At 49.9% G+C, this 115,343-nt stretch carries 106 protein-coding genes and 1 tRNA gene (2 of these 107 only partly in view); 57 read left to right on the forward strand and 50 right to left on the reverse strand.

Features of this window, described 5'->3' with window-relative positions; genetic code table 11:
• From L2725_RS10440 to L2725_RS10490, 11 genes are all read right to left on the reverse strand, one after another.
• On the reverse strand, positions 1-4,782 hold the 5' portion of the coding sequence (locus L2725_RS10440) for an NAD-glutamate dehydrogenase (protein WP_248935613.1). Its footprint begins 63 nt before the window's first position; 4,782 of the gene's 4,845 nt are visible here — the first part of the coding sequence; the start codon lies at positions 4,780-4,782; its stop codon lies off the left edge, out of view.
• A gap of 261 nt (positions 4,783-5,043) precedes the next feature.
• Complete coding sequence (locus L2725_RS10445) at positions 5,044-7,362, reverse strand: efflux RND transporter permease subunit (RefSeq protein WP_249248911.1); 2,319 nt, start codon at positions 7,360-7,362, stop codon at positions 5,044-5,046.
• 52 nt (positions 7,363-7,414) lie between these two features.
• The gene (locus L2725_RS10450) at positions 7,415-8,425 is read right to left on the reverse strand and encodes a WD40/YVTN/BNR-like repeat-containing protein (RefSeq protein WP_249248912.1); all 1,011 of its coding nucleotides are present in this window, start codon (positions 8,423-8,425) and stop codon (positions 7,415-7,417) included.
• A 56-nt stretch (positions 8,426-8,481) separates the two neighbouring features.
• A complete protein-coding gene (locus tag L2725_RS10455; protein WP_249248913.1) occupies positions 8,482-9,846 on the reverse strand; it encodes a DUF1329 domain-containing protein in 1,365 nt (454 codons plus the stop codon).
• A 13-nt stretch (positions 9,847-9,859) separates the two neighbouring features.
• Positions 9,860-11,911: a DUF1302 domain-containing protein gene (locus tag L2725_RS10460; RefSeq protein ID WP_249248914.1), complete on the reverse strand. Its 2,052-nt coding sequence runs from the start codon at positions 11,909-11,911 to the stop codon at positions 9,860-9,862.
• A gap of 316 nt (positions 11,912-12,227) precedes the next feature.
• Positions 12,228-12,443, reverse strand: coding sequence for a DUF2835 domain-containing protein (locus L2725_RS10465; RefSeq protein ID WP_249248915.1), 216 nt, complete (start codon positions 12,441-12,443; stop codon positions 12,228-12,230).
• Positions 12,444-12,483: 40 nt separating this feature from the next.
• Positions 12,484-15,039 (reverse strand): aminopeptidase N, encoded by a 2,556-nt coding sequence (gene pepN, locus L2725_RS10470; protein ID WP_249248916.1) that lies wholly within the window; start codon positions 15,037-15,039, stop codon positions 12,484-12,486.
• A gap of 73 nt (positions 15,040-15,112) precedes the next feature.
• Complete coding sequence (prc, locus tag L2725_RS10475; RefSeq protein ID WP_249248917.1) at positions 15,113-17,164, reverse strand: carboxy terminal-processing peptidase; 2,052 nt, start codon at positions 17,162-17,164, stop codon at positions 15,113-15,115.
• Between the two features lie 27 nt (positions 17,165-17,191).
• Positions 17,192-17,839, reverse strand: coding sequence for an RNA chaperone ProQ (gene proQ, locus L2725_RS10480; protein WP_248935620.1), 648 nt, complete (start codon positions 17,837-17,839; stop codon positions 17,192-17,194).
• 266 nt (positions 17,840-18,105) lie between these two features.
• Positions 18,106-18,564, reverse strand: a complete 459-nt coding sequence (locus tag L2725_RS10485) for a GAF domain-containing protein (protein WP_248935621.1) — start codon at positions 18,562-18,564, stop codon at positions 18,106-18,108.
• A 14-nt stretch (positions 18,565-18,578) separates the two neighbouring features.
• On the reverse strand, positions 18,579-18,881 hold the full coding sequence (locus L2725_RS10490; RefSeq protein WP_249248918.1) for a YebG family protein: 303 nt from the start codon (positions 18,879-18,881) through the stop codon (positions 18,579-18,581).
• 284 nt (positions 18,882-19,165) lie between these two features.
• Here L2725_RS10490 and L2725_RS10495 point away from each other — a divergent pair, with 284 nt between their 5' ends.
• Genes L2725_RS10495 through L2725_RS10505 form a run of 3 tightly spaced genes read left to right on the forward strand, consistent with a single transcriptional unit; the run spans position 19,166 to position 23,040 of the window.
• Entirely contained in the window at positions 19,166-19,816 is a 651-nt protein-coding gene (locus L2725_RS10495) for a paraquat-inducible protein A (protein ID WP_249248919.1), read from the forward strand.
• Positions 19,806-20,447 carry a paraquat-inducible protein A gene (locus tag L2725_RS10500; RefSeq protein WP_248935624.1) on the forward strand — a complete coding sequence of 214 codons (642 nt, stop codon included), beginning with the start codon at positions 19,806-19,808 and terminating at the stop codon, positions 20,445-20,447. Before L2725_RS10495 ends, L2725_RS10500 begins: the two co-directional genes overlap by 11 nt.
• A complete protein-coding gene (locus L2725_RS10505; RefSeq protein ID WP_249248920.1) occupies positions 20,416-23,040 on the forward strand; it encodes a PqiB family protein in 2,625 nt (874 codons plus the stop codon). Before L2725_RS10500 ends, L2725_RS10505 begins: the two co-directional genes overlap by 32 nt.
• Positions 23,041-23,128: 88 nt before the next feature.
• On the opposite strand, the gene L2725_RS10510 is transcribed toward L2725_RS10505, so the two are convergent.
• On the reverse strand, positions 23,129-24,046 hold the full coding sequence (locus L2725_RS10510) for a sensor domain-containing diguanylate cyclase (protein WP_249248921.1): 918 nt from the start codon (positions 24,044-24,046) through the stop codon (positions 23,129-23,131).
• 189 nt (positions 24,047-24,235) lie between these two features.
• A complete protein-coding gene (locus L2725_RS10515) occupies positions 24,236-25,462 on the reverse strand; it encodes a nucleoside recognition domain-containing protein (RefSeq protein ID WP_249248922.1) in 1,227 nt (408 codons plus the stop codon).
• Positions 25,463-25,547: 85 nt separating this feature from the next.
• Here L2725_RS10515 and rsmF point away from each other — a divergent pair, with 85 nt between their 5' ends.
• Entirely contained in the window at positions 25,548-26,960 is a 1,413-nt protein-coding gene (rsmF, locus tag L2725_RS10520) for a 16S rRNA (cytosine(1407)-C(5))-methyltransferase RsmF (protein WP_249248923.1), read from the forward strand.
• 234 nt (positions 26,961-27,194) lie between these two features.
• Here the strand turns inward: rsmF and L2725_RS10525 are convergent, their stop codons facing one another.
• The 9 genes from L2725_RS10525 to apbC are packed head-to-tail and all read right to left on the reverse strand — an operon-like array spanning position 27,195 to position 34,234.
• Positions 27,195-27,983 carry a TatD family hydrolase gene (locus tag L2725_RS10525; protein WP_249248924.1) on the reverse strand — a complete coding sequence of 263 codons (789 nt, stop codon included), beginning with the start codon at positions 27,981-27,983 and terminating at the stop codon, positions 27,195-27,197.
• Positions 27,984-28,033: 50 nt separating this feature from the next.
• Positions 28,034-28,360 (reverse strand): PilZ domain-containing protein, encoded by a 327-nt coding sequence (locus L2725_RS10530; protein WP_115138403.1) that lies wholly within the window; start codon positions 28,358-28,360, stop codon positions 28,034-28,036.
• Between the two features lie 10 nt (positions 28,361-28,370).
• A complete protein-coding gene (gene holB, locus L2725_RS10535) occupies positions 28,371-29,294 on the reverse strand; it encodes a DNA polymerase III subunit delta' (RefSeq protein WP_249248925.1) in 924 nt (307 codons plus the stop codon).
• 44 nt (positions 29,295-29,338) lie between these two features.
• The gene (tmk, locus tag L2725_RS10540) at positions 29,339-29,959 is read right to left on the reverse strand and encodes a dTMP kinase (RefSeq protein WP_115138401.1); all 621 of its coding nucleotides are present in this window, start codon (positions 29,957-29,959) and stop codon (positions 29,339-29,341) included.
• Positions 29,959-30,969 carry an endolytic transglycosylase MltG gene (gene mltG, locus L2725_RS10545; RefSeq protein WP_249248926.1) on the reverse strand — a complete coding sequence of 337 codons (1,011 nt, stop codon included), beginning with the start codon at positions 30,967-30,969 and terminating at the stop codon, positions 29,959-29,961. The genes tmk and mltG overlap by 1 nt, the downstream gene beginning before the upstream one ends.
• A 39-nt stretch (positions 30,970-31,008) precedes the next feature.
• A complete protein-coding gene (gene pabC / locus L2725_RS10550) occupies positions 31,009-31,812 on the reverse strand; it encodes an aminodeoxychorismate lyase (RefSeq protein WP_249248927.1) in 804 nt (267 codons plus the stop codon).
• A 14-nt stretch (positions 31,813-31,826) separates the two neighbouring features.
• Entirely contained in the window at positions 31,827-32,411 is a 585-nt protein-coding gene (gene dcd / locus L2725_RS10555; protein ID WP_248935634.1) for a dCTP deaminase, read from the reverse strand.
• Between the two features lie 50 nt (positions 32,412-32,461).
• Positions 32,462-33,100 carry a uridine kinase gene (udk, locus tag L2725_RS10560; protein ID WP_115138397.1) on the reverse strand — a complete coding sequence of 213 codons (639 nt, stop codon included), beginning with the start codon at positions 33,098-33,100 and terminating at the stop codon, positions 32,462-32,464.
• A 9-nt stretch (positions 33,101-33,109) separates the two neighbouring features.
• On the reverse strand, positions 33,110-34,234 hold the full coding sequence (gene apbC, locus L2725_RS10565; RefSeq protein ID WP_249248928.1) for an iron-sulfur cluster carrier protein ApbC: 1,125 nt from the start codon (positions 34,232-34,234) through the stop codon (positions 33,110-33,112).
• 160 nt (positions 34,235-34,394) lie between these two features.
• Between apbC and metG the strand changes: the two genes are divergently transcribed.
• Together metG and L2725_RS10575 are read left to right on the forward strand one after the other, a co-directional pair.
• A complete protein-coding gene (gene metG / locus L2725_RS10570; protein ID WP_249248929.1) occupies positions 34,395-36,416 on the forward strand; it encodes a methionine--tRNA ligase in 2,022 nt (673 codons plus the stop codon).
• A gap of 222 nt (positions 36,417-36,638) precedes the next feature.
• On the forward strand, positions 36,639-37,139 hold the full coding sequence (locus L2725_RS10575) for an HPP family protein (RefSeq protein WP_249248930.1): 501 nt from the start codon (positions 36,639-36,641) through the stop codon (positions 37,137-37,139).
• A gap of 240 nt (positions 37,140-37,379) precedes the next feature.
• Here L2725_RS10575 and L2725_RS10580 read toward each other — a convergent pair whose 3' ends face one another.
• From L2725_RS10580 to L2725_RS10600, 5 genes are all read right to left on the reverse strand, one after another.
• On the reverse strand, positions 37,380-37,748 hold the full coding sequence (locus L2725_RS10580) for a cupin domain-containing protein (RefSeq protein WP_249248931.1): 369 nt from the start codon (positions 37,746-37,748) through the stop codon (positions 37,380-37,382).
• Positions 37,749-37,757: 9 nt separating this feature from the next.
• A complete protein-coding gene (locus L2725_RS10585; RefSeq protein WP_249248932.1) occupies positions 37,758-38,186 on the reverse strand; it encodes a GNAT family N-acetyltransferase in 429 nt (142 codons plus the stop codon).
• 23 nt (positions 38,187-38,209) lie between these two features.
• Entirely contained in the window at positions 38,210-40,969 is a 2,760-nt protein-coding gene (gene fdhF, locus L2725_RS10590; RefSeq protein WP_249248933.1) for a formate dehydrogenase subunit alpha, read from the reverse strand.
• On the reverse strand, positions 40,959-42,665 hold the full coding sequence (locus tag L2725_RS10595; RefSeq protein ID WP_249248934.1) for an NAD(P)H-dependent oxidoreductase subunit E: 1,707 nt from the start codon (positions 42,663-42,665) through the stop codon (positions 40,959-40,961). Before L2725_RS10595 ends, fdhF begins: the two co-directional genes overlap by 11 nt.
• A gap of 227 nt (positions 42,666-42,892) precedes the next feature.
• Positions 42,893-43,402, reverse strand: coding sequence for an aldolase/citrate lyase/malate synthase family protein (locus L2725_RS10600; protein WP_240317137.1), 510 nt, complete (start codon positions 43,400-43,402; stop codon positions 42,893-42,895).
• Positions 43,403-43,560: 158 nt separating this feature from the next.
• Here L2725_RS10600 and L2725_RS10605 point away from each other — a divergent pair, with 158 nt between their 5' ends.
• The gene (locus L2725_RS10605; protein WP_115138390.1) at positions 43,561-45,072 is read left to right on the forward strand and encodes a DUF3612 domain-containing protein; all 1,512 of its coding nucleotides are present in this window, start codon (positions 43,561-43,563) and stop codon (positions 45,070-45,072) included.
• Positions 45,073-45,126: 54 nt separating this feature from the next.
• Here the strand turns inward: L2725_RS10605 and L2725_RS10610 are convergent, their stop codons facing one another.
• Together L2725_RS10610 and L2725_RS10615 are read right to left on the reverse strand one after the other, a co-directional pair.
• On the reverse strand, positions 45,127-46,152 hold the full coding sequence (locus L2725_RS10610) for a PH domain-containing protein (protein ID WP_249248935.1): 1,026 nt from the start codon (positions 46,150-46,152) through the stop codon (positions 45,127-45,129).
• Between the two features lie 118 nt (positions 46,153-46,270).
• On the reverse strand, positions 46,271-47,023 hold the full coding sequence (locus L2725_RS10615; RefSeq protein WP_249248936.1) for a Nif3-like dinuclear metal center hexameric protein: 753 nt from the start codon (positions 47,021-47,023) through the stop codon (positions 46,271-46,273).
• A 227-nt stretch (positions 47,024-47,250) separates the two neighbouring features.
• Between L2725_RS10615 and L2725_RS10620 the strand changes: the two genes are divergently transcribed.
• Positions 47,251-47,595 carry a hypothetical protein gene (locus tag L2725_RS10620; RefSeq protein WP_249248937.1) on the forward strand — a complete coding sequence of 115 codons (345 nt, stop codon included), beginning with the start codon at positions 47,251-47,253 and terminating at the stop codon, positions 47,593-47,595.
• A 75-nt stretch (positions 47,596-47,670) separates the two neighbouring features.
• On the opposite strand, the gene L2725_RS10625 is transcribed toward L2725_RS10620, so the two are convergent.
• Positions 47,671-48,135, reverse strand: coding sequence for an outer membrane lipoprotein (locus tag L2725_RS10625; protein WP_249248938.1), 465 nt, complete (start codon positions 48,133-48,135; stop codon positions 47,671-47,673).
• Between the two features lie 52 nt (positions 48,136-48,187).
• Between L2725_RS10625 and aat the strand changes: the two genes are divergently transcribed.
• From aat to infA, 3 genes are all read left to right on the forward strand, one after another.
• Entirely contained in the window at positions 48,188-48,901 is a 714-nt protein-coding gene (gene aat, locus L2725_RS10630) for a leucyl/phenylalanyl-tRNA--protein transferase (RefSeq protein WP_249248940.1), read from the forward strand.
• Positions 48,888-49,589 carry an arginyltransferase gene (locus L2725_RS10635; protein WP_249248942.1) on the forward strand — a complete coding sequence of 234 codons (702 nt, stop codon included), beginning with the start codon at positions 48,888-48,890 and terminating at the stop codon, positions 49,587-49,589. The genes aat and L2725_RS10635 overlap by 14 nt, the downstream gene beginning before the upstream one ends.
• Positions 49,590-49,674: 85 nt before the next feature.
• Complete coding sequence (gene infA / locus L2725_RS10640) at positions 49,675-49,893, forward strand: translation initiation factor IF-1 (RefSeq protein ID WP_006081934.1); 219 nt, start codon at positions 49,675-49,677, stop codon at positions 49,891-49,893.
• Positions 49,894-50,004: 111 nt separating this feature from the next.
• Here the strand turns inward: infA and clpA are convergent, their stop codons facing one another.
• Both clpA and clpS read right to left on the reverse strand, forming a co-directional pair.
• Complete coding sequence (gene clpA / locus L2725_RS10645) at positions 50,005-52,272, reverse strand: ATP-dependent Clp protease ATP-binding subunit ClpA (RefSeq protein ID WP_115138983.1); 2,268 nt, start codon at positions 52,270-52,272, stop codon at positions 50,005-50,007.
• A gap of 31 nt (positions 52,273-52,303) precedes the next feature.
• Positions 52,304-52,612 (reverse strand): ATP-dependent Clp protease adapter ClpS, encoded by a 309-nt coding sequence (gene clpS, locus L2725_RS10650; protein WP_115138984.1) that lies wholly within the window; start codon positions 52,610-52,612, stop codon positions 52,304-52,306.
• Positions 52,613-52,805: 193 nt separating this feature from the next.
• Here clpS and cspD point away from each other — a divergent pair, with 193 nt between their 5' ends.
• Positions 52,806-53,012 (forward strand): cold shock domain-containing protein CspD, encoded by a 207-nt coding sequence (gene cspD, locus L2725_RS10655; RefSeq protein ID WP_115138985.1) that lies wholly within the window; start codon positions 52,806-52,808, stop codon positions 53,010-53,012.
• A gap of 150 nt (positions 53,013-53,162) precedes the next feature.
• On the opposite strand, the gene L2725_RS10660 is transcribed toward cspD, so the two are convergent.
• Complete coding sequence (locus L2725_RS10660) at positions 53,163-55,382, reverse strand: NADP-dependent isocitrate dehydrogenase (RefSeq protein WP_249248943.1); 2,220 nt, start codon at positions 55,380-55,382, stop codon at positions 53,163-53,165.
• Between the two features lie 499 nt (positions 55,383-55,881).
• On the opposite strand from L2725_RS10660, the gene L2725_RS10665 reads away from it, so the two are divergent.
• The 7 genes from L2725_RS10665 to L2725_RS10695 all read left to right on the forward strand — a co-directional run bounded on the left by L2725_RS10665 (position 55,882) and on the right by L2725_RS10695 (position 62,253).
• Positions 55,882-56,589, forward strand: a complete 708-nt coding sequence (locus L2725_RS10665) for an rRNA large subunit pseudouridine synthase E (protein WP_249248945.1) — start codon at positions 55,882-55,884, stop codon at positions 56,587-56,589.
• A gap of 61 nt (positions 56,590-56,650) precedes the next feature.
• The gene (locus tag L2725_RS10670; protein ID WP_249248946.1) at positions 56,651-57,127 is read left to right on the forward strand and encodes an NUDIX hydrolase; all 477 of its coding nucleotides are present in this window, start codon (positions 56,651-56,653) and stop codon (positions 57,125-57,127) included.
• Between the two features lie 119 nt (positions 57,128-57,246).
• Positions 57,247-58,365 (forward strand): tRNA 2-thiouridine(34) synthase MnmA, encoded by a 1,119-nt coding sequence (mnmA, locus tag L2725_RS10675; protein ID WP_249248948.1) that lies wholly within the window; start codon positions 57,247-57,249, stop codon positions 58,363-58,365.
• Positions 58,366-58,368: 3 nt separating this feature from the next.
• Positions 58,369-58,986: a high frequency lysogenization protein HflD gene (gene hflD / locus L2725_RS10680; protein WP_249248950.1), complete on the forward strand. Its 618-nt coding sequence runs from the start codon at positions 58,369-58,371 to the stop codon at positions 58,984-58,986.
• A 30-nt stretch (positions 58,987-59,016) separates the two neighbouring features.
• A complete protein-coding gene (gene purB, locus L2725_RS10685) occupies positions 59,017-60,387 on the forward strand; it encodes an adenylosuccinate lyase (protein ID WP_249248951.1) in 1,371 nt (456 codons plus the stop codon).
• Positions 60,388-60,540: 153 nt separating this feature from the next.
• Entirely contained in the window at positions 60,541-61,680 is a 1,140-nt protein-coding gene (locus L2725_RS10690; RefSeq protein WP_249248952.1) for a ribosomal protein uL16 3-hydroxylase, read from the forward strand.
• A 240-nt stretch (positions 61,681-61,920) separates the two neighbouring features.
• Positions 61,921-62,253 (forward strand): hypothetical protein, encoded by a 333-nt coding sequence (locus L2725_RS10695; protein WP_249248953.1) that lies wholly within the window; start codon positions 61,921-61,923, stop codon positions 62,251-62,253.
• Between the two features lie 92 nt (positions 62,254-62,345).
• On the opposite strand, the gene L2725_RS10700 is transcribed toward L2725_RS10695, so the two are convergent.
• Together L2725_RS10700 and grpE are read right to left on the reverse strand one after the other, a co-directional pair.
• On the reverse strand, positions 62,346-62,963 hold the full coding sequence (locus tag L2725_RS10700) for a dienelactone hydrolase family protein (RefSeq protein ID WP_249248954.1): 618 nt from the start codon (positions 62,961-62,963) through the stop codon (positions 62,346-62,348).
• A 71-nt stretch (positions 62,964-63,034) separates the two neighbouring features.
• Positions 63,035-63,613, reverse strand: coding sequence for a nucleotide exchange factor GrpE (grpE, locus tag L2725_RS10705; RefSeq protein ID WP_115138995.1), 579 nt, complete (start codon positions 63,611-63,613; stop codon positions 63,035-63,037).
• Between the two features lie 92 nt (positions 63,614-63,705).
• Between grpE and nadK the strand changes: the two genes are divergently transcribed.
• The 5 genes from nadK to L2725_RS10730 all read left to right on the forward strand — a co-directional run bounded on the left by nadK (position 63,706) and on the right by L2725_RS10730 (position 69,454).
• The gene (gene nadK, locus L2725_RS10710; RefSeq protein WP_248935690.1) at positions 63,706-64,584 is read left to right on the forward strand and encodes an NAD(+) kinase; all 879 of its coding nucleotides are present in this window, start codon (positions 63,706-63,708) and stop codon (positions 64,582-64,584) included.
• Positions 64,585-64,829: 245 nt separating this feature from the next.
• Positions 64,830-66,491 carry an L-lactate permease gene (locus L2725_RS10715; protein WP_249248955.1) on the forward strand — a complete coding sequence of 554 codons (1,662 nt, stop codon included), beginning with the start codon at positions 64,830-64,832 and terminating at the stop codon, positions 66,489-66,491.
• A 264-nt stretch (positions 66,492-66,755) separates the two neighbouring features.
• A complete protein-coding gene (locus tag L2725_RS10720) occupies positions 66,756-67,499 on the forward strand; it encodes a (Fe-S)-binding protein (RefSeq protein ID WP_249248956.1) in 744 nt (247 codons plus the stop codon).
• 12 nt (positions 67,500-67,511) lie between these two features.
• Positions 67,512-68,888, forward strand: a complete 1,377-nt coding sequence (locus L2725_RS10725) for a lactate utilization protein B (protein WP_248935693.1) — start codon at positions 67,512-67,514, stop codon at positions 68,886-68,888.
• A complete protein-coding gene (locus L2725_RS10730) occupies positions 68,888-69,454 on the forward strand; it encodes a LutC/YkgG family protein (protein WP_249248957.1) in 567 nt (188 codons plus the stop codon). The genes L2725_RS10725 and L2725_RS10730 overlap by 1 nt, the downstream gene beginning before the upstream one ends.
• A 57-nt stretch (positions 69,455-69,511) precedes the next feature.
• Here L2725_RS10730 and L2725_RS10735 read toward each other — a convergent pair whose 3' ends face one another.
• From L2725_RS10735 to L2725_RS10750, 4 genes are all read right to left on the reverse strand, one after another.
• Positions 69,512-70,615: an energy transducer TonB gene (locus L2725_RS10735; RefSeq protein WP_249248958.1), complete on the reverse strand. Its 1,104-nt coding sequence runs from the start codon at positions 70,613-70,615 to the stop codon at positions 69,512-69,514.
• A gap of 86 nt (positions 70,616-70,701) precedes the next feature.
• A complete protein-coding gene (locus L2725_RS10740; protein ID WP_249248960.1) occupies positions 70,702-72,057 on the reverse strand; it encodes an MATE family efflux transporter in 1,356 nt (451 codons plus the stop codon).
• 118 nt (positions 72,058-72,175) lie between these two features.
• On the reverse strand, positions 72,176-73,261 hold the full coding sequence (locus L2725_RS10745) for a CobW family GTP-binding protein (RefSeq protein ID WP_249248962.1): 1,086 nt from the start codon (positions 73,259-73,261) through the stop codon (positions 72,176-72,178).
• A gap of 46 nt (positions 73,262-73,307) precedes the next feature.
• Positions 73,308-74,636, reverse strand: coding sequence for a DEAD/DEAH box helicase (locus L2725_RS10750; protein ID WP_249248963.1), 1,329 nt, complete (start codon positions 74,634-74,636; stop codon positions 73,308-73,310).
• A 237-nt stretch (positions 74,637-74,873) separates the two neighbouring features.
• On the opposite strand from L2725_RS10750, the gene L2725_RS10755 reads away from it, so the two are divergent.
• Entirely contained in the window at positions 74,874-75,554 is a 681-nt protein-coding gene (locus L2725_RS10755; protein ID WP_249248964.1) for a glutathione S-transferase, read from the forward strand.
• A gap of 99 nt (positions 75,555-75,653) precedes the next feature.
• Here the strand turns inward: L2725_RS10755 and L2725_RS10760 are convergent, their stop codons facing one another.
• Positions 75,654-77,522, reverse strand: a complete 1,869-nt coding sequence (locus tag L2725_RS10760; RefSeq protein ID WP_249248965.1) for a choice-of-anchor I family protein — start codon at positions 77,520-77,522, stop codon at positions 75,654-75,656.
• A gap of 150 nt (positions 77,523-77,672) precedes the next feature.
• Between L2725_RS10760 and L2725_RS10765 the strand changes: the two genes are divergently transcribed.
• The gene (locus L2725_RS10765) at positions 77,673-78,881 is read left to right on the forward strand and encodes a multidrug effflux MFS transporter (protein ID WP_283164270.1); all 1,209 of its coding nucleotides are present in this window, start codon (positions 77,673-77,675) and stop codon (positions 78,879-78,881) included.
• A 346-nt stretch (positions 78,882-79,227) separates the two neighbouring features.
• Here the strand turns inward: L2725_RS10765 and L2725_RS10770 are convergent, their stop codons facing one another.
• The gene (locus tag L2725_RS10770; protein WP_248935701.1) at positions 79,228-79,461 is read right to left on the reverse strand and encodes a hypothetical protein; all 234 of its coding nucleotides are present in this window, start codon (positions 79,459-79,461) and stop codon (positions 79,228-79,230) included.
• A gap of 272 nt (positions 79,462-79,733) precedes the next feature.
• On the opposite strand from L2725_RS10770, the gene L2725_RS10775 reads away from it, so the two are divergent.
• Positions 79,734-80,147, forward strand: coding sequence for an OsmC family peroxiredoxin (locus L2725_RS10775; protein ID WP_249248966.1), 414 nt, complete (start codon positions 79,734-79,736; stop codon positions 80,145-80,147).
• Positions 80,148-80,198: 51 nt separating this feature from the next.
• Entirely contained in the window at positions 80,199-81,560 is a 1,362-nt protein-coding gene (locus L2725_RS10780) for a tetratricopeptide repeat protein (RefSeq protein ID WP_249248967.1), read from the forward strand.
• Between the two features lie 9 nt (positions 81,561-81,569).
• On the opposite strand, the gene purU is transcribed toward L2725_RS10780, so the two are convergent.
• Positions 81,570-82,403, reverse strand: a complete 834-nt coding sequence (gene purU, locus L2725_RS10785; RefSeq protein WP_249248968.1) for a formyltetrahydrofolate deformylase — start codon at positions 82,401-82,403, stop codon at positions 81,570-81,572.
• Between the two features lie 371 nt (positions 82,404-82,774).
• Between purU and L2725_RS10790 the strand changes: the two genes are divergently transcribed.
• Together L2725_RS10790 and ilvN are read left to right on the forward strand one after the other, a co-directional pair.
• A complete protein-coding gene (locus L2725_RS10790) occupies positions 82,775-84,496 on the forward strand; it encodes an acetolactate synthase 3 large subunit (RefSeq protein WP_249248969.1) in 1,722 nt (573 codons plus the stop codon).
• Positions 84,496-84,993, forward strand: a complete 498-nt coding sequence (ilvN, locus tag L2725_RS10795; protein WP_115139012.1) for an acetolactate synthase small subunit — start codon at positions 84,496-84,498, stop codon at positions 84,991-84,993. The genes L2725_RS10790 and ilvN overlap by 1 nt, the downstream gene beginning before the upstream one ends.
• A 67-nt stretch (positions 84,994-85,060) precedes the next feature.
• Here ilvN and L2725_RS10800 read toward each other — a convergent pair whose 3' ends face one another.
• The 3 genes from L2725_RS10800 to L2725_RS10810 all read right to left on the reverse strand — a co-directional run bounded on the left by L2725_RS10800 (position 85,061) and on the right by L2725_RS10810 (position 88,773).
• A complete protein-coding gene (locus tag L2725_RS10800) occupies positions 85,061-85,510 on the reverse strand; it encodes an Hsp20 family protein (RefSeq protein ID WP_115139013.1) in 450 nt (149 codons plus the stop codon).
• 253 nt (positions 85,511-85,763) lie between these two features.
• Positions 85,764-87,479, reverse strand: a complete 1,716-nt coding sequence (ushA, locus tag L2725_RS10805) for a bifunctional UDP-sugar hydrolase/5'-nucleotidase UshA (RefSeq protein WP_249248970.1) — start codon at positions 87,477-87,479, stop codon at positions 85,764-85,766.
• A gap of 328 nt (positions 87,480-87,807) precedes the next feature.
• Positions 87,808-88,773: a hypothetical protein gene (locus L2725_RS10810; RefSeq protein ID WP_249248971.1), complete on the reverse strand. Its 966-nt coding sequence runs from the start codon at positions 88,771-88,773 to the stop codon at positions 87,808-87,810.
• A gap of 494 nt (positions 88,774-89,267) precedes the next feature.
• On the opposite strand from L2725_RS10810, the gene L2725_RS10815 reads away from it, so the two are divergent.
• From L2725_RS10815 to L2725_RS10830, 4 genes are all read left to right on the forward strand, one after another.
• Positions 89,268-89,927, forward strand: coding sequence for a response regulator transcription factor (locus tag L2725_RS10815; protein ID WP_115139016.1), 660 nt, complete (start codon positions 89,268-89,270; stop codon positions 89,925-89,927).
• Positions 89,928-90,204: 277 nt separating this feature from the next.
• The gene (locus L2725_RS10820; protein ID WP_249248972.1) at positions 90,205-90,555 is read left to right on the forward strand and encodes a hypothetical protein; all 351 of its coding nucleotides are present in this window, start codon (positions 90,205-90,207) and stop codon (positions 90,553-90,555) included.
• Between the two features lie 84 nt (positions 90,556-90,639).
• Positions 90,640-91,095: a GyrI-like domain-containing protein gene (locus L2725_RS10825; protein WP_249248973.1), complete on the forward strand. Its 456-nt coding sequence runs from the start codon at positions 90,640-90,642 to the stop codon at positions 91,093-91,095.
• A 3-nt stretch (positions 91,096-91,098) separates the two neighbouring features.
• Complete coding sequence (locus L2725_RS10830; protein ID WP_249248974.1) at positions 91,099-91,368, forward strand: hypothetical protein; 270 nt, start codon at positions 91,099-91,101, stop codon at positions 91,366-91,368.
• A gap of 18 nt (positions 91,369-91,386) precedes the next feature.
• Here L2725_RS10830 and L2725_RS10835 read toward each other — a convergent pair whose 3' ends face one another.
• Positions 91,387-92,595, reverse strand: coding sequence for a GNAT family N-acetyltransferase (locus tag L2725_RS10835; protein ID WP_249248975.1), 1,209 nt, complete (start codon positions 92,593-92,595; stop codon positions 91,387-91,389).
• A gap of 129 nt (positions 92,596-92,724) precedes the next feature.
• On the opposite strand from L2725_RS10835, the gene ggt reads away from it, so the two are divergent.
• Both ggt and L2725_RS10845 read left to right on the forward strand, forming a co-directional pair.
• Positions 92,725-94,509: a gamma-glutamyltransferase gene (ggt, locus tag L2725_RS10840; protein WP_249248976.1), complete on the forward strand. Its 1,785-nt coding sequence runs from the start codon at positions 92,725-92,727 to the stop codon at positions 94,507-94,509.
• Positions 94,510-94,760: 251 nt separating this feature from the next.
• Positions 94,761-96,917, forward strand: coding sequence for a M3 family metallopeptidase (locus L2725_RS10845; protein WP_428985285.1), 2,157 nt, complete (start codon positions 94,761-94,763; stop codon positions 96,915-96,917).
• Positions 96,918-96,988: 71 nt separating this feature from the next.
• Here L2725_RS10845 and L2725_RS10850 read toward each other — a convergent pair whose 3' ends face one another.
• Positions 96,989-97,843, reverse strand: coding sequence for a M23 family metallopeptidase (locus L2725_RS10850; protein ID WP_249248978.1), 855 nt, complete (start codon positions 97,841-97,843; stop codon positions 96,989-96,991).
• Between the two features lie 90 nt (positions 97,844-97,933).
• Positions 97,934-98,821 (reverse strand): 6-carboxytetrahydropterin synthase, encoded by an 888-nt coding sequence (locus tag L2725_RS10855; RefSeq protein WP_249248979.1) that lies wholly within the window; start codon positions 98,819-98,821, stop codon positions 97,934-97,936.
• Between the two features lie 510 nt (positions 98,822-99,331).
• Between L2725_RS10855 and L2725_RS10865 the strand changes: the two genes are divergently transcribed.
• Positions 99,332-100,417 carry an AI-2E family transporter gene (locus L2725_RS10865; RefSeq protein ID WP_115138503.1) on the forward strand — a complete coding sequence of 362 codons (1,086 nt, stop codon included), beginning with the start codon at positions 99,332-99,334 and terminating at the stop codon, positions 100,415-100,417.
• A 54-nt stretch (positions 100,418-100,471) separates the two neighbouring features.
• Here L2725_RS10865 and L2725_RS10870 read toward each other — a convergent pair whose 3' ends face one another.
• Together L2725_RS10870 and yejK are read right to left on the reverse strand one after the other, a co-directional pair.
• Positions 100,472-101,053, reverse strand: a complete 582-nt coding sequence (locus tag L2725_RS10870; RefSeq protein WP_249248981.1) for a GNAT family N-acetyltransferase — start codon at positions 101,051-101,053, stop codon at positions 100,472-100,474.
• A gap of 122 nt (positions 101,054-101,175) precedes the next feature.
• A complete protein-coding gene (gene yejK, locus L2725_RS10875) occupies positions 101,176-102,204 on the reverse strand; it encodes a nucleoid-associated protein YejK (RefSeq protein ID WP_115138504.1) in 1,029 nt (342 codons plus the stop codon).
• A 75-nt stretch (positions 102,205-102,279) separates the two neighbouring features.
• Here yejK and L2725_RS10880 point away from each other — a divergent pair, with 75 nt between their 5' ends.
• The 20 genes from L2725_RS10880 to L2725_RS10975 form a co-directional block, all read left to right on the forward strand.
• Complete coding sequence (locus L2725_RS10880) at positions 102,280-102,495, forward strand: YejL family protein (protein WP_115138505.1); 216 nt, start codon at positions 102,280-102,282, stop codon at positions 102,493-102,495.
• A 68-nt stretch (positions 102,496-102,563) separates the two neighbouring features.
• The gene (locus L2725_RS10885) at positions 102,564-104,348 is read left to right on the forward strand and encodes a DUF3413 domain-containing protein (RefSeq protein ID WP_249248982.1); all 1,785 of its coding nucleotides are present in this window, start codon (positions 102,564-102,566) and stop codon (positions 104,346-104,348) included.
• 154 nt (positions 104,349-104,502) lie between these two features.
• Positions 104,503-104,579: transfer RNA gene (locus tag L2725_RS10890), tRNA-Pro, on the forward strand.
• Positions 104,580-104,957: 378 nt separating this feature from the next.
• Positions 104,958-105,173 carry a hypothetical protein gene (locus L2725_RS10895; RefSeq protein WP_249248983.1) on the forward strand — a complete coding sequence of 72 codons (216 nt, stop codon included), beginning with the start codon at positions 104,958-104,960 and terminating at the stop codon, positions 105,171-105,173.
• A 317-nt stretch (positions 105,174-105,490) separates the two neighbouring features.
• On the forward strand, positions 105,491-105,934 hold the full coding sequence (locus L2725_RS10900; RefSeq protein WP_249248984.1) for a hypothetical protein: 444 nt from the start codon (positions 105,491-105,493) through the stop codon (positions 105,932-105,934).
• 114 nt (positions 105,935-106,048) lie between these two features.
• On the forward strand, positions 106,049-106,345 hold the full coding sequence (locus tag L2725_RS10905; protein ID WP_249248985.1) for a DUF6506 family protein: 297 nt from the start codon (positions 106,049-106,051) through the stop codon (positions 106,343-106,345).
• 153 nt (positions 106,346-106,498) lie between these two features.
• Positions 106,499-107,086 (forward strand): hypothetical protein, encoded by a 588-nt coding sequence (locus L2725_RS10910; RefSeq protein WP_249248986.1) that lies wholly within the window; start codon positions 106,499-106,501, stop codon positions 107,084-107,086.
• 94 nt (positions 107,087-107,180) lie between these two features.
• Positions 107,181-107,606 (forward strand): hypothetical protein, encoded by a 426-nt coding sequence (locus L2725_RS10915; protein ID WP_249248987.1) that lies wholly within the window; start codon positions 107,181-107,183, stop codon positions 107,604-107,606.
• 129 nt (positions 107,607-107,735) lie between these two features.
• Entirely contained in the window at positions 107,736-108,080 is a 345-nt protein-coding gene (locus L2725_RS10920; RefSeq protein ID WP_249248988.1) for a hypothetical protein, read from the forward strand.
• Between the two features lie 573 nt (positions 108,081-108,653).
• A complete protein-coding gene (locus L2725_RS10925; RefSeq protein ID WP_249248990.1) occupies positions 108,654-109,313 on the forward strand; it encodes a fatty acid desaturase in 660 nt (219 codons plus the stop codon).
• A 196-nt stretch (positions 109,314-109,509) separates the two neighbouring features.
• Positions 109,510-109,815, forward strand: coding sequence for a YrhB domain-containing protein (locus L2725_RS10930; RefSeq protein WP_249248991.1), 306 nt, complete (start codon positions 109,510-109,512; stop codon positions 109,813-109,815).
• Positions 109,816-109,956: 141 nt separating this feature from the next.
• Positions 109,957-110,328: a hypothetical protein gene (locus tag L2725_RS10935; protein ID WP_249248992.1), complete on the forward strand. Its 372-nt coding sequence runs from the start codon at positions 109,957-109,959 to the stop codon at positions 110,326-110,328.
• A 767-nt stretch (positions 110,329-111,095) separates the two neighbouring features.
• A complete protein-coding gene (locus L2725_RS10940) occupies positions 111,096-111,872 on the forward strand; it encodes a hypothetical protein (protein ID WP_249248993.1) in 777 nt (258 codons plus the stop codon).
• A gap of 202 nt (positions 111,873-112,074) precedes the next feature.
• Positions 112,075-112,728, forward strand: coding sequence for a hypothetical protein (locus tag L2725_RS10945; protein ID WP_249248994.1), 654 nt, complete (start codon positions 112,075-112,077; stop codon positions 112,726-112,728).
• A gap of 254 nt (positions 112,729-112,982) precedes the next feature.
• On the forward strand, positions 112,983-113,252 hold the full coding sequence (locus tag L2725_RS10950; RefSeq protein WP_249248995.1) for a M13 family metallopeptidase: 270 nt from the start codon (positions 112,983-112,985) through the stop codon (positions 113,250-113,252).
• 79 nt (positions 113,253-113,331) lie between these two features.
• The gene (locus tag L2725_RS10955) at positions 113,332-113,712 is read left to right on the forward strand and encodes a hypothetical protein (RefSeq protein ID WP_249248996.1); all 381 of its coding nucleotides are present in this window, start codon (positions 113,332-113,334) and stop codon (positions 113,710-113,712) included.
• A 111-nt stretch (positions 113,713-113,823) separates the two neighbouring features.
• A complete protein-coding gene (locus L2725_RS10960) occupies positions 113,824-114,045 on the forward strand; it encodes a hypothetical protein (protein WP_249248997.1) in 222 nt (73 codons plus the stop codon).
• Positions 114,046-114,302: 257 nt separating this feature from the next.
• Positions 114,303-114,617 carry a hypothetical protein gene (locus L2725_RS10965; protein ID WP_249248998.1) on the forward strand — a complete coding sequence of 105 codons (315 nt, stop codon included), beginning with the start codon at positions 114,303-114,305 and terminating at the stop codon, positions 114,615-114,617.
• Complete coding sequence (locus L2725_RS10970; RefSeq protein WP_249249000.1) at positions 114,608-114,994, forward strand: hypothetical protein; 387 nt, start codon at positions 114,608-114,610, stop codon at positions 114,992-114,994. The genes L2725_RS10965 and L2725_RS10970 overlap by 10 nt, the downstream gene beginning before the upstream one ends.
• A gap of 68 nt (positions 114,995-115,062) precedes the next feature.
• Positions 115,063-115,343: the 5' portion of an NERD domain-containing protein gene (locus L2725_RS10975; protein WP_249249002.1), read on the forward strand. The gene runs 1,807 nt beyond the window's last position; 281 of the gene's 2,088 nt are visible here — the first part of the coding sequence; it begins with the start codon at positions 115,063-115,065; its stop codon lies off the right edge, out of view.

Consider the following 115,343-nt stretch of genomic DNA (forward strand, 5'->3'; position numbering starts at 1 on the left):
GGCGAATTCGTGGCTTTGCGATGTCTTGAAGTCAGCCAGCATATGGAGCCAACGCTCCAGCAGCGACTGATTTTCCTCAATCCATTGAGCAATAATGGACTCTGCACTGCAGGTATCGGTGCAGGTTCCCAGAACCACAGAGGTCAGGGAGCGCTGCTGCCAGTCCAGTTCCTCACGGAATGCTGCCCGGGCCAGTGCCTGCCAGTGATTGGTAACAGGCTGTGCACTGATCTGATCCAGGAACCAGTGCAGATCCACCTTCGCGCCAAGCTTGAAGTAGGTTTCTGCCACCAGCGGAACAGATTTGTTCTCTGCCTGCGCAATCTGAGCAATGTCCAGGGTAGAGAACAGAGTGCTCATATTGGCAATAACAGCGGCTACAGGCTCGGGGACCCCTTCGCGCATCAGAGATTTGGCCTCGGTATCCAGGGCCGCCACTTCGTCCTCAATCATAAAGTTTTGAACGTTGGCGTGCAGCTCTTCAAACACTGGCTTGAAGAAGGCTACTGTCTGCTCGATGCTCATACTGCGGTTACGGTGACGCAGGAACCAGCGACATGAACGACGCAGGTTTCGACGCAGTTGATGCAGCATCTCACCCTGTACAACAGCAGGAATGATACCATTCAAATCAGTAATCGACTTGGTTAATTCAGCCAAACCAAAGACTTCGCGGGCGATAGTGTAACATATCGCTGCCTCTGCGACTGTGGCACCTGTCTCATCTTGCATTCGCTGCACGAAATTCAGGCCCATGTCGTTGACCAGTTCATTAGCCAGCGAGGTCGCAATAATTTCACCACGCAGCGGGTGGTTAACCATGCGGTCAGCATACTTCTTCTGCAATTTCTGCGGGAAGTAGGCAATCAGCAATTGGCTGAGGAAAGCATCATCGGTGATTTCCGGTGTGACCAACTGCTCCTTCAGCACCATCTTGGCGTACGCCACCAGTACAGACAGCTCAGGACGTGTCAGCGGACGGCCACTTGCCAGACGCTCAGCCAGCTCCTCTTCGGTCGGCAGGAACTCCAGCGCTCTGTCCAGCTTGCCCTCTTTCTCCAGGTAATGGATAAAGCGGATCTGCTCTTTGAGCTGCTCAGCACCGCGAACCTGAGTCACAGAGATAGAACGGGTTTGATCGTTACAGTCCTGCAGCACGATGTCAGACACTTCATCTGTCATCTCAACCAGCAGACGGTTACGCTGCTTAACGGTCAGTTCACCGTCATCCACCAGGCTGTTAAGCAGAATCTTGATGTTAACTTCGTTATCCGAGCAGTCTACACCACCTACGTTATCCACGAAGTCGGTATTCATACGGCCACCTGTGGCAGCGTACTCAATACGACCCAGCTGAGTACAACCCAGGTTACCACCCTCACCGATGATCTTGGCGCGAACCTCTTTACCATCGATGCGCAGGGCATCGTTGGCACGGTCACCCACCTCGGAGTTGGACTCGCTGCTCGCCTTCACATAGGTACCGATACCACCGTTCCAGATCAGGTCCACTTTAGACTTGAGCAACTCTTTGATCAGCTCAGTCGGCGTCATGGAAGACTTCTTGGTATCCAGCAGTTTTTTCATTTCCGGCGTCAGGGAAATAGACTTGGCACTGCGCAGGAAGATACCACCGCCCTTGGAGATCAAGTCGCGGTTGTAATCGTCCCAGCTGGAACGCGGCAGATCGAACAAACGCTGACGCTCGGCGTAACTGGTTTTATGATCCGGAGTCGGGTCGATAAAGATGTGCATATGGTTGAATGCACCCACCAGGCAGGTGTACTCAGACAGCAGCATACCGTTACCAAATACGTCACCGGCCATATCGCCCACCGCCACACAGGTAAACTCTGTGGTCTGGCAATCGATACCGATTTCACGGAAGTGGCGCTTCACAGACTCCCAGGCACCCTTGGCGGTAATCCCCATCTTCTTGTGGTCATAACCGTTGGAGCCACCGGACGCGAACGCATCACCCAGCCAGAAGCCATATTCGATGGCGATGGAGTTGGCGATATCAGAGAAGGTTGCAGTGCCCTTATCTGCGGCAACAACCAGATATGGGTCGTCTTCGTCGTGACGCACTACATCGGCCGGTGCGACAACTTCACCGTTGCTGATGTTATCGGAGATATCCAGCAAACCGCGGATAAACAGCTTGTAACACTCCTGACCTTCAGTGAAGAAGGCTTCGCGACCACCTTCAGTCGGCAGCTGCTTACAAACAAAACCACCTTTTGCGCCCACAGGCACAATTACCGTGTTCTTAACCTGCTGGGCTTTTACCAGACCCAGTACTTCGGTACGGAAATCCTCCCGACGATCTGACCAGCGCAGGCCACCACGGGCGACCTTACCGCCCCGCAGGTGAACACCTTCGACTCTTGGTGAGTAAACAAAGATCTCAAATTTAGGCAGCGGCTTTGGCATCTCAGGGATCATCTCAGGAGAGAATTTGAATGAGATGTAAGGCTTGTTGGTGCCACCTTCCAGCGTCTGATAGAAGTTGGTTCGCAGCGTAGCGTGGATAAGATCCAGGTAGCGGCGAATAATACGGTCGTCATCCAGGCTGGAAACATCATCCAGACGGCGTTCAATCTGCTCCTGCAGCTTATCCAGCGTGCGGGTACGCAGCTTTGGATTGAACTTGCGAATAAACATCTTCACCAGCAGCTCGGCAAGCTGAGGATAGCGGCTGAAGGTTTCTTCAATGTATGCCTGAGAGAAAGTCGCATCAATTTGACGCATATACTTGGCGTATGCACGAATAATGGAGACTTCACGGCCAGTCAGACTGGTAGACAGCACCATGCGGTTAAAGCCGTCATCTTCCAGCTGCTTATTCCAGACATCGGACAAGGCGCTTTGGAATCTGTCCTGACAATCCGCCAGGCTCTCAGTGTTGGCATCCTTGACTGTCATCAGGAAGTCGAGGATCCAATAAGTCTCTTCGTCGTTGGTAATAATCTCGTATGGACGTTCGTTGATCACACGCAGACCGAAGTTCTCCAACATTGGCAGCACATCGGACAGGTGGATTGGCTCATCCTTGTGGAACAGCTTGAGGCGTACCTTGTTGTCTGTCAGCGAGGTTTCCTGCGGCTGATAGAAGAGCATGCCCAGATCGTGACTGTCATCCAGCGCTTCCAGCTGCTGCAAATCCACAACTGCTGAGCTTGGGAATACATCCTCCTTGTAGCTGCGCGGGAACGCATTGGAGAAGGTTTTGGCAAGGCGGTTACCAACATCATCGCCAAGTGCGGTATTCAATGCGCTGTAGAGTTTGTCTTCCCAGGAGCGCGCCGCTTCAATCAGGTCTGTTTCAATCGCTGCCACATCCACATCCATATTATTGTTATCGACATTCACTATGTAGTGGGTCCGGGCCAGAGTTGACTCGGAGAAGTAAGTGGTAAATTCCACCTCTTTGTCGCTGTTAAAATGCTTGGCCAGAATACGTTGGGTGTCTTCACGCAGCTTGGTGTTATATCTGTCTTTGGAGACATAAACCATACAGGAGAAGAAGCGACCAAAACCGTCTTTACGTACAAACAGTTTCAGCTTGTCCCTGTCCTGCATCTGCAGCACGCCGCGGGCGATAGACCACAGTTCTTCAACATTGGCCTGGATCAGCTCATCGCGGGGCAGATTCTCCAGAATGTTCACCAGAGCCTTGTAATCATGAGAGCGTGGCGCCAACGCCGACAACTCAAGTACACGATTAATCTTCTGGGACAGCAGTGGGATTTCCCTTGGACTGCGGTTATACAGGTTGGAAGCGTACAGACCGAGGAATCTGTCTTCGCCTATGACATTGCCTTTCTTGTCAAAACGCTTAATGCCGATGTAGTCCACATAGGCAGGACGATGAACCCGGCTCTTGGCACTGCTCTTGGTCAAAATAAGCAGGCTCTTGTCCAGCGCTTCCTTACGGGCATTTTCTGACAGGGTCGACAGCAACAGGCCATGGTCCGGCTGGGTCTTTCCTGGTTTATTCATCAAACCCAGGCTGCTTGCCATATCAGGCACCAGTTCAACATCACCCTCTACCCGGTTGAGGTCATAACGGCGATAGCCGAGCAGAGTGAAATGATGGTTGTTCAGGTAGGTCAGAAAATCTATGGCTTCCTGGCGCTCTTCTTTTTCGCCGGGGAAAGGCAGCTTTGGCAACTCGTCAATTGTTTCTTTTAGTTTGTTTGACATTGCCTGCCAGTCATTAACGGATGCTGCGACATCAGCAAGTACTGACTGGATCTCCCCTTCCAGCGCCTTGATATCTTTACTTCCGCTTTGACGGTCAATTTCGATGGCAAATACTGCAACTTTTTCTGCTTTTGCATCTGCACCTGAGACCGTCCCCAATTTGGTCACCAGGCCATCTTTGCGCTCAATGGCAAAGGGCGAATGCAATAACATATGAGCAGTAATGCCCAAACGGTTAAGTGCCATACCCACTGAATCCACCAGGAAAGGCATATCAGGGTGGATAATCTCAATAATCGAGTGGGTTGACTGCCAGCCATGCTTGGACTGACTTGGGTTAAATACCCTCAGGTGACTCTGGCCAACTGGCGTGGAGTTAACAGAATTCCACAGGCTCAGGGCTGCACCGTACAGGTCGCTGTCGTTGCGTTGATGCAGATCTTCTTTTGACATTTGGGAATAAAGACCAATGGCAAACTGCTCAACTTGCTTTGCTTGTGTTTGAGGGACTTTGGAGTGAATAAGGCTGACTACATTTTCCAGTAGTACTGAGGGCATTGCATCTTTCAAGGCCATGTTGCTGTTTCCTTAAGCGTCTATGGCAGCGCTTTATCGTTATATACAAACTCCTACTCATGGTCCGGCCCACCAATTCTGTGACCCAGATCATCGTTGGAAGTGTATTACTAAATTCATCCTAGTTCGAGGGAAATTTTAGAGTGACATTCTCTATTTATCCAGTATTGGCGGGGATTTAGTTGAACGAATGAAAAAAGAACCAGCAAAATAGATTAACTATTCAATAACAGAAAGGGAGCAAATGCTCCCTTTCTATTTTCATACTTTAGGCTTTCGCCAGAATACCGCGGCCAGTGCCGGCAGAATAATAATGGCCCCAAGCATATTTACCAAAAACATAAAGGTGAGCAAAATCCCCATATCCATTTGGAACTTAAGTGCCGAGAAAAACCAGGTACTGACACCGATTGCCAGCGTCAATCCGGTGAAAATGACCGCACTACCCCGCTCCATCAAAGCTTCAAGATAAGCCTGCTGCACCACCATGCCATCCTTCAACTTGGCAGACATGGTAGACAGAATGTAGATGCCATAGTCCACACCAATACCGACCCCCAGGGCAATAACCGGCAAGGTGCTGACGGCCAGACCGATTTGCAATTGAGTCATCAGCGCCTGTGCCAGGGTAGACACCACGTACAGTGGCACAATCACAGCGATTGTGGCCCGCAGCGAGCGGAAGCTGATCAGGCAAAGTACAAATACTGCACCATAGACATAGATCATCATAGGCAGCTGGGCTTCAGCCACGGCTTCATTGGTTGCAGCCATCACGCCGACAGGACCGGACGCCAACTTAAACTTCAGCTGGTCGTTATCCATTTTGGCAGACAGTTCCTTCACCTTATCGACCACCACTTCAATGGTTTCAGCCTTGTGGTCCTCCAAAAACAGATACACAGGCATTACAGAACAATCAGAGTTCAACAAACCTGAACTTGTTGGTACTCTTCCAATCGCCTGAACCAGACTGGCAGTGGTGCGAGGCAGCAACTGCCACTTGGGGTTGCCCTCGTTAAAACCGGCATTTACTTTCTTGGCCACGGAAGCCAGACTGGCCGAGGACTCTACCCCAGGGGTGTTGGCAGCCAGCCACTCAAACTCATCGATTTGCGTGAGCACTTCATGGTAGGTACAGGCCTCGGGGAAGGCCTCGACTATCACTGTCATCACGTCAGTGGTGATAGAGAAGTGATCGGTAATAAAGAAGGTATCCTGATTGTAACGGCTATCCTGGTGCAGGGCTGGCGCGCCTGCATGCAGATCACCAATCTTCATCTTGTTGGCCTGCTGCAAACCTGCGGCATACAGCACAGCTGTCACACCCAATACCACAACTGCATACTTAGGCGTGGCGAATTTAGACAGTGATTGCCAGATTTTCTGTACCTTGGCATCGCGATTTACATCAACCCCGAGCTTATCCTGCTTAAGATTGGTGTAAGAGATCAGCAAAGGCAACAAAACCAGGTTGGTCAGAATGATAACCGCCACACCCAGAGAGGCTGAAATCGCCAGCTCACGGATAATGCCGATATCGATCGCCAGCAGGGTCAGGAAGCCGACGGTATCTGACAACAAGGCGACCCCGCCGGGAACCAGCAGAGCGCGGAAAGCCGATGCCGCAGCCGCTTTGGTTTGTTGACCATCCAGGACCCGACGACGCACAGAGTTAATCATCTGTACCCCGTGGCTCACCCCAATCGCGAACACCAGGAAAGGTACCAGAATCGACATAGGGTCCAGACCAAAGCCGACAACAGTCAGCAGACCAAGCTGCCAGATAACCGCTATCAGGCTGCACACCAGAGGCAACAGCGTCAGCACCACAGAGTGAGAGAAGAAATACACCATCACAGCTGTGATTAAGATGGCGATCAGGAAGAAGAGCACAACGCCCTTGGCACCATCAGCAACATCTCCCGCCATCTTGGCAAAGCCGATGATATGGATCTTAATCTCGTCGGTCTCATATTGAGCCCTGAGCTCTTTCTCCAGCTGCTCAGCGAACGCTATGGTATCCAGAGGTTCACCGGTTTGCGGATCGAAGTCCATCAACTGGGCGGTAACCATAGCGGCCGAGTAATCTTCCGCTATCTGGCGACCAACAATCCCGGCTTTCTCAATGTTATTACGAACGATTTCCAAACCTGCAGTGGTATTGGCAAAGTCGGCGGGAATGACAGGCCCTCCGGCAAAGCCATCTTCAACCACTTCAGTAAATCGGGTAGAGGGTGAGTAGAGGGATTTAACCAGAGATCTGTCTACACCCGGGATAAAGAAAAGCTGATCGTGTACTTTTCTTAAGGTATCGAAGAATTCGGGATTAAAAATATTACCGCTGGTGTCCTGTACGGCCACCATAATATTGTTGGCGCCCCCAAACTCCTGCTGGTGCTTGAGGTAGGTCTGCATATATTCATGCTTGAGCGGAATATTTTTGACAAAAGCTGCATCCATGCGCAGTTGGCTTGCCTGATAACCGAGAAATACGGTGATCAGTGCGAACAGTACAATGACGGCTGCACGGCGCCGGAACAGAAAGGATTCAAATCCGTTGACCAATTTTTCTAACATCTTTCAGGCCCTGTTGTTATTCTTGTTGGCTTGAGAGTTTCAGCACAGGGAATTACTCCCCCTGTAACTGCACCACTCCCGAAGTACCGGACAGCCATACGCGGCCATCTTTATCCTGGATAATGGACACCAGACTTTCACCCTGACGCTTTTCCAGTTCACTGATCTCTCCATCAGGTGACATTTTAAGCACCATTCCGGCATTACCGACAAACCACACATTACCATCGCGGGTTTGGGTTGCGCCATTGACCGTGGCACTGACCGGAAGCTCAATCTGGGTAAATTCACTCAGCTCGCTGTCGGTGGAGAACAGGTGTCCTCTTAGTCCCATCAAGTAGATCCTGTCCCCCAGTTCAATAGCGTTGAACATAGACCCATCGTAAACAAAATCCAGCGCGTCAAAGGTTTTCCCTTTGTCACTGGATACCGCCACCATTCCCAGCTCACCCAGCAGCAATAAACGGCCATCAGAGAGGGGAAGAATACGATTGAAATGGGGCAGCAGATAGGCGCGCTCGTCCAGGTACAATTGTTCATCCTGGGACTTGAGGTCATTCAGGTAATCAACATCTTCCTCAAACAAAAGTTCACTATGGAATTCTTCCGTCCAGGTCTGACCACTGTCGAGCGAGCGATAAAAAAGGCCGTAAGCGCCAATAGCTACGCCCTCCTTATCATTAAAAAACAGTACATCCAGAAACGGTTTTTCCAACTCTTTGGACTGCATCTGCTTTTGCCAGGACTGACCGCCATCCTGAGTGTGCAATATGGTGGCATCGTGCCCTACCGCCCATCCCAACTTATCGTTTAGAAAAAACAGCTTGGTCAGTAATGAGTTAACTGGCGTTTCCACCTGTTGCCACTCATCACCATCGAGCACCAGCACATGTCCCCGCTCACCCACACTCACCAAGGTGTCGCCGGCAGGTGCGATATCAAGCAGCAGAGAGGATTGTGCCAAAGGTTGGATTTGAGATTCGATTGAAGCAGCCTGAACCGGTGTAGACAGGAGTGAGATAACTCCCAAAGCACAGGCGCTACGAAGCATGCAAGACAACATACAAACTTCCTTTAAAATATCAGGGCACCGGGAAGGTGCCCTGTAGACTGCTGGTGTTAGCGGATACCGCTGCGGCGCAGCGCTGCGGGGGTGAACTCAGAAGAGCGGAGGTTAGCGTCGAAGTCGTACATGCGGCCTTCGTTATCCAGACCAATCGCCAGATAACGGCGTGATTGCAGGTCGTGGAATACCTCGAGCGTACTCCATGGCGTTGGCACTTCGTAGTAGTTCAGGTTATGAGCGAAAGCTACGCGATACAACTCATCACGGTTGTCGTACATATCCGTTGCAGACACCTGCCAGGAGTCCTCATCAATGTAGAACACACGAGTCTTGTAGATGTGACGCATACCATCTTTCAGAGTTGCCTTAACTTCCCAGACTCTGTGCTTTTCCCAACGGACAAGATCAGGGTTGATATGTCCAGGTGTCAGGATCTGGTCGTAGTCGACCTCGTCTGAATGCAGGCGGTACTCGTTATAAGGAATGATGATCTCTTTCTTGCCAACCAGCTCCCAGTCATAACGGGATGGAGAACCATTGAACATGTCATAGTCATCCGTGGTACGCAGACCATCAGATACAGTTCCAGGAGTATCGAAAGCTACGTTTGGCGCCTTACGAACACGGCGCTGACCTGTGTTGTAGGTCCAGGCCTGACGTGGCAGCGCTTCCTGGTCCATGGTCTCTTTAACCAGCAGTGCGGTACCCGCCAGACGTGCTGGCTGAGACACGACCTGCTTGAAGTAGAACAGAGTGTTATCGTCAGCAAGCTGCTCAGGAGTGGCCTCTGGACGGGAGTACTCAAATCTCAGCTTCTCTGACAGTTCAACCAGAGTGTAGTCGCCCCCCTTGGTTGGAGACGCCTGGTTACGCTCTGTCTCCGCATCAACACCACGGAAACGCAGGATGTGGTTCCAGATCACCTCAAGACCATTGGCAGGAATCGGGAACGGCACGCCAATGGCGGCGCCTTTCAATCCATTACCATCAGCTACCAACTCGGCGCGGGTAGCATTTGCCTTGGTTGCATCATAAACGAACTGAGGCAGAGACGCGCTGCGGCGGGTCGGATACACATTCATTTTATAAGTGTCAGGATACAGCTCAAACAGCTTCATCTGACCGGGAGTCAGAAACTCCTTGTACTTATCCTTGTTGGCGTTGGTAATGGTATACAGCACCTTGTCATTTGGATAAGGATCAGGGTGATGATCGCCAGCCTTATAGCCGTCAACCGGCTTGGTAATTCCGCCATCCCATGCAGGGATAGAACCATCAGCATTACCGGCCTTCTCTGCGCCAATCGGCGTCAGAGTAGTACCCAGTTTGGCCGCCTCTTCAGGAGATACCTTGGCATCAACAGCAGTGGACACCAATCCAACCATTACTGCTGCAGACAATATCGTTAGCTTATTCATATTATTGTCCTTATTAGATTGAATACTTGATATTGAACGACACATAGTCGCGGTCTGACATCAGGTTGGTAGTCCCTACCCCACCAAAGAAGGAGTTGTAGGAAACATCCAGCCCCCACTTGCTCTGATAATCAAAGTTCAGACCTGCTGCCACCGACTTCTTACCTTCAGTGAACAGGAACATAGGATCTGGTGTAATACCATTAACATCGTGGGAGAAAATCAGACGCGCAGACATGTTCACACCGGCAAACACGTTGAAGTAGTCCGCTTTACCCACCAGTCGGTAACCCCAGGCAAAATCAGTTGGGAATGGATTGGTTTCAGGGCCATTGTGCAGCGCCTGAATAATACCTGGCATGTCAGGATTGCCACCTGAACGTCCGGTACCCGGTCCGTTCAATCGCAGCTCGTCATGGGACGGCATATCATGGATCCATACGCCACCCACTTCAGCCAGGGCTGTCAGGTTGTCAGTGCCCAGAACAGGGCCGAACAGATGGGTAAATGTCATCTGTGCCTGAGTGGTATCACGCAGAATATAACCCTGAGCATAATCGCCCGGGGCAACCGGACCGATAAATTCACCGTACTGAGACAGTCCATCCAGATCAGGGCGGAAACCTGCATTGGCCAGCTGCTGAGGCATAGCTTCAAACAGCAGTTCAACATCATCAATCTGCAGCGGCTCATCCTGACGGTGAGCAATTTCACCAGCAACCGAGGTATCGCCAATCAGGGTATTGAAGCTGAAGCCATAAAGCTTGATATCTTCCGGATAAACGATCTGAGCTTTGGAGAAGCTATCCAGTTGCAACATAACATCACGATCTATATTGCCAGCATTGCGGCCAACAGTGGCTAAATCGTTCAGCAAAGTGCCGACAGAGAAATCAGCGGTAGTCCCTGAGATCAGCGGACGACGGCTGTGATAGTTAATGAAGTACAAGCCAAACTCGGTTTCACCCAGCTCAGGCGCGTAGTAACCCAGTTTCACACCATACTGACCACCATCTTCAGGCTCCATCTCATCCTGCACCAAAGTTGCCTTGGTTGGATAAGCCAACGCCAGGTTAATCAAATCTTCAGTCGGAATGGTTTGACCGGAGGTCAACATTGCTGCCAACTTCTCATATTCACCGGTCAGGAAATCCAGGTTCATGTCCGGGTTGGCGTTGAAGCCAAGTTGAGCATTCTGGGAATAACCGCCGAAACCGGCAAAGTCATTGGTCGAGAAGAAAGACCCTGGGGGCGGAACCCAGATAGGCTTCCATTCATACTGATAAAAGGCTTCCATCGACAGGCTGTCGGTAATACCCAATGACGCCCACAGCATGCCTTGAGGGCGGAAGGCTTCTTTCAGCTCAGCGCCCGGGGCATTCAGAATATTCAGGTCAACCGGGTTAATGACACTGATACCATGGGCAATCAGAGTACTTTCACCCCAGGAGATCACCTGGTTACCAACACGCACCGACAGCGGGTTGCGGCCGTCATTGAAATCGAAGTCTGCATACACAAAGGCATCCAGCAGGCGGATATCCTTACAGATCACCTCTTCGGCACGCTTATCTTCACAGGGGTCGAATTCGGCACCGGTCAGAGGATCACTGTAGCCAAAGTCGCCATTAACTTTCTTGTTGTCGTAGAAATACATACCCCGGGCAAACAGACCGAAGTTTTCGTAGCTCAGCGAAAGCTCGTGCAGACCTTTTACGATTTCGGATGTGGTATCGCCCTGCGCATACAGGAGGTTACTCAGGTCATTGTTACTGGAGTATGAACCGGGCTGAGCCCAGATTTCCTGAGGGGTGTAGAGGGTATTTCCGAAGGCTGAATAACCCGTCCAATCAAATCGGGGTTGGTTAACCTTACCAATATAGTCCCAGTCTCTATCTTCCGTGCGCCAGCTTGCGCCGGCAGTCCAAGTCGAGTCAAAAGAACCGTCTACATCTCCCCAATTAAAGGAAAATGCACTGGCCTCGGGCAAAATGCCCATACTGATGGCCGACGCTACCCCCAATGCTATTGCCGACTTGTTAAATCCGCCTTTAACAATTTTCATTTTAGCTTCTCTCCGTAACCTGCCTGGATTCGTTGTTATAGGAATTTCAACCAACATCTTGTTAGCCTACAGGTAACACCATTGTTACAGGATTTGCGGGGGATGAGCAAGGCGGATTTTAAGAAAATTTTAATAAGAATTGGGCACTTACCCTTTACATCATGGGCAGGAAAAGCGCTGTTATTTGAAAAAAATTACCCCCGGTACATGTTAACCATGATTACCGGGGGTAATTGAATGTGTATCAATAAGATAGCGAACAGCAAAGGCTAATAAATCATTCGCTTGAATCAAGCATTCGTTTGAAGTAATTACTCTAAATCAATTCAAGTGATACAACGTCACCTTTTTCGTTTAACACCAAACGGAACCATCCATGGATACCTGAGGGGGTTAAAAAACGCCTGAAGTGCCGACAATTAATCCACAAACGTGTGCCCCGGCGGTCCCGAACTTCTACCTTATCAACATCACCGCGGTAGTAAGGCATAAACTCACGGTAAGTCAGATTTAAGCTGAAAATAAACTCCATCTTCAATCAATTGGGGCCATTACTGACCCCACTCCAATGCTTAATCCTGTAACGCTCTTTCTACTTTTTCGTAAAGATCACGGGCCAGATCCGGCATGGTCTGGAGTTGCTTCAGGCAGTCCTTCATCATTTGCTGTCGGCTGTCATCAAACTTGGCAAACTGGATAAGAGGCGTCATGATGCGGGCCGCTACCTGAGGATTAAGCTTATTCAGTTCCTTCAGACAATCGGTCATAAACTGATAGCCTTTTCCGTCTGCTCTGTGAAACTGAGCGGTGTTGGCCGCAGCGAAACACCCTATCAGTGAACGCACCCGGTTTGGGTTATTCATACTGAATGCCGCGTGACCACGCAAAGATTGAATACGGTCAATACAGGTGTCTGTATCCTGCATTGCCTGCAACATAAACCACTTGTCCATTACCAATGGCGTCTCTTTCCAGCGGCTTTCAAATTCAGCCATTAACTGGTCACGCAGTGGCAAGCTCGCACGATTGGCAGCAACCAAGGCCCCCAGTGCATCTGTCATATTGGAAGCCGCTTCAAATTGCGCAGAGACCAAGGCCTGATGATCTTCGTTCACCTGGCACAACCATACAAGGGCAGCATTTTTCAGCGCTCTTGCCTGCACTGAGTCTTCGAAAGAGTTGGCACGATAAACTGCCAGCAGTTCATCTTCACAGCTGGCAGCCATCTCTTCGATGACAAACTCTCGTGCAGCCAGCAGCAGATCCAAATCAACCTTATCGACCTGCTCGACCAGCGCCTGAGCAGACGGGATATTCAGGATTTCGGCCACCATAGCGGCGTCTAGATTGCTATCCAGTAATACACCTCTGAATGCATCCACAACGCGAGGGTCCAGATGCATGGCTTCACTCTGTTGCAGTCGCGCTACGTTCTGCCAAACTGCCTGACTGATAAGCGCCACGGACGCTTCCCAACGAGCCACCTCACTACCGGCATGACGCATCAGATGCACCATTTGCTCAACACTGTAGTCGTACTTCAACTTCACCGGCGCTGAGAAGTTTTGCAGCAAAGAAGGAACAACCTCTGAACCCAGGCCTTCGAATACAAAGGTTTCCTGCTTCTGTTTCACGTCCAGCACTTTGGAGAATACCGACGTACCGTCAGCGCCCAGCAGTTCCAGGTCAAACGGGATATGCAGAGGTTTGGCATTTTCACCGGCAACCGGGTTTTCCTGGCTGATAGTCAACTCGTATCTGCCGGCAACTGCATCAAAGCTGTCTGTTACTGTCACCACAGGGGTGCCCGCCTGCTCATACCATTGACGGAATTGAGCCAGGTCGACGCCGCTGGCGTCTTGCATTGCAGAGACAAAGTCGTCACAGGTTACCGCCTGGCCGTCATGGCGTTCGAAGTAGAGCTTCATCCCCTTCTGGAAGCCTGCTTCTCCAAGCAAGGTATGCATCATGCGAATGACTTCCGCACCCTTGTTGTAAACAGTGACTGTATAGAAGTTGTTCATTTCAATCACTGACTGGGGACGGATTGGATGGGCCATAGGGCCAGCGTCTTCAGCAAACTGCTGGTTTTGAATCACCTTAATCGCCTGAATCCGGTTCACTGCCGGAGATCCCATATCCGCACTGAACTCCTGATCACGGAATACCGTCAGTCCCTCTTTAAGACTTAACTGAAACCAGTCGCGACAGGTAACACGGTTACCTGTCCAGTTATGGAAATATTCGTGCCCTACCACGGATTCGATTCCATGGAAGTCATCGTCAGTGGCACTGTCGCTGTCAGCCAACACATACTTGGTGTTGAAGATGTTCAGCCCCTTATTTTCCATGGCCCCCATATTGAAGAAGTCGACCGCCACAATCATATAGATATCCAGGTCGTACTCGAGGTCAAAACGTGATTCGTCCCAGGCCATGGCTTTCTTCAAGGATTCCATAGCATGGCCAGCCTTACCCAGATTGCCCTTATCAACAAACACCTGAAGTTTGACATCGCGGCCACTGCGGGTCACAAACTTGTCTTCCAACAGATCAAAGTCACCGGCTACCAGTGCAAACAGATAGGAAGGTTTGGGGAATGGATCTTCCCAGCAGGCAAAATGACGGCCATTGTCCAGCTCACCCTGTTCAATCAGATTGCCGTTGCTGAGCAGGAAGGGGAAAGATTTATCGGCTTCAATCCGTACCGTGTATTTAGCCAGTACGTCCGGACGATCGAGGAAATATGTAATACGACGGAATCCTTCCGCTTCACACTGGGTGCAGTAAGCACCGTCTGACATATAAAGGCCTTCCAGGCTGGTGTTGGCCTCCGGGTCAAGCAGAGTCACTATCTCTAAATCAAATTCCAAAGGTGCCGGAGCCAGACGCAAACCACCCTCAAACTGGTCATACTCTACCGCTGTGCCATCGACTTTAACCGACTCCAACTGCATACCATCGCCATCAAGCAGCAGTGGCGTCCCTTCATCTGCCAGTCGACGCACACGGCTTGTTGCTACCACTTTGGTCGCTTTACCCGCCAGATTAACATCCAGTGCAATAGACTCTATGGTGAAATCCGGGGCACGATAATCTTTTAAATGTTTCGCCTCAGTCTGGGACATAACAAATTCATCCTTCTTTCTATAGCTACAAAAAACGCGCCTGAGAGCGCGTTTTTTAAAATCGAATTACAACTTATCTGGCCTGAGTTTTGGCAGTCTTTTCAACGTCCACCATATCCAGGGTGATCATTGCAGTTTCGTCCAGGAATGGATCAGGTGCATCCAGTTCCTCTTCGTCGGGAATATCTTCCAGCGACTTAACAGGCTTGAATCCAGCTGCTACACGGCGGTCATTGGTGCGTTCCAGCGCTTTCTGATCATCATCCTCACGGGACTTAACACGCTCTGACTCAACCAGCGAGATGGACTTCTCATCTTCCTGCTTCTTGTATTCAGCAATATCGTCAAAGATGTAAGCAAACTCAGGGTCTTGCTTGATACGCTGATCATGCTTCTGAGCAAGCGCCGAGATAAGGCCGTTGGAAACATCACCCAATGAGGTGTACTGAGCCACAGCAACCTGATCCCACGGCAGTGCATTCTTCTCTTCAGATTCGCCATACTCGCCGGGCTTCAGCGCGCTCGGGAATGGAATATCCGGAGTAACACCTTTCAGTTGGGTACTGCCACCGTTAATGCGATAGAACTTGGCTATGGTGTACTGCACATGGCCTAACGGCTTGTCATACATGTCATACATGCGACCCAGCCCTTTATGTTGCTGTACTGTACCCTTACCGAAAGTTGACTCACCCACAATCAGAGCTCTGTCATAATCCTGCAAAGCAGCAGCAAAAATCTCAGAGGCTGAAGCGCTGTACCTGTCTACCATCACAGTCAGTGGGCCATTGTAGGCAACCTTACCGTCATTATCACGGTTCTGGGTCACACGACCACTGGCATCGCGGATTTGTACAACTGGGCCCATATCGATAAACAGGCCGGTCAGCAATGTTGCTTCAGTTAGTGCACCACCACCATTGCCACGCAAATCGATAATGACACCTTCAACATTGTCGGCTTTCAGTTTTTCCAGCTCTTTTTCCACGTCGCGGGACAGGTTCATGTAGAAGCCGGGGATCTGAATCACACCCACTTTACGCTTGGCGTACTGTCCCTCTTCCATTTCAACAACTTTAGAAGTGGCTGCACGGTCTTCCAGGCGAACCCGGTCGCGAACTATGGTGATATCGACAGGCTCGGCGTTAGACCCACCCTTCTTGGGGAGAACCTGAAGTACCACTTTGCTGCCTTTAGGGCCCTTGATCAGTTCGACTACGTCATCAAGACGCCAGCCAATCACATCAACAACCTCTTCACCTTCCTGTCCAACACCGATAATTCTGTCTTCAGGGGATAGCTTTTCACTCTTGGCTGCCGGACCACCGGCAACCAGAGATTTGATCACAGTGTAATCTTCATCCATCTGCAGGACGGCACCAATACCCTCCAGGCTGAGGTTCATCTCCATCTGGAAACGCTCGGCATTGCGGGGTGACAGATAACTGGTGTGCGGCTCAACAGTAAGGGCAAAAGCGTTCATTACGCCCTGAAACACATCTTCACTCTTGGTTTGACCAATACGCTTGATGGCATTGTTGTAGCGCTTTGACAGCACATCAACAATCTCTTCCCAGTTCTTACCTGTCATCTTCAGGTTAAGAGCGTCATATTTAACGCGCTGACGCCACAGCTCATTCAGCTCGGCTTCGTCTTTTGCCCATGGCGCATCTTCACGGTCATACACATAGGCATCACCGGCTTTATTGAAGTCCATTGGGGTGTCAAGCAAAGACAGGGCGTATACGAAACGCTCATAACGGCGCTTTTGGGCCAGGTCGTACATTTGATACGCCTTGTCCAGATTGCCGCTTTTCAGCATATCGTCGAATTGGTTCTGGAAGTTGTTGAAACCGTCTACGTCCGCTTGAGTGAACACATTGCGACGGAAATCCAGCTGCTGCAGATAGCGATCGAAGATCTGCTCAGAGAATGCATCATTCAGATCGAATCTGTGATAGTGGGAGCGGGTCAGCAAACCTGTTACCCGCTTGCTGGCCACTTTATGTTGTGGCTCCTGCGAGAGAGTGGGTAACTCGTTGATTTGAATTGCCGGGGAGATGGCCCACGCCGACATCCCGACAAACATGGTGGCAATCGACGCGGCAATAGTCAGTTTTCGCATCAACAAGTTACTCCTTTACAATATTGATTACACCAGGATGTGCTCTACTCGTACCTTGACCGTCAAACCGGTATCCAACTGTACGTGAACATCCTCTTTGTTAATGTCTACGACCTGACCTTTTACAGGGGTCATACCCAGTTTGACATTAACACGCTGGTTTTGTTTCAACTCACTCAACTGAGCCGGTACCAGATTTTCAGCAACTGCAGGGGCTTTCTTGGCCGCTGGCTTGTCCTGGCGTTTGGCCTTGGCTGGGCGCTGTTTGTTGAACTCTTTGCGTGGCTTTTGGCCCTGCTTCTTATTGGCGTTGTCTTTTTTCGCCTGCTCTGCACGCTTGGCGCGAGCACGCTCCTGACTTTCTTTCAAAGTAGCCTGAGCGTGTTCGATATGTTCGGCTTCCAGTTCACCACATGGGTTGCCGTCCAGATCAACGCGCTGAGCGCCTTCTTTGATGCACTTCAGATAACGCCAGCTACTAGTATAGCGTCTCAGTGCAACTCGCAACTGGGTCTTACTGACTTTGGAATCATCAGCCAACCTTTCAGCCAAATCCTGAAACAATCCAATTTTTAGCGGCTTAGTTTCACCTTCGGCGATAAAGCACAAAGGAAATGTTTCATACAAATACGCCAGAATAGCGTTGGTGTCGGTCAACTTTTCTGTTGATTCCATCATTACTTCCACAGTTATATTGCAAGCCGGTACGCGTCAGCACTGAGGCTATCGACATTACTGCTTGTTAAGTCAAGTTTGCCAAGTGCTGTCACTTAGCGTCAAAAATCATTCTGTTACGGACTGTTTCCGAAACTCCAAGATACCTGATGCAATGGCGCAAGCCAACTCGACACACGGGGCGTCGGAATTATTCAGGCACGGCCGCATATTATAAGCCGCGCACAGGTGATTGCGACCATGAATTACATTAAAGCGGTCAATGTTTAAGCAAACAACGCAGATTCAAGGGTTTTGACCAAAGCTTCAAGCCCCTGGCGATCAATGTCATCGAATCTGTTGAACTCGGGACTATCGATATCCAAAACCGCAACCACTTCACCTTTATGACGAACCGGCACCACGATTTCCGCATTGCTGGCACTGTCACAGGCAATATGGCCTTCAAAACTGTGCACGTCGTCAATCAGTTGAGTGGTATTGGTCGCGGCGGCTGTACCACATACCCCTCTGCCCCAGGGAATACGTGCACAGGCAACCTTTCCCTGAAAAGGCCCAAGAACCAACTGCTCTCCTTCACGGATATAAAAGCCGACCCAGTTCAGTTCCGGCAGAGCCTCATTAACCAATGCAGAAAAGTTAGCCATGGCGGCAATCATGTTGGTCTCACCCGTCAGCAGTGCTTCAGCCTGACGATTGAGAGTTTGATAGCAAACCTGTGTCATCCCTGGTGTTACCTCTATGCTTTATCTTCCGCAGCAGCCGCTTTCCTGGCTGTTTTTTTCGGTGCAGCAGCTGCTGGTTTCGTGGCGACTGAGCCACCTTTAAGCAAAGATAGTAACTCATCTTTATGATTTGCCATATAAAAAGCCAATTTTTCAGATTCGCTCTCGGCAATCTCTATTTCAGCCTGCTGCAGAAAAGGGATAAGGTTATCGGCGATATCCAGCATCTTGTCATATGCATCCGCCTCCTTTTTTGAAGTAAACGTCATCTTCTCAACCCCTTCTCTGACCACGACATACTGGACCACAACAGCCATGATTTACCCCACATTAGTAAGCACTGTTTTTATATACAGTGTATAGTTGCATACTATTGGCAGACCTTTCAACCCAGACTGGCAAAATGTGAATTAAATACTGATATTTAAATAAGATATTCATAGAATACCCCTACCCTGTATATTCACGGATACTCACTGATGGCCAGCAAGATTTTGTAACACTCTTGTCATCAGTACAGGTGATGCGCTCGAAATGCTGATAACTTATAATCTCGCCTTCAAAAAGACAGGAAGCTCAGGTCTGTAGATCTCACTCTCTCATGGATTCTCACAACACCACAGCCAAAGACACTCAGGTGCCGGAAGACATAGTGTTATGCCGGGCCTGCGATTTGGTCGTCAGCAAACAGCAACTCCCCCAGGGAGTCAGAGCCCTGTGTCCAAGGTGCCACACAGCTTTGTATGACACCCCCTACTGTTCAATTAACGGTATGTTGGCAATTTGTCTGGCGGCGCTCTTTCTGTATTTCCCTGCCAACCTGCTACCGGTAATGGAGCTGCATTTCTTTGGCTCTGTGCGCACCACGACGGTAATGGGCGGAGCAACTGCGGTACTCGAGCAAGGCTATCCTGTGGTGGCCATCGCCGTTATGGTCGCTGCCGTCATTGCCCCCGGATTATTGATCCTGTCTATCCTCAGTCAAATTCTGCTGATCAAATATGCAATTGATAGCAAATGGGGCCGCAGGTTGCTAAAGCTGCTGTTGACCCAGCAATCTTTACTGACTCAACTGAGCATGCTGGAGATCTACCTGATTAGTTTTCTGGTGTCCGCTTTCCAGTTGTCTGATCACGCCGACATCTATTTCAGTATCGGTACCTTCTGTTTCACTATGTTGTTCCTCTCTGTATTGTTCCTGCTGAGAGAGTACGACCTGCAGCATATGTGGAGTTTCCTGGATGAAAAATAGCCTGCAGGGCCGCGATATAGGCATATGCCAGTGCCCGGTTTGCCAAATGACCAATGATGTCAGCCTGGGGGCCTGCCCCAGATGCGGAACACAATTAAAGTGTCGCAACTATGCCAGCCTGCAACAAAGCTGGGCGCTGCTTATCACTGCTGCCGTGCTGCTGATCCCCGCAAATGTGTTCCCCATCACCATAGTGACCAGCCAAGGGAAGATAGCTTATGACACCATTTTCACCGGGATCGCACACCTGATACATCTGGATATGTTACCTATTGCCATCATCGTATTTACTGCCAGTATTGCGGTGCCCTGGGCCAAGATTATCGGGCTGGCAATATACCTGACCGCCATCAGTTTCCGTATACCTATTCCAAAGCGGGTACTGATGACCGGATACCATATTATTGAGTGGATAGGTCGATGGTCCATGCTCGACCTTTTTGTTATTTCCATTACCGTTGCTCTGGTCAATATGGGGCAATTGATGGATGCCAAACCCGGGCCGGCAGCCACAGCGTTTGCCCTGGTTATTCTCTTCACTCAACTGGCTGCCAAAGTGTTGGATACACGTTTACTCTGGGATCGACTGGAAGCTCAAGATGACGCAAGCAGAACCGCCGAAAATCGTTAAAAAGAAACTCTTCTCCCCTATCTGGCTGTTACCAATAGTAGCGCTGATCCTCGGCGGCTGGCTGGGGGTTAAAAGCCTGCGAGAACAGGGTATTGAAATTGAAATCCACTTTCCCAGTGCCACCGGGATTGATGTGGGCAAAACTCTGGTTCGTTACCAGGGCCTCAATGTGGGCAAGGTCGTCGATATCGGCCTGGACAGCTCTCTGACCGGCGTGGATGTCAAAGTGCTGATGGATTATCGCGCTGAGCCATTCCTGAAGAAGAACACCAAGTTCTGGTTGGTTACCCCTAAAGCATCTATAACCGGGGTTGAAGGTCTGGATGCGCTGTTCTCCGGAAACTATATCGCAGTTCAGCCCGGTGACGGCGACTCCCAAAGCAACTTTGTCGCCTTGCAGGAAGCGCCAGCCATACAGCCAGGAGAAACCGGTGTTGTGGTTGAACTCAAGGCGATGCAACTCGGCTCTGTTGACGTCGGCTCCAAAGTCTTTTTCAGTCAGATCCCAGTCGGTGACGTCGTCAGCTACAAGTTGGAAGCCGATCAAAGTATTACCATTTCAGCCTTTATTAAAGAGCAGTATGCCTATCTGGTAAAAACCAATTCCCGCTTCTGGAATGTCTCCGGGATCAGCGTGGATGCATCCCTTTCCGGGGTGAAATTCCACAGCGAAAGCTTGAGCGCCATTCTGGCCGGCGGTATCGCCTTTTCATCAGATCCTGCAGCGCCACAGGCTCAGCACAATACAGCCTTCAACCTGTATGACAATAAACAGCAGGCTCTGGGTGGCCGTGACTTTCTGCTCAGTGCACAGAATGCCGATGGCATAGGTAAAGGCACCAAAATCCAGCTTCGCGGCGTGCAGATAGGTGAGATCCTCGGTACCAGCTTGTCTGACACAGGTGTAGGGTTTAACGCCCGACTGTTTAATGATTACGAGGACCTGCTCGCGGGCAGCAGCCAATTTTACCTTCAGGGAGCCGACATCTCACTGGATGGCGTCAAACATGCCGCCAGACTGGTTACCGGCGCCGTGATTGAATTTATACCAGGCTCAGGCCCGGCGTCCGGAACATACCAGTTGCTGGAGAGTCAGCCGGAGGATAAAGGTGAGCACCTGACGCTAAGAGCCTTCAGTGAAAGCAACCCCGGGGTTAGCGTTGGCGCAGCAATAAAATACAAGGCCTTTGATATCGGCACTGTCACTTCGGTATCTCTGGCCAAAGATTTCTCCGGTGTAGAATACCAACTGGAAATCCCTGCTCAATTCAGCGCACTGCTCTCCCATGGCAGCTATTTGTATGGTCAGTCAGCGCTGGAAGTTAACGCCTCTCTTGAGGGAGTTGCAGTAAAAACCTCGGATGCCGGCACACTGCTCAAAGGCAGTTTTAATCTGGTCAGAGGCAAAGGTCGAAACCTGATGACCAACAATGACCTGCTTGAGGTCTTTCCCTCACGGGAAGCCGCAGAGCAGGAGTTCACCGCAGCCAGCCAGCAAAAAATTACGCTGACCAGTTTGGATGGCGCGGGAGTGTCCAGCGGCTCTCCTGTCTATTACAAAAAAATGCAGGTAGGTGACGTTGCGGATGTTAGTTGGTCTGCCTCAGAAGGGAACTTTGCGGTCAACCTGAATATCCACGCCACCTTTAAATCGTTACTGAATGACAGTACCGTTTTCTGGCAAAACAGTGCTGTTGAGGTGAATGCAGGGCTATCAGGAGTAGATGTCAAAGTTGCACCACTTGCAGGAGCACTGAAAGGTAGTATTAGCCTTGGACAACTCGAAGACACACCTGTCGCTGGCACCAAGGGAATCCTATACGCCAGTGAGCAACTGGCTATAGCCCAGGCCAAAGTGATTGAACTGACCTTCCCTGCCGATGCAGATTTAGCTGCTGGCGCAGCTATCCGCTACAAAGGCTTCCAGATAGGTGAAGTTGACCATGTCTCTTTGTCTGATGATCTTGGCAGCATCAAAGCAATAGCCTGGCTTTATGGGCAATATGCAGCTGAGTTCCAGCGGGCTGACACCCAGTACTATCTGGTTAATGCTCAGGTATCTTTAGCTGGCATTAAAGCCCCGGAAACCCTGTTGACCGGCCCATATATTTCGTCATTGCCAGGTAACTCAGTCTCTGAATCAGCTCATTTCAATGGCAAACTGCAGGCGGGACTGTACGCTGACACACCAGCAGACGCATTGAAAGTGACCCTGGTTCGCCCAGCACTTGGCTCAGTTAAAGCTGGTACCCCTGTGCTTTATCGGGGGATTCACATTGGTGAAGTCAAAGGCTATGACCTGAACGCAAGCGGCCAGCAGGTACAAATCTACCTGGCGATTGAAACCAGATTCAGCCAGCTGATAAACCGCACCAGTAAATTCTGGGATTATTCAGGTATCAAGGTGGACTTTGGTCTGTTCTCCGGTGCGCAGGTGGAAACCGGCAGCGTTGAGAATATTCTGGCTGGAGGCATTGCTGTCGCTACAGAAGCAGCCAATAGCCCCGACAACCGCCTGACGGACTCCCCTGTCTTCACGCTTCATAACAAAGCTGACGAGGAGTGGCGGAACTGGGCACCGGCGCTGAAGTGAGCCTGTTAACAGGTCAACAAGTTAAATTCAAAAAGGGATGCCATTGAGCATCCCTTCTTGTGACAGGTCTTATCCAAGCCGAAATGATTTAAAGCCCCATGGCCATGACCCGGTTCTTGCCCCTGTGCTTCGCTTGGTACATCAGGCTATCGGCTTTGGACAATAACCGCTGCCAGTTATCACAGTCCGGCACTGTGGTTATCATGCCAATACTTGCGGACACAGGGCCATAGCGCTTATCAGCTTTGCCCTGAGTGCCAAGCTGATTTACCTGCTGCAATATCTTGTTAGCAAGTTCTTCTGCCTGATCGTGACATACGTAACTCCAGGCCACCACAAACTCATCGCCACCGTAGCGGGCACAGATATCAGAGGCTCGCTCGGTATATTCACTGAGGATTCTCGCCACACCTTTGAGGCAATCATCACCAGCCTGATGGCCAAAGCTATCATTGATGGCTTTGAAATTATCGACATCCAGAATCATCACAGACATTGGCGTGCAGTATCTGTGGCAACGTCTTACCTCAGCATTCATAAAATCGTTAAAAGCTTTACGGTTACCAATTTCAGTCAAGCCGTCTTTGTTGGCCTGGGCGAAGGCGTCCTGTTCGAGTTTCACCCTCTGGGTGATATTCATATGGGAGATCACAAAGAAGGTCTCACCTGACAGCACAAAGCGGGTCACCTCAACTAAAAACCATCTGTCCTCTGCAGGACTGTGACAGGGATACTCCAGTTGGAAGTGGTCAAGTTCACCACACTGCAGTTGACGAAAACCAGCCACAGCCAGTGAGCCATATTCGTCCCCTTCCCGGGTCGATGCCAGACAAGGGGAGAAGTAACTTTCACCTATCCAACTGAATTGGGGTGAGACACCATTTTCGACGCCGAACTTTACCCAGGCTTGGTTGACGAACACTATGTTGAACAGACGGTCTGTCACGGCAATATTGTTATTCACCGTATCGATAATCTGCTTGAGGAATCCAATGGAAATATCCATATCGCTACCTTATCTCCCAACCATCCATGGTCGAGTAAAATTCATTAATAATCAATAACTTAGTTGAGTATACCTGAGGTTATTAGCAATGTGACCTAAACCATCCAGTCAAAAAATTACAATCCTTGTAAGCTCTGGTTGCCAATAGTCCCCCCAAAGCCAAACACTCAGGTAGTAAAGCTAAGACGCTTATCCATAAAACCAGTAACAAACACCTATGGCGGCGATAATACCAGCAAGATCTGCAGTTAACCCGCACGCCAAAGCATGGCGGCCATTACGTATTCCCACAGCGCCAAAATAGACCGCCAGCACATAAAAAGTGGTTTCAGTACTGCCCTGAAAGATGGCCGCCAAACGTCCCGCAAAAGAGTCGACACCGTGATGATTCATGGTTTCGAGCATCATGGCGCGGGCACCGGACCCACTGAAAGGTTTCATCAAAGCGGTAGGCAAGGCATCCACAAAGCGGGTATCACCGCCGAGCCACTGCACAAAATGAGCGATAACAGACAACAGCAAGTCCAGCGCACCCGATGCTCTGAGCAAAGCAATAGCCAGCAACATCGCCAGCAAATAAGGGATCAGTTGAATTGCCTGAGAAAAGCCATCTTTGGCGCCTTCAATGAACTCATCGTAAATGGCGACCTTTCTGACCCCGGCAACCAGTACAAAAGCAAATACCAAAGCAATGAGTACGCCGTTGCCCAACACGGTGGAGACTTCGCCAATCATCTGAGCCGACAGCGTACCAAGGTAAAAGACTGTCGCCATCAGTGCACCGATAAGCAGCGCACCATACCCCATAATCACAGCATCAAACAGCTTGATCCGTTGCACCAGGGCGACCACAAGAAGTCCCGCCAGGGTCGAGGCCGACGTGGCCAACAGGATGGGAAGAAACACATCAGCAGGATTTGCCGCCCCCTGCTGAGCCCGGTACAAAAAAACGGCGACCGGCACCAGAGTGACCGACGAGGTATTGAGCACCAGAAACAGGATCTGCGCATTGGTCGCGGTCTGCTTATCTGGATTCAGGGACTGCAGATCATGCATTGCCTTGAGTCCCAAAGGCGTCGCGGCGTTATCCAATCCCAACATATTGGCGGTCAGATTCATGGTAATACTGCCATAGGCGGGATGCCCCTTTGGCACCTCAGGCATCAGTCGCGACAAAAGGGGTTCAGTGATCCGCGCGATAGCAGCCACCATACCGCCCTTTTCGCCCAGCCTCATCAGGCCCATCCAAAGGGAGAGCACACCAACCAACCCCAGCGCAATCTGGGCGGCTAACTCCGCGCTGGAAAACAACGCAGCACTGACCTCGGTCAATACCTGGGTATTACCCATGCCCAACTGCACTGCCACGGCCAGAGCCGCAATAACAAAGAAAAACCACCAGATACGATTCAGCACATTGGGTCCTATAGATAAAGGCGCAAACCATCACATCATCAGGCTGTGGTATACTCGCGCCAGCAAAAATTCATAGAAAGTCTTTATGGTTCAACTAAATCCAGATTTTATCAATAGCATTCAGCAGGATATCCCTGCTCATCTGTCCATTGATGATTTTATTGAGTACTGCGGCAAGCCACTTCGCCCATCCATCCGGGTTAATACCCTGTCTATATCCTCTGCCGATTTCAAGGCACTGATGGAACCCAGAGGCTGGGAATTTGAACCCATTCCATGGTGCAAAGATGGATTTTGGCTGACCGGACATAATCCGGAAGAACTCGGTAACTGTGTTGAGCATATTCAGGGACTTTTCTACATTCAGGAAGCCAGCTCAATGTTGCCGCCAACGGCACTGTTCGATACCGAATCTCAATATGACAGAGTATTGGATACAGCATCTGCGCCCGGGTCAAAGACAACACAGATAGCCGCCTTGATGGAAAACCGCGGCCTGCTGGTCGCCAACGAGTACTCCTCAAGCCGGGTGAAAGTGTTGCATGCCAATATAGCCCGCATGGGAGCAAGCAACACCGCCATTACTCATTTTGATGGCAGGGTTTTCGGTGAGTACCAATTTGAAACCTTTGATGCTGTGCTGCTGGACGCTCCCTGCAGTGGCGAAGGGACTGTGCGTAAAGACCCTGATGCACTCAAGTACTGGCGTCAGGAAGATATTGACGATATCGCAGACACCCAGCGCGAATTAATGTTATCGGCGTTTCAGGCCCTTAAGCCCGGCGGCATGCTGGTGTATTCCACCTGTACCCTGAATACCCGGGAAAACCAACAGGTGTGTCACTTCCTTAAAGAAACCTACCCGGATGCGGTAGAGTTTATCTCGCTAGCCAATCTGTTTGCCGATGCAGATAAAGCCACCACAGTAGAAGGCTTTTTGCATGTATGGCCACAGATATTCGACAGTGAAGGTTTCTTTGTGGCCGCCATTTGTAAAACACAGGCGGTCGACCGCGCCCTGCCCCGGCCAAAACCCCAAAAGAACTTCCCCTTCACACATGCTTCCCGTAAGCAGACTGAAGCCATGAAGAGCCATCTTAACAACCTTGGGTTAACGCTGCCGGAAACACAAAGCCTGATGATCCGAGATGCGGAATACTGGCTGTTCCCTGAAGGGTTTGATGAACTGATTGGCTCGATGCGATTCCAGCGGATCGGGTTGAAACTGGCTGATGAAGCCAAACATGGGTTTAAACTCAGGCACGAAGCAGTTATGGCTCTGCCCTGCCAACAGGCAAGAGTGATAGAACTGGATGAGCAGCAGGCGGTTGAATACCTGATGGGGCGGGACGTCGCATTTGATGGTGACAAGCCAGCCAAAGGCGAAGTGATTGTCGGCCGTCACGGCATCCCCCTGGGGCTGGCAAAATCCCTTCCGGGGAAGCTTAAAAACAGCCTGCCAAGAGATCTGGTTCGGGATAAAGTCTCCACCGCTTGATGCAGTGAATTGTTCCGGTTAAACCACCTCAGAACAGAAGTGAACTTCACCCCAAAGACTTATTCCAGAAAAATATTTGGGGTTCCTTCAGATTGCTGTACTACAATAGGAGTACGAAGTCGCTGGCATGCAGTGCTTCGTACCCTAAGTTAGCGCACGGCTCACCCTAAGAGCCATTCCCCTAGGCCCGAAACAACTGGAATAGTTTTGGGCCTTTTTTTATCTGCTTATCAGTTAACGACCGGCCAATCTCGCGGCATCTTTAAACAGGTTAAAGAAGTTCTCAGTTGTGAAGGCAGCCAAATCCTCATACTTCTCACCGCGAAGCTCGGCCACAAATTCAGCCACATCACGAACAAAAGCAGGCTGATTCTCTTTTCCTCTGTGAGGCACAGGTGCCAGATAGGGAGAATCTGTCTCTACCAGCAACCTGTCCTGAGGCACCTTACGGATAACACTGCGTAATTCACCGGCGTTTTTAAAGGTCACTATGCCCGAAACAGAAATATAGAAGCCCATATCAATGGCCGCTTTTGCCATTTCCCAGTTTTCGGTAAAGCAGTGCAGTACGCCACCCACTTTATCACCCTGGCCGTTACGCAGTATCGCCAGAGTATCCTCTCTGGCATCACGGGTATGAATAATAAGAGGCTTATTGACCTCTACAGCCAAAGCGACCTGCTGTTCAAAACATGCCTGCTGCATCGCTTTGGTTTCGTTGGCGTAGAAGTAATCAAGGCCGGTTTCACCTATGGCAACGACCTTCTTTTCGTTGGCAAAAGCCTTAATCTGCTCAACATCCAGGCCTTCCTGCACATCCAAAGGGTGCACGCCGCTGGATAGAAACACCTGATCAAAGGCCGCCATTTTGTCACGCATCGCCTCAAAGCCCTGTTGACGCACATTAACGCAGAGGAAATAGGCGATATCCCGGGCACTAGCTTGTTGGATGATTTGATCAAGGGAGTCAGCATCCGGCGCCGCTTTCAAGCGGTCCAGATGGCAATGGGAGTCGATTAGCACAGTAAAGGTCCGATAACGGGGGAATTTCAATGGTGGGCAAGGATAACCAGCTACATGGTGGAGGTCAAATTCCCGGACGCTAACTCGCTGGAAAGCACCTGTTCAATATCATGCCTGTGGTGTTCCTCTGCCGGCGCAAACTGAACGCCTATGCCAGCAGGGCGTCCCCCAGAGGCTCCCTGAGGGTTGATCCACACTACGCAGCCACTGGCTTCTCTGGCTGCAGAATCACCGGGCAACCGATAACTGAAGTTTAGTGTTTCACCAAGGTAATGTGGCTCAGAGGTTGCCACGAATAACCCCGCGCTGCGAACAAAGGGCATGTAAGCGCGATACAATTGCTGAATGGTGTCAAATCTGATTACCAAGTCGACCATGTCTTTCCGTTTACTGTGTGACCTCTTTATATTCTAGGACAAATTTCTGACACAACGCGAGGTAATTGACGCTGGCCATAGTCTCCAGATGATGACAGTGGCGCATCACGCTGTCTGCCAACTGTACAATTCGCGATAGCGCAAAAGCATCCAGCTTTCCCGGTTGAATCATTCGCGACCTAAGTACCAGATAAAGTACTTTAAGTGACTCAATAATATGATCTTCTTTTATATCGAGCAAACTGCCGGTCAAATGCCCTGACATCAGGCTTGCCCGCCAATCTTTACGATACTGCAACCAGCGTTCGTAATCGCCATTACCCAGACTGTCGGCAAGCGTCAAAGGGCCACCAGCCAGGGGCAATACCCAGGTCATATCCTGAGTCACACCATGTTGTTGCTGTAACCAGCTCTGCACTGTGTCTTTATCCGGCGCGACAAAGGCCAGCTTTTGACATCGGCTGGCGATGGTAGGCAGCAAACGACCCGGAGTCTGGGTTTGCAACAGGAGTAAGGTATCCTTGCCCGGCTCCTCAAGGGTTTTCAGCAAAGCATTGGCAGAAGCCTGGTTCATACGCTCACAGGCATAGATGATGGCGACCCTGCGGCCGCCCTGCTGCGCTGTGGCTGTCAGCTTGATGCAAAGCTCCCGGATCTGATCAATTTTAATCTGATTGCCATCGGCCCTGACCTCATAGAGATCCGGATGGTTACCGGCCTGCACCAAGTGGCATGACTTACAATGACCACAGGCTCCGGCAGGGGTTGGATTCAGACACAAAGAGGTCGCTGCAATATCCTGTGCCAGCAACTCTCCGCCCTGAGCCACATCAACCCCAAGCAACAAAGCGTGCCCCAGAGTATCTTTGCAGATCTGCATGGCGGTGCGGTCAAATGCCGGATTACACCAGGGAAGATGAGCTGAATGTCGCATCACAGCTTAAGCCTCATTCTTTATTGATCACAAAAGATTATTGATTACAGCAGAGACTGCAGCACAGACTGAATATCCTTGTGCACTTCAGACATAGGCTGGCTGGCGTCAATCACATGAATAGTGTCATCTTCGGCTGCCAGCGCCAAAAAGGTTTCCCGGGTACGGTCAAAGAATTCCAGCGCCTGCTGCTCGATTCTGTCCAGCTCGCCACGACGGGCAGCACGCTCAAGCCCCAAGGCAGGAGGAACATCCAGATACAGGGTGATATCAGGCTTGAAACCTTTCAATGTGGCGTCGCTGATCGCTTTGACCAATGGCATCAAGCCCCGGCCACCGCCCTGATAGGCAAGGGAGGACAGGTTGTGACGGTCGCCCAGCACCCATTCACCACGAGCCAGGGCTGGCTTAATCACATTTTCAACCAGTTGCGCACGGGCCGCATAAAACAGCAGGCACTCCGCCTCATCACATAAAGGGTCATCCGCTTCAGCAATCTTGACCAGGTCGCGGATTTTCTCGGCCAGAACAGTGCCACCCGGCTCGCGGGTACAAACCGGTGCCTTGCCGGTCTGCTTCTCCATCAAGTCCTTCACCAGAGCGATAGCACTGGATTTACCAGCCCCTTCCAGACCTTCAATTACGATAAACTTGGCTTGACTCATTATCTGTTTCTCTGAAATTTATTAACTGCGTTGTTGTGCTCTCTCAGGGTTCTGGAGAACACATGGCTGCCGTCATTACGGGACACAAAATAGAGGTAATCTACATCCGCAGGGTTGGCCGCGGCCAGCAGTGAAGCTTTACTCGGCGCAGCGATAGGTGACGGCGGCAGGCCATTAATTCGATAGGTGTTATACGGGGTCATTTCACGCAGGTCTTTCTTGGTGATATTACCCTGATAGCGCTCACCCATACCGTAAATCACGGTTGGGTCTGTTTGCAGGCGCATGCCTTTACGCAAACGGTTGGCAAATACAGCCGCCACCCAGCCACGCTCTTCCGGCTTGGCTGTCTCTTTTTCAATTATCGATGCCAGCGTCAGCAGCTCATAGGGAGTTTTAAGGGGTAATGTCTTGTCCCGACCTTCCCAGGCGGCAGCCAGTTCCTGCTGCATCTTCAAATAGCTTTGGGTCAGCAGCTCTTCGGCGGTTTGTCCCGCTTCATAATGATAAGTGTCCGGATAGAAGCGCCCTTCTGCCAAGCCGGTATCCCCCTGCTTAGCCATGACTTTGGCAAACACATCCTGCTCGGGTTTCAGATACTCAGCACTGGCCAGTTCTTCACGCCACTGAGTGATAGTGCGCCCCTCAATCAGTGCCAGCGGGAACTGCATCACCTTGCCTTCGTTAAGCTGCGTCAGCAGGCCACTCAGGGTCTGGCCGGGCTCTATCTGATACAGACCGGTACGTATTCCCGCCAGCTCAGGATACAGCTTAAGCAGCGCCTTCAGGCGCCAGTCGTTTTCAGTAATACCCTCGGCGGCCAGATCTCTGACCAAAGAGCGCACATTGATGCCAGGCTTTATCTCCAGCTGTTGTGGCTCAGAGATATTCAGCGGCGCAGCAGCATACTGCTCAACCTGCTTCAGGCCCCAATAAGCGCCCAATGCAGCTATCAAAATCAGTGTCATCAGGGTCGCAACTGCGCCCCAAACCAGTTTCATTGTTTTCATACCGGATTTAATACCAGGCTTTTATATCAAGCATTTCGCTCAGATTAATTGTTGTAATTCGGACAATCGGGGCCAAATGGTTAAGGCCCTGTCTTCAAGACGGGTTACCGGCACGGCGCCCATTAAAGAGTTTGTCATCAGCACATGATCCGCCTGCAATAACTCACTCTCTGTCACCTGCCCCATGGTGACATTCAGTCCCATAGCAAGCAGCGAATGGATAACCTGCTCTCGCATGACACCAGATACACCGGCAAAGCTAAGAGCAGGCGTCAACACCTGCTTGTCGGATATCAGCAGCAGATTGCCCATGCTGCCTTCGACCAGGAATCCATCGCTGTCACAGACCCAGACATCATCAATTCCCTGAGGCAGACTCTGGGCTTTAATCAGTACCTGCTCCAAACGATTAAGATGCTTGACCCCGGCCAGCAGCGGTTGACGCCCAAGGGCGACTGCAGACTTACAAAGCCCAATCCCCTTTTGTTGCCATTGCACATAATGTGAGGGCAGAGGTGACACAGACAGGATAACCAAAGGGACAGGCGACTTGGGAGCCGTATAGCCACGACCACCACTCCCCCGACTGAGCAGAAGTTTGATACAGGCATCAGGATTCAGCGTCGCCAGCTCATTGAGACGGAAAAGCAAGGCCCCGCCAGCAGAAAAGGCAAAGCCCAAACGCGCAGCGCCGTCACTGAGACGGCGCAGATGTTGCTCAAGAAACTGGATTTGACCCTGTTTCACCTTCATGGTAGCAAACAGGCCATCACCATAGGCGAGAGCCCTGTCTGCCGGGTCAATGACGCTATCCTTAACGTCGTTAATCCAGACTTCTTTCATCAAGACCTGTTCCTTCAGGAGTCCTGGCTGATACGGCTGGCAACCGCTTCCTGCTGATCTTTGTACTTGGCGTTTTTGCGCTTGTTGTACGGACGAGCAACAGGACCGTTAAGACGTTCGAAGTTCAGTGCACCAATGGTCATCATAGGACGCAGCGCCAGCGGTAACTTACCACTGTTGTAGAACTCAAGCACAATACGGCCATGCCAACCCGGATCGATACGATGGGCAGTCACGTGTACCATCAGACCCAGACGGGCCAGGGATGAACGCCCATCCAACCAACCCACGATATCTGCTGGCAGAGTGACACTTTCATAGGTCACCGCCAGCGCCAGTTCTCCCGGGTGCAGGAAGAAAGCATCACCATCTTCAATAGTGATCTGCTCACTCATCACACGGTCAAGGGCAGCCTGAACTTCTGCACTCGGGCCACTCAAATCGATAAAGGGTGCAGTGTGATCCTTGAATACCCGAAACTGGTTACCCAGACGTACATCCACACTCACGCCACTGATTGCTTCCACCGGTGGACGGGGATCAATCACTATCGTTTCGTTGTCCAGACATTGTTCAATTTCAATATCGGTTAAGCGCATTTTTCGTCTCTAACTCCCTTGACACTCGGGCTGCTTAAGCCCCAAAAACCTTACTTGGCCAGCAAATGCTGAATACGGGCCTTCAGGATATCGGTAGCGATACGGTTCTTGCCACCACGTGGCACGATGATATCAGCATACTGCTTGGATGGTTCAATGAACTGCAGGAACATTGGACGCACTGTCTTTTGGTACTGAGAAATCACAGACTCCATGGTGCGACCACGCTCTTCCACATCACGGGTCAAACGACGCAGGAAACAGATATCCAGCGGTGTATCCATAAATACTGAAGCATCCATCAAACCACGCAACTTGGGATCGGTCAGCAGCAGAATACCTTCCAGAATAATCACCTTCTTTGGTGTCATCGTCTGGATTTCTTCGGTACGGGTATGCTCTTTATAGCTGTAAACCGGAATATCGACGGCGTTACCGTCTTTCAGTTGCTCCAGATGCTGACACAGGAGTTCATGATCCAGCGCCATTGGATGGTCATAGTTGGTCAGTACACGCTGCTCCATGGACAGATGTCCCTGGTCGCGGTAATAAGCATCTTCATTAATTACGCCAATCTGGTTGGTCCCCAGATCGCGGCAAAGCTCTTCGTATATAGTTTTCGCAATCAGGCTCTTGCCTGAAGCTGATGCGCCGGCGATACCGATAATGACACATTGCGGAGAATTCATATGGCTACCTTATTCGTCGTCTTCTACGCTGATTGATACCTGAGACTGGCTATGTTGTAACGCCAGTTGTGCCCCAACTTTACGGGCAATTTCCCGGTAGATACCGGCAACTTCACTGTCAGGCTCGGCGACGGCCAAAGGCGCCCCCTTGTCCATAGATTCACGCAAATCCAGTTGCAGAGGCAAGGCCCCCAGCAAAGGTACATTGTAACGCTCGGCAATTTTGCTGCCGCCATGGGTACCGAATGGATGATCCTTGTGTCCACACTCACTACAGATGTGGAAACTCATATTCTCAACAATACCCAGAACCGGAATATTCACCTTATTGAACATGGTGATCCCTTTCTTGGCATCGGCAAGAGCGATGTCCTGTGGAGTTGTCACAACCACGGCGCCACTGACTGGCACTTTTTGCGACAGGGTTAGCTGAATATCGCCAGTGCCGGGTGGCATATCGATAAACAGATAGTCGAGCTCCGGCCAGCTGGTTTCATTCAGCAGCTGCGCCAATGCACCGGCGGCCATAGGTCCACGCCAAACGGCGGCCTGGTCGTCGGTGAGCATAAAGCCAATAGATTGAGCTGCCACGCCATAAGCTTCAGCGGCAGTCATGGTCTTGCCGTCGTGGGATACAGGACGGAAGTCAGTCAACCCCAGCATTAAGGGAATAGATGGGCCATAGATATCGGCATCCAAAATCCCCACACGGGCTCCTTCCTGAGCCATTGCCAGCGCCAGGTTGACGGCTGTGGTAGATTTACCCACGCCACCTTTACCAGAGGCCACGGCCACAACCTGTTTCACGTTTGGGATAGGCGCCACATTGACGCTTGAAGTCTGGGCAGGTTGAAAATCGATTTCGCATTCCACCTCATCAATGGCATCGAGTTTGGCCAGTTGATTGGTCACCGCCATCACAGTATCACGATACTGAGTCTGACAGGGGTAGGAATACACCAGGGTCATTTGCAGGCGTTTGCCATCAAGTGCCAGTTTACGAACACAATTGGCAGAGATAAGGCCTTTCCCCAGATAAGGGTCAATATAAGCATCCAGAATGCTCAATACAGAAGACAACAAGGCCGGTTCCAGTTGGAAATCCACGGCTTGTTCCTGCAGTGCTGACGACAATTTTCATCTCCCAGAAAACGAATTTGGCCAAGTGTATCAGATAATGGCAAAAACATTAGTGTAGAAATAGCTCAGTTAGACGGGGGCGTGATGAAAATTCCACATTAATCGGTTAGTATCTAGGCCAATATTTTCAGGACCAACACGATTTTGAGAAAAAATGGCAAATACACAACGTAAAATTTTGGTGACCAGCGCACTGCCGTACGCCAACGGCCCTATCCACCTGGGTCATATGCTGGAGTATATCCAGACAGATATCTGGTCACGTTATCAAAAACTGCGCGGCCATGAATGCTACTATATTTGCGCCGACGATGCCCATGGCACCCCTATCATGCTCAAGGCGCAGCAGTTGGGTATGGCTCCTGAAGAAATGATCGCCCAGGTAGCTGTTGAGCATCAGCAGGATTTTGCTGACTTCAACATCGCCTTCGATAACTATCACAGCACTCACAGTGATGAGAACCGCGAGCTGGCCAGCCAGATCTATCTGGCGCTGCGTGAAAAAGGTCATATCAAGACCCGCACCATCAGCCAGCTATTCGACCCTGAAAAGTCCATGTTCCTGCCTGATCGCTTCGTAAAGGGTACCTGCCCTAAATGTAAGTCTGAAGATCAGTACGGCGACAACTGTGAAGTGTGCGGCGCGACCTATAGCCCAACCGAGATGATCAACCCCAAGTCTGCTGTTTCCGGTGCCACTCCGGTAATGAAGGACACTGAGCACTTCTTCTTCGATCTGCCTGCGTTTGAAGGCATGCTGAAAGAGTGGACTCACTCAGGTGCCCTACAGTCTGAAATGGCAAACAAGCTGAACGAATGGTTCGAGCAGGGTCTGCAGCAGTGGGATATCACCCGTGACGCGCCATACTTTGGTTTTGAAATCCCCGATGCACCGGGCAAGTTCTTCTACGTATGGCTGGATGCACCGGTTGGCTACATGGGTTCGTTCAAAAACCTGTGTGACAAGCGTGGCAACCTGGACTTCAACGAGTTCTGGGCGAAAGACTCTACCGCCGAGGTTTACCACTTCATCGGTAAGGACATTGTTTACTTCCACAGCCTGTTCTGGCCAGCCATGCTGCATGGTGCTGATTTCCGTCAGCCAACCAGCGTATACGCCCACGGCTATGTGACCGTAAACGGTGCCAAGATGTCCAAGTCCAAGGGTACCTTTATCAAGGCACGCACTTACCTGGATAACCTGGACCCTGAATACCTGCGTTACTACTACGCAGCCAAGCTGTCCAGCCGGATCGACGATCTGGACCTGAACCTGGAAGATTTCGCCCAGCGCGTAAACTCTGATCTGGTAGGTAAGCTGGTGAACCTGGCCTCACGTACTGCAGGTTTTGTGACCAAGCGTTTTGATGCCAAACTGGCCAGGCTGGAAGACACCACTCTGGTAGACAGCTTCCTGGCCAAGCAGGAGCAAATTGCTGAGTTCTACGAGACCCGTGAATACGGCAAAGCGATGCGTGAAATCATGGCGCTGGCCGATATCGCCAACGCCTATGTGGCTGATGCAGCGCCATGGCAGCTGGTTAAGCAGGAAGACAAACAGGAAGAAGCCCATCAGGTATGTACCGTGGCCCTGAACCTGTTCCGTATCCTGGTAACTTACCTGAAGCCGGTTCTGCCACGTCTGAGCTCAGATGTTGAAGCCTTTATGCAGCTGGAACTGACCTGGGACAACCTGGGTATGGACCTGACCGGTCATGAAATCGCGACCTTCAAAGCAATGATGCAGCGTGTTGATATGGACAAGGTTGCGGCTATGGTTGAAGCCTCCAAAGAGAACCTGCAGGCTGAGCAGAAGCCTACTGGTCCTTTGGCTGATGACCCAATCTCAGAAACCATCAACTTCGATGATTTCGCCAAGATTGACCTGCGTATTGCCCGTATTGCCAAAGCTGAACACGTACCAGAAGCCAACAAACTGCTGAAGCTGCAGCTGGATATCGGCGGTGAAACCCGTCAGGTATTTGCTGGTATCAAGTCCGCTTATGCGCCGGAAGATCTGGAAGGTAAGCTGACCGTAATGGTGGCTAACCTGGCTCCACGTAAGATGCGCTTTGGACTGTCTGAAGGTATGGTGCTGGCAGCTGGCCCTGGTGGCAAAGATCTGTGGATCCTTGAGCCTCACGAAGGCGCTCAGCCAGGCATGCGCGTGAAGTAAGCCTTAAGCTCAAATATCAATCCTCTGCACTCATTCGGGTGCAGGGGATTTTTTATATCTGTTTTACAGGCAGTTTTCTCCACTCCATTAACGACCCGGTTCAGTGGCGCTGTTGAGCTTAATTAAGCTTCATCTAAATATCCGTCCACCGCCCTTGCCAAGCTGCGCCGTCAGCCGTCAGACTCAGTGTTTTCCTGTCACAAGCTTGATGAAGGAAACGTGATGAAAGAGCACAAGGTGACCTTACTCAAAGACAGCCGCCTGTTGACGGCGACCATATCGGCAGTGGGTGCTGCCCTCTGTATCTGGACACTCGCAGCTGTAGACCACTCCTTTAATGGTGATTGGCTACTGATGGCCCCGTTCGGTGCAACCATGGTGCTGATATTTGGTGTACACCAAAGTCCTTTGGCCCAACCCAAAAATGTCATTTTCGGCCATCTGATTACCGCCACTGTGGGGCTGATATTTATCAATACCCTAAGCGTTACGCCACTGACTCTGGGGCTGGCAGTCGGTTGTGGCCTGTTTATTATGCTGCTCACCGACACCACTCATCCACCTGCCGGCGGTAACCCGCTGCTGATTATGATGGGGGCGCACCACGACTGGATGTTCCTGCTGCACCCAGTCCTTTTGGGAACACTCGCCATTGTGGCACTGGCGACCTTCTATCACAGACTGATCCCGGGACATGTTTACCCTTACAAAGTTAAGCCGTGATTCTTAGCGCCAAAATGAATCGGCCCCGCAGTTTGCACTGCGGGGCCGTTCAATTTTTTTATTATAGTTTGCGTACTCGCCCGGCGGCGCTCCAGCACGCTATGTTGCGACCAGGTTTACCTCAGGGTTGGTAAATTCTGCACCGGACAAGCACACAGTACCGCGTACACCTGTAAGTTCAAAGCAGTCAAAAGTTTGAATCGTTGCAAAACACAGATTTGCCAAAATAATCCATCACTTTTAACCTTGAGTTAAGCCCTTTGTGCTACTCAATAAGGCTCTATCTCCATGGGAAGGTGGCGTTGACGTGACGGTAAAATGCAGTTCACCTGTACTCTCATTACACATTTGGTGGTAGCGTTCCGGTTCAATCAATATTCCCTCTCCCGCCTTCAACAGAACAGATTCCTGCAGGAACCTCATGACAGCTTCTCCTTTAAGGATATAGAAGAACTGAGTCGCATATTGGTGGCAGTGCATCTGCTCATGACTGTTGGCAGGCATCCTCTCCTGAATCACACTCAGACTGTCAGTTTTAACCAGATGCCATCCATCGGCTCCCTCGCCCCAGTGATAGTGCTCAGCAACGGCTGGTGAGACCTTGTGCATGTTCAACTCCTATCCATAAACATTCGGCTGCCACAGTTGCATAAAGGTATCCGGCGCCACCAAAGGCGTGAACCCATATTTGAGGTACAAGCCATGGGCATCCCGTGTTGCCAGCATCATTCGTCTCAGCCCTTGCAGCTCAGGATGGGAAATTATGTTATCCATCATCAGTTTGGACAGGCCTTTACCTCTATGTTCCTCAAGAACAAACACATCGGCAAGGTAAGCGAAGGTGGCTCCGTCTGTAATCAATCTGGCAAATGCCACCTGCTCATCTGCTTTAAACACACCAAAGCAAAGCGCATTATCGATAGCTTTATCCATCACCGTACGGGGGATACCTTCTGCCCAATAGCTGCGACTTACATAATCGTGAATCACTGACTTATCCATCAACTGAGAGCCACACACCAGCTTATACTCCGCGGATTGCTCCATTATCCCTCCAATATTCTTGTTGTTTACGCCACCTCAAGCCTAACCGCAGCAAATTTAAACTCGGGGATCTTGCCGTAGGGATCCAACGCAGAGTTGGTCAACAGGTTGGCTGCCGCCTCAACATAGGCAAATGGCACAAACACCATATTCTCTGCCACACCATTGTCAGCTCTGGCCTGCATAACAATTTCACCGCGGCGGCTGACCAACTTAATGTTCTCACCGGCATTAATTCCCAACGTCTTAAGCGTCGTCGGATTCAGGGAGCAGTTGGCCGTGGGCTCTATCGCATCCAGCACCCGCGAGCGGCGCGTCATACTGCCGGTATGCCAGTGCTCCAACTGTCGACCTGTGGTCATGATATAGGGGAATTCTTTATCGGGGACTTCGTCCGGGGGAACCAGGTCTGCCGGCGAAAACCTGGCTTTTCCTCCGCAACGCGGGAAACTGTCCGCAAACACCACACTCTCGCCGGGTAGCTCCTCACCATGGCAGGGATAAGTGACTGCGTCTTCAAATTCCAACCGCTGCCAACTGATATTATCCAGTGACGGCATCAAGCGCTTCATCTCTGTGAACACGGCTTCTACCGAACCGTATTGCCAGTTGAGCCCAAGATGATCGGCAAGTTCAGTCAGAATAAGCCAGTCCTCTTTGGCCTCTCCGGGAGACTCAACCGCTTTACGTCCCATCTGTACCTGGCGGTTGGTATTGGTCACTGTGCCTGTTTTTTCCGGGAAGGCCGCAGCCGGCAATATCACATCGGCAAAACAGGCGGTTTCAGTCAGGAAAATATCCTGTACCACCAAGTGATCCAACCTGGCCAGCGCCGCTCTGGCGTGCGCTACATCGGGATCTGACATGGCCGGGTTTTCCCCCATAATCACCATACCGCGAATGCCATCACTGTGGATGGCATCCATCATCTCTACTACAGTCAGGCCTTTGTCTGCACTCAGTTTAACGCCATCCCCCCATAAAGACTCAGCAGCCTCACGGGCGTGTTCCTCCGCCACGCTTTGATAGTCGGGCAGGAACATAGGGATTAGCCCTGCATCTGAGGCACCCTGAACATTATTTTGCCCCCGCAACGGATGAAGCCCGGTTCCGGGTCTGCCGACATGTCCACACATCAGCGCCAGCGAGATTAAGCATCTGGCATTATCTGTCCCATGAACATGCTGACTGACCCCCATGCCCCAAAAAATCATGCCCGCTTTTCCCCGGGCGAAAGTTCTGGCTGCGTCGCGGATCTGTGCGGGTGCTATCCCACACAAGGGAGCCATTGCTTCCGGCGAGAAACGTTGCAGGTGCTGCTTCTGAGCCATCCAGTTCTCTGTGTGTTTATCTATGTAATGCTGATCCTGAAGATTCTCCTCGACAATCACATGCATCATGGCATTAAGCAAAGCCACATCCGCCCCGGGACTGAACTGCAGCATGTGGGAAGCAAAGCGCTTCATTGCCGTTCCTCTGGGGTCCATCACAATCAGCTTGCCTCCCCGGCGCGCGAACTGTTTAAAGAAGGTGGCAGCAACAGGATGGTTCTCTGTGGGATTACAACCAATCAAAATAGCGACATCGGCGTTTTCAATCTCATTAAATGTGGCTGTGACCGCGCCTGAACCAATATTTTCCATCAAAGCTGCCACAGAGGAGGCATGGCAAAGGCGGGTACAGTGATCCACATTATTATGGCCAAATCCCTGACGTATCAGCTTTTGAAACAAATACGCCTCTTCATTACTGCACTTGGCCGATCCCAGCCCGGAAACACTCTGCCCGCCATATAAACTCTTGAGCCTGTTAAGTCCCTGAGCCGCTACTTCCAACGCCTCCTGCCAACTGGCTTCTCTGAAGTGAGTCAAAGGATTTGCAGGGTCGACGTTAAGCCCCTTGGGTAAATTTGGAAGGCGGATAAGGGGTTTTGTCAGCCTGTGAGGGTGATGGATATAATCGAAGCCAAATCTGCCCTTTACACAAAGCCGGCCTTCGTTGGCGGGACCTTGACGCCCCTCGGCATACAAGATCTGCTCATCTTTAACTCTGTACTCCAATTGGCAACCCACACCGCAGAAGGGGCATACCGAATTAACTGACTTTTCTGTCTCTGAGCTGGGGCCTGTAGCTTCAGACTCCAGCAGTCGGGATGGCATTAATGCACCGGTTGGACAGGCCTGCACGCACTCACCGCAGCCAACACAGGTTGAGCTTCCCATTTCATCAAACTGGTCAAAGATGATTTGGCTTACTCCACCGCGATTGCCCATGGCAATTACGCCATTCACCTGCACTTCATCACAGGCTCTGACACACAAATTGCAATGAATACAGGCATCATGATGAACGCCAATCGCTGCATGGCTGGAATCGGCATTGCGGGACTCACCTCCGGCCCCGGGAAAACGACTGGCTGTGACAGAGAGTTGTTCTGCCAGCACTTTGAATTCTGAATCTGTGTTGTGATGGGAGTTGGTATCTGTCAGCAGCAGTTCAACCACCAGCTTTCGCGCGCGGTCTGCTCTCTGACTCTGGCTGGACACCTTCATGCCTTCAACAGGCTTTCTCAGGCAGGAGGCCGCCAACACGCGCTCGCCCTCAACTTCAACCATACAGGCCCTGCAGTTGCCATCTGCGCGATAGCCGGGCTTATCGGAATGACAGAGGTGGGGAATACTTGTTCCCAGGCGTTTGGCGACCTGCCAGATGGTCTCATCTGGCGCCGCAGTCACTAGGGCACCATCCAAAGTAAAACTTACCGGACCACTTTGTTTAGTCTGCATCCTTTGATACCTCATCCGGGAAATACCTGATTACCGTTCTGAAGGGATTGGGGGCCGCCTGCCCGAGCCCACATATAGATGCATCTGTCATTACACTGCCCAGCTCCTCCAGCAATGCTTTGTCCCAGTGCTCCATCTTCATCAGGCTGACTGCCTTGCCGCAGCCAACACGGCAGGGCGTACATTGACCACAGCTTTCATGGTGAAAAAATTCCAGCATATTAATGGCCGCAGCTTTCACAGAGTCTTTGTCTGAGAGTATGACGACGGCAGCAGAGCCAATCAGAGAGCCCAATGGCTGAAGGGTATCGAAGTCCAGCGGTACATTATTTTGCGATGCGGGTAATATGCCGGACGCGGGCCCTCCGGGCTGATACGCCGTAAAAGTATGGCCCGACAACATACCTCCGGCTGCGGCTATGATGTCAGTAATAGTGCTGCCGCTTGGCAACATGTAAATACCCGGATTGTTCACCCTGCCGGATACCGAATAGGTTCTGAGTCCTTTTCTGCCATTGTGCTCCACATCCGCCAGCACCGAGGCACCCTCCCGACAAATCCGGGCAGTCCAGTAAAGAGTCTCGACATTGTGAACCAGTGTTGGTTGTCCAAAGAGTCCCTGCTGTGCCACATAAGGGGGTCTGTGTCTTGGCAGGCCCCTTTTGCCCTCGATTGACTCAATCATGGCACTCTCTTCACCACAGATATAGGCCCCTGCTCCCCTTCTGAGCTCAACCCAATCACAGGGTATTAATCCCTGCTCGTGCAGCGATTGAAGCTCAATCTGCAGAATTTTCAGTGCGACCGGATATTCGTCTCTGACATAGATGTAGATCTTCTCAGCCTCAACCGCCAACGCGGCGAGCAGCATGCCTTCCAATACCAGATGAGGCCTGGACTCCAAATAATATCTGTCTTTAAAGGTACCCGGCTCCCCCTCATCAGCGTTTACCGCCATATATCTGGGACCGGGCTCTGAGCGCACCGCACTCCATTTACGGCCACTGGGGAAGCCGGCGCCTCCCATTCCCCTGAGGCCTGAGTCAAGCACCTGTTGCTCCAGAGACTGTGCCGAAACATCTCCCTGCTGAAGAGATTTGAACACCTGGTAGCCGCCATCCAACAGATATTGGTCAAGGCACTCATAGTCAGGAAGTCTGGGCTCGAATTGTTTTCCAGTAATAGCCTGTATAACGTTATCCGGCGTTGCATTATCGATATGAGTGCGCCCCACTGACACTGTTGGCGCCAGGTTGCAGCGCCCCATACAGGGAGCCCGCAGAACTCTTACAGTATTTGAGTCACAGGTTTGCTGCAGCTCACCGGCCAGCCAATCGCTGCCCGCAAGGCAACAGGAAAGGGAATTACACACTCTCAGGGTGATTTCGGGCAGATGCTGATCGTCATCAAGCAGGTCAAAGTGACTGTAAAAGCTGGCCACGCCAGCAACCTCTGACTCAGGGAGATTAAGCCATTCGCCAAGGGCTTTAAGGTGCTTTTTTTGCAGGCCGTTAAAGGCGTCTTGAATGCGGTGAAGATACTCAATCAACAGGTCTCGCCTTTTTGGCGTATCACCAAGCAATGCGACCACTTGATTATAGGCAGCCTCATCCAACTGGCGGCCTTTAGGACCTTTACGCCCCTTACCGGAAGCAGATTTCCAAATGCCTGCGTCTCCATTGTTACTATGCTTCATTACCACCCTGCCGGATTTGTCTGTCAGCGTTCGTTAATACATTGTTATCAGGCATTTGGTGCAGGAACAAGACTACAAGTGTCAGGTAAACCCAGGCTGATGTTGCAAAACCGCAGAGGAACGGGGATTGGGTAATTATTGATACAAACACAAAACTGTTTTTACGGGATCAAAAAAGGCGCCGCAGCGCCTGATTTGAGATGGTCAGTGTTGGGAGAATACTTTCCTCAGCCCATCCGGGTTTCCAGCCTGTAGTCTTCGCCATCTTTATCGGTAAACACCTTATTACCTACCTTCTGGGTAGATTTGGCGCCATGGAGCAGGCTGAGCCAGATGCGACATGAGATAGTCTTGGTCAGGCTGGTTTCAATTTGAATATCTTCAATATGGGCTGCATTTTCACGGCCACGACCTGCAGTGCGGTCAAAGCTGACTTCAATGTGAATATCACCCACCTTAAATACCAGCGCACTTGGGTCATCTTTGTGACCCGACATGGCCACAAACTGGCCCGGGGTCTGCAGCCCTGTCTGACTGCCGTCGGCGAAAAAGGCCAACAGGTGCTGGTAGTAAACTACGTAGCTGATAACATCCTGATGAGAACCATGTTCCAGTGGGCAATGTTCGTCCAAAAAACGACGGGCACTGTCCAGCAGTTCGGTATTCTGAGTGTTTTGAGTTACCGGCTGCATTATTTGTGTTCTGTGTTCTTCCTGTTGCATCATGGTCATATTCATCTTTCTGTCCTCGCTACACTGTCATCATCTTGCCGTCTGGCATTTCCCAATCTCAGCAATGAAAGGTCGGATACTTTCCGTCATTGCTTAATTTGTAGCCTAGCGAACTTTTCGATACAATTTCACAATAAAAATTTTACAATGTGAATTTTACAAATATGCGCAGTGAACAAACCCTGGGGCGAAAGTCACATTTCCTTGGCACAAAAATACGTAACCTACGGAAACGTAACCATTTAACTATGGAAGACCTGTCTGCCAGATGCATCAGGGTAAACCCGGAATCTGCACCTTCGGTTTCCTACCTGTCTATGATTGAACGGGGCAAAAGAGTTCCCAGTCAGCAGATGCTCGAGGTGATCGCCGAAGTTTTTCAAAAAGATATCGGCTGGTTTCTGGATGAAATGCCCGAGCAGGATGCCATTACCCCGGAGAAAGGAAAACGTGGCGGGATCAGCGGTATGGCACTGGAACCCGGCTTTTTGTTTTCACAGGACATTCTTCAAATCGCAATTCCCGAGATGCTGTCTCAGACGGGGATCAGCGGCAGGCAGTTTGCCCACCTGCTTATCCGTGCCCACCAGGAACACCACCAAAATCACTTCCCTGATCTCGAGCGCGCCGCGGAAGAGGTGGGGCACAAGCAACTTGGGCTTACCGTGGAAGAACTGACAGGCATGCTTAAACGTCAGGGTGTCCGCATCAAGTGGTTTGATGAATCGGCAACCAGAACTGCCGATGATGCCGGTGTACTGTCCGGCAGGTTGACCACATCCTATTTTGAGTCTCCGGGAGTCGTCTATCTGAATAAGGCACTGAAAAAGCACCCGACCCGACTCAAATACGATCTGGCTGTGCATCTGGGCCACAGTGTCTTGCATAATGTCGATGCCAGTCGCAGCCCTCTAAGCGCGGGGCGCTCAAGAGTAGAAGACAGCGGCAATGACTTCAGCACCACCCCGAATCCTCAGGATATATTGCATGCATGGCGGGACTTTGAGGCCAGTTTCTTTGCCGGGGCTATTCTGTGTCCCAGAGTGCCTTACAGACAATTGCTGGATCAGCACGGTTATGAAATTGACGTCCATAAAAAGATAGAGGTATCGCCTTCAGTAGCTATGCGCAGGATGACCGTCGCGTCGCCCTACCCTCATTGGCACTATTTTGATGCTTATGCGCCGGGAAAACTCAAAGCAGTATACCGGGGCAACGGTATTCCTCTGCCCTGGGGCAATATGCGTCAGGTCGAGGACCCCTGCCAGCACTGGGCCGTATTCAGAATGATCAGTGAAGCCGGAAAATCTGGCTCGTCGGCACAGATTTCCATTTTAAATGTGAACGGTGAGCCCAGAATATATTGCTGTGAATCCCTGAGAGTGAACGATCTTGCCGATAACCCCCATGTACTGTGTGCCGGTATCGACCTTAACCCAGCCATCGATGCTCAGGATGGCAATGCGCTCGAGCTGGCGGAAGATCTGAAAAAGGCCTGTGTCAGCCAGGGAGGCTCAGTGGCTATACCTGCAAGTATCCGCCAGCGTCTGGTCAGTGTTGCCCGCATTTTAAATATCAATTGGATAGAGCGAGGCATAGACAACGAAGCCCGGCTGATTTGCTCCCGGGGTGCGGTATGCCCAAGAGATCCCAGCTGTTACCAGCCCGGAGAATAGCTATCCGGAGAATAGCTATAGAGTTGCTTAGCGTTAAAATCGCGGCAGGCTCGTTTATGAACCTAAATCATCGCCGCTGGCGACATTCATCTTACAGTACCGAATAAACTCAGCCGGATTATCCAGTCCCAGATAGATGCTGTGGTAGTGGTACGCAGCAACAGGATCAAGCTTTATTCTGATATTAGGGCTGGCAAATAATCTGTATCTCAGCACGCCGGGCTGACGCCTTACCCGTCCCTGGTTTAGCTCTACGGCCTCAATGTCAAACCAGGGGATAAATCTTGGTCCCATCAGACCGTAGCGGACTGTTATTCCCCTGTCGTCAAGGGTGACAAATCTGCGGGAGGAAGCCCGATACTCGGCAATAAAAAACACCAGCCCCAGTAAGGTAAGGCCGGTAACAACATTGGCGGCAAGCGGAGACCAGACAAAATGAAGCAGCAGGTGAGTCAATGGCAGTTCAAACAAAATAAGCAAGATAAATCCCATTTGATTGGCCTGATTACCGTCCAACTTATGATAGGAAAACAGATTGCCCGAGTACCCTCGCTCCAGATACCGGGCAGGCATTAAAAAGTAACTCCAAAGCCTGAGGTCGAACAACATCAAGTCTGCAAGTATCGAACGCTCCGCTCCTACTTTGGGGAAATACTTGTCTACGCCCTGTTCAATGGCATCCTCCAGTTGCTGCCCGGCACGCAAACCCATGCGAATAATCCAAACCACACTAACTATCATCGCCAATTCAAACAGGACAAAAGCGCCCAGCAACAAGTACCTCAGCGACTCCAACCAACGCCACACCAACTTTTCTGACTCAGGTATCACTAAGCTGCCCAGCAATATCATCAAACAGCCATAGGCGAGACTTTTTACCAGCGCCTGACGTTTGTCAGCAATACAAGCGAAACACACCAAAGGCAGTACCAACAAACCATCGAGCAATAGAAAAAGCTCACTTTTTTCTTTGCCATAGTCGTTGTACCAACCAGAAGATTGATAGTAAAAGCCCCACCACAGTGCCAACAGGCACGCAAGCAGCAAAGGGATGGATTGTTTGTTCAGCCTGGCAGCCATACGTCACTCCAACAAACCCTGATGTTATATTCAAGTTAACAAGCCTTTGGGTTGAGGCAACAAAAAAAGCCGCGGCTGCGACTTTTTGAGTGTAATAAATGGTTGCCAGGCGTTGGATTTATATAGGGTTGCTGATATCCACAAACTCGTGCTCCAGCCCAAACTCACGGGCGAGGTGTTCACCCAATGCCTGAATACCATAGCTTTCAGTAGCATGATGACCGGCGCTGTAGTACTCAATGCCCTGCTCCATGGCTGAGTGGAAAGTGCGCTCGGAGACTTCACCGGAAATGAAGGCATCCAGACCATATTGAGCGGCAATGTCCAGGTAATCCTGCGCGCCACCGGTACACCAGGCCACAGACTGCACTTTTCTGTCGTCGGTACCTATGTGCAGAGGCTCCCGCCCCAATGCAGCAGCGATATCGGCTTTAAATTGCGATGCTGTTACAGCTGATTCAAGCTTGCCGCGCCAAATCAGCCCCTGTGCCACACCTTCTATGGGCTCTGCATCAACAATACCCAGCTTCCTGGCCAGGGTCGCATTATTGCCAACAACCGGATGAGCATCCAGCGGCAAGTGATATCCCAGCAGGTTGATATCATTCAACAGCAGCGCCTTAATGCGCCTTTGTTTCATCCCCACAATTTGCTCAGGTTCACTCTTCCAGAAAAAGCCATGGTGAACCAACAAAGCGTCTGCTCCACGCTCGGCGGCAATCTCGATCAGAGGCTGACAGGCCGTCACTCCGGTCACGATTTTATGGATCTCTTCCGAGCCCTCAACCTGAAGCCCGTTGGGTGCATAATCCCTGAATTTGTCTACCTGAAGAAACTCTGCCAAATAGGCGGTCAGCTCTGCTCTTTTCATTGATTTTCAAGCCTGTTGTGTTTTTTTGTGAGTGTAACCGAATTCCCCGCGTTTCCCCATACGGGACCAGCATGAATCATCACCTCCCTGTAAGTTCATTGTATTGAGTTCATACCCAAATATGTCTTTAGCGGTCGCTTTTGAGGGGAAAATTGGACTTTTCAGGCCTTTAGCCTTTAAAATTAGCGCAAACCTCCAAGTAAACTTTAAAAAAATAGGTTCCAATTATGTCAAAACTGACCAAAGAAGAGGTAATCAGCAAGCTGGAAGCAGCACTGTCTGCAAAAGAAGGCAAGGCAGTCACCATTGAACAAAAAGGTAGCTGGTTCAAAATCGATGGCGGTAAGTCCATGCGCTTCAGCGAGTTGGAAGCCATGTTGGAAGAGCAAGGTGAAGTTGTAGCCCCTGCGGCGGAAAAACCTGCAGCGGCCAAGCCAAAAGCGAAAGCAGCACCAGCCAAGAAAAAAGCACCAGCGAAAAAAGCTGCCAGCGGTCACGGTGGTTTGACTCCAAAGGAGCTGTGGCGTCAAAAGTTGGCTGGCCAGAACGCCAAGTTGCCACGCGGTTTTTAAAGTCTATTCAAATTAAAGGGCAGGTGATTCAGGGATCGCCTGCCCTTTTTTATGTCTGTTGCATAAACTCTCCGACTACATTGCCGGGTCTACCCGAACGTAGCCGGGGAAATAAACCACCCGAACTTCATCGCCGGTCTGGAATGACACTCTGGGATCAGGATCCTGCAGCACCATTACCTGTTGCCCATCATCTTGTTTGATTAGAAGCTCAACCAACCGATATTGAACTATGCGATCACCGCCCTGTTCTGAGGCTATAGCTGCCCCCAGCAAACTCCCCAATACAGTGGCAACATCCTGACCTGAACCTCCCCCAAATTGGTGTCCCACAACACCACCAATCAAGGCTCCGCCGAATGTGCGCCAACCATGATACTGATCCGCCACCAACTCCTCTTTGGTAACCAGGTTCACTGACTGCACCTGGCCATAAACCACCTTCTCAACCGGCACGGCCTGATTGCGCTCATAGCTTTGAACAAGCGGTGACAATACAAGCATCAACAGCATCAAAAACACTGGCTTGGGTTTCAACATAGCTGATTATCCGCTAATTTATATATAGGCCGTAACAAGAGCATACCCAATAGTGAACTCCCTGTCTTTTCTGGATCCCAGTCAAGGTCAATTCCCCCATCCTGAGCAAGCATTAAGTGAGCCCAATGGTCTGTTGGCCATTGGCGGCGATCTGAGCACTGAGCGACTGTGTCAGGCCTATTATCAGGGTATTTTCCCCTGGTTTAACGAAGATGACCCTATTCTATGGTGGTCACCGGATCCACGGGCGATTTTCATTCCCGGTAAACTGCATTTGAGTCGGAGTCTGATAAAGCATTTAAAGAAGACTAACTGGCACTTTACTGTCAATCACGCTTTTCGGGAAGTGGTAGCTAACTGTGCAGCTCCCCGTGATGGTCAGAATGGCACCTGGATAAGCCCAGACATACAGCAAGCTTACTATGCCATGCACGAGTCAGGAAAAGCTCACTCTCTGGAGGTCTGGCAGGATGGCGACTTGGTTGGTGGCCTCTATGGTATCGCCGTTGGTCAGGTGTTCTGTGGAGAATCCATGTTTCACAAGCAAACCAATGCATCCAAAGCAGCAATGGCTATGCTTGATCAGCACCTCACCGCCTATGACTTCAGACTTATTGATGCCCAGATTATGAATCCTTATCTGGAGTCGCTGGGCGCTCAAGCCTTTAAACGCTCAGAATTTCTGACTCTGCTGCAGAAATTTCGTGATGGCACCATCTCACCGGCATGTTGGCAACGCCAAGAGGTAACACTTGAACTCGACTAAGACTCAGGTGGCGATTGGCATCAGCCAGCCCTATCAATGTAATTATCTGCCGGATCAGCAGGAGCAACTGCTGATTATTCAGGAAGCTGTGGATGACACCATCTTTGAGCGCCTGTTGGCATTGGGGTTTCGCCGCAGCGGCAATGCGATTTATAAACCAAGATGCCCCAGTTGCAACGCCTGCTTGCCAGTGCGCGTCCCGGTTAACGAGCTGAAATTAAGTAAGAGTCAAAAAAGAACCCTGTCCCGCAACAAAGATCTGCACTGGCGGGTAACCGAACAGGTGGAAGAAAGTCATTATCCCCTGTATGAAAAATATATCCGCCTGAGACACTTCGATGGTCCCATGTTTCCAGCCAGTGAGGAGCAGTTTGCTCAATTCCTTACCTGCAATTGGATGCAGCCAAGATATATCGAGCTGTTTAACAAGGATAAGTTGATTGCCGTTGCAGTGACTGACTATTTGCCTAATAGCCTGTCAGCCATTTATACCTATTTTGACCCGGATGAAGAGAGGCGATCACTGGGAAACCTGATGGTGTTACTGCAGTGTCGCTTGGCCAAATTGTTGGATAAAGAGTTTCTTTACCTTGGATATCAAATCGATGCCAATGTGAAAATGTGTTACAAACGTCGTTATCAACCCTATCAGTTGTTAACCGGACAAGGTTGGCAATATGGCAGTTAAGCCAAAGCGTTACTCTTTACAGCACGTCAGATTTACGGCATGATACGGCAGTTTTTAGATTCGAGGCTAACGGGATTTATTATTAATGGCGAAAGAAGACAACATTGAGATGCAAGGCACCATTCTGGAGACCTTGCCTAACACAATGTTCCGCGTAGAACTGGAAAATGGTCATGTGGTTATTGCTCACATCTCCGGTAAAATGCGCAAAAACTACATCCGTATTCTGACTGGTGACAAGGTTACCGTTCAGCTGACTCCATACGATCTGACCAAAGGTCGCATCGTCTTCCGCGCGCGTTAATATTACCCAGTCCGAAAAACCCGGTTTTCACCGGGTTTTTTAGTTGGTAAGCGGATAAAAAATGGCTGCCCTGGGGCAGCCATTTTCATTTTGTGTTATCCAAACAATGGGTTAATTGGTTACCGCTTCCAATGACTTGCTTTCGATAACAATCTCGCCCTGCTTAACATCCACTTTGGCAATACCACCTCGCTCAAGCTCACCAAACAGAATCTCATCCGCCAATGGACGTTTAATCAGATCTGTCACCACACGAGCCATTGGACGGGCGCCCATGGTCTTGTCGTAACCCTTCTCTGCGAGCAAGGTTCTGGCCTCATCGGTCACATCCAGGGTCACACTCTTGGAGTCCAACTGCGCCTGCAGTTCAACCAGGAACTTGTCGACCACCTTGGCAATCACTGTCATATCCAGGTGATTGAACCAGATGATGGAATCCAGACGGTTGCGGAACTCAGGAGAGAACACACGATTGATCTCTGACATGGCATCTTGACTGTGATCTTGCTGCTGGAAACCAATCGATTTACGAATCGTTTCCTGCACACCGGCGTTGGTGGTCATCACCAGAGTCACATGGCGGAAGTCCGCTTTACGACCGTTATTATCAGTCAGGGTGCCGTGGTCCATTACCTGCAGCAGCAGGTTGTACACATCCGGGTGAGCCTTTTCAATCTCATCCAGCAAGACCACACAGTGCGGGTTCTTAATCACGGCATCGGTCAGCAAACCGCCCTGATCATAACCGACATAACCCGGAGGTGCGCCAATCAAGCGGGATACGGTATGACTCTCCATATACTCCGACATATCAAAGCGTACCAGCTGCATACCAAGACAGGACGCCAACTGATTGGTCACTTCTGTCTTACCCACACCCGTTGGGCCCGCAAACAGGAAGCTACCGACAGGTTTCTTGTCTGTCCCCAAACCGCTGCGAGACAGGCGAATAGCCGCACTCAGGGTCTCAATCGCCTTGTCCTGACCGAACACCACCATCTTAAGGTTACGCTCAAGGTTCTTGAGCGTGTCCTTCTCAGTGGCGGATACCGATTTCTCCGGGATCCGGGCAATACGCGCAATAATAGACTCAATCTCAGACTGGCCGATGGTCTTCTTGCGCTTGCTCGGTGGCTGCATCGCCATTCGCGCACCAGCTTCATCAATCACATCGATCGCTTTATCCGGCAGTTGTCTGTCATTGATATGCTTGGCAGACAAGCTGGCTGCACTGGACAAGGCTGCGAGTGTGTACCTGACCTTGTGGTACTCCTCATACTTGCTCTTCAGCCCCTGCAGGATCTTGGTGGTTTCATCCACGCTGGGTTCATTGATATCCACTTTCTGGAAGCGACGGGCAAGCGCCCTGTCTTTCTCAAAAATGGTCTGATATTCCTGGAAAGTCGTTGACCCCATGCATCTCAGACGACCGCTGGACAGCAAAGGTTTCAATAAGTTGGAGGCATCCATCACGCCACCAGAAGCCGCACCGGCACCGATAATCGTGTGGATTTCATCGATAAACAGAATACTGTTCTCGTCTGCCGCCAACTCTTTAAGCAGGTTCTTGAACCGCTTCTCGAAGTCACCGCGGTATTTGGTACCGGCCAGCAGTGCACCCATGTCCAGAGAATAGACAGTGGTCTGTGCCATCACCTCCGGCACCTGCTGATTAACAATACGGTAAGCCAGGCCTTCGGCTATCGCGGTTTTACCAACCCCGGCCTCACCCACTAGCAGAGGGTTATTCTTGCGGCGACGACACAGGATCTGAATGGCCCGCTCCACTTCCTGTTCCCGACCGATAAGTGGATCAATATGTCCCTGCTCTACCATTTCGTTCAGATTGGCAGAAAATTGCGACAACATGCTGCGCTCTTCGTTCAACTCAGCGGAATCGTCATCCTCACGCTCCTGCTCCAGTGAAGACATATCCTCATCTTCAGATTTGCTGAAACCGTGAGAGATATAATTGACTATATCTAAACGGGTAATATCACTGCGACGTAACAGGTATACAGCCTGTGATTCCTGCTCGCTGAAAATGGCGACCAATACATTGGCGCCAGTCACTTCCTGACGACCGGATGACTGTACATGGAATACTGCGCGCTGCAACACCCGCTGGAATCCCAGTGTTGGTTGAGTTTCTCTTCCATCTTCAGGCTCTGGAAGAATAGGTGTGGTTTGACTGATAAATGTTGCGACTTCATCCCTGAGTTTATCGAGATTGGCACCACATGCGATCAGCGCTTCCTGCGCCGCCGGATTATCGATCAGTGCCAACAGCAAATGTTCCACCGTCATATACTCATGACGGGAATCTCTGGCCTGCTGAAACGCCAGGTTCAGGGTTACTTCAAGATCTTTATTCAGCATAGGCCCCCCTCAATTGTACTCAGCGCTGAAATCACGCCTTCTCCAATGAACACAGTAACGGATGTTGGTTTTCCCTTGCAAATTGATTGACCTGGATCACCTTTGTTTCTGCAATGCCAAACGGAAATACACCGCAAACGGCTTTGCCCTGATAGTGAATGGTCAGCATGATATCGGTCGCTTGCTGTTCATTCATGTTGAAGAACGTCTGTAAAACCTCAACGACAAAATCCATCGGGGTGTAGTCATCATTATTAAGTACCACCTTATACATAGATGGTGGCATCAACTCAGTTTCGGACTTTGACTCAACCCGTTCGATATTTCCTGTTTTACCCATGCGTTTATTTTAGCCTCTGAAATACGCCGCCACCAATTGACAACAAAAAATTAACCAAATGTTGTATTTATGTTAATTTACCCTTGACATCTAATTTGGCTGCTCTCATTCTGTTCAATGAGCGATGATTAGGGAATCGCTCATCAGGTTTTACTATCTTACTGGGAAGTAGACAACAGAAGGAAGTGGAAGTATGGCAAGCGGAACTGTTAAATGGTTCAACAACGCCAAAGGATTCGGGTTTATCTGCCCTGATGAAGGTGGTGAGGATGTCTTTGCGCACTATTCTACGATCGAAATGGAAGGCTATCGAACTCTAAAAGCAGGCCAGGCAGTTCAATTCGAAGTGGAGCAGGGTCCCAAGGGCATGCATGCATCCGCCATCAGTCCGGTTAAGTGATTGAGCGAAGAAGATGTGAAAAGCAGGACACAGTCCTGCTTTTTTTATGCCATAAAATAACAGCGCACATATCGCTACCTTGCCGGTTCACTCTGCTCAGATACAAAAAGAGCCGGCTTAACCGGCTCTTTGTCATTATTAACCTCAGGCTTACTGAATAATGCTGTTCAGTGTCGCGCTTGGGCGCATCACAGTATTGGCCTTGGCATCATTCAGACGGTAATAACCACCCAGATCCACAGATACACCCTGAGCTGCATTCAGCTCATCGACCACTTTAGTCTCATTACCGGCCATTGCTTCAGCAACCGGAGCAAAGTGAGCGGCCAGCTCGGCATCTTCTGTTTGTGCCGCCAGCGCCTGAGCCCAGTACAGACCCAGATAGAAGTGGCTGCCACGGTTATCCAGTTCACCCACACGGCGGGATGGAGACTTGTTCTCATCCAGGAACTTACCAATGGCCAGATCAAGGGCATCGGCCAGCACCAGAGCACGGGCGTTATCTGCATAACGGCTCAAATGCTCCAATGAAGCACCCAGTGCCAGGAACTCACCCAGAGAATCCCAACGCAGGTGGTTTTCCTGCTCTACCTGCTGCACATGCTTTGGTGCACTGCCACCGGCGCCGGTTTCAAACAAGCCGCCACCGTTCATCAAAGGCACGATAGACAACATCTTGGCACTGGTACCCAGTTCCAGAATTGGGAACAGATCAGTCAGGTAATCACGCAGTACGTTACCTGTCACAGAGATGGTGTCTTTACCCTCTTTGATACGGGCCAGAGAGAAACGAGTCGCTTCAACCGGCGACAAAATACGCAGATCCAAACCATTGGTGTCATGGTCCTGCAGGTAAGCTTCAACCTTGCGGATCAGCTGAGCATCATGGGCACGGTTTTTATCCAGCCAGAACACCGCCGGAGTATCAGATAGGCGTGAGCGGTTTACTGCCAGCTTCACCCAGTCACGGATTGGTGCATCTTTAACCTGGCACATACGCCAGATATCACCTTCCTCTACCTGATGAGACATAAGTACATCACCGGCAGCATTCACCACTTTCACGGTACCAGCGGCAGGAATCTCGAAGGTTTTATCATGGCTGCCGTACTCTTCAGCTTTCTGGGCCATCAGACCAACGTTTGGCACACTGCCCATGGTAGATGGATCGAACGCGCCATTCTCTTTACAGAAGTTGATAGTCTCCTGATAAACACCTGCATAGCAGCGATCAGGGATCATGCACTTAGTGTCTTTCAGCTTACCATCCGGTCCCCACATCTGGCCGGAAGAACGAATTGCCGCAGGCATGGACGCATCAATAATAATGTCACTTGGTACATGCAGGTTGGTGATGCCCTTATCAGAGTTCACCATGGCAAGTGGTGGCTGCACGTCATAGACAGCATTCAGATCCGCTTCTACTTCGGCACGCTTGGCAGCGTCCAGAGTCTGAATCTTGGCATAGGCATCGCCAATACCATTGTTCACGTCTACACCCAGCTCTTCAAACAGGGCGGCGTGCTTGTCAAAAGCCGCTTTGTAGTAGGCCTTTACACAGTGACCGAACATGATGGGGTCAGATACCTTCATCATGGTGGCCTTCAGGTGCAGTGACAGCAGTACACCTTCTGCTTTAGCCGCCGCAATCTCCTTCTCGAAGAAGGCATTCAGCGCTTTTTTGCTCATCACTGCAGAGTCAATAATCTCACCTGCCTGCAGAGCCAGACCCTGCTTGAGAGTCTGAGTGTTGCCATCAGCCTGCTCCAGCACAATAGAAACTTCTGTTGCAGCATCAACAGTTACAGACTGCTCGCTGCCATAGAAATCACCGGCTTCCATATGAGCCACATGCGACTTGGAGTCAGACACCCACTTACCCATGGAGTGAGGATTCTTGCGGGCATAGTTCTTGACTGAACCTGGGGCGCGACGGTCTGAGTTACCTTCACGCAGTACCGGGTTTACCGCACTGCCCTTCACTTTGTCATAGGTCGCCTTGATGGCACGTTCTTCGTCAGTCTTCGGCTCATCAGGATAGTCAGGCAATGCATAGCCTTTGTCCTGCAACTCTTTAATACAGGCTTTCAACTGAGGAATAGATGCAGAGATATTTGGCAGCTTAATAATGTTGGCGCCAGGTGTTTTCGCCAGTTCGCCCAGCTCTGCAAGGTGGTCACCGATACGCTGCTGCTCAGTCAGCAATTCGGGGAAGCAGGCAATAACACGGCCTGACAGGGAAATGTCGCGGGTTTCGACATTAATACCCGCAACCTGAGTAAAAGATTTAATGATGGGCAGCAGAGAATACGTCGCCAGGGCTGGAGCTTCATCCGTCTCCGTATAGATAATAGTTGGGTTGTCTTTCATTTCTCATCCTACAGTACAGTGATTGTAATAAATTGTATGACTTGCGATTTTTATGTAGGAAGTGACGCAGCAGTCCTTCCATTATTATTGCTGGACCAGTCGGGAAAGGTTGCCTGAAGGCTATGGTGTCTGTGACCCCAACCTACCCTGGTCGAGTCTCGCAAAACAGCAGCTGTTCTCCACAGAGATCACATTTGTTGGCCGTCATCATAGAGCATTCAACGCCAGATTCAAATTCCACAACTTCAATCGTCATAAGAAAATGTTCTACTACCCGTAACTTGCAGTATCCATGGGTTGGCTTCGCCCTGTATGACGGCCCGTAAACTCTAATTTAAATCCACTCCAGGGTAACTATGACCAAAGTGGAATCGAACAAGAGCAACTGCTCAGCGCTGAATACCCATTTGCTAAAAGCCCAATAGACCAATAACTTTGGTATTCACACTATTGACGGGTAAACTGTACAACATTCCTGTTCATCACTCTTCGTCCAAACGTGCAACACTCTCCTCGAGACAAGCGCAGTCATCAAAACAAGCGCAGTGCCGGATTCGGCAATAAAAGTAACCAGTCCAAATCGCCAACAGGGCGTACCTCCAATACCAGCCGTCCTTCAGGCAACAGGAAAAGCGGACCGCGCCGGGCAGTCAAACCCAGGGTAGAAAACCCGGTCATCGTGCTGTTTAACAAGCCTTTCGATGTACTTTGCCAGTTTACCGACGAACAGGGCCGCCAAACGCTGAAAGATTTTATCGATGTGCCCGGGGTTTATGCTGCGGGACGTTTGGACCGGGACAGTGAAGGTCTGTTACTGCTGACCAATGACGGTCGGTTGCAATCCAGGCTGACCGAGCCAAAAAAGAAAACCTACAAAACCTATTGGGTTCAGGTTGAAGGTATTCCCACCGAGGAGGATGTGGATAAACTGCGCAAGGGCGTCGAGCTGAAAGATGGTATGACGCTACCGGCGAAAGTACGATTGATGGATGAGCCTCAGGTATGGCTGCGCAATCCTCCTGTGAGGGAACGCAAGTCTATTCCCACCAGTTGGCTGGAAGTGCAGATATGCGAGGGCCGTAACCGCCAGGTCAGACGTATGACCGCCCATATTGGTTTCCCTACCCTCAGGCTTATCCGCTATGCCATTGGGCAGTACCGTCTCGATGCATTGGAAAATGGCCAGTATAAAGTGATAAAGGTATAACTTGCTCACCCATTGCTACGAACGGAATCAACACCAACTGAGCAGATAAAAGGAACAGACCATGACTGACAGATACAGACCTAATGTGACCGTTGCCTGCGTGGTGCATTGTGATGGTCATTTCCTGATGGTCAAAGAGCTTATCGAAAGTCAGGTACGCTGGAACCAACCTGCAGGCCATCTCGAAGCCAATGAAAGTCTGGTTCAGGCCTGCCGCAGAGAGCTGTTTGAGGAAACCGGCCTTGACCTTGAACCGGAGAAACTGATTGGGATTTATCAGTTTTCGGCAAAACAGAATTTAGCTTTTCTGCGTTTTACCTTTCTGGTGGAACTGGAATCTATGCCAGTCCCCTGCCCTCAGGATGCACAAATCCAGCACGCATGCTGGTTATCGCTGGATGAACTGAATGCCTGCCGGGATCAACACAGAAGCATTTTAGTGACACAATCTGTTCAGGATTACCTCAAGGGCAAAGCAAGCCCATTAGATCTGCTCAACGCCGACCTCCTCCAGATAGCGACCCCCTCTAAAGCGTGATAGAATACGCACCCGCATAAACAGCCGGCGATTATTTAGGTCACCTCAAAAGCCTTGAACTTCCTGAGGAAAGCCCAATTGCCGGAAGCATTATTATTTTTTCAGGTTTAAAACTATCTATGACATCGATTGATCCTGCTCATCAAGGCAAAAAAGTCATCGTCGGTATGTCCGGCGGTGTTGACTCCTCAGTATCAGCCTATCTGCTTAAACAGCAGGGCTATGAGGTGGAAGGCCTGTTTATGAAGAACTGGGAAGAAGATGACACGGACGAGTACTGTGCTGCTGCGGAAGACCTCAAGGATGCTCAGGCAGTTTGCGACAAGCTGGGCATAAAGCTGCACACAGTAAACTTTGCTGCCGAATACTGGGACAACGTATTCGAATACTTCCTGGCTGAATATAAAGCCGGTCGTACCCCAAACCCGGACATCATGTGCAACAAGGAAATTAAGTTCAAAGCTTTCCTTGAATTCGCCGATGACATTCTGGATGCCGACTATATCGCCATGGGCCACTATGTGCGCCGCCATGATACCGAGGACGGCCAGACACTGATGCTGCGCGGTTTGGATGGAAACAAAGATCAAAGCTACTTCCTGTATACCCTAAGCCACGAGCAAGTTGCCCGCAGCCTGTTCCCGGTAGGCCACCTGGAAAAGCCGGAAGTGCGCCGCATTGCTGAAGAGCAAGGCCTGATCACTGCCGATAAAAAGGACAGCACAGGTATCTGCTTCATTGGTGAGCGTAAGTTCAAAGACTTCCTGGCCAACTATCTGCCAGCGCAACCCGGCAATATTGAAACTGCCGAAGGTGAAGTCATCGGTCAGCATCAGGGCCTGATGTACCACACTCTGGGCCAGCGTAAAGGTCTGGGTATCGGTGGTATGAAAAACAGCTCTGAAGACCCATGGTTTGTGGTGGATAAAGAGATGGACCGCAACGTACTGGTTGTGGGCCAGGGTCATAACCATCCTCGCCTGATGTCCAAAGGCATGACGGTAAACCAGTTGCACTGGGTAGATCGTAAAGGCCCGGCCGAAGGTGCCCGCATCACAGTGAAAACCCGTTATCGCCAGAAAGATATCCCCTGTACCGTGCATATTGCCGGTGAAGGTGAGATCAGGGTGATTTTTGATGAACAGGTAGAAGCAGTAACACCGGGACAGTCCGCCGTATTTTACGACGGTGAAATCTGTCTGGGTGGCGGCATTATCGACACATTGATAAGAGAATAAATCTTGAGTAACCCATTGTATGAAAGGACCATGGCATTTGCCGGCATTTTGCAATGTCTGGCACAGGTCCAGAAACTGGCCCGGCACGGGGAAGCCGATATCGACGCCCTGGCGGCCAGTTTAAATACGATTAACGTCACCAACCCTGATGCCACAGCAGATGTGTATCCGGACAAGTTTGCACTGCAAACCGGCTACCGACTGGTGTTGGATCAACTGGGTGACGGCAACCGCAAAGATATGGAAATCACCCGCTATTTGGTGGGCGTACTGGCGCTGGAACGTAAGCTGAGCGCTTCAGGCAATGCCATGGGCATGCTGTCTGAGCGAATTAATCAGGTACAGCGCCAGTTGAATCACTTCCAGATCAGTGACGAGCAGGTTATCGCCAACCTCGCCAGTATCTACAGTGATGTGATCAGTGAGTTGGGGCCGAAAATTCAGATTACAGGTAATCCAACCTGTTTGCAGCGGCCACTGGTACAACAAAAGATTCGCGCCCTCTTGTTGGCCGCCATGCGCAGTGCAGTGCTTTGGCGTCAACTCGGCGGCAAACGCAGACATTTAGTGTTCTCGCGCAAAGCGATACTGGATACAGCTAAGAACAGCCTCACCCTATAAATATCAGCCAAGTTCATCAAGGAGCTTTTAATGGATCTTTCCGCACTGACTGCGATCTCTCCGGTAGACGGTCGTTATGGTAGTAAAACCGCCTCCCTGCGTGGGATTTTCAGCGAGTACGGTCTTACCAAGTATCGTGTTCAGGTCGAAATCAACTGGTTGAAACTCCTCTCCAGTTGCCCTGAAATCACCGAAGTCCCACCATTCAGCGAAGAAGCCCTGGCGCAACTGGATGCCATCAAGGACAACTTCAGCGAAGAAGATGCGCTGCGGGTGAAAACCATTGAAGCGACCACCAACCACGACGTAAAAGCGGTTGAGTACTTTATTAAAGAGAAAATTGCAGACAATGCAGAGCTGGCCGCTATCGGTGAGTTTGTGCACTTTGCCTGTACCTCTGAAGATATCAACAACCTGTCACACGGTCTGATGCTCAAAGAAGCCCGTGAGCAGGTACTGCTGCCATATTGCCAGCAGTTGGTTGACGGCATTAAGCAGCTGGCCCGTGATTACCGTGACGTACCACTGATGTCCCGTACCCACGGTCAGCCAGCCTCTCCATCTACTCTGGGTAAAGAGATGGCTAACGTTGCCGTACGTCTGGAACGTCAGGTTAAGCAGATTGAAGCTGTGGAGATCATGGGTAAGATCAACGGCGCAGTGGGTAACTACAACGCTCACCTGTCTGCCTACCCGGAAGTTGACTGGCATGCTCTGTCTCAGCGCTTTGTGACCAGCCTGGGCCTGACCTGGAATGCTTACACCACTCAGATCGAGCCACACGACTATATCGCCGAGCTGTTTGACGCCGTTGCCCGCTTCAACACTGTACTGATCGACTTTGACCGTGACGTATGGGGCTACATTGCTCTGGGTCACTTCAAGCAAAAGACGGTTGCCGGTGAAATCGGTTCATCCACTATGCCGCACAAGGTTAACCCAATCGACTTCGAAAACTCCGAAGGCAACCTGGGTATCGCCAATGCCATCATGCAGCACCTGGCTTCCAAACTGCCTGTGTCCCGCTGGCAGCGTGACCTGACTGACTCTACCGTGCTGCGCAACCTGGGTGTGGGCATGGCTCACTCTTTGATTGCTTACCAGTCCACCCTGAAAGGTATGAGCAAGCTGGAAGTGAACCAGGAGCACCTGCTGGCTGAGCTGGATCAGAACTGGGAAGTACTGGCAGAGCCAGTGCAAACCGTTATGCGTCGCTATGGTATCGAAAAGCCATACGAGAAGTTGAAAGAGCTGACCCGTGGTAAGCGCATTGACGGCGCCCAGCTGGCTGCCTTTATCGACGGTCTGGAACTGCCGGAAGATGTGAAGGTAGAGCTGAAGAAGATGACTCCGGCGAACTATATTGGCCGCGCCGCTGATTTCGTTGACGACCTGAACTAATCACAGGCTTTAGCTAACAAGCAATTCTAAAATCGGCATCCTCAGGGGTGCCGTTTTTGTTTTCCACCCTACTCAGCTAATAGCCATTTCGCCAATATATCCTGACCGCCCTGTGTTACACTGCCGTCAATTTGTGCAGTGACAGGATGTAGCATGCCCTATTCTCTAAACCTCGATATCCCCGCCTTCCTCCAACACTACTGGCAGCAAAAGCCCCTGGTCATAAAAGGTGCCTATACCGACTTTATCGACCCACTATCCCCGGATGAACTGGCGGGTATGGCGATGGAAGCCGAGATCAGTTCACACATCGTCGTCACCAAAGCGGACGATTGGCATGTCGATCAGGGCCCGTTCGAGGACTTTGCTGAATATGGCGACAGCCACTGGCAGCTGTTGGTGCAAGCGGTAAACCATTATTTGCCGCAAACTGACGAATTGATGGAGAGCCTCAGGTTTCTGCCTGACTGGCGACTGGATGACCTTATGGTGTCTTTTGCCACGCCTCAGGGCGGCGTCGGTCCCCATATCGATAACTATGATGTGTTTATTCTGCAGGGCGAAGGTCGTAGACACTGGATTGTGGGTGACAAGGGTAATTACAAACCCCGGGGCAATAACCCCCAGTCCCCACTGGTGGAAGACTTTGAGCCAATGATTGACGTGGTCTTGGAGCCTGGTGATCTGCTGTATATCCCCCCCGGTTATCCCCACAGAGGCAACACGCTGGAACCTTCCATGAGCTACTCCATAGGTTACCGGGCGCCATCACAGCAGGAACTGTTTGGCGAAGTTGCCGATTTTCTGCTGGATCACTCCCGGGGACAACAGCGCTTTACCTCTGCCACCAAAGAGGACAATCAGGGGCAGGTGTCACTCTCTACTCAGTCCGGCATGGCGCAGCTGCTTACAGCACTAATCGAAGACAAGTCCACCTATAACGATATTCTCGGCAGGCTGCTCAGCCAAAACCGATTTGATTTGGATATCAGCCCTTCAGATCCCGCCTACAGCAGCGAAGAGTTGGCAGAGTTAATTGCAACCGGCAACCACCTCAGCCGTATTGGTGGGCTTAAAGTGCTGCGACTGGAGCAGGATGTACAACCAAGACTCTTTATCAATGGCGAAGCCTGGTTGTTTTCAGAATTGGACGAAGCAACACTAAGCGAGATAGCCAACAGCAAACAGTTGTCACCTCAACTTGCCACGGCCCTTTGCAACAATCAGCATAACGCGGCAATCCTGCTTGATTGGGTCAACCAGGGACTCTATTACTTTGATGATGAAGCATAGCAAACAGGCCAATATTACTCAGGCAAACTCAAGCAGATACAGATAAAGAGAAACAGAAGCCGGGATATCCCGGCTTTTTGTTTCGCGAAAAACAAACCAGCTCTCCGTCGCAAATATCCATTCCCGTCAGTGATCATGCTCAGCGTTTCAATTGCTGATTGTGGTCAGCTTAATCTTACTGTGCTGTTATTCATGCATTATCAGAGAGATAAAGTCCAATTAGCGACAGGGAGTTAGATCATGCTTAGACAAATATTCGCCAGCCTGACCGTCAGTCTTGCAGGCCAGTTTCTCAGCGCCTGTAGCTTGACCTCTGAGTCAGATTCAGGGCAGGTGCAGCTCATCACAAGTGAACGGCAATTGCCTGGACCATGTGAGCATCTGGGCTTTATTGAGGTCAGTGAGAGTGGTTTAAGCATTGAAAGTGCACATGCCAACGCCGAATATGCTCTGAGCTTGAAGGCAGCCGAACGCAAAGCCAGCCATGTCTCTCTCAATCAACAGGAACACACTGAAGGAATATTGCTCTATACCCAAAATCTGGGTGGCAATATCTACCGCTGCAATCCCTGAACATTGCCCCACTTCGACACCAGTCTGATCAAGCAATTTATCGAACGATGATCTCTATGCTGCTAAATAAACTCCAGCGGATATCTCATCAGTCAGCACTCCAGGCTGCCATCAAACTCAGGCCATATCGCGTTGACAAGACACTCATCTTCCCCAACCTCAGACATACAATTGCTGAATAGCTCGAAGCCGGGTTGGCTGAAATGAGCAGACAAGGGGTTCATAAAACCGTGCAGGAAAGGAACCTGCTGGAGGGTCAGGTTAGTCTTGCCTTCCAGCTTCATCATCAACTCTTCGACACTGAAGTGAGATTCTAACGCAGGAAAAATACAGTGAGTGGGAACAACCGGATTAATCAGTGGGTAGTGACGTATCTGCCCGCCATAAAAGAGCACTGCACCTGACACCTTGCCCATCAGCTCATGCTCACTTAAGGCCCAGATAGCGGCTGCTCCCGCGCTGAAGCCGACAAGAGAAATCTTATCATCACCACAACTCATCAGCTCTGTTTGCAAAAGCGCAATGTAGCCCTCCATACCAACCCCAGTACTGAACGCCTTATAGGCCTGAGCTTCATTCATAAATTGCCGATTGATACCTTCATAGGGGTCGATAATCTGCACCTGAGCGTGTTCCCCTTTAAACTTTTCAGCAAAGGCTTCCAGTTCCGGTGTGCGCCCAAAAATGTCAGTGACCAGTATCCGTTTCATGACTCTCCCTGTTTCTGATAAGTGGGTAATAAAAAAGGACGCCGTGGCGTCCTTTCTCAATCAAATGCTGACTAGCCCTGGGAGACCATTACCATGGCCGGACGCAGCAGTCGGTCGTTCAGCATGTAACCTTTCTGCATCACCAGCATCACGGTGTTGGCTGGGTGCTCAGCACTCGGCTGCATACCGATTGCCTGGTGCTGCTCTGGGTTGAAAGCTTGACCCATAGGATCGACTGCGGTAATACCGAATTTGGCCACGGCTGTCATCAGTGACTTCAGAGTCAGTTCCACACCTTCGATAATGGCTTTGGCGGCGTCATCTTCCACAGAGCCCAACAGTGCGCGCTCCATATTGTCGATGACCGGCAGCAGTTCGTTGGCAAACTTTTCCAAAGCGAACTTATGTGCTTTTTCTACGTCCAGCGCAGCACGACGACGGATGTTTTCCATTTCGGCCACGGCGCGCAGTGCAGCGTCTTTCTCTTCTTTGGCTTTGTTTTCAGCTTCTGCCAGTGCCTGCTCAAGCTCTTCAATTCGGAAATTGGCCTGGGTCAACTCATCCACCAGTGCAGCGTCTTCCTGGGAAACCTGGGTCTCAACCACTTCTTCAACCTGGTCCTGCGGTGCTTGCTTGTGTTCGTTGCTCATTGTTACTCCAGCTAAAAATGCTTTGTTTCTGCATACTCTGGGGGATATTATGGGGACTAAATTTGACGTTTCAAGGCCTTTCCAAGGGAAATATGACAAGCGAGTTCCGCACAATTGGTCTTATCGGAAAACCCCATCATAAGGGGACCAATTTAACTCTCAAACGCCTGCATCACTGGTTATCGATGCAGGGGTACGAAATTCTGGTGGAAGAGCGTGTCGCCTCGGAACTGGGAAACCATGTAAAAGCCGCGGATATGCTGGAGATTGGCCAGCATTGTGACCTGGCGGTTGTGGTCGGTGGTGACGGCAATATGTTAGGCGCAGCCAGAGTTCTGGCCCGCTTCGATGTCGGTGTTATTGGCGTAAACCGCGGAAATCTTGGTTTTTTAACCGACTTACCACCGGATGCGTTTGAAGAAAAACTGGCCGCAGTACTGGATGGTGAATACGAAACCGAGCACAGATTCCTGCTTGAGGCCGAAGTGCACAGACACGGCAAGCTTAAAGCCAGTAACACAGCAGTTAACGAGGCTGTTCTGCACCCGGGTAAAGTCGCCCACATGATTGAGTATGAGGTCTATATCAACGACCAGTTCATGTACAGTCAGCGCGCAGATGGCATGATAGTCGCGACCCCTACCGGTTCAACCGCTTATTCGTTATCAGCCGGCGGCGCGATTCTGACCCCTAAGCTGCAGGCGATGATTCTGGTACCCATGTTCCCACACACCCTGTCCTGCAGGCCGATAGTGGTAGATGCCGACAGTGTCATTAAGCTGAAAGTCGCTCCCCACAATGGTGAGAATCTGGAAGTGAGCTGTGACGGTCACGTCACCCTGGCGGTTCTTCCCGGCGATGAAATCATCATTCACCGCAGCCCGGAAAGGCTGAGGCTGATTCACCCCAAGGGTTACAACTACTTTCATGTACTTCGTAACAAATTGGGCTGGGGCAGCAAGCTGTTCTGAATACTCTCCATCCAAGAATTTGAAACGCTCCTTATGGGGCGTTTTTTGTTTTTACTCAGTCTGTTAGTCAAAAGACTTAGTTTACGCATGTGTACTTTAGCCAGGCCTCAATGCTAAAGTGCCTCCATGGCGTGACGTTGAAGGTGCCATCCTATGGCCTCTTTTCAATGGCAGTACACCCAAGACACTACCCGGCAATCGCTGTGGGTTTGTCCGTGTCTGTAACTGCATTGTCAGAGGTTCCCATGAGCATTATCCAAATTCTTGCCAGCCTGTCTCCCGTAATCAGTGTGATGGTTTTTCTGGTGTTGTTACGAATGCCTGCGTCCAGAGCCATGCCCATCTCCATGGTAATAACAGGTCTTGCAGCCGCTTTCGTTTGGCAAATGGATACCCAAATTCTGGCCGCTTCCGTAGTAGAAGGTCTGCTCTCTGCCCTCACCCCTCTAACCATTATTTTCGGCGCAGTATTTCTACTTAACACTCTGAAATACTCAGGCGCTATGGATACCATACGCGCAGGTTTTACCAATATCAGCGCAGATGCACGGGTGCAGGTAATCATCATCTGCTGGTTGTTTGGTGCCTTTATTGAAGGCAGCGCAGGCTTTGGCACCCCGGCCGCCATTGGAGCCCCCTTACTGGTACTGCTTGGGATCCCACCGGTTGCCGCAGCCGTGGTTGCTCTGATTGCCGATTCAGCTTCAGTTTCCTTCGGTGCCATTGGCCTGCCCGTCCTCTTTGGTATGGAGCAGGGGCTACTGCAGGGTGGTGAGAGCATGGCCGCAGCGCAGATTGCACACCATGGTGAAGACTTTGCCGACTACGCCCAATTTATTGCCATGCATATGATTACTATAGATCTGGTCACAGGCACACTGATACCTCTCGTCATCGTCAGCGTACTGACCGGATTTTTTGGCCGTAACCGCTCCTTTAAAGAAGGCCTGGCAATCTGGCCATTTGCCATCTTTGCTGGTTTTGCCTTCACAGTCCCGGCATGGTGTATCAACTACCTGGCGGGTCCCGAGTTCCCCTCTGTTATCGGTGCACTTATCGGTATGGCCATTGTCATCCCGGTTGCCCGTAAAGGCTGGCTGCTGCCATCAACCCCCTGGTTCGACTTCGACAACAAAACACCTGATGCCGATGACCAGGAAAACTCCGTAAGCACCAGTAATCATGCTACCCAGTTCAGTCAACTTGCAGCCTGGACACCTTATCTGGTGATGGCCGCACTCCTGGTGCTATCCCGCACCTTACCGCCGTTGAAAGACTGGCTGACCAGCTTTAACCTCAACTGGACCGGGCTATTGGGGACTGAACTTAAAGCAGGCTTTGCCACCCTGTATGCCCCGGGTGCCTTCTTTATACTGGTGTGCTTACTCAGTTTTGGCCTGTTTAAGATGAAAGGTTCAGCCATAAAAACCTCTGTGGCTACATCCCTTAAATCCATGGTGCCTACGGTAATCTCATTGGGCGCATCTGTGCCCATGGTAAAAATCTTCTTGAATTCAGGGGAAAACCACGCAGATCTGGTCTCCATGCCCGTCGCCCTTGCGGATATGCTGGCCTCCAGTATGGGCAACATCTGGGACTGGATTGCCCCTGTGGTAGGCATATTCGGCGCCTTCCTGTCAGGCTCCGCCACTTTCTCCAATATGATGTTCTCCGGTCTGCAATACAGTGTCGCAGACAATATCGGCGCTAATCCGGCACTGGTGCTGGCACTGCAGGGGATTGGCGCCAACGCCGGCAATATGATGTGCGTGATGAACGTGGTTGCTGCCGCGACTGTAGTGGGCATGGCGGGGAAAGAGGCAGACATTATCCGCAAGACCATGCCGGTGGCGTTGGCCTATGCCATGTTGGCAGGCACCATTGCCTGGGTTTGGGGTGGGTTTTAAAGTCATATATTGACTGTTATTGAGCCAACATCACATATCCCTTATCGACCTTTGATGTGTCTGCTGGAAGGGATTCCCGCCTATCAGAGCAATAATGACAAACACAGTTTCTCACTTTTGAGAAAGTGAACATTTGGTTTTACTAAAATACCCCTATATCTAGCATGGGGATGAGCCTATATTGGGGAGAGTTTGTCCGTATCGTGAGCTGGGTCACTGCTGGCTCACTGAACCGCGGTTCTTCCTACCGATAGAGAAAACCAGATGAAGATAGCACTTTTCATCCCTTGCCTGGTAAACCAGTTGATGCCGGATGTGGCTGTAGCCACCCTGGAATTGCTGGAGAAGCTGGGGCATGAGGTCATTTTTCCCAAAGGCCAAACCTGCTGCGGCCAGCCGATGACCAACTCAGGTTGTTACAACGAAGCCAGAAATACCACAATGAAACTGCTGAATAGTTTCAAAGGGGTGGAATGTGACGCCATTGTCTGCCCAGCGGCCAGTTGCCTGGTGGCTGCCAAAGAGAACTTTCACGAGTTCGACGACAGTCCTGAAGCTGAAGCCGTGATTGCCAAGCTGTATGAGTTGACCGAATTCCTGCACGACGTTGCACCTATTCCCGCTTTTTCAAAAGCCTTTCCCCATCGCATCAGCCTGCAGATGAGCTGTCACGGCGTGCGTATGCTGGGGTTGGCCAGTGGCAGTGAGTTTATGGGCAAGCCGTTTAACAAGGTAGAAGCCATTCTGGCAAAAATCCCGGGTATCGAAATTCGTTATCCAGAGCGCAAAGATGAGTGCTGCGGCTTTGGTGGGACCTTCGCTATGGATGAAGGTGCGGTGTCTGCCAAAATGGGCAAAGACAAAGCCTGGTTCCACGCCAATACCGGTGCCGAATATGTAGTGGGGTATGACCCATCCTGCATGATGCATCTGGATGGCATGATCCGCCGTCAGCAATTGCCGGTGCAAACCCGCCATGTTGCTCAAATCATCAACGCCGCGCTGTAAGGAGGAAGCCTGATGTCACATTCCAGTTCCGCCACCCATGCCCAGCAGGCAGAAATCTTTTGCCGTGATGAATCCCGGGTCGATTGGCACTCCAAAGCCCTGTGGCTGATGCGCGAAAAGCGTGACCGTGCCGCTGGCAGTATTCCAGAGTGGGAGCAATTACGTCAGTTAGGCAGTGAAATCAAACTGCATACCCTCACCAATCTGGCTGATCTGCTGCAGCAGTTTGAAGCCAATTGTCAGGCCAATGGTATTCAGGTTCACTGGGCTCGCGATGGTAAAGAGCATAACCAGATTGTGCATGAGATCCTGGCCCGTCATCAGGTGAAGAAGCTGGTGAAGTCCAAATCCATGCTCACCGAAGAGTGCCACATGAATCCTTATCTCGAGGAACGTGGTATCGAAGTGATTGATACCGATCTGGGTGAACGCATTATCCAGCTGGCCGGTCAGCCTCCTTCACATATCGTGGTGCCCGCCATTCATATGAAGAAGGAAGAAGTGGGAGATCTCTTCCATGAAAAAATTGGTACAGAAGCAGGCGCTTCCGATCCCACCTACCTGACCCGTGCCGCGCGTCAGCATCTGCGCGAACAGTTCCTCAGTGCCGATGCAGCTATGACAGGCGTGAACATGGCTGTTGCCGACAAGGGCGCAGTGGTGGTGTGTACCAATGAAGGTAATGCTGACATGGGGGTGAACCTGCCTGCGGTGCAGCTGCACTCCATGGGGATCGACAAAATCGTGCCCAACCTGGACTCAGCCGCTGTGCTTTTGCGAATGCTGGCCCGCAACGCCACAGGTCAGCCGGTAACCACCTATTCCAGCATGTATCGCGGCCCCAAAGCCGGTGGCGAAATGCATGTGATCATTGTGGATAACGGCCGCACGGCGATGCTGCAGGATAAGATTCTGGCAGAGTCGCTCAAATGTATCCGTTGTGGTGGCTGTTTGAACACCTGTCCGGTTTACCGTCGCAGCGGTGGTCACAGCTACAGCTACACCATTCCGGGTCCTATCGGTATTGCCGTCGGTGGCAGTAAAGATGACACCAACAGCATCCCCTGGGCTTGCACCCTGTGCGCCTCCTGCTCAGGTGTTTGCCCAACCAAGGTACCGTTGGACAAGATTATTCACCACCACAGGCGCCTTAAAGCGGAAGCGGGTCAGTTGCCCTACGGCAAAGCCAACTATATGCCTTTGGTGGGCAAGTTGATGGGCAGTCAAACCGCCTTTAACTGCTCTATGAGCATGGCTCGTGGCGCGCTGAAAATCCTCCCAGGCAGCCTGTTGAAGCCCTTTGCCGGTGCATGGGGCAAATACCGTGAACTGCCGGTAGCACCCAAGTCCAGTTTTGAACACTGGTACAAGAACAACAGGAGCGAATAATGCCGGGAAGAAATGAAATTCTCAGCGCTCTGGCAAAGTCAGCGCTGGACAAACAACCTATGCCGGTGATTGATATCGCGCCCAATATGCAGGATCTGACCGGTCAGTTCGAAACCAACCTGGCCATGGTTGCCGGTACCCTGCACAGAGATGCCACTCTGGAACTGGTGCAGGAAAAGGTTAACAGCCTGATTGCCGAAGGATTGCAGGTATTGTCTCTGGTAGAGGGGGTGACCGGTAACCGTACCCTTCCTGCAACACCCCATGAGCTGAAAGATATCGACTATGCGGTAATCTCAGGCGAGCTGGCGGTGGCCGAAAATGGCGCCATTTGGGTAACAGAGCAACATCAGCACAGAGTCACGCCTTTTATCTGTGAAAACCTGCTGTTGGTAGTAGCTGAAGAGGATCTGGTTGCCAATATGCATCAGGCGGTAACTAAGTTGACACTGGAATCCGGCTCCTGCGGTGCCTTTATCGCTGGCCCATCCAAGACTGCCGATATCGAGCAGTCACTGGTTGTGGGTGCCCACGGTGCATGCAGCCTGGGAGTGTATCTGGTTTAGCCGGATCACAATGCCAGTTCTTTTGTACAAAAAAAGCCGCTTTTCAGCGGCTTTTTGTTATTTACCCAATTTAAAATCAAATTGCACCGTATTCAAAGCTGCTAACGGTTTGCCATTTTCAAACTTGGGTGCATAGCGCCAATTTTTGATCGTTTTCAGTGCAGATTTTTCATAGGCCTTGCCACCTTCAGACTTAATGACCTCGGGCTCTCGAACAAACCCCATCTCATCGACGGTAAATTGCATCTTTACCAAACCCTCCTTGCCACGTCTCGCTGCAGATACTGGAAACTCCGGAGGAGTTCTAAAGATAGGTTCCTGCTCCTGCGAGTCCTTCCAGGGCTTCATGCTGCCAATCGCCAGACAGTGCTTGGTAGCCTCTTCCCTATTGCCCTTTTTCTCATAGAGCTCCACCAAAAACGCATGAGCAGCAAGTTCCACTGCGTTTGAATAGTCCAACACCTGAAATTGCTCCACGACATTCAACAACAATTCTTCAGCCTTACTGTATCGACGCTTCTCCATCTCATATTTTGCGACCTGAAATGCAGCCAGATTCCTTTCCAGTGCATTTTCTGGTGCGTGCTCGACATATAAGTCGTACGCATCAAACAGATATTTTTTGGCTCTTTGCTTGTATCTGGCTGTTTGTCGCAAAGCGGTCGCTGCTTCGGCCATAACCCAAGCTTTAAACAGTGGCGAACTTTCCTCTGCGAGCCCGACGGCTCTGGTCGCAGCCATTTTAATCTCGCTCTCTGTCTTAAAACCAAATTGATAACTATGGGCAAGTTTCAATAAAGGCTCAATTAGCTCAACACTCTCTTCACCATATTCTTTTTCGTACACTTCAACCACATACTCCAGCAGGTCACTGGTTTGAGGGAGTGTTGAGTCGGATGCTGTCCTCGCGTCATAATTTTGAGGAAGTTTTATGGCATTAGCATAATTCATCGCCAGATTGGCGCTGTTGATATGAGATTCGCCAAATTTGGCTTTTCCCAGCTCAAAAGCGAGTTTTGCCTGCTTCAATTGCTCAGCGGCGTCACTATTTTCTACCGCTGATTGATAGGCAGCATAAACATCGGAAAAAGAGGTTTCGGCCTGCACAATGCAGGGCAAAGTGGCGATTGCCAGCGCCAGAATAATGGGCTTCAAAGTCATTGTTTGTCCTTAAACAGTTTCCTTTTGAAACGGAATCATAACAACTCAAATGACTTTGTCTATCACCCATCCTTCTGGCTTATTGTTCACATATGCTGTCTATCAATACGTCTGATGGCAAACCACATCCAGATAAACAGAAGTGTCGACGTAATTGACAATGATAGCCAAACTCCTGTGGTACCGAACTGCCAGGACATAAGCCAGAGCAGAACCGCGATCAGCAGCAGTTTTGCCGCCGTTAAAATAGAAGCTTCGCGGCTGTAGTTGACAGCCTGACAGAAACTGGCGCCCACCAGCAATAAACCTTCCATTGGCAATCCCCAGAAGTAGAAGTACATACCTTCTATCGCAACGGGAGCCAATTCCGGGTTGTCTCCGGCAAACATATACACCAGCCAATCTGGTTTTGAATAGATAAACACCAGACCTATCACCGCGATGATAGCCGCAGATATAAAGCCAATGCGGCGAGCCTGTTTCACCCTGTCATATCGTTTGGCACCGGCATTGAAACTCAAAATGGGCTGGGCACCAAAGGCGATCCCTTCGAAAATCAGATAAAACAGAGCTTCTGTGTAACTGACAATACCGTAAGCGGCAACATGAATTGGGCCGCCAACCCAAAGGAAAGCCATATTGTGCAGAGTCAGCACAATCGACAGATAGAGGTTCATCAGAAAACTAGGCAAACCAACTCTGGCAATATTGAAGCAGTTATCCAGGGTTAGCTTCATCTGCTCCAGATCAATCCGAAGCCGGGTGCGGTCGGAGAAGAAGTGATACATACAAAGACCGGCTGTGGCTGCCTGGGACATCATGGTGGCGACAGCAGCGCCTGCCAATCCATAGGGCCAAACAACGATGAACAACCAGTCGAGAAAGATATTGAGTACGCCACCAAAAATCAGCACCCCGGTAACGAACTCTGGGCGGCCATCATTTCTGAGCAGGGTGGTGAAAGTTAATGAAAGAATGGGGAATACACCCAGGGCGAAATACCAAAACAGATAACTGTTGGCACTCTCCAGCACGGCCCCTTCTGCCCCAAGCGAGTTCAGGATATGTGGCGACAGTGTCGTCCCCAGAAGGGCGAAAAGCACGCCTGATAGCAGTGCCAGCGTAAAAGCATTACCGACAAAACGCCTGGCTTTGTCTCTGTCCCCCTGCCCCAGATTGATGGAAACCAGCGCTGCGGCCCCCATACCTATGAGGGAACCTACGGCATACAGAATCGCCCCTATGGGGTAAGCCAACATCATGCCAGCCAGTCCCTGCTCCCCCAGATAGTGCCCAACGAACATGCCATCAACGGTCACATAAATGCCGGTGACCAGCATGGACAGCACAGTGGGCAAGGCATAACGCCAGAAGAGTTTCGGAACCGGATCTGAGAGCAAACGCTGCTCGGTTTCCGACACTGAGTGAGTTTGCTCTGTCATTAGAATTACAAAGGAGTGATAAAAATTGCGCGGATTTTACCTAAGTTCCGCACAAAAATCATGACATCAGAAGATGTTAGCAAGCCAAGAATGTAAACCGACCCACTTTCAGAAAAGCTCAACACTCCGAAGCACGACATTGCAGCAGTTGCTGTTGCCACAAACTTTGTTCAATGGGTTGATCGCTGATGATTTCGATTCTGGAGTCCAAGGCATCATCAAGCTCATTGATACTCAAGTCGCCATCCACCAGATTAAATGCAGCGATACCGTCCAGAGTGATCATTACCGCCTTGAGCCGGGTCAAATTAGCGTCCCTGATCAGGTGAACCAGCTTGTCGAAATCAAAACAGTAGTCCGGGGTAAACACCCAACCATGGCTGACAAACCCATCCCCCTGATTGGACTTCTCACATATCCCCTGTTCGTTGAACTCCAAGGGCTCTGGCTCATCAGCAGCCTGAGTCTGTCCCCAGCCATTGTGCTGATTCGCTGGCGGAAACAGTAAAGAAGTTGAAGCAGATAGCATGCCGGTTTGATCCTGTTTTACCGCTTTTATGGCTGCCGGTTTCTTTGCCGTAATGTTCAGCGCCTCAATAATCCGGTCGTCCAGCTCATACTGGTTATCCAAGGGCAGACACATTTGAGGATTCACCCCCTGTCCAGCCAGAAAATCGGTCAGCTCTGTCATTTGTTGTGGCGAAGACTCATAGGTATCCGCTTTGCTGGCCAGCACCACATCAGCGACACTCAGCTGCTGACGGAATATTTCATGCTCAGAATAGCGGCTGTCTGCCAGCTTGCGGGCATCCACCAGACAGAAAGTGGATTTAAGAGACAAGGCATTGCTCAGGAAGTCGCTGCCCAGCATTTTGAGGATTTCGGCTGGATGTCCAAGCCCTGTAGGCTCAATCAGCAGCCGATCCGGATTTACCCGACTCAACAATTGGGTAACCGCAACCTGTGTTGGTACCCCGGCAGCGCAGCACATACAGCCACCCGGTACCTCTTTAATGGTCACCTTCCCCTGGCTATTTTCATCAGAGAGAAGCGCGGCATCCAGTCCAATTTCACCAAATTCATTCACCAGCACGGCCCACTTATCACCTTCAGGACGGCTGGCCAACAGGCGTTTGATAAAGCTGGTTTTTCCGCTGCCAAGAAAACCGGTAATTACATTCACCGGAACGGATTGAATCAACATGTCGTTTCCTTACTCTCGCCTCTGATGATATCTGTCTTCCCGCGAGCTATCGCTTCCAGCCGGATTGCTGGCCGGACTTGCGGTTTGAGCTGGATTTAGCCCCACTTTTCTGGCTGCCTCTTTGACTGGCGCCACGACCAGAGGCTCTGTGCTTGTCACCGTTATGGCGTTTTTTGTGACCACTGCCAGTGTGGGCGGAACGCTTGCTGTCCATCATCTCATAACGGGCTGGCAGAGGCGCCCCCGGCTCGTAGCCCTCAGCATGAGTAATATTCAGCTTCTCTCCCATATGAGACTCAATCGCTTTAAACGCCAAGCGCTCAGAGGGTGACAGCAAGGTCAGCGCCTCACCTGAGTGTCCTGCACGGCCGGTACGGCCAATACGGTGCAAATAGTCTTCAGGGTTCATTGGCAAATCAAAGTTCACCACCAATGGCAGCGCAGCAATATCCAGTCCCCGGGCGGCAACATCTGTGGCCACCAACGCACGTATTGCACCGGATTTAAAGTCTTCCAGCGCCTGAGAACGTCTGGCCTGAGTTCTGTCGCCATGGAGCACAGCACAAGCGATGCCATCCAGCTGCAGCTCACGCAACACCTGTTCTGCCAGTTGTTTGCTGCCGGTAAATACCAGCACCTGTTTAAGGTTCTGCTTGCCTATCATCTCTGCCAGATATTCTGACTTTCGGCGCGGATCCAACAACACACCACGCTGGGTAATTTGCTGGTTGGCTTTATTGGCTTCCAGGTTGACCTGGGCAGGCTCAGCCAACATGGTGTTGGCCAATACGCCGATCTCAGGTGTGAGAGTTGCTGAGAACATGGCACTTTGATGCTCGAGCGGCAGATTACGCTTTACCCTTTGAATATCTTTGACAAAGCCCATATCCAGCATGCGGTCGGCTTCATCGATAACCAGATATTCAACCTGAGACAGAGACACATATTCCTGATACATCAAGTCAAACAGACGCCCCGGCGTGGCAATTAAAATATCCACGCCCTGGGCCAATAACTTGCGTTGTGGGGAGATATTCACGCCGCCAAACACCATGGCCACGTTCAAAGGCTTATCGCCGATAAATAGCTTAAAAGCCTCGCCCACCTGAATGGCCAACTCGCGGGTTGGGGTCAATACCAATACAGTGGGGGCATTGGCTCGCTTGCTGTCGCGCCCAAAGGGGTCAGACTGGAGCAACTTTTCCACCAGAGGCAATGCAAAGGCACCGGTTTTACCTGTACCAGTCTGAGCACAGGCCAGCAGATCCCGTCCCTTCAGCAACAGAGGAATGGCCTCCCGCTGCACAGGTGTTGGCTCACTGTAACCAGAGTGAGAAATGAGTTCAGGACTTAGCCCCAAAGTGGAAAAAGACATGGTGAATACCGCCGAAAAAAGAGGGACGAGAGTGTAGCAGAGAAGCGCGGACGAACCCAGTCAAACCCGCTGAGTTTACACACAGGGACGGTGCAGCAATATACAACCGACTTGACTGGTATCATCTGGGTTTTCACAATGCCTTCTGCTGGCATATCAAGCGACTACAATCTGAGCAAATTAACAGTGCCAGCCAATCAAGAACACATACCTCAAGGCCATAGATTAAGGAAAACCATGACCAATAGCCTGCCGCTACTCTACAGCTTTCGTCGTTGCCCCTATGCCATGCGTGCCAGACTGGCATTGCTGACCTGTGGTATTCAGGTAGAGCTAAGAGAGATACTGCTGAAAAACAAGCCTGAACACATGCTGGAGCTGTCTCCCAAAGGTACAGTTCCCGTAATGCTGTTGGCTGATGGCAAGGTATTGGAGGAAAGTCAGGATATCCTTTTCTACGCCCTTAACCATATGGCGCGGGAACATATGCACGCCTCCGACGACAAACTGTGGCTGGAAAGTCATAGAAGATCCACTCAAAATTGGCTTTGCGCCTGTGATCAGGAGTTCAAACCCTGGCTGGATAAATACAAGTATGCAGACAGGTTTCCGGAGCAAACTGAGACATGGTATCGGGATCAGGCCTGTCAGTTTCTCAACCTTCTTGAGCATCAATTATCCAGCCAAACCTATCTGGATGGTAATAAGCCCAGTTTGTCAGATTGGGGGGTAATGCCCTTTGTCCGCCAATTTGCCGGTGTTGATAAAAACTGGTGGCAAACACGCCCTCTGCCTCATCTGGCCGATTGGCTGCAACGACTCATTGATACCCATACGTTCAGACAGTGCATGCAAAAATATCCCGAGTATCTTGAGACAGGCGAAACCTTTGAGTTTCCTCCCTGTACCAGCAAGTAAGCCAGACCAAGGATATATAAGAAAACGGCGCGCCTGTTGCAGACACGCCGTTTTGCGTTAAGCCAATTCAGCGCAGTGCCATTGGTCTGGTATCAGCCATCACTCCAGCACTAACTGATATACCAAAGTGGTACCGCTGACCTCATTGCCAATAATCAGCAAAGGTTTGCCATTCGGGCTGTCGGCCGCGTCGACAAACTTCATCCCCTCCGGGCCAAGATCGCCAGCCAGTCCGGGCTGGCCGGTAATGGTGTCGCCATCAATCTCAAAATCCACACTGAAATCACGATTCACCACATAATCCACGTACCTGACAGCAAACGGGTTTGATATGTCGTAAATCATAAAACCTGAGGTACGCTCCAGACCGACAAAGGCAAAGGTTTTACCCCCGATGGTGCCGACGGCAAGCGCCTCCGGTTCAGGGCCTTTATCATCACTACGACTGTCGCCCTTATTCTGCTCGTTATGGTTATTGAAGTCACTGCCCAGCAGAGCTGCTGTAATCCGCTCAAAGTCACTGCCACTGTCATAGACAAGATTGCCGTTGGCATCACGAATAGAGAAAGACCGCCCACCATAAGAAACGATAGTGTCGTAATCTCCGTCCCCATCCGTGTCGCCCATTGAGGTCGTCACCTTCAAACGGCCCAACTGGGTCTTATCCTGAGCAGCTGCAAGCTGAGGGTGGTTAGGATCCAGAGTCAGATCATCGGCTCTCACTTCTTCAGAGAAGCCAGCATAGTCACGAGCATCTCCTTCATTGGCGGTAATGTAAAAATCAGCGCCTTTGTAGCTGAATGCCACCAAAGTATCAGGTTGATACATACCAACCACCTGCTCCCAGCTTTGAAAGCTAATGGCGTCATCCTTATCACTGGCATCAAGGGCATTGGCAGGCAAGCTGAAATCCTTAAAGCCTAATGGCTGGAGAGCGACCACTGAGTTATCAGTCAGATCCAGTTTGGCCACAGCATTATTTTCCTGCAGGCTGACCCAGGCGGTTTTACTGTCGCGGCTTAGGGCGATGTACTCAGGCTCTAGATCCTGAGCCACGCTGCTGCCCGGCCCATTAATCTTAATAAGCTCGGAAACTTCATCTTCGCGACTGCCACCGACATTAAAGTCGGTAAAACCAATAGTTAATGCGGTATCTGCAGGCATGCCATCGGTAATGGCAATCACAGAAACGCTGCCCTCGGGGTCAAGGGTGTAAGCATTATTGGGTTCACCTTCATTGGCCACCAGCAACTTGCTGCCATCCGGCGTAAAAGCAAGATTGTCCGGCAAAGCGCCAACTTCAACCGCCTTCAAATAAGTGGCCTCCCCTGCATCGCTCATGGTGTAAAAGGCGGCATATCCATTGGACTGCTTGCTGTTGGTGCCATCGCCGCGCTCAATCGCTGCTGCCAACAGATTGCCTGAAATAGCGACACTGTTAACCCCACCCAGATTCGGCAAATCAATGTCGGCAGTCACATCCAATGAATCGAGTTTATTGATGTTATCAAGGCCAATGCCGTTATCGTCTGCAACTGTAGCACTGGCCAGCACCTCAGCATTCAATATATCGAGCTGACCACTGGCAGCATTAACTACAAAAATACGCTTGGAAACGGAATGATAAGCGACAATCTCCGCAGCGCTGGTGCCATACTCACCGGACTGATAACGACCAATCAGCTGGGCATTCAGCTCAGGTGACGCGCCATTACAGATGACCTGAGTCGCATCCGCATTCACTTCATCATCTTCAAGAGTATCGTTGCGGTTGGCATCCAGCCCGGTTTCGATTAACTGCCCGCCCAGAGCACACTGCTGATGTCCTACAGGCAAAGCAGTTGTGCGAATAAGCGCATTCAAACCGTCATTGCCACTCTGCCCATCGGTGCCATCACGACCGTCATCCCCATCACAGCCCATCAACAAGACGGTCAGCACACCGGTCGCTATCACTTTATTGTTCATTGTTATCTCCCTGTATTCATTTAGCTTCAGCAAACTAAGGAATAGAGAAGACAAAAAGGTGACAGACAGATGACCAAACAGTGACAGCGTGACAACTTATGACGGCAAAGCTACCATAGCGCCACTCCCCTAACCTCCCAGGGATATAAATTGAACTCAAGCGCTGTTCCAGCTTCGCCCCACGCCAGTTTGAAAATTCTGCTGCCCATGCTGGCAGCCGTTATCGCCATTAGTCCTCTGGCAATTGATATGTACCTGCCCGCCATGTCCAACATTGCAGCGGCATTTCAGACTGAGCTGCCTTTAGTACAGCAGTCTATGAGTGTCTATCTGGCGGGGTATGCGGCGGGTATGCTGCTGTTTGGTCCATTAGCCGACAAGCTGGGCCGCAGAGTAATGATGCGCGTGGGACTGACAGGTTTTATGCTGGCCAGCGCCGCATTGGCTATGGCTCCGGATATCGGCAGCTTTTTGGTTGCCCGCGCTGTTCAGGCATTCTTTGGCTCGGCAGCCACTGTGGTGGTGCCAGGTTATGTGCGTCAGCTTTATGGGCAGGAGACCGCCAAAGGGATGTCCTATGTGTCCCTGATTATGATGCTCGCGCCGTTAATTGCGCCAACGCTAGGCAGCGGCATTATGCACCTGTGGCACTGGCAGGGTATTTTTGTGCTGCTCACGGTTTATGCGGCTATTCTGATATCAATGAGCTGGTTGGTGCGTATGCCAGCGGAACCTCACAGGGATCCCAACCAGGCACCAGTAAGCTTCTTTGGCCGCTATAAAAGAGTATTTGGCAGAGAGCATATTGGCCCTAAGATCGGCGCCAGTATGCTGACATCCTTTGCGTTTTTCACTTATCTCACCGGCGCTCCCATGCTCTACATGGAAGTATTTGGGCTGAGTAGCAGCACCTTTGCAATTATTTTCGGCTGCAATGTTGGCGCACTTATGCTGGCTAACCTTATCAACACACGATTGGTATCACGGCTGGGTTCCAAATGCATTTTGAAACTCGCTTCAATGCTCGCCTGCAGCCTGGCGATATTACTGCTGTTCAGTGCCTGGCAATCCTGGCATATCTGGCTGCAGATGATACTGGTGGCCAGCCTGATTGGCGCAGGCGCTGTGGCCTCGGTTAATGCAGATGCCTTGATTCTGATGCAGTTCAGTGAAGAAACCGGTACAGCTACAGCGGTAATGAGCACCCTTAAGTTTGGCGGTGGTGCGCTGGCGGGGCCGATTCTGGCGGCGTTTCACAGTACCAATGCAATGCCATTCGCAGCCATGATGATGACAACCCAATTACTGGTACTAAGCTGTTATTTCCTTGGATACAGCAAGCATAATCCCGCCAGGTAAATAATATACCAATCCGCATAGAAGATTGATCTCATCAGAGCCATGTCAGCCATTCGAGTACAATCCAAATTGGTGACGACATAGTGGTTCTATGACTAGACAATTTGGAGCAGTAATCGTGTGGCTGACAGGCTCCCGAAGGGCGAGTTTTAAAGGCGCGCATACTGCTCAGAGCTCTCTTGATTTATCCCGATAGGTCTTCGCTCGCTCCGATTGTCTCCACGCCTTTAAATTCTCGCTGAGTGACTAAACTCCTATGCGGATTGGTATTACCCTGAAAGACACAAAAAAAGCCTGACTCAGTCAGGCTTTGTTCTGCTACCCAAAGAGCTTGAGCTTTAAAGCATCAGGCTTCAAATTCCAGTTCAATATCCGTGCACTTCTTCGGGCAGTATATGCCGTACTTCTGCTCTCCCGATTTGTTCTCTTCAGCAGCCTGCTGCTTACCGGGCACTCTCAATTGCAGTGACTGACCACATTCAGGGCAGCTCACCCTTTGTCCCTTACCCATACGTTTAATCAGATTCTTCTGCTCATTAAACGACCTGGCACTGTCTTTATTGATTTGAGTGAAGTCCATCATAGGCTCTTTATACCAGTCATATTCTCATACAGTTCGCTGGCAGCAGCTTCAAGTCAAACAGCTCGCGCTCCTGCCCCCAAGATAGAAAACCTATTTCGGGAATCAATTTATTCTGCTTCGTCACAGACTTTAAGGCTGGCTATTCTAGGTCATCAATAACGCTCAAGCCAGTAAAACAAGCCTTTGCCCGACCGGGTACTCAGCGGTTTTATCTGAATCAGCTTGATGAGAGATTTGTCATTAGCAACCCCGAAACCAAGGAGCACAATATGCCAGTACAACAAGCACAATCGAAGTGGGAAGGTACTCTTAAACAAGGTAAAGGTGTGATGCAATATGGTGACGTCACAGGCCCGTTTACGTTCGCCTCACGTTTTGAACATGGCCCGGGTACCAACCCTGAACAGCTTTTAGGCGCTGCCCACTCAGGCTGTTTTTCTATGTTCCTGTCAGCATTGCTTTCTGAACAAGGGTTTGTCCCCACGATAACCACCACGGCAAAAGTTCACCTTGGTGAAGACGATGGTCCCAAAATCACCAAAATTGAACTCCTTTCCTCAGTGTCTGCCGATGGTCTGACAGATGATGTTCTGCAAATTCATGGTGCGACAGCCAAACAAAGGTGTCCTGTTTCAAGGCTATTTGCCGGTACAGAGATCACCCTGTCACTGACCCTGGCGTGAATATGATCAGCAAAGAATAACCCGGACAAAGCAATATAAGTGAGGATGCAAATGGAAACGGATATAAGAGGCCTGGCCCTTACAGGCATGGATGTTGATGGCGTGTCAAAATATGACGCTATGATTCAGGCGCTTTTCGACTACAGGCCAAACATAGCCTCTTATCTGCAACCTCTTATCGATGGCTATCCCGAATCCGTTATGCCCGGCGTGATTCTGGGCTACGGCATGGCTTCTGAAGGCAGGTTTTCCACTCTGCCCAGGGTAGCCATCATCGCCGCAGATCTCTGTGAACGTTATGACACAGTCACCAGGCGGGAGCAGATGCACATAGATGCGGTTTCATCTCTGGCAAAAGGTAATCTCAAGCAGGCGATTGAAATCTGGGACAGTCTGCTGGCGCTGTGGCCTCTTGATCTGGTGGCGTTCAGGCAGATGAGTCTGAATCTGTTCTGGTTGGGACAAAGGCGCAGGCTCGCAGATCTCTGCGCCAGATTAATGCCAGCCTGGGGCAAAGACACGCCACAGTATGGTTTTTTTATCGGACCATTGGGTTTTGCCCTGGAGGAAATCGGGCAGTACGCCAGAGCCGAAGAGTATGCCCGTGAAGCCGTTGAATTGAACCCGTCAGATATGTGGGCAGTGCATGCCGTTGCCCATGTGCTGGAAATGCAGGGGCGCAACCGGGAAGGAATTACATGGCTCCAGCCCAAAAGTAAGCAGTTTCATCAGCACAACGCTTTTGTGGGGCACCTATGGTGGCACCTTGCACTGTTTCACCTGGAGTCCGGCGATATTGATCAGGTATTGTCTCTGTTCGATGATCAAATCTACCCACAGCATTCAGACTTCTATCTGGATATCCAGAACGCCGCATCACTGCTGACTCGTCTCAATTTCCTCGGCGTCAATACGGAAACCCAGTGGGCCCAAATGGCTGATGCCGTGATTAAGGCCCATGGTGACTATCTCTATGGGTTTACAGAACTTCACTCCGCTATCGTCCTCGCCCGCAATGGTGAGTTTGGCCGACTCGGGCAGCTGAACGATGACCTGGAACAGCGACTCAGCCCATCAACCAGCAAGCCCTGGCTAACAGCTCAGTTGACCAGAGCCATTACTGAATTCCACTCGGGGCAATCATCCAATGCGGCAAAGCGGATGGCGCCACTAAGATATGATCAATTGGCACTGGGGGGCAGCCATGCCCAACAGGATCTGTTACTCCAGTACCAGATAATGGCGTACCGGCAAGCATCGGATTTAGCAGGCATGAAATCCGCATTAAAAGAGCGGCTGGCCAAACGTATGCCGCTGGATGATATGACTGAGTTCAGGACCAGATTGAGCGAGATAGATAAACTCACACTGAACAGCGATATCAGGCAGTATCTGCAAAAAGTATCAGCATAAAAGCGCTTATTACAGGATCACGGTTCTGTTGCCATAAACAAATACCCTATCTTCCAATACCAAATTAAGGGCTTTGGAAAGCACGGTTTTCTCAACATCCCGCCCGGCCCGGGCCATATCTGTAGCACTGAAGTTATGGTCCACCGGGATCACCTGCTGATGGATAATCGGACCTTCATCCAAATCATCAGTCACAAAATGGGCGGTGGCACCGATAATCTTCACACCACGCTCAAACGCCTGTCGGTATGGGTTGGCACCTATAAATGCCGGTAAAAAGCTATGGTGAATATTGATGATACGGCTGGCATAACGGCTCACAAATGCGGGGGTTAAAATCCGCATAAACTTGGCCAGCACCAGATAGTCAGGTTCGAAGCCGTCCACCACCTCGGCAATCGCCAGTTCATGTTCATCACGGCTCATATTTTCGTGGGATACCGTCACATAGGGAATACCAAACTTTTCGGTCAACTCACCGAGATCCGGATAGTTACCCACCACAGCAGCAATCTCCACGTTCAGGCTGCCATCAAAGGTTTTAATCAGCAGATCGCCCAAACAGTGAGCCTCTTTCGTCACCAGCACCACAATGCGCTTACGCTCTGCCCCAACCAATTGTCTGTGGCTCCCGTTGGGCAGAACCCGGTCAAGATCCAGCATCAGGGTATGGTCGTTAAAAATACCTTCCAGTTCAGTCCGCATATAAAACTGACCACTGGCATGGTCCACATACTCGCGGTTGTTGATGATGTTCAACTGATGCTTGTAACAGATATTGGTGATCTGAGCGATCAGGCCTGTGGAGTCCGGGCAGTCGGTCAGCAGAATTTTTCGCTCCATGGGTGACCCTTAAGATTTTATTTGCTTCTTTGTATCCCAGAAGGTCATCTGCGGTCAAAAATCCTGCGAAAAGAAAATCGACGCAATTTACTGAAACTGTGGCTTTCTGAATATTTTTCATACTCAGGTATTTCCTGCCAATTGCGGCTTGTAAATTAATCCCCCCAAAGGTACGGTTAATTTTCGCCCACAACGCGCAAAACATAAGCACTCAGTGCGGCGAGTAGAGCCTGGACGCAAAATACCTTTTGCCAACAGGTTCACACGGATAACTGGGGGTTTGTTTACCGACAGATTCCTTTGGCTATGGCGACTACCGTCGTTGTAACACATTGCTGGTTTACCAACACGGTGATGACAAGGAGATACAGATGGAGATGCTTTCCGGCGCCAGTATGATTGTGCGCTCTCTTATCGATGAAGGTGTAAAACACATCTTCGGCTACCCGGGCGGGTCGGTTCTCGACATATACGATGCCCTGCATGAAACTTCCGGTGTTGAACATATTCTGGTGCGCCATGAGCAGGCTGCAGTGCATATGGCTGATGGCTATGCACGCGCAACCGGCGAGGTTGGCGTGGTGCTGGTTACCTCAGGCCCGGGCGCTACCAATGCCATAACCGGTATCGCCACTGCTTATATGGATTCGATTCCCATGGTGGTGCTGTCTGGCCAGGTGCCCTCCAACCTGATTGGCAATGACGCCTTTCAGGAATGCGACATGATCGGTATCTCCCGCCCTGTGGTGAAACACAGCTTTCTGGTGACAGATCCAAAAGATATTCCCGAGATTATCAAAAAGGCATTTTATATCGCCGCCTCCGGTCGTCCCGGCCCCGTAGTCGTGGATCTGCCCAAAGACTGTCTCAGTCCTCAGCAAAAGTATGAGTATCAATACCCTGAGTCCATCAGCATGCGCTCCTACAACCCGACGGTTAACGGCCATAAAGGCCAGATCCGCCGCGGTCTTAAAGCCCTGGTCAACGCCAAACAGCCTGTGCTCTACATAGGTGGCGGCGCCATTATGGCCAACTGTGGCGAACAAATTAAACAGTTGTCGGAAAAGCTCAATATCCCGGTTGTGTCCACCCTGATGGGGCTTGGGGCTTTCCCCGGTACCCACAAAAATGCCGTCGGCATGCTGGGTATGCATGGCAGTTATGAAGCCAATATGACCATGCACAACAGCGACCTTATTTTTGGTATTGGCGTGCGCTTTGACGACAGAACCACCAATAATCTGGAAAAGTACTGTCCCAATGCCACAGTGCTTCACATTGATATTGACCCTTCATCCATTTCCAAAACTGTGGCTGTGGATATTCCCATTGTAGGCAGCGCTGACAATGTGCTGGATGAGATGCTGGCTCTGCTCAATGATCAGGGATTAAGCGACAGAAGCCCCAATGCACTGGAACAGTGGTGGCAAGATATCGACAGCTGGCGTGAACGCAAGAGCCTGGCCTATGACACCAGCGGCGAACGCATTAAGCCACAGCAGGTGATTGAGACGCTGTACAAGCTGACCCATGGTGATGCTTATGTCACCTCGGATGTTGGCCAGCACCAGATGTTTGCTGCCCTTTACTACCCCTTTGACAAGCCACGCCGCTGGATTAACTCGGGTGGTCTGGGCACCATGGGCTTCGGTCTGCCTGCCGCCATGGGCGTGAAGATGGCCCTGCCCGATGAAACCGTGGTGTGCGTGACAGGTGATGGGTCTATTCAGATGAATATTCAGGAGTTGTCCACGGCCCTGCAATACGACACGCCGGTTAAAATTATCAACCTCAACAACCGTTTCCTGGGAATGGTGAAACAGTGGCAAGACATTATCTATGCCGGTCGTCACTCCCATTCCTACATGGATTCAGTACCCAACTTTGCCAAGATTGCTGAAGCCTATGGCCATGTTGGTATCACCATCAGTTCACCGGATGAGCTGGAACCACAGCTGAAAAAGGCACTGGAGATGAAAGACAAACTGGTGTTTGTCGATATCAGTGTCGATGAGACAGAGCACGTTTATCCCATGCAGATCCGCGGTGGTGGTATGAACGAAATGTGGTTGAGCAAAACGGAGAAAAGCTGATGCGTCGTATTATTAGTTTATTGTTGGAAAACCAGCCAGGCGCACTTTCCCGGGTTGTGGGCCTGTTTTCCCAGCGGGGATATAACATTGAAAGCCTGTGTGTGGCGCCCACTGATGATGCCACCCTGTCACGGCTGAATATTACTGTAGAAGCGGACAACTCAGTGCTTGAGCAAATAGAGAAGCAACTGCACAAGTTGATTGATGTGCTCAAGGTATCGAACATTACCGATGGCGAACATATCGAGCGGGAGCTGGCGCTGGTCAAGGTCAAAGCTCGCGGTGAGATGCGGGAAGAGATCAAGCGGATGTCTGATATCTTCCGCGGCCAGATAGTGGATGTCACTGCCAACCTTTACACCATTCAGATAGCCGGTACCACAGAAAAGCTGGATGCCTTTGTCCGTAATCTGGGTGAAAGTACCAAGGTGGTGGAAGTGTCCCGCTCCGGAGTGGTGGGTCTGTCCCGTGGTGAAAAGGCCATGAAGGCAAGCTGATAGCTGATCCAAAAACGACAAAGGGAGCCGAATGGCTCCCTTTTTAGATTCTTAGTTGATGACCGCCTTATTCGGCAGCTTCAGACTCCAGCATGCGGCCGCTGGCAATCTCAATTTTGCGGGCTTTCATCGCCTCAGGAATTTCACGTACCAGCTCAATGTTCAGCAGGCCATTTTCCAGATTGGCACCGGTCACAATCACATGGTCCGCCAGTTGGAAAGTGCGCTCAAAACCACGCTCAGCAATACCCTGATGCAGGTACTTGCGTTCAGTATCAGATTCTTTACGAACGCCTTTAATCAGCAGCTTTTCGCCTTCGCTGATGATATCCAACTCTTCCATTGAAAAACCGGCTACGGCCATAGTGATTCGGTAGCGGTTCTCGCCCAGCAGTTCGATATTGTATGGAGGGTAGCTGGAGTTACCATTGTTGGCTGCTGCATGCTCGGCGATACGTGCTAAACGATCAAATCCAATGGCGCTACGGAAAAGTGGAGAAAAATCATAATTACGCATAGTCATATCCTTTTATAAAGCAATATGTTGGAAACCTTTTTCGGTTTCAGAACCCGGGCCGAACCATTTCGCACCCGCTAAATTGACTGCCCCGAAGGCACAGTCGGTTGAGCCTCTCGCTCAATATAATAGATGAGGTCGCAGAATCAGCTTTCAAGAGAAAAGCCAAAATATTTTTATCGTGACCAAGTAACCGATTGAATAAATAGCATAAAAAAAGCAGCCCTGGGGCTGCTTCAAGTTTCATTGCCGTTTAGTTACCAGCGCAGTTGTTTACCTCAGCCCCATTCAGGGTGTAGGTCAGCTTGCCGGGTACAGGCTCAAAGTCCGCAGCATGAATATTCGGGTGCTTCACAAAGTATTCGCGCAGCACATCTGCGTCAGTGCGCTGGGTATCCATCACCTGAATTTTCGGATAGTCATCACCACCGGCAGCAGAGAAACTGATCACCGCAAAACTGTAATCGGCGTCCGGGTCGAATCCCTTGCCGGCAATATCGCTGATCTCCACCGACTGGGCATCACAGTCAACCGCCATGCTGATATTATTCAGCTGAGCATAACCGCCACCTGTCTTGGTTGCGACCACACTCAGGTACTCCTGTACTTCAGCACCTGTCATCGTCGCCTTGGTCACAAAGTTGCCAAATGGCTGTACTGTCAGTACATCACGGTAGGTTACGTCACCGGCCTGAATCGAAGCGCGCACGCCGCCTGAGTTCATAACGGCAAAGTCAGCATTGACCAAATCAAAACTGCGATAGGCAGTGCCCAGCAGATGGCCCAGATTGGTTTGCTGAGTGCGTACCACATTGCGCTCACCATTCAGCAAGCCATCAGTGTGAGAAATCACCTCATCCAGCAGCTCCTGACCTTTGTTCTGATACTGGCTCAGGACTTCCTTCACCATAGGATCAGGCGTAATTGCCTCGCCCACAAGAACCTTATCACCGGCTTCATTTTTAACTTTGAGGTTAACCGGGATCAGTTCATAGCTGGCAAGATGCAACTTACCGTTAAAGTATTCAAAGTCAGCACGACCCACATACTTGCCCCACTCATAGGCCTGCATGATCCAGGTGCCATTTTGCTGGTCCGGAGTACAGTCATCTCCCGGGTTGAACTCAGCATAATCATTGGTGCCCGGCTCCATACAAACAGGGTTTTGCGAGTGTCCACCAAAGATAGCCTGGAGTTCTCCCTGCTTCAGACCACGTGCCAGCTTAACGTCTCCCGGAGCTTCACTGCCGTGGTTACCGTCAGCGTAGTGCCCCATATGCGTCGTCGCGAATACCAGATCAACCTGCTCTTTGGCTTCAATCTCAGCCAGGGCTTTGGTGATCTCCTGCTGAGGATCTGCGAAGTGGATGCTCTGGATATTGTCAGGATTGACCAGATGAGCTGTATCCTTGGTGGTCAGGCCGATAACAGCAATCTTAAGGCCATTGACCTCAAAAACTCGGTAGGCGTCAAACAGACGCTCGTCTGTTACCTTGCCATCACTGTCTTTCAGGTAAATGTTGGCGGCCAGCATAGGGAAGTCAGCCAAACCTGCCTGCATCTCAAGTACATCGAGGGCGTTATCAAACTCGTGGTTACCCACCGCCATGGCGTCGTAACCAATCAGGTTCATACCGATAAAGTCAGGCACAGCATCCTGCATATCTGACTCAGGTACGCCGGTATTGATGTCACCGCCGGACAGCAGCAGAGTATCGCCACCCTGAGCCGCCGCTTCATCACGAATGGAATCGATCAGGGTTTTACGGGCAGCCATACCATATTCGCCGTCCTTGTTTTCCCAGAAGCGACCATGGTTGTCATTGGTGTGGAGAATAGTAAAGCGGGTGCAGGCTTCACCAGCTTCAGCACAAGTTGCCGGAGTGATTACGGTTTCAGATTCGCTGCAACCGGCTAATGCTGCCAGAACAGCAGACGCGATCAGGCCTTTGGCCAATTTGTTGGTCATTTCCAACCCCTTTTATATTTTTTGTAGGTGTTTATTCCATCATCTTTTATTGCGACTGAAAGTCGCGGGTCGGAGTGTATCAATCGGTGGGATGATCACCTGCTTAATTAGTCCGCAGTTAACCAGTAGATCTTGATATATGGAGCTCAGTCACAGGATTGGGTCTGTCATGCTTGTGACCGGATGGCAAAACAGGAGTGAAATGTCCGACAGAAAAAGCGGACAGGCAAACGTTAAAACGCGGATGAAGTCTTACGCGCCACAGTGCATGGAGCAAGTGTCGGTCTTCGCCCCTTCGTCTCTCAGCAGAGCATCAATATGGGAGCATTCAGGGTGCACTATTTACTGGAGCGCCAAGCACCAAGGGTTGAATAACACGTTCTCCATTATCAAGTAACAACTGCAGATAAATGGTCTCTCTGGCATGCTGTTGTTGATAATTCACCACGGGTCCAAAGTCATCCGGAGTGTTATCCAAATCAAAGTCCCATGACCAGGCATCAACCTGAATATCTTTTACAAAATAGGTCAGTTGATGAGCGTCCAGGGTCACGATACCACCAGGTACCTGTTCGCCCCGAACGCTGATACTTGCCAGCACCTTGTGTTGATGTATCTCCTTAATCTCAAGGCTAAGCTCATCCACAAACACCGTCAGCCCCTCAACCAATGCCTCCATCATCCAGACATGGCCCCCTGTCGCCAGCGCTACCAGAGAATATTCTGACCTGATAGCAAACGCTTTGGTGGGGTTTCGTTTTGTCGCCGCCAGAGATTCAGATTCTCCGCTGACATCCAGCACCATCAAAGACTGTGGGTTGTACGCATCCTTCACCCTGTGTTTGTCGGACATTTCATCAGCAACAAAATAGGCCAGCCTCGTCGACGCTTGAGCACGGTCTCGGTAGGAAATTGAGGTATCCCGTCGCTCGACTACAGTGTGGATCACCACTCTTTGCTGTAACGCCCTTGCAGCCACATCCCGCCAATTCAGAAGCTGCTGCTCTGTCCTGGGCTCATCGGTTATCAGCAGTATATGAGCATTGGCCACTCCCCTGTCCAGCAACTCACTAATAGCGGCCAAACCATCTTCTTCATTGCCGCCGACGGGCAGTTGCGAGGCAGGTTCACTGAAGGCTGTACCGAGAACAATTGATTGCTCCGACTCCGAAGGGAAAGGCACCAATATGCTCCTGGATGCATAAATCCGTTGAACATCTGCGGGAACTGAACGGTAAAACTGCTCCAGCAGAGCATCAAAAGGAGCGGCGATGCTGTCAAAATTGGAGTTCATGGATGAAGAGGTATCCAGAATAATGTAGAGATTACCCGACTCTTAAGCCGGAGAAGGGGGAGAAGCCAAGGCCTGACTCCCGGAAACATTGGAAAATATCAAGGCCAGAATTACCGCAATCGCTCTGAACATATCCAGACTGCCACCCACTATTGATGCAAATGCCCAGTTTCAAGTTTCCCCACTTTGGTTTCTGGGGCAATTACACTTTCAGGTGATATTAGTTCAATGGCCCGGTCACATTTTTTCCACTCCAAAACGAACAAAATATTATGCGCAGGAGATAGTACTTTAGTCGAACCCCTGTAATGGGCCTAAATTATCAAATCCGGAATTTAAGGTTATGAAACAGTAAATTTCATCAATTAAGGCTTCATCACAATTTTGCTAACTATCGCATTCCCCGAGATTTTATTCAATCCCAATAGGAATGGCGGTCACTTTTCTGTTACATTGTCGACATCTTCACGTGCAACCATAATCACTATTAAGCCATGAAGCTGGAAAACCTGAATATAATCATCGCCGATGATCATCCCCTGTTCCGGAACGCACTTCGGCAGGCCCTGACAACCACATTTGGCGATACCCGTTGGTATGAGGCCGACTGTGCCGACGCCCTGCAGCAACTACTGGATGCCGCAACAGACTATGATCTGGTGCTGTTGGATCTACAGATGCCGGGCTCTCACGGTTACTCCACTCTTATCCATTTACGTGCCCACTACCCTGAACTGCCTGTCGTTGTGGTTTCAGCCCATGAGGATGCCGCCACCATAAGTCGCGCCCTGCATTATGGCAGTGCCGGTTTTATCCCTAAATCAGCCTCAATGGAGACCCTTGCAGAGGCTCTTCACGCGGTACTCTATGGTGATATCTGGCACCCGGAAGGGATAGAACTGCTTGAGATCGATGATAACAACCACGAGCAGATGGCCAACAAACTGGCAGAGTTAACACCGCAACAATATAAGGTACTGCAGATGTTTGCCGAGGGATTGCTCAACAAGCAGATCGCCTATGACCTCGGTGTATCTGAGGCCACCATTAAGGCTCATGCCACTGCAATTTTCCGAAAACTTGGGGTACGCAACCGCACCCAAGCAGTCATCGCCCTGCAGCAGTTGGAAATGGAAAAGACTGATATCAGCTGAGTTGAACCCTTTTCAGAAAAAACCGGCCACATCAGGCCGGTTTTTTCGTTACGGGCATGCAGCATCGTCCACAAGCATGTATCCGTCTATAACCTGTTTTTGGTGAGCTGAACCGCCAAATGTCCTACAGACAAGAGCTGGTCAGCTTGTTAGCCTGCATCCAAGGCCTTGGTTCCGGTGGTTAAAAACGACTGGCTTATACTGGAAAGAACCTGAGCGCGACCTGCGTCAATTCATGCTTTGGCAATGACGAACTCGACAAGACAAGGAACATACAATGAAGTCTTTACTCCCACTGATACTTATCCTATTGATGTTGACCAGCTTTGCAGGCTGCGCCGAAACACCTGCCAGGGAAACTCCTGCAGCGCCGGTTTGGAGTGAAGGCACAGATATCGAGAGCTTCTGGCAGGGTTATGCTGACAGCAAAGGTGGGCTCACCTGGGGAATGTCGACCGAATATCCTGAGTACGACAAGGTCAGCGAGGGAGATACCCTGTTGATTCTATTACCTCAAGGGCCTTGTTTAATGGAGTTTTTTCACAGTCGCTGGCGTCGGGCCAATGATGTCAGAAGATGGCATCCCTCAGTCAATGAGTTCGGTGGCTGCCCATATGTTTTTGATTGACAGGCAACCACATTTATATGAGCCCTGCGTCATCGAAGCGACAAAAAATTGCAAAGCAACAAACCTCAAAATACAGGAACCACTATGGACGTTCAGTCACTTGGACCATTAACTATTACCGGGCTTAAAACCCGCACTACAAACGTCAATGAAACCAATCCCCAAACAGCTGCCATCAAACCGCTTTGGGAAAGGTTTTTTATGCTGGCCGGACAACAAATGGCGCCGAGTGACACATTTTACGGCATATACACTCACTATGAGTCTGACGTAAATGGTGAGTACGACCTGATCGTAGGCAGCCCATCCCTGTCTTCTTCATTTGCTGAAGATTCAGTTACCCATGAGATACCTCAGGGCAGATATCTGGTGTTCTCTGCCAGCGGCGAAATGCCCCAAACAGTAATTACACTGTGGCAGCAGATCTGGCAGTACTTCAGCGAAGCGGACTGCCCTCACACCCGGGCCTATACTTCTGACTTCGAGTCTTATGTTATGAATGAAAGTCGGGTAGATATCGCCATCGCGCTGAAAGATTAACCCATGCCAGGCCGTCCTATCTCCGTCATCAGTCAGGTTCGGGCCCATCCCTATCGGCTGTGCTGGCTGTTGGCGGGCATTCTCGCGCTGATGGTATCGCTGCTGATGTTATATGCAGCCTGGCAACATAATCCTCAGCAGGAGTTTCATAGCCCGGACCATATTAACTGGCGCTATTTCTCCGTCCTGTTCGGCGCTTGGTATCTGGTCATCTCAATCACCCTTGGGCTACTGTTTTCTGCCCTGACGCTTTTGCTAAGGCGGCTGTTATGAGTGACAGCAAAAAATTGGCTATCCGGCACTGTCATTTTTGAATGGCAGCTGCCCTTTGGCCTTATCCAGATAGTGTTGAGTCATCTCCCCTTCCTGCTGACAAAAGCCTGCTACGGCATCCCTGAATTCAGCGCGGGCAATCCAGTGGGATGAGTGCACGGCTACCGGCTCAAAACCCCGGGTCAGCTTGTGTTCTCCCTGAGCACCGGCATTAAACACTTGCAATCCATTGGCAATACAGTATTCGATTCCCTGGTAATAGCAGAGCTCAAAGTGCAGGCCCGGAATATCCTCCAGCGCGCCCCAATAACGACCATAGAGATGAGTACTGTCTTTAAAGTAAAGCGCCGATGCCACCACCTCTCCATCACGACTGGCCTGCAAGATAAGCGTGTTGTCCGGGCACGCGTCACTTAGCCCTGCGAAAAACTCCCAGGGCAAATAGCCCTGATGCCCGGAGCGCTTTAAATAGGTGACCCGATAACAGTCCCACATCAATTGCCAGTCCCGGGCACTCATCTGTGCGGGGCAAAGCCAACGGCACTCAATACCGGCCTGAGTGACGGACAACCGCTCTTTGCGCAGTGTTTTTCGGCGGGATGAGCGAAATCGCGACAGGAAATGTTCAAAGCTTGAGTAGCGATTTCCTTCATTATCACGGTTAAACCAGTGAAACTGTGGGGTGATACGGCAGGATATCGAGTCACCGGACAAGGGCCTGGTGTGGCAAAGGAGGTGCCAGGATGAACATTGATGTTCATGGCTCCACTGGCTGAGAAAGTGAAATACCTCACTCTGAATGTCCTCCCTTACCTTCTCACTTACCTTCTCACTTATCTCCTCACTTATCTTCTCACTGACTTGAGCCGAGATAGCTATCCTCGGACCAGAAACCGGTGTAAAAGGTACGGCTGAAACCAACTTGGGATAGTAATCCAGACCATAACGCTCATAGGCTTCGGCCCAACTCCAGTCGAAGATATATTCACCATAGGAGTGATATTTCAGGTACAAAGGCATAGCGGCCAGCACCCGTCCCTCTTGCTCCACCAGCAGATGCCTGGGGAGCCAGCCGGATTGCCCGCCAACGCTGCCACTGTCTTCAAGTAATTTTAAAAAGGCATGGCTCACAAATGGGTTGTCCGCTGAGCCTGAATTAAACAGCGCATCCCAGATTTCAGCATCTACTTCACCCATTGAATTTACCAGTCTGATACTGAAAGACATTTTCCCTTTCCCTGTGTTCCTGATGAGCATCACTGTCTGCCCCACTCTATCGAGCTATTGCATTTACGAAAGGACAGCGGCACATTGTTCAAAAATATTACAAAACTAAAGCAAGCATAAGGAATCTGTGTGCCTACTCTCAATCACTTCTTGCCCAAACACCTGGGCCGTAAATCTCTGTTGAGCCTGCTCAGCCTGTCTATTCCCTTTGCTGCCAGCGCCAATACCGGCTCAGTATCAGTCTTACCTCTGAGCCTGGGCAATCAAGCCATCTTCAGCTATCAGGCCACGGCTCAACCCGAGTGGGCCCAAAATGGCATGGTCGCCAGTCAGGAAGCGGTCGCCACTCAGGTTGGGGTAGACATACTGAAGCAGGGAGGCAACGCAGTGGATGCGGCAGTAGCCGTTGGCTTTGCCCTGGCTGTTACCCTGCCCAGAGCCGGCAACATTGGTGGGGGTGGCTTTATGCTGTATCACTCACCGGACAAAGAAGTTAGCACGGCCATTGATTACAGGGAGATGGCACCAGCCAAAGCCCATAAAGACATTTTTCTGGATGAAAATGGTGACGTTAATCCCAGGCTGTCCAAGTTTCACGGGCTGGCCGTTGGAGTACCGGGCACAGTTGCAGGGTTTGAGCTGGCGCTGGATAAGTATGGCACCATGAGTCTGGCTGAAGTGATCGCACCGGCTATCAAGCTGGCAGAAGATGGCATCATCGTCACCCCGGATCTCGCCAGTTCCCTTGCCGGTTTAAGTAAACGTATGCAGCAGTGGCCAAGTACTGCCCGTATTTTCTACAAAGCCGATGGCAGTAACTACCAGCCCGGCGATCTGCTTAAGCAGCCTGAATTGGCAGAGTCATTAAAACGTATTGCCAAACAGGGCAGTAAAGGTTTCTATGAAGGGGAAACCGCACAGAAACTGGTGACCGCAGTTAATCAGGCCGGTGGCATCATGTCTCTGGATGATATGAAGAACTACAAGGCAGTAGAGCGCACACCAGTGTCCGGCACTTACAGAGGCCGTACCGTGCTGTCCATGCCACCGCCATCATCCGGCGGCGTCCATATCGTGCAGATGCTCAATATTCTGGAAAATTTCCCGCTGTCAGAAACGGGACATAACAGCGCCGAAACCCTGCACCTGATGGCGGAAACCATGAAGCTGGCCTATGCCGATCGCAGTGAGTATCTGGGCGATCCGGACTTCTACCCTGTGCCAGTGACAAAACTCACAGATAAATCCTACGCCGCGCGCCTAGCCGCCTCCATTAACCCGGATAAAGCAAGACCCAGCGCGGATATTAAACCCGGCGCTCTGCTGGATAAAGAAAGCCCGCAAACCACCCACTACTCTGTGGTCGACAAATGGGGCAATGCGGTTTCCAACACCTATACATTGAACTTCAGCTATGGCTCGGGCCTGGTTGCTGAAGGAACCGGTATCCTGCTGAACAACGAGATGGATGACTTTTCAGCCAAACCAGGCGTACCCAACGGCTTTGGCCTGGTTGGTGGTGAAGCCAATGCTGTTGAGGGCGGCAAACGTCCGCTGAGTTCAATGAGTCCAACCATAGTGCTGGAAGGTAACCAGCCCTGGTTGGTTACCGGCAGTCCGGGGGGCTCCCGCATTATCAATACCACGCTGCAGATGATTCTGGGCACTGTGGACTTTGACCTGAACGTAGCGGAAGCCACCAATGCGCCCAGAGTGCATCACCAGTGGCTGCCGGATCAGCTCAGGGTTGAGCGTAGCCTGAGTCCGGACACCATCAGATTACTGAAAGAGAAAGGCCATAACGTCGAGGTGAAAAACGCCATCGGCTCAACCCAGAGCATCATGAAAACCGAATCAGGGCTTTACGGCGAATCAGATCCAAGACGTTCCGGCTCAGCCACTCTGGGTTACTAACCGGGATTTTCCTCAACTCAAATCAACAGGGTCGGCGTGTCCGGCCCTTTTGTTTTGTTACATTTCCCTCATTGCTATTTAGTGAACTCATTGGCGTTGCGATGCCATTTTGTGATAAATAACACAACCTAAGCATGACTTCAGCGGAGCCAATGCAACATAGCTGGCGTCAATGCAACAGAAAACAATACGGAAGCAAGCAAGGGAAAACGACTATGAAGGGATTAACCCTCAAACCACTGGTGTCTGCAATGGCACTGGCTCTTACCCTCAGCGCCTGTGGCGGTGATGAAAAACCTCAAACTCAGGCAGCTGCCGAAACCAAACAGCCAGCGGCTGAGCAGCAAGCAGAGAATGTTCAGGTAGCTGCAGCTAACCCATTCTTTGAAGAGTACAACACCACCCACGGCATTCCTGATTTTGCCGTTATCAAAACTGAGCACTACCTGCCAGCATTTAAAGAAGGGATAGCCCTTCAAAGGCAAGAAGTACAGGCGATCGCCGATAACCCTGAAGCCCCAACTTTTGCCAACACCATCGAAGCGCTTGAGCGCAGCGGTCAACTGGTGGGTAAAGTGGCCAGCGTGTTTTACAACCTGACCAGCGCAGACACCAACGAGGATCTGCAGGCTATTTCCAAGGAAGTGGGCCCAATGCTCTCTTCCGCCCGTGATGATGTCATGCTGAATGACAAACTCTTCCAGCGTGTTAAAGCCGTTTATGATCAGCAGGACAAGCTGGATTTGAACACTGCCCAGGCGAAACTGCTGGAAGACACCTACAAGTCTTTCACCCGTGGCGGCGCAAACCTGAACGATGAGCAAAAAGCCAAACTGCGTGACCTGAACGAAAAGCTCGGCAAGCTGAGCCTGGAATTCGGTGACAACCTGCTGGCTGAAACCAATGCATTTGAACTGGTTGTAGACAACAAAGAAAATCTGGCTGGTCTGCCCCAGGACGTGATTGACCAGGCTGCAGCAACTGCTGCCAAGCGTGGTCATGAAGGCAAATGGGTCTTTACCACTCACCGCCCTTCTATCACGCCTTTCCTGACCTACGCAGAAAACCGTGACCTGCGTGAGCAGCTGTTCAATGGCTATATTGAGCGCGGTAACAATGGTAATGCCAACGACAACAAAGAGATCCTGGCTAAGATGGCGGCACTGCGCGCCGAAAAAGCTGCGCTGATGGGTTACCCAACCCACGCTCACTTCGTGCTGGAAGAGCGCACCGCCAAGACGCCTGAAAATGTCTATGAGCTGCTGAACAAGGTTTGGCCCGCAGCATTGGATCAGGCCCGCGCCGAAGTGGCTGAAATGCAAAAGCTGATCGATGCCGAAGGCAAAGACTTTAAACTGCAGGCATGGGACTGGTGGTATTACGCTGACAAGATCCGTGTCGCCAAGTACTCCTTTAACGAGCAGGACACCCGTCCTTACTTCTCACTGGAAAACACCATTGAAGGCGTGTTCTACACAGCCAACAAGCTGTTTGGTATCACAGCCAAAGAGCGCACAGATCTGCCCAAGTACCACGAAGATGTCCGCACCTGGGAAATCTACGACAAAGACGGCAGCCTGATGGCAATCTTCTTCGGTGATTACTTTGTTCGCGACAGTAAGCGTGGTGGCGCCTGGATGAACGACTACCGTTCACAGGAAAAAGTCGACGGTGAGAATGTTATCCCTGTCGTGGTTAACGTACTTAACTACACCCGTGCCCCTGAAGGTGAGCCAACACTGCTGACCTTTGACGAAGCCAGCACCCTGTTCCACGAATTCGGCCACGCCCTGCACGGCATGATGTCCGATGTGACTTACCGTTCTCAGTCCGGTACTTCTGTACCCCGCGACTATGTGGAGTTCCCATCTCAGGTGATGGAGAACTGGATGACTGAGCCGGAAGTACTGGCCCAGTTTGCCAAGCACCATGAAACCGGTGAAGTGATCCCACAAGAACTGGTTAAGAAGATTCAGGCTGCCAGCAAGTTCAATCAGGGCTTTGCCACTGTAGAATACCTGGCTGCAACCAAGCTGGATCTGGACTGGCATACGCTGACAGACACCAAGCCACAGGACGCTGCCAAGTTTGAAGCTGAATCCCTGGCTAACATGGGGCTGATTGAGGAGATCGCACCACGCTATCGCAGCACCTATTTCGCGCACATCTTCTCGGGCGGATACTCAGCCGGTTATTACAGCTATATCTGGTCTGATATTCTCGGTGCCGACGCCTATGAAGCCTTTAAAGAAAAAGGCATCTTTGACAAGGCCACTGCTGATGCCTTCAGAAGCACAGTACTGTCTCAGGGTGGTAGTCAGGACCCAATGCAGCTCTACAAAGAGTTCCGTGGCAAAGAAGCCGGTATTGAGCCTCTGCTGCGTGCCAAAGGTCTGCTGAAAGACTAATCTCCCGCACCAAAAAAAGCCGGCATGTTTGCCGGCTTTTTTATTTTAAATAACAGCGCGTTAAAACGTATTCATTTGGCAGCCTGTTGCTGCTTTATGTAACTCTTCATGGAAGGCACTACCGTGGCTGGGTCCAATCGCATCTGATACCAGTTAATCCGCCAGTCCAGATGTGGTCCTGTTGAACGACCGGTACTGCCCACCTCAGCCACAACCTCCCCCTGTTTCACCTCTGTTCCCACGGGCACCAATAGCTTACTCAGGTGCAGGAAAGTGGAGCTGACACCAAAACCGTGATCAATAATTACAGTGCCGCCGGAATAAAACATATCCGGAACCGCCAGCGTGATCACACCGTCTGCCGGCGCGACCACCTTGGTGCCCCTGGGCGCGGCGATATCGATACCGTAATGGGGACGGCCCGGCACATCGTTATACACCCGCTGGCTGCCATAAACTCCGCTGATGCGGCCTGTCACCGGCCAGATAAAGTCCTGACTGAAGTCCAGACGCTGTGAATCCGTGTCTCTGGCAGCCCTGACCTGAGCAGAATCCTGTTTGGCACGGGCAACATCTTCAGGCTTGGGCTGCATAATCTTTTTGGCAATGCCTTCAATACGCTGAATGCGATAGTCCTGCTTACCTATCGCCAGCTTCACTGTTTCCCTGCTGCCATCGGCATGGGTCAACTGCAGGATCTGCTCACCTGTAGCATCCCTGTCAAAACCAAAGGCCAGCTTTCCCTCTTTACTGACATTCAAAGGTTTTCCATCCAGAGATACCTGGGTGCCTGCCGCAACCTGAGCCCGAATTAACGCCCCCTGTTTCAGCTCACCCTGGAGCTTAATCCCTGCCGTGTCGGCAACACTGACCTGAGACACACCAGCCAGCAGACAAAGGCCCAGTATCGACCATCTTTTATCCATTCTAGTTTCCTGCAGCTATTCACGTGCAGCCCTTGCTGCACATCCCCAAAAGAAAAGGCCCTCACCCAATGGTGAAGGCCTGAATTCAATTTAATCGGCGACGGCCACTTTGGCTGAGGCGATTGCCCCTTTGCCAACACCTTCATAGGCTATGACCTTGAACTCGACGCCAGGTTCCGCTTTGGCCAGCTCACCGGAAATATATCCAGCCAACAACTCTACCGTAGTGTCATGGGGGATCATCTCAGTAACGGCTCTGGGAATCGCCAGCTGAAAACGTCCCTGAGGCGCGGTGTAGTCAAATCCCCAATGGCTGTCAGCGCTGATATTCAGGCCAGCAGACAAATTCAGGCTCTCCAGTTCGGCCTGATCTTCTGCGGTACCCAGGTAAATATCCTGCCAGCGCTTTGCCCATGTGGCTTCAAGTTCAGGGGCTGGCGCCGAATCGCGGAAAATCTTAATTGGACTGCGGTGACCATGGGCGATTCGCTGGCAATTACCATCATGCTTTTTCAGGCCATGACTGTAATGGTAATAAGGGGTTTCCAGCTGCTCATTGCGCAATGTCAGGCTGATATGCTCCACATTGCCCGGCAACACATGGGTCAGGGCATCAATCAAAAAACGATTAACACTGTCAAAATCTATGGTTGGGGTATCGATTAGCGCAAACGCCTGCTCAGGGCAGTACATATGCATAGAGCCAACGCGGGAATCAAAATCCAGCCGGACCATCTCATCCTGGGACTCCAGGCTTACGGCGTCATTAAGTACTGGCACCAGCAAACGATGATCACAAACCTCATCTATGGTGTGCTTAATGGAACGTTTCACCTTGGCGAAATCCAGCACCATGTTCTGATCGTCAAGTCCGCCATCCAGCAGTACATCAACAATCCAGCTCTCACCAACCATGCCGCGGATCGGGCACAAATAGGAAAAATCTATGACGGTTAAATCATTGACAAAGAGTTGCATTTTTACTCCAGTGCAGAGAAACAGTCTGCATCATTAAATGTCTGTCCCCGGCCCCGGCTGACATCCGGCGGGGTAGTTGTCGGCTATTCTAATTCATTGTTCCCATTGGGGCGACCTGAGACGGGAAAAAGCTTGGTAGTTAGGGTCTGTTGACCTTTGAAGATGGTTTTTGCAGCACTTTGTCGTTGTTTTATAAAAAGCAACGCGATTGCGGTGTAGTTGTTCTACATAAATGAGCGTTAATGCAGTAGAAAGCGACGACAAACGCTGCCCGAAGGGCTCGGCTATACGCGTTGCAAGGTATTTGCTTAGGCCCGCTAGGCGGCACACCTTGCGTCGCGATTAAAACACGTCTATCTCGAGCAAAATTCAACCATGAAAGGTCAATAGACCCTAGTCAGTTTATGACATTGGCCGACTCTTTGACCCTATTGTCACAGTAAAGCCATGACCACTGATGTTACTTAAGTTATTCTGTTCGGGCTTATTTAATTCCCAAGGATAAATTGCGTGACCAAACCTTTTAAAGCTGAGCCGAGACACTGGATCCTCATCTTTGCTCTGTTTGTTGCGGCCTATGCCTGTTACCTGCTGATTGCCCCCTATCTGGGTTCTATTGTGCTGGGCTTTATTGTGTCCCTGCTGTTTTTGCCGGTTCACAATCTGATTCAAAAACGTATGCCAAACAGCCCGAATATGGCCTCAGTGCTCTCCTGCACCCTGCTGACCTTTATTGTGCTTATTCCTCTGTTTGTAGTGTTTATTGCTATTGCCAATCAGGGACTCACTTTCTTCAACAGCGCCTACCAATGGCTTGTCAGCGGTGAAGCCAAAGAACTGCTGCATCACCCCTGGGTTCACAGCCTGATCGCCTTTGTAGATAAATGGCTGCCCTTCGACAGTATCAACCCACAGGAACTGATCCAGAAAGCAGCGACGGCCGCCACCAATATCAGTACCGAACTGGTCGGCCTCAGTACCCAGTTCCTGGGGGATATTACCGGGGTCATGGTGGACTTCTCTCTGATGCTGTTCGTGCTGTTTTTCTTCCTGCGGGATAACGACAAGCTGATTGATGCCCTGCGTCATGTGGTGCCACTGTCCCGCAGCCAGGAAGACCAGATATTTCATGAAATTGAGCAGGTGGCCAAATCAGCGGTACTGGGATCCTTCCTGACCGCAGTCGCTCAAGGCATCGCCGGTGGTATTGCAATGGCGCTGGCTGGATTCCCCGGGCTGTTCTGGGGCTCTATGATGGCCTTCGCCTCCTTCATTCCATTCGTGGGCACGGCGCTAATCTGGTTGCCTGCGGCGCTTTACCTGGCGCTGACCGGCGATTGGGGCTGGGCAGCCTTCCTGGCAATATGGGGTGTTGTAGTGGTGGGTTCCATTGACAACTTCCTCAGACCTTTGCTGATGCAGGGAGACTCTGGCATGAATACCCTGATGCTGTTCTTCTCTTTGCTGGGTGGTCTGCAGCTGTTCGGTCTTATCGGTTTGATTTACGGCCCGATTATCTTTGCCGTTACTCTGGTGCTGTTCCGTCTCTATGAGGCTGAATTCAAGGACTTCCTTGAACAACAGGACAGTCAGTAACAGCCACAAGCTAAAAAGCCCTGCAATGCAGGGCTTTTTTGTTCGGGTAAGGCGTTACACTGATATGCCGTAGATAACCAACTCCTCCTCAAACAGAGGGTCTTTCACGATATCTTTGCGGATAAACTTCATCCCCAGCTTTTCCATAATCCGGGTAGAGGCCTGGTTTTCTTCCTCGGCAATAGCGCAGAGTGTTGTGACTTCATCCTGTCTGGAAAGCGCATCAGCGACAGCCCTGGCGGCTTCGGTTGCTATTCCTTTCCCCCAGCTTGAGCGCTTGAAGCGCCAGCCCAGTTCAAGATTATGATGCTCAGGATTGTCACTGAAAAACGCCCAGGGACGCACCAGTATCCAACCATAATATTCGCCGGAGACGGTGTCGGTGACCTTCCAGATCCCCCAGCCTTTTTCAGGATTGCGGTACTTTGCCATCCTCGGCATCAATACCTCTTCAATCATCTGCATGCTGGAGGTCTTACCCCCTGTGATATAGCGCATCACTTCAGGGTCCTGATCCAGGTCGTACATATCCTGCTTATGCTCTTGGTTATGCTTCGGATCAAACAGTTCAAAACTCAATCTGTCTGATGGGGGTACAACCAAGCCTTGCTGTTCAGACATCTCCCTATCGGCCATATAACCTCCCTTTATGATTCGCTTTGTTACTTATCGTTCGTATTTTCCCTGATTAAGGAGTTCTAATTTAGCCCACAAAAAAGCCGCTGACTACAGCGGCTTTTCGTTAAAGGTTAACCGAGTTACTCGCCTTTCAGGCGACGGTCCAGTTGATCTTTCAGGTTGGCAGGAACGCCTTTAATCAACAGAGTGTCAGAAACAGGGTCGTAGATAACACGCTCACCCAGATGACCACCGTCAAAGCTCACTGTCACCCCACCACCAGTGCCGGAAAACTTCTTCAGTTGGCGCAGTGTGGACTTGTCTGCAGGAAACTCTTCATCCAGCTCATAATCACCGCCGGTGGCAAAGTCATAGAAAGAGTCCATACCTGAATCGGCCAGCTCATCAGCAAGGTCTTTCAGTTGGATGTCATTGCCCGAGTCAAATTTCTCAGAGCAGAACTCAAACACCTTGTCACGACACTGCTGGCGTTCCTCTTTGGTCAGCTCGCTGCCGGCAACAAAGTCTTCTACCGCATTCATCAGGCTTTTGTTCTGAACCTTGGGGTTTACACCCTCAACACACCCCATAAAGTCCAGGAAGAAATCGGCCACCTTACGACCGGCACGGCCACGGATAAAGGAGATATATTTGCGGGACTCTTTGTCCTGTTGCCACTCAGTCAAATCGATACGGGCAGCCAGCTGCATATTGGACAGGTCCAGTGAGTTCACCTGAGTCAGCTCCATATCATCCAGTACTGTCATGGATGACTTGGCGTTCAGCAGTGCCACAAACAGATAGTCAGAAGCCAGTGCTGTGTAGCTGGCCAGCAGCAGAAAACCACCCTGACTGAAGTCATATTTACCCAGTTCTTCCTGCAGCAATTTGCCCGCTTCGGCCGAAAACTCAACAAAGCCCATTTCGTTGCTGCGGTAGCGGTTCAGCGCCTCTGAAAACGCCGGATTGGCTTCACCGTCATCGCCATGAACACCAAAGAAACCAAAGCCCTTGCCGCCTTTACTCGTGTATGTGCTGTGCAGCTCTTCCAGCATGGCCTCAACTGCGGCCCCGTTCAGCAGAGGCTGCGGACGCAGACGACAGTTCAGCTGACCGTCGCTGTTTTGTGCGATTTCATGAATAATCGCCTGGTCTATTTGAATACTCATAAGCCTTGATAGTGATACTGTAGGAAATCCGCTATTATATGCCGCTAATCCTTTCCTTTGTGAATCATTTTTTATATGGCTATCCAATCAAAATACACTAACACCCAAGTTGAATCCCTGATCGCTGAGTTATTGATGGTACTGGAAAAACACCAGGCACCGACTGACCTGAGCCTGATGGTACTGGGCAACTGTGTGTCTCACCTGCTGGAAACCAAAGTAGGCGACAAGTCCCGTGCTGATGTTGCAGCCCAATTTGCCCGCGCACTGGAGCAATCTGTTAAAAACTAACGCCTCTCTGTATAACAGGGAAGAATAAAAGTAAGATACACAGGAACTTCGGGAAACAACGCGACAATATGGTAGAGCGACAAAAGCAGATGAGCCGGGACAAAATCTCCCGCTTGGTGAACTGGGGCCACTGGTTTGCTTTCTTCAATGGTATTTTGGCCATGTTGATAGGCAGCCGTTATCTGGACAGCATAGGTTATCCCGACTCCGTCATAGGCTGGGGTTATCTGGCTATCAGCACCATAGGTCACTTCAGTTTTCTTGCCTTTATGGTGTATCTGGTTTTTCTGTTTCCCATCAGTACCCTGCTGCCCTACTCCAAAATTTTGCGGGGCTATGCGGCACTGGTGGCAACCGCCAGCCTGTGTATCTTGCTTTATGACACCATAGTCTTCGATGACTATGGCATGCACCTCAGCCCCTTTGCCTTCGACCTGGCCTGGGCTGACTTAAGTGCGCTGCTGCACGGCACCTCTTATATCGCCACGCCAATTGCCATACTGGCGATTGAGCTCACCGCAGCCAATTTCATTTGGAAACGAATCGACAAAATCCAGAAAAAGCACTGGGGCCCGAAAGTCGTCGCCTTTGTGGGACTCTGTTTTGTTTCCAGCCACCTTATCCATATCTGGGCTGACGCCAAAGATATCACCCAGATCACCCGATTCGACGACACTTATCCTTTGTCCTATCCGGCCACAGCGAAAACCTTTATCGCCCGACATGGCCTGGAAACCCAAAAGCCAAAGGCTGAAATCAGCAATGTGACCACACTGCATTACCCCAAGTCACCATTGCAATGCAGTGCAGATGAGCACCCTAATGTGCTGATAATCGCCATCGATAGTCTGAGATATGACATGGTGACCAAAGAGACCATGCCATTCCTGACCCAGTATGCTGCGCAAAATCAGCAGTTCAGCCATCATCTGAGTGGGGGCAACCACTATGCATCCGGAATGTTCTCTTTGCTTTATGGCTTACAGGGCAGCTATCAGGACGCAGTAGACTTTAACGTTACCTCGCCACTGCTGACACAGACATTCAAGCAATCCGGCTATGAAATGGGTCTGTTTATCAGTCAGTCCGATCTGGACGAAGTACAGCCAGCAGCCATGATGCAGGACTTTACCCAGACCACAGCCAACGACAAAGACAGCAACGCCGGGGCAGATATTCAGTTAACCGAGGCATTTGAACAGTGGCGACAAACGCAAACTGCGCCCTGGTTTGCCCTGTTGGATCTTAAATCCCCTGAAAACTATGACACCCCAATTGGCTTTCTGGGTGTTGAAACCATCAAGGCGCCGGAAGGCATGAAACCGGCAGAGCGAGTGCTGTTTAACCAGTACCGTCAGTCCCTTAACTTTATCGATAAGTTGCTGGCAGAGACCCTGGATAACTTGCCTGAAGATACTCTGGTGGTAATTACCGGTATCAAGGGTAAGGTATTTACCAGTAACAGCTCTGAAGCGCGTCAGGACCTCTCCCCTGCCAATGTCCGTGTGCCTATGATTATTCACTGGCCTGAGGGCAAACAGGGCAATATTCAGTACCGCACGACTCACGCAGGGCTGGTCCCAACCCTTATGACTCAGGTGCTTGGTTGTACCAACCCACCGACAGACTACAGTGCCGGTCGTCACCTGCTGCATCCGGACGACCAGAAATGGAATTATGTGGGTGATAACAAGGTGTTTGCCATCTATCAGCCTGACGAAATTACCGTGATCAATCGTCATGGTCAGTACTATATCTATGATGTGGGCTATCAGCAGAAGTTAAAGAAAAAGCTGAGCGCACCTGAGTTAATCCAGGTGATGCGTGAAAGCAGACGTCTTTATAAAGAGTAAGGCTGCAAGCCTGTAGATGAGCCAAAGTTAACTTGCACGATTAGAAACTAATCAAACAGTTAACTTTATCTATCAGAGCACTTGCCATGCCCACCTCAGCTTGTTAAAGTTCGCCACATCGGAACGGCAATTGATGTTGTCGACCGATTTGTCTCGGTATGTAGCGCAGCCTGGTAGCGCACTGTCATGGGGTGTCAGGGGTCGGAGGTTCGAATCCTCTCATACCGACCAAATTCAACGGAAAAGCTCAGCAGAAATGCTGAGCTTTTTTGTTATGTCTGTTTTTACAATCAAAAGCAGATGGGGTGTCAGCGGCCATCGGCCGGAATCCCGGACGATCGAATCCCACCTACCAGCCAAATTCTAGAACGGAAAAGCCCGTGGTCTTAAAGACTTACGGGCTTTTTTGTTTTTGGATACTTTTCGCAGTGTGGTCAAACTGTGGTCAAACCGTGGTCAAACTCTAACGCTAACCATCCCGATCCCTTCCCACTTTTCATTAGAAAATCTCATCACCGTTTCTTCCAATAGATCGCGGTAAAACTTCCCGTATCCTAAGAGGTTAACCCGAGATCAGTCTCCTCTATCGAAAACCGTCAGGAGAGCTCCATGCACATCATCATCATGCTTGTTCTGATCATCGTTGGTTACATGGCCGGTACCAAAATCAGCTGGCTATTAGGGCTGCCAATCATGGCCCTGGGCGCTTTAGCTGCAACGCTTATGGGGTCAACCCGATGGCGATATGAGCAGGAGGATATCTGGATACTGCTGGGTTTGCTTTCAATGGTAGGGGTTGTGATAGCGGCGATCTTTGGGCTGTGATGGTGATGAAAGTATCCCTTGCCTCAAAGTTGCTTTCGCTGTGCATGGCACGGTTTGTCATCAATCGTGGCACGGTTTCTTTGAGTGGAAATATTTAATAACCCATAAACTCAGTGTCTTAGGGCGCTTTGAAATGTAGATAACAGGCGACAGGCAGGCAGATAATGTGCTGGCACGCTTTTGCTCAAAGTTTAATCTGGACTTATGTTTCCAAATTGCTGAATAATCGTTCAAAACAGTGGCGCGGTTTTCACTGGTCTGATGTGACAAACGAGCATGCACACTATACAAATGTTATGTTCACAAGGAGAGTGTTGGTGAAATCTAAAATTATTGCTTGGGTTATAGGTGGTACGTTTACTTTAATAGTCTTCTTTAGCGGCTTCATTTCAGCTTTCTATTTAAATTACTCATCCTTAGCTAATACATACACTAAGGAGCACATTGATAATGGGCGATTTATGCTTTGGGCTTTGAAGCATTTGGAAGAGGGGGAAACTGAAAAAGCTAAAGATTTTCTTCGCAGCCAAGTCTCTACTAAAGTACTTATCGTTAACACCGTTCGACTACCGCCAACAAGTCAAAGAGAATTAGAACTAATTGAAACCTTTTATTCAGAAGTTATTGATTATTTTGACTCTCAAGGTGGTTTTAATGAAACATGGCAAGTCATGGAAAATGGTGTGTGGATAACAAAACCAACGCCCTCTATGAATATTCTAGAGGAGTTCAAAAGTGAACATAACAAGCCAATTCAGTAGTGGGACTGCTAACAGTTTGCTCGGTTTCGCTACGCTACACAATTTTAGCAAACTATTAGCAGCCCCTGATTGGGGCGTTATACGCCAATCGATGTTTAGGTCTAAGGGATAAATATGATCAAGCATTACGGGTTTATCATAAAGGCAGAAAGTTATAGTCATGTTCGTGATTCTACGGATTTGAATGCGCCGGAATTTTCGACTCATGTCGTTGGTGTGAGTAGTGATGATGAGGCTATTGTTGTGGCAAAAGCGATGATTGAAAGTGGAATACAGGTAATTGAACTGTGTGGTGGCTTTGGTGCTGACAGTGCTAGTTACATTATCGAGAGCTTAGATACCAATGTACCGATTGGCTACGTCACGTTTTCAGACCAAGAGACAAATAAACTAGAGCAGTTGCTAAAATAGCGTTCTGGCGTATAACAAACTGCTCAAGGTGGACTGCCAACGCTCGGCAATTTTGGTTCTAGTTCGATACAGTGTTTACGGTGGTTTGTTCAAGCAGAGTAGCTATGCGTTGTCAGCCACTTAGCAAGGGCGTTATAGCTTAAAGGAACTGAGATGACTGGCACTTACGATTGGAATCCCATGCCCCACAAAGTAGAGATTAAATGCCCTGCTTGTGGTGGACATTGCGTTTTCAAGTTTGCTGAGGTCGTCAAAATTACATTAAAAAAAGATGTTCCATTTTTCGAGCAAAGTGACACCTTTGAATACTCAATGTTTAAAGATAGTTGTGGCCATAAATGGCACGGTGCCATCTATTTCGCTAATTTGCACGGTGGCTCTATTAACGCTATCACTAGCTTACCTGACGGTTATTCCCCCGAAAATTGGTCTCACTCTAAGTACTTAACCAGAAATCATGGCCTCGGTCTTGGAGCATTTTCTTGTAGCCATTGCCAAACAAGAAAGCCATATATCCTTCAATGGCCTCAAGATGCTTATTATTCATTCAGCTACAAAGGTGAAGTGCTTTGGGCCTTTAATCGCGAGTCGGCAGTAGACCTCCGTGATTACATTGCATCCAATGAAAGAAAAACCGGAAAGTTTAAGTGGGCTAGCTTTCTGTTGCATATTCCAACTGTGTTTAAAAAACAGAATGCCCGCGATAATATCGTTAAACAAATAAACAAGGTTCTTGCCTAAATATGGCGATAACAAAGCCAGCCAGCATCGCCCCTAGGGGGCTGGTTCTCGCTACGCTCGGCCGCTGTGGCCAGCTTTAAACATAGGTTAGAACATGGAAGTAAAATTCGGTACTGGATTAGATAATATTCGATTTGGCTTAGACCAAGCTGCCCTGAAAAGCCTACTTGGTGAACCTGACAAAATAGACCGTGATAAAAACAACTTACCTCTCCTCCAATATAATAAGTTAAAGTCGACGTTCTGGATGGACGAGGGGGATAAGCTTCACTGGATACAATGTTCAAACCCTGAACTATTAATTCAGGGAGTCAACGTCATAGGTTTAGCTACTGATGAAGTTATATCTAAACTTCATCAAATAGGCGAAGCCACTTACGAATTTGAAGATTACGGTTCAATGGAAAGCTATAGTTTTCCAGAACTAGAGCTTGAGGTTCAAGCTGAATATGGTGTTGTTACTACCATTTGTTTTGGTCACTTCTGGAAAAATGACGAGCCGGTGTACACCAATGCCTAACAAACAGGGATAGGCGCGCCCAGCCGCCTATCCCTTCCATACCTCACCCGATACAACCTCCCCCCCACTAGACCAAGCCCCTCAGCTTGGGTACTTTGTGAGGTAGCAGTTTATAAAAGCTATTTACCAATGAAATTATCTATTGAAGAGCTAGATGCACGCTGGAACGAAAGCGATAATCTTATGGTTTTACTGCCTTTATTAAAGCATTCCTATCCAGAGGTGTTGGAAGAGATTGAAAGTTTTGGTTCTATCTCAGCGAGCACTCTTACAGATCTTATTGAATACTCGCTTAGATTCCCAAGTAGGCATTGGGCGCTATCTGCAGTGGTTTGGATCGAAAATGGCTTTGTTATAAATGATAGTATTTGTCAGGGTCTTATAGACATCGCAAAGGATAAGTCTGATAGCCAAAAATTGAGGCATAAGGCTTTCGCTCAGGCACGACGGTGGCAGCGGGAAAATGGCACGTAATAAAGCGGGCACCGGCTGACAATCTGATGCTATTTGTATTCATTACGCTACGCTCCGTTCTCACACACACAAAAGTCACCTGGTCCCCCGACGACGCCCAACCACACCCGATACAACCCCCACTCCCCCACACCTTGCAACCATCCCCCCTGGACAACATCGCCCACCCCGAGCGATACTTGGTGAAAAATCAAGCGCGCATATCGTCGGTACCAGGTGAACAATGAGCATGCGCACTATGCAAATGTTAACTGCATCTAGGAAGTTATGCGAAATACTGAGAGAGTTAATTCAGAGAGACCGGAAAGCGCATTTGAGGGTGACGTTGTATGGAACCCTTTAAAATCTATTTGGTTTCTTTCAAATTTGTTCGCTGCGTTATGCATCGCTCCTTTCGTATTTTCATTTTCAGCTCTTATCATATTTGTCTCATTGACCGCGGTAACACTTTGCTTTGGACACTCTCTGGGAATGCATAGACTGCTAATTCACAGATCTTATGAATGTCCAAAATGGATAGAATATCTATTTGTCTACTTGGGTGTGCTAGTTGGTATGGCTGGGCCAATTGGAATGATGAAGCAGCACGATTTAAGAGACTGGGCACAACGGCAGAAGAAATGCCATGATTTCTTATTGCATGGTTCAAAAATAATTAAAGATGGATGGTGGCAACTCAATTGTGACCTCAATTTGAGATATCCACCGGAGTTTACGATTGAAGATGAAGTGTCAAAGAACAGGTTCTACCTTTTCATTGAAAAATATTGGTTACTTCAACAGTTAGTTATCGCAATTCCTTTATATCTATTGGGTGGAATACCGTGGCTGGTATGGGGTATTTCTGTACGGGTAGTCATCTCTGTCGGTGGTCATTGGCTTATTGGTTACTTTGCTCATAACCACGGGCAACGAACTTGGACAGTTGAAGGTGCTGCTGTTCAGGGACACAATATTCGTATTGCTGGTTTTCTCTCAATGGGTGAGGCGTGGCACAACAATCATCACGCATACCCCGGCTCAGCTATGCTTGGTTTATACAAAGATGAACCAGACCCAGGTTGGTGGGTATTAAACGCTCTTCATAATCTAGGTGTCGTCAAAAACGTAAAGTTACCAAAAGATTTACCTCATCGTTCAGAGTTAGTAGCAGAAGCTACAGACCTTGAGCGCCGAGTAGAGCGTGTTCCAGAGGAGTGTGAAATCGCGAATTTCATCGGAAGAAATACCTAACAACTGACTGTCGCATTCCGTCAATTATCATCTCGCGCAACTAAACTCCTCCCCAACTCTCCCCACACCTTGCAACCAAACCAGCCTGGACAACATCGCCCACCCCGAGCGATACTTGGTGAAAAATTAAGCGCGCATATCGTCGGTACCAGGTGAACAACGAGCATGCGCACTATGCAAATGTTATGCATAAAGTATGAAAGAGATGATTACGAAAGACGAGGCAAAGTCAATTGTAGAGAGTCATATAGCTACTTTCCCACAGCCCGAAAACGATAGATATATAGTATTGGATGATTCTACAATTTCTAAAGAATGGGGCTGGGTATATTTTTATACTTCAGAAAAATGGCATACAACGGGAGAGTTGCAGTTTGCTGTTGCAGGAAATGCACCACTTATCGTAGAAAAACATACCGGTAATCTATTGGTTACTGGTACAGCTAAATCAATCGAACACTACATAAATGAGTACGAGGCAACTGGTAGCCCAACTGCATAACAAGACCATGCACACCCAATACAACCTCCCCAGCTCTCCCCACACCTGCTACCAAACCAGCCTGGACAACATCGCCCACCCCGAGCGATACTTGGTGAAAAATCAAGCGCGCATATCGTCGGTACCAGGTGAACAATGAGCATGCCACAATACATTGAGATTGCCGTAGTTGGAGCAGATCAAAAAACAGTAAAGTCTATAACAAAAGATGCACCCGTATCTCAGCCAGGTATTGCTCCAAAGTATCATTTGGTATCCCTGTCAGACGCTTCAAGCAAGCGAATCACCAAGTTCTCTGAGCTAAACTATGATCGTGTCTTTGTTTGGGTCGCACTCGATGAAGAGTCAAAACTAGCTTGTGAAGCTGCCATAAAAATCAATGATAGCCGCTCTAGTTTTGAGCGTGGTTTTTACAATCACCATTTGCCAGAATCACTGATTATGGTTGGTAACGAAAATGAGTTTTTAGCTACAGCTAAAAAAATATATGAGGCGTTTTGCGCAACATCTTAGCAAAACCCAACAAGTCAAGGCTGCATCGCCCTGCGGGCTGGACTCGCTAACGCTCGCCGCTGCTTTGGGTGTTATGTGAACTTGTTTTCATTTTGAAATGGATTTTTGATCTTGAGCAGAAAGCGAAACTCAAAGAGAAAGAGGACAGTTAAAGAGGCCACTTCAAGAAGGTCATACTCTTGGCACTTTTGGTTTCTGGTGATTCTTACCTTATTGGCCTTAGTCATGGGTTATGCGATAGGAAGTGGTAATGACAAGAACCCCTATATATCCTCTCTTCTGTTTGGAGGTTTAGTTTATCTGAGCCCTTGGTTTCTGAGTCGTGTTCGGGGTTGGATGCCAGAAGAGTTAATGGTTAAGTTCTACAAAAAAACTTAGCTTCCGTTGACATAACAAGTGACAGTCGCATTCCGTCAATTATTACTTTGCTAATCCACCTAGTTTTTCACCCTATCGAGCACCGTTTTTCATCATGATATTGAGGGTGACCAATAGCTTTCGCCCAACTACACCCTCGGCCGTACCCTTGGTCACGGCCGATACAAACTCTCACATTCTCCCCTAACCCGCACACTATCTAACCATCCCTCTATCCAAACCTTGCCCTACCTAAAACATCATCTAATTGGCTGATTTCAATCAGATAGAACCCAGATACAATGCCCGCATAAATTAACCACAGGGATTGTGCGCCAAATAAGTCTTACCTGGCATTAACCGTCGGACTTTGATTAACGCTATTCCCCATGAATACTGAGACAGGCCATATGAGCCCCATAGAAAAAATAACAGAACCAACATTCACAAACTCGTCAAAAGGCTTACTTACGCTATTTTGTATTGGAGTCGCTCACACCGTTGTTGGAGTTGACTTAAAAACTACAGAAATCGCAATTCCGTGGTTGCCGACAGTCGACTTTCCAAATGCCGATAGACTACCTTATTTATATTGGGGTATTGTCGTTTTTTCAATGTACCGATACACGCTTCATAATATTCAAGAGTTTAAAAAGGTTTACTTTGAAGCAATCGGAACATTCTTAAATAGTCAACGAGGCACTCGGTTCATTCAAAATACTATTTATGGCAAGCAAGTATCTCATCAAGTACGCATGTCAGATAGTAGTTCCTCGGAACCTTCAATCACCATAGAACAATATAAATATACCGAAGACGATTGGGGAGAACCACACGGCACCATAGCGAAAGACTTCAAAATTGAGTTTGACATGAACTTTACTTTTAAAAAGTTCTCTTACTTACCCAGCCATCGAGTTCATGTTGAAGATGGTATTCTGGATGACGAAAACGGTAGGGCGAAATGGGGGCTAACAAACACCCTATATGACCCTGAAGAACAATATAAAACTTACTATTCCACTGGAATAAATAATTTTTTTCTCAACATAACGTATAATTGTTCAATCATCAGGTGTTTCATTAAGTCAGCGATGAGGAATAAAAATCTATTCGACTTATCCATCCCGGTCTTTATGAACCTTGCACTTTTGGTTTACTGCTTGACCTCAGCAGTTATACTCTAATAACTATTCATACATCACAAAGATGATTGTTCTACACTCTAACTGTGCAAAATATCATCACAACTAAACCTATGCCACCCAATAATTGGGTGGCAGTATAGCCCCTAACCCGCACACCATCTAACCATCCCCCACTCCAAACCTTGCCCTACCTCACACATCATCTAAACGACTGATTTAACTCACATAGAACTCAGATACAATGCCCGCACAAATTGACCACAGGGAATGTGCGCCCATTAAGCAAGGGGCGGTAGCGTGGTTGGCGATGAAACATTTATTTAATAGACTGGAGTTTAACTTGATTAAAATAGTACTTGGTACATTGTTTGGGTTCACTATTACTATCTGGTATGTAGCTCTTGATCTCAAGTTCAACTTTAATCACTCTCTCTCAGTGAACATAGTAATCGCGATGGCGACCATAGTAGCAGCAGCTATACATTTTGACTCTCAACAGAAACTTAGAAAAGACAGGATTTGGGACACAAACAAAACATTTTTACTTGAATTAGCACAAGCTTTGTCTGACGTAATTAAAGCAACAGAAAATGAAATACATAACATTTATTGTAGCAACGATCCTGAAGAAGAGCTTGAAGTTGACTATAAAGCCTTTAAAAGAGTTAAAGGTAAAATAGAATATGCTTTGACAGTATGTCACCCACTGATGGACAAAAGTCTGATTGCAGCAATAAAGCGACACAATGAAAAAGACGATAGAATTACTCATGAAGTAAACAATGAAGGCCTTGAAAATCTAGAGGCGTATCAAATAATGCTTTCAGAGCATAAAGTTTTATATAGTCAGTTACTAAAATTCATGAGCGAAGTCAGCGGTGTTAAGAATACATAACAACTACGACGTAGGGGCGCAAAAATACAACTAGTCAATAACTGCTGCCCTACCTCCTTGGCCGTGACCCCACCACCACGGCCACTCCCCGATACAAACTCCCCGCTCTCCCCCACACCTTGCAACCATACCCGCCTGGACAACATCGCCCACCCCGAGCGATACTTGGTGACAAATTAAGCGCGCATATCGTCGGTACCAGGTGAACAACGAGCATGCGCACGATACAAATCGTGAAGTGTTTCGGATAAATCGTGAGTATTGAGAGTGTAAAAAGCCTTGCCACTGAAATGGTAAGTGATCTTAGAAACAATCAAATGAATAGGTATGCAGACTCGCTGTCGGCAGCCGTTGTAATGCTCGATGATCCAGCAACAAAAATTAAAGCATTAGAAAAAATAGAGAGCGCGTGCCATGTCAAAGCATATGGAGACCTCTTTTTAGAAACACTGCCTGGTTTTGAGTGGCCAACAAAGGTTAGCAAGCTACGTTCACTATGCCAAAAACAGCTTTCAGGTGGCTAAATACATTCAATACTTAACAAGGCGCAGCTACGGACCTCCGGCCGCTGTGCGCGGCGTTATATTTCACGGAAGTTTAGCGATGTCGTCAGAGTTAAATAGTATTGCGCAAGAATTAGAAAGTGCCGAAATAAAGTTCTTAATTAAAGGTGGGCAAATTCAAATAGCTTTACCAAATGGGTTCGATACTCTAATTATCGAAATTTGGAATGAGGACGGCGAAGACTCTATTTCTCTACTGAATGGCCGTTTTCACACGCACGGACATATTGAAGCGAGTGAACATGACTTGCCTTCGCGTGAAAAAGGAATAAGGTACTTAGTTGAGTCAATCTTTAACGGCACTTTCAAAATGGTGAAAGTTGAAACTGAGCCAGGTATCTATGAGAACACTATTTGGGATACTTATGCTTTGGAAATTGTTGATGAAGATGATAAATTCATAGTGGTAGGCGAAATATAACAAGGCCATGAAGCATGGACACGCAATAGCTTGCTCGGTTCCGCTTCGCTCCACTTTATAGCAATCTGTTACTTAGCCGCTTATGGCGACGTTATACGCACAAGGAATCTGATGAAACAATTTTCAGTTGTGAAAATTAAGTCTCTTCATAAAGAATTTAAGCATAGCGAAAATAGCTTTGGCTCTAGGGTTCCACGCGTCGGCGACGTTGCAACAATAATCGATGTTTACAATGGTGCCTTTGACTTAGAGTGCAGCGACCAAAATGGTGTAACTCTTTGGTTAGAGTTGTTTGAAGCCAAGGATGCTGATTTAGAGTTAGTGTGCACATAACAAACAAGGATAGGCCGCGCGCAGCCGCCTATCCCGACCCCATCCAACACCCCGATACAAACTCTCACATTCTCCCCTAACCCGCACACCATCTAACCATCCCTCGATCCAAACCTTGCCCTACCTCACACATCATCTAAATGACTGATTTACCTCACATAGAACTCCGATACAATGCTCGCACAAATTGACCACAGGGATTGTGCGCCCATTAAGCAACGGGCGGTAGCGTTAACGAAGATATGGAAATCAAAAAAATGAAGATACCTGCAAACTTTAAATACCCTGGATTTTACGATCTTATCTGCGATGCAATATTCCATCAGAAGCTAGCTCAAAGAGAAAATGATTCATATACTGTGAATAGACATGCTAGAGCGTCAATAATTGCCTCAGCTTTAGCAATAGAAAGTTGTGCCAATTGTTTATTAAACGACCTAGACACCCCAAAAAAAATGCTTGATGAATTAGACAAACTCAATGTTATCGCAAAATATGAAACATACTTAATGCTAAACAATGTATCTAACTTTGATAGAGGAAACAATATAGTAGAAAAATCTTGGAAGTAATTAGATTAAGAAATGAGTTCGTCCACCCGAAAATAAAAAACATCAAGACTGAAGTTGGTAAAATGGAAGACATGGGGAGTCACTATGCATTACCTATGGACTTGATCGGAGAACAATGGAAAGCACTAAACATACCTAAACGCGGATTATTCTGGGATGCTGACTCGGCAAAAACTGTATTAACTTGTATATCTCAGTTCATGAAATATATTTTTCATGAACTTTTGAAAAAAACCAATGTAGAAATTCAGTGCACATTATTGTCAAAAATAGAGATATCAAACAGTTGTATGCCTATGGGTTTTGATGCCTTTTTAACAGAAATAGAGGAAGCGAACAAGAACGAAATAGATTTCACTTTTCTTATTGAAGAATAAAAATCCTACAATTCAAAAAATAAAACCAGAGTTATTCATTAACAAGCAATTAAATGTAGTGGTATCATATGATTGAGCAATTAAACAACTTCAAGTGTAACGATTTCGAAAACTATCTAAAAGATTGTAACCCAAGTGATGATGAGATAAAGGAGATTTTAAAAAAAACCCTAAGCAGGCCAGAAATATTGAGTATTCATAGTAAATCCAATCGCAAAGAAAGAGATAAGTTTTTGGCCAGTCTATGCAACATATTAGATAGTAGAGGAGATTCTGTAAAGGAAATTATAATAAACAAAGGAAAATTAGTACAGATATCGGAAGAGCTATTTGACAATATTTCAAATGT

Source organism: Shewanella corallii (assembly GCF_023349125.1).
Lineage (GTDB): Bacteria > Pseudomonadota > Gammaproteobacteria > Enterobacterales > Shewanellaceae > Shewanella > Shewanella corallii.

Excerpts from the sequence above, each read along its gene's own strand:
- L2725_RS10445 (WP_249248911.1), bottom strand. The coding sequence starts at position 7,362 with ATGTTAGAAAAATTGGTCAACGGATTTGAATCCTTTCTGTTCCGGCGC.
- L2725_RS10450 (WP_249248912.1), bottom strand. The coding sequence starts at position 8,425 with ATGTTGTCTTGCATGCTTCGTAGCGCCTGTGCTTTGGGAGTTATCTCA.
- L2725_RS10455 (WP_249248913.1), bottom strand. The coding sequence starts at position 9,846 with ATGAATAAGCTAACGATATTGTCTGCAGCAGTAATGGTTGGATTGGTG.
- L2725_RS10460 (WP_249248914.1), bottom strand. The coding sequence starts at position 11,911 with ATGAAAATTGTTAAAGGCGGATTTAACAAGTCGGCAATAGCATTGGGG.
- L2725_RS10465 (WP_249248915.1), bottom strand. The coding sequence starts at position 12,443 with ATGGAGTTTATTTTCAGCTTAAATCTGACTTACCGTGAGTTTATGCCT.
- pepN (WP_249248916.1), bottom strand. The coding sequence starts at position 15,039 with ATGTCCCAGACTGAGGCGAAACATTTAAAAGATTATCGTGCCCCGGAT.
- prc (WP_249248917.1), bottom strand. The coding sequence starts at position 17,164 with ATGCGAAAACTGACTATTGCCGCGTCGATTGCCACCATGTTTGTCGGG.
- proQ (WP_248935620.1), bottom strand. The coding sequence starts at position 17,839 with ATGGAATCAACAGAAAAGTTGACCGACACCAACGCTATTCTGGCGTAT.
- L2725_RS10485 (WP_248935621.1), bottom strand. The coding sequence starts at position 18,564 with ATGACACAGGTTTGCTATCAAACTCTCAATCGTCAGGCTGAAGCACTG.
- L2725_RS10490 (WP_249248918.1), bottom strand. The coding sequence starts at position 18,881 with ATGGCTGTTGTGGTCCAGTATGTCGTGGTCAGAGAAGGGGTTGAGAAG.
- L2725_RS10495 (WP_249248919.1), top strand. The coding sequence starts at position 19,166 with ATGGATTCTCACAACACCACAGCCAAAGACACTCAGGTGCCGGAAGAC.
- L2725_RS10500 (WP_248935624.1), top strand. The coding sequence starts at position 19,806 with ATGAAAAATAGCCTGCAGGGCCGCGATATAGGCATATGCCAGTGCCCG.
- L2725_RS10505 (WP_249248920.1), top strand. The coding sequence starts at position 20,416 with ATGACGCAAGCAGAACCGCCGAAAATCGTTAAAAAGAAACTCTTCTCC.
- L2725_RS10510 (WP_249248921.1), bottom strand. The coding sequence starts at position 24,046 with ATGGATATTTCCATTGGATTCCTCAAGCAGATTATCGATACGGTGAAT.
- rsmF (WP_249248923.1), top strand. The coding sequence starts at position 25,548 with ATGGTTCAACTAAATCCAGATTTTATCAATAGCATTCAGCAGGATATC.
- L2725_RS10530 (WP_115138403.1), bottom strand. The coding sequence starts at position 28,360 with ATGGTCGACTTGGTAATCAGATTTGACACCATTCAGCAATTGTATCGC.
- holB (WP_249248925.1), bottom strand. The coding sequence starts at position 29,294 with ATGCGACATTCAGCTCATCTTCCCTGGTGTAATCCGGCATTTGACCGC.
- tmk (WP_115138401.1), bottom strand. The coding sequence starts at position 29,959 with ATGAGTCAAGCCAAGTTTATCGTAATTGAAGGTCTGGAAGGGGCTGGT.
- mltG (WP_249248926.1), bottom strand. The coding sequence starts at position 30,969 with ATGAAAACAATGAAACTGGTTTGGGGCGCAGTTGCGACCCTGATGACA.
- pabC (WP_249248927.1), bottom strand. The coding sequence starts at position 31,812 with ATGAAAGAAGTCTGGATTAACGACGTTAAGGATAGCGTCATTGACCCG.
- dcd (WP_248935634.1), bottom strand. The coding sequence starts at position 32,411 with ATGCGCTTAACCGATATTGAAATTGAACAATGTCTGGACAACGAAACG.
- udk (WP_115138397.1), bottom strand. The coding sequence starts at position 33,100 with ATGAATTCTCCGCAATGTGTCATTATCGGTATCGCCGGCGCATCAGCT.
- metG (WP_249248929.1), top strand. The coding sequence starts at position 34,395 with ATGGCAAATACACAACGTAAAATTTTGGTGACCAGCGCACTGCCGTAC.
- L2725_RS10575 (WP_249248930.1), top strand. The coding sequence starts at position 36,639 with ATGAAAGAGCACAAGGTGACCTTACTCAAAGACAGCCGCCTGTTGACG.
- L2725_RS10580 (WP_249248931.1), bottom strand. The coding sequence starts at position 37,748 with ATGCACAAGGTCTCACCAGCCGTTGCTGAGCACTATCACTGGGGCGAG.
- L2725_RS10585 (WP_249248932.1), bottom strand. The coding sequence starts at position 38,186 with ATGGAGCAATCCGCGGAGTATAAGCTGGTGTGTGGCTCTCAGTTGATG.
- fdhF (WP_249248933.1), bottom strand. The coding sequence starts at position 40,969 with ATGCAGACTAAACAAAGTGGTCCGGTAAGTTTTACTTTGGATGGTGCC.
- L2725_RS10595 (WP_249248934.1), bottom strand. The coding sequence starts at position 42,665 with ATGAAGCATAGTAACAATGGAGACGCAGGCATTTGGAAATCTGCTTCC.
- L2725_RS10600 (WP_240317137.1), bottom strand. The coding sequence starts at position 43,402 with ATGAATATGACCATGATGCAACAGGAAGAACACAGAACACAAATAATG.
- L2725_RS10605 (WP_115138390.1), top strand. The coding sequence starts at position 43,561 with ATGCGCAGTGAACAAACCCTGGGGCGAAAGTCACATTTCCTTGGCACA.
- L2725_RS10610 (WP_249248935.1), bottom strand. The coding sequence starts at position 46,152 with ATGGCTGCCAGGCTGAACAAACAATCCATCCCTTTGCTGCTTGCGTGC.
- L2725_RS10615 (WP_249248936.1), bottom strand. The coding sequence starts at position 47,023 with ATGAAAAGAGCAGAGCTGACCGCCTATTTGGCAGAGTTTCTTCAGGTA.
- L2725_RS10620 (WP_249248937.1), top strand. The coding sequence starts at position 47,251 with ATGTCAAAACTGACCAAAGAAGAGGTAATCAGCAAGCTGGAAGCAGCA.
- L2725_RS10625 (WP_249248938.1), bottom strand. The coding sequence starts at position 48,135 with ATGTTGAAACCCAAGCCAGTGTTTTTGATGCTGTTGATGCTTGTATTG.
- infA (WP_006081934.1), top strand. The coding sequence starts at position 49,675 with ATGGCGAAAGAAGACAACATTGAGATGCAAGGCACCATTCTGGAGACC.
- clpA (WP_115138983.1), bottom strand. The coding sequence starts at position 52,272 with ATGCTGAATAAAGATCTTGAAGTAACCCTGAACCTGGCGTTTCAGCAG.
- clpS (WP_115138984.1), bottom strand. The coding sequence starts at position 52,612 with ATGGGTAAAACAGGAAATATCGAACGGGTTGAGTCAAAGTCCGAAACT.
- cspD (WP_115138985.1), top strand. The coding sequence starts at position 52,806 with ATGGCAAGCGGAACTGTTAAATGGTTCAACAACGCCAAAGGATTCGGG.
- L2725_RS10660 (WP_249248943.1), bottom strand. The coding sequence starts at position 55,382 with ATGAAAGACAACCCAACTATTATCTATACGGAGACGGATGAAGCTCCA.
- L2725_RS10670 (WP_249248946.1), top strand. The coding sequence starts at position 56,651 with ATGACTGACAGATACAGACCTAATGTGACCGTTGCCTGCGTGGTGCAT.
- mnmA (WP_249248948.1), top strand. The coding sequence starts at position 57,247 with ATGACATCGATTGATCCTGCTCATCAAGGCAAAAAAGTCATCGTCGGT.
- purB (WP_249248951.1), top strand. The coding sequence starts at position 59,017 with ATGGATCTTTCCGCACTGACTGCGATCTCTCCGGTAGACGGTCGTTAT.
- L2725_RS10690 (WP_249248952.1), top strand. The coding sequence starts at position 60,541 with ATGCCCTATTCTCTAAACCTCGATATCCCCGCCTTCCTCCAACACTAC.
- L2725_RS10695 (WP_249248953.1), top strand. The coding sequence starts at position 61,921 with ATGCTTAGACAAATATTCGCCAGCCTGACCGTCAGTCTTGCAGGCCAG.
- L2725_RS10700 (WP_249248954.1), bottom strand. The coding sequence starts at position 62,963 with ATGAAACGGATACTGGTCACTGACATTTTTGGGCGCACACCGGAACTG.
- grpE (WP_115138995.1), bottom strand. The coding sequence starts at position 63,613 with ATGAGCAACGAACACAAGCAAGCACCGCAGGACCAGGTTGAAGAAGTG.
- nadK (WP_248935690.1), top strand. The coding sequence starts at position 63,706 with ATGACAAGCGAGTTCCGCACAATTGGTCTTATCGGAAAACCCCATCAT.
- L2725_RS10715 (WP_249248955.1), top strand. The coding sequence starts at position 64,830 with ATGAGCATTATCCAAATTCTTGCCAGCCTGTCTCCCGTAATCAGTGTG.
- L2725_RS10720 (WP_249248956.1), top strand. The coding sequence starts at position 66,756 with ATGAAGATAGCACTTTTCATCCCTTGCCTGGTAAACCAGTTGATGCCG.
- L2725_RS10725 (WP_248935693.1), top strand. The coding sequence starts at position 67,512 with ATGTCACATTCCAGTTCCGCCACCCATGCCCAGCAGGCAGAAATCTTT.
- L2725_RS10730 (WP_249248957.1), top strand. The coding sequence starts at position 68,888 with ATGCCGGGAAGAAATGAAATTCTCAGCGCTCTGGCAAAGTCAGCGCTG.
- L2725_RS10735 (WP_249248958.1), bottom strand. The coding sequence starts at position 70,615 with ATGACTTTGAAGCCCATTATTCTGGCGCTGGCAATCGCCACTTTGCCC.
- L2725_RS10740 (WP_249248960.1), bottom strand. The coding sequence starts at position 72,057 with ATGACAGAGCAAACTCACTCAGTGTCGGAAACCGAGCAGCGTTTGCTC.
- L2725_RS10745 (WP_249248962.1), bottom strand. The coding sequence starts at position 73,261 with ATGTTGATTCAATCCGTTCCGGTGAATGTAATTACCGGTTTTCTTGGC.
- L2725_RS10750 (WP_249248963.1), bottom strand. The coding sequence starts at position 74,636 with ATGTCTTTTTCCACTTTGGGGCTAAGTCCTGAACTCATTTCTCACTCT.
- L2725_RS10755 (WP_249248964.1), top strand. The coding sequence starts at position 74,874 with ATGACCAATAGCCTGCCGCTACTCTACAGCTTTCGTCGTTGCCCCTAT.
- L2725_RS10760 (WP_249248965.1), bottom strand. The coding sequence starts at position 77,522 with ATGAACAATAAAGTGATAGCGACCGGTGTGCTGACCGTCTTGTTGATG.
- L2725_RS10770 (WP_248935701.1), bottom strand. The coding sequence starts at position 79,461 with ATGGACTTCACTCAAATCAATAAAGACAGTGCCAGGTCGTTTAATGAG.
- L2725_RS10775 (WP_249248966.1), top strand. The coding sequence starts at position 79,734 with ATGCCAGTACAACAAGCACAATCGAAGTGGGAAGGTACTCTTAAACAA.
- L2725_RS10780 (WP_249248967.1), top strand. The coding sequence starts at position 80,199 with ATGGAAACGGATATAAGAGGCCTGGCCCTTACAGGCATGGATGTTGAT.
- purU (WP_249248968.1), bottom strand. The coding sequence starts at position 82,403 with ATGGAGCGAAAAATTCTGCTGACCGACTGCCCGGACTCCACAGGCCTG.
- L2725_RS10790 (WP_249248969.1), top strand. The coding sequence starts at position 82,775 with ATGGAGATGCTTTCCGGCGCCAGTATGATTGTGCGCTCTCTTATCGAT.
- ilvN (WP_115139012.1), top strand. The coding sequence starts at position 84,496 with ATGCGTCGTATTATTAGTTTATTGTTGGAAAACCAGCCAGGCGCACTT.
- L2725_RS10800 (WP_115139013.1), bottom strand. The coding sequence starts at position 85,510 with ATGCGTAATTATGATTTTTCTCCACTTTTCCGTAGCGCCATTGGATTT.
- ushA (WP_249248970.1), bottom strand. The coding sequence starts at position 87,479 with ATGACCAACAAATTGGCCAAAGGCCTGATCGCGTCTGCTGTTCTGGCA.
- L2725_RS10810 (WP_249248971.1), bottom strand. The coding sequence starts at position 88,773 with ATGAACTCCAATTTTGACAGCATCGCCGCTCCTTTTGATGCTCTGCTG.
- L2725_RS10815 (WP_115139016.1), top strand. The coding sequence starts at position 89,268 with ATGAAGCTGGAAAACCTGAATATAATCATCGCCGATGATCATCCCCTG.
- L2725_RS10820 (WP_249248972.1), top strand. The coding sequence starts at position 90,205 with ATGAAGTCTTTACTCCCACTGATACTTATCCTATTGATGTTGACCAGC.
- L2725_RS10825 (WP_249248973.1), top strand. The coding sequence starts at position 90,640 with ATGGACGTTCAGTCACTTGGACCATTAACTATTACCGGGCTTAAAACC.
- L2725_RS10830 (WP_249248974.1), top strand. The coding sequence starts at position 91,099 with ATGCCAGGCCGTCCTATCTCCGTCATCAGTCAGGTTCGGGCCCATCCC.
- L2725_RS10835 (WP_249248975.1), bottom strand. The coding sequence starts at position 92,595 with ATGTCTTTCAGTATCAGACTGGTAAATTCAATGGGTGAAGTAGATGCT.
- L2725_RS10845 (WP_428985285.1), top strand. The coding sequence starts at position 94,761 with ATGGCACTGGCTCTTACCCTCAGCGCCTGTGGCGGTGATGAAAAACCT.
- L2725_RS10850 (WP_249248978.1), bottom strand. The coding sequence starts at position 97,843 with ATGGATAAAAGATGGTCGATACTGGGCCTTTGTCTGCTGGCTGGTGTG.
- L2725_RS10855 (WP_249248979.1), bottom strand. The coding sequence starts at position 98,821 with ATGCAACTCTTTGTCAATGATTTAACCGTCATAGATTTTTCCTATTTG.
- L2725_RS10870 (WP_249248981.1), bottom strand. The coding sequence starts at position 101,053 with ATGGCCGATAGGGAGATGTCTGAACAGCAAGGCTTGGTTGTACCCCCA.
- yejK (WP_115138504.1), bottom strand. The coding sequence starts at position 102,204 with ATGAGTATTCAAATAGACCAGGCGATTATTCATGAAATCGCACAAAAC.
- L2725_RS10880 (WP_115138505.1), top strand. The coding sequence starts at position 102,280 with ATGGCTATCCAATCAAAATACACTAACACCCAAGTTGAATCCCTGATC.
- L2725_RS10885 (WP_249248982.1), top strand. The coding sequence starts at position 102,564 with ATGGTAGAGCGACAAAAGCAGATGAGCCGGGACAAAATCTCCCGCTTG.
- L2725_RS10895 (WP_249248983.1), top strand. The coding sequence starts at position 104,958 with ATGCACATCATCATCATGCTTGTTCTGATCATCGTTGGTTACATGGCC.
- L2725_RS10905 (WP_249248985.1), top strand. The coding sequence starts at position 106,049 with ATGATCAAGCATTACGGGTTTATCATAAAGGCAGAAAGTTATAGTCAT.
- L2725_RS10910 (WP_249248986.1), top strand. The coding sequence starts at position 106,499 with ATGACTGGCACTTACGATTGGAATCCCATGCCCCACAAAGTAGAGATT.
- L2725_RS10915 (WP_249248987.1), top strand. The coding sequence starts at position 107,181 with ATGGAAGTAAAATTCGGTACTGGATTAGATAATATTCGATTTGGCTTA.
- L2725_RS10920 (WP_249248988.1), top strand. The coding sequence starts at position 107,736 with ATGAAATTATCTATTGAAGAGCTAGATGCACGCTGGAACGAAAGCGAT.
- L2725_RS10925 (WP_249248990.1), top strand. The coding sequence starts at position 108,654 with ATGATGAAGCAGCACGATTTAAGAGACTGGGCACAACGGCAGAAGAAA.
- L2725_RS10930 (WP_249248991.1), top strand. The coding sequence starts at position 109,510 with ATGAAAGAGATGATTACGAAAGACGAGGCAAAGTCAATTGTAGAGAGT.
- L2725_RS10935 (WP_249248992.1), top strand. The coding sequence starts at position 109,957 with ATGCCACAATACATTGAGATTGCCGTAGTTGGAGCAGATCAAAAAACA.
- L2725_RS10940 (WP_249248993.1), top strand. The coding sequence starts at position 111,096 with ATGAGCCCCATAGAAAAAATAACAGAACCAACATTCACAAACTCGTCA.
- L2725_RS10945 (WP_249248994.1), top strand. The coding sequence starts at position 112,075 with ATGCCCGCACAAATTGACCACAGGGAATGTGCGCCCATTAAGCAAGGG.
- L2725_RS10955 (WP_249248996.1), top strand. The coding sequence starts at position 113,332 with ATGTCGTCAGAGTTAAATAGTATTGCGCAAGAATTAGAAAGTGCCGAA.
- L2725_RS10960 (WP_249248997.1), top strand. The coding sequence starts at position 113,824 with ATGAAACAATTTTCAGTTGTGAAAATTAAGTCTCTTCATAAAGAATTT.
- L2725_RS10965 (WP_249248998.1), top strand. The coding sequence starts at position 114,303 with ATGAAGATACCTGCAAACTTTAAATACCCTGGATTTTACGATCTTATC.